General features: G+C 70.5%; 99 protein-coding genes, 1 tRNA gene, 1 other RNA gene and 2 pseudogenes (1 of these 103 only partly in view). 61 read left to right on the forward strand and 42 right to left on the reverse strand.

The annotated features are described in order from the left end of the window. Positions 1 to 150: 150 nt before the first annotated feature. Positions 151 to 969 carry an ABC transporter ATP-binding protein gene (locus ACIBLA_RS24585; protein ID WP_399199884.1) on the reverse strand — a complete coding sequence of 273 codons (819 nt, stop codon included), beginning with the start codon at positions 967 to 969 and terminating at the stop codon, positions 151 to 153. Continuing rightward, entirely contained in the window at positions 962 to 1885 is a 924-nt protein-coding gene (locus tag ACIBLA_RS24590) for an ABC transporter permease (RefSeq protein ID WP_363243799.1), read from the reverse strand. The genes ACIBLA_RS24585 and ACIBLA_RS24590 overlap by 8 nt, the downstream gene beginning before the upstream one ends. A 139-nt stretch (positions 1886 to 2024) precedes the next feature. Here ACIBLA_RS24590 and ACIBLA_RS24595 point away from each other — a divergent pair, with 139 nt between their 5' ends. The 9 genes from ACIBLA_RS24595 (at position 2025) to ACIBLA_RS24635 (ending at position 15629) form a co-directional block, all read left to right on the forward strand. Further along, a complete protein-coding gene (locus ACIBLA_RS24595) occupies positions 2025 to 2654 on the forward strand; it encodes a TetR/AcrR family transcriptional regulator (protein ID WP_399199957.1) in 630 nt (209 codons plus the stop codon). A gap of 180 nt (positions 2655 to 2834) precedes the next feature. Further along, the gene (locus ACIBLA_RS24600) at positions 2835 to 4475 is read left to right on the forward strand and encodes a glycosyltransferase family 4 protein (protein WP_399199885.1); all 1641 of its coding nucleotides are present in this window, start codon (positions 2835 to 2837) and stop codon (positions 4473 to 4475) included. A 128-nt stretch (positions 4476 to 4603) separates the two neighbouring features. Beyond that, positions 4604 to 5398, forward strand: a complete 795-nt coding sequence (locus tag ACIBLA_RS24605) for a methyltransferase domain-containing protein (RefSeq protein ID WP_363243797.1) — start codon at positions 4604 to 4606, stop codon at positions 5396 to 5398. Positions 5399 to 5457: 59 nt separating this feature from the next. After that, the gene (locus tag ACIBLA_RS24610; RefSeq protein WP_399199886.1) at positions 5458 to 6306 is read left to right on the forward strand and encodes a TylF/MycF/NovP-related O-methyltransferase; all 849 of its coding nucleotides are present in this window, start codon (positions 5458 to 5460) and stop codon (positions 6304 to 6306) included. 43 nt (positions 6307 to 6349) lie between these two features. Beyond that, positions 6350 to 9943 (forward strand): CDP-glycerol glycerophosphotransferase family protein, encoded by a 3594-nt coding sequence (locus ACIBLA_RS24615; protein WP_399199887.1) that lies wholly within the window; start codon positions 6350 to 6352, stop codon positions 9941 to 9943. Further along, on the forward strand, positions 9940 to 12864 hold the full coding sequence (locus ACIBLA_RS24620; RefSeq protein WP_399199888.1) for a CDP-glycerol glycerophosphotransferase family protein: 2925 nt from the start codon (positions 9940 to 9942) through the stop codon (positions 12862 to 12864). Before ACIBLA_RS24615 ends, ACIBLA_RS24620 begins: the two co-directional genes overlap by 4 nt. Next, positions 12861 to 14033, forward strand: coding sequence for a glycosyltransferase (locus tag ACIBLA_RS24625; protein WP_399199889.1), 1173 nt, complete (start codon positions 12861 to 12863; stop codon positions 14031 to 14033). The genes ACIBLA_RS24620 and ACIBLA_RS24625 overlap by 4 nt, the downstream gene beginning before the upstream one ends. A gap of 480 nt (positions 14034 to 14513) precedes the next feature. Beyond that, a complete protein-coding gene (locus ACIBLA_RS24630; protein ID WP_363243791.1) occupies positions 14514 to 15233 on the forward strand; it encodes an SDR family oxidoreductase in 720 nt (239 codons plus the stop codon). Between the two features lie 30 nt (positions 15234 to 15263). Then, positions 15264 to 15629, forward strand: coding sequence for an iron chaperone (locus ACIBLA_RS24635; RefSeq protein WP_399199890.1), 366 nt, complete (start codon positions 15264 to 15266; stop codon positions 15627 to 15629). Positions 15630 to 15814: 185 nt separating this feature from the next. Here the strand turns inward: ACIBLA_RS24635 and ACIBLA_RS24640 are convergent, their stop codons facing one another. After that, a complete protein-coding gene (locus tag ACIBLA_RS24640) occupies positions 15815 to 16693 on the reverse strand; it encodes a S1 family peptidase (protein WP_399199891.1) in 879 nt (292 codons plus the stop codon). 358 nt (positions 16694 to 17051) lie between these two features. Between ACIBLA_RS24640 and ACIBLA_RS24645 the strand changes: the two genes are divergently transcribed. The 5 genes from ACIBLA_RS24645 to ACIBLA_RS24665 all read left to right on the forward strand — a co-directional run bounded on the left by ACIBLA_RS24645 (position 17052) and on the right by ACIBLA_RS24665 (position 24300). Next, complete coding sequence (locus ACIBLA_RS24645; protein ID WP_363243787.1) at positions 17052 to 18089, forward strand: SMP-30/gluconolactonase/LRE family protein; 1038 nt, start codon at positions 17052 to 17054, stop codon at positions 18087 to 18089. Positions 18090 to 18249: 160 nt separating this feature from the next. Next, positions 18250 to 20598: an MMPL family transporter gene (locus tag ACIBLA_RS24650; protein WP_363243786.1), complete on the forward strand. Its 2349-nt coding sequence runs from the start codon at positions 18250 to 18252 to the stop codon at positions 20596 to 20598. Between the two features lie 264 nt (positions 20599 to 20862). Further along, positions 20863 to 21540: an HAD family phosphatase gene (locus ACIBLA_RS24655; protein WP_363243785.1), complete on the forward strand. Its 678-nt coding sequence runs from the start codon at positions 20863 to 20865 to the stop codon at positions 21538 to 21540. Beyond that, positions 21537 to 23180, forward strand: coding sequence for an FAD-dependent monooxygenase (locus ACIBLA_RS24660; protein WP_363243784.1), 1644 nt, complete (start codon positions 21537 to 21539; stop codon positions 23178 to 23180). The genes ACIBLA_RS24655 and ACIBLA_RS24660 overlap by 4 nt, the downstream gene beginning before the upstream one ends. Positions 23181 to 23232: 52 nt before the next feature. Then, positions 23233 to 24300, forward strand: coding sequence for a ScbA/BarX family gamma-butyrolactone biosynthesis protein (locus tag ACIBLA_RS24665; RefSeq protein ID WP_363243783.1), 1068 nt, complete (start codon positions 23233 to 23235; stop codon positions 24298 to 24300). A 205-nt stretch (positions 24301 to 24505) separates the two neighbouring features. Here ACIBLA_RS24665 and ACIBLA_RS24670 read toward each other — a convergent pair whose 3' ends face one another. From ACIBLA_RS24670 to ACIBLA_RS24690, 5 genes are all read right to left on the reverse strand, one after another. After that, positions 24506 to 26749, reverse strand: a complete 2244-nt coding sequence (locus ACIBLA_RS24670) for a CDP-glycerol glycerophosphotransferase family protein (protein ID WP_399199892.1) — start codon at positions 26747 to 26749, stop codon at positions 24506 to 24508. A 138-nt stretch (positions 26750 to 26887) separates the two neighbouring features. Next, complete coding sequence (locus ACIBLA_RS24675) at positions 26888 to 27805, reverse strand: carbohydrate ABC transporter permease (protein ID WP_399199894.1); 918 nt, start codon at positions 27803 to 27805, stop codon at positions 26888 to 26890. Next, positions 27802 to 29166 carry a carbohydrate ABC transporter permease gene (locus ACIBLA_RS24680; RefSeq protein WP_399199895.1) on the reverse strand — a complete coding sequence of 455 codons (1365 nt, stop codon included), beginning with the start codon at positions 29164 to 29166 and terminating at the stop codon, positions 27802 to 27804. Before ACIBLA_RS24680 ends, ACIBLA_RS24675 begins: the two co-directional genes overlap by 4 nt. A 4-nt stretch (positions 29167 to 29170) precedes the next feature. Beyond that, entirely contained in the window at positions 29171 to 30571 is a 1401-nt protein-coding gene (locus ACIBLA_RS24685) for an ABC transporter substrate-binding protein (protein ID WP_363243780.1), read from the reverse strand. 369 nt (positions 30572 to 30940) lie between these two features. Next, positions 30941 to 34282 (reverse strand): FHA domain-containing protein, encoded by a 3342-nt coding sequence (locus tag ACIBLA_RS24690; RefSeq protein WP_399199958.1) that lies wholly within the window; start codon positions 34280 to 34282, stop codon positions 30941 to 30943. Between the two features lie 416 nt (positions 34283 to 34698). Between ACIBLA_RS24690 and ACIBLA_RS24695 the strand changes: the two genes are divergently transcribed. The 4 genes from ACIBLA_RS24695 to ACIBLA_RS24710 all read left to right on the forward strand — a co-directional run bounded on the left by ACIBLA_RS24695 (position 34699) and on the right by ACIBLA_RS24710 (position 40021). Then, positions 34699 to 36333: a serine/threonine-protein kinase gene (locus ACIBLA_RS24695; protein WP_363243779.1), complete on the forward strand. Its 1635-nt coding sequence runs from the start codon at positions 34699 to 34701 to the stop codon at positions 36331 to 36333. Positions 36334 to 36453: 120 nt separating this feature from the next. Then, positions 36454 to 37704 (forward strand): serine/threonine-protein kinase, encoded by a 1251-nt coding sequence (locus ACIBLA_RS24700; protein WP_399199896.1) that lies wholly within the window; start codon positions 36454 to 36456, stop codon positions 37702 to 37704. Positions 37705 to 37792: 88 nt separating this feature from the next. After that, a complete protein-coding gene (gene prfB, locus ACIBLA_RS24705; protein WP_363243777.1) occupies positions 37793 to 38899 on the forward strand; it encodes a peptide chain release factor 2 in 1107 nt (368 codons plus the stop codon). A 336-nt stretch (positions 38900 to 39235) separates the two neighbouring features. After that, positions 39236 to 40021, forward strand: coding sequence for a hypothetical protein (locus ACIBLA_RS24710; RefSeq protein WP_399199898.1), 786 nt, complete (start codon positions 39236 to 39238; stop codon positions 40019 to 40021). 89 nt (positions 40022 to 40110) lie between these two features. Here the strand turns inward: ACIBLA_RS24710 and ACIBLA_RS24715 are convergent, their stop codons facing one another. Continuing rightward, positions 40111 to 40308, reverse strand: coding sequence for a hypothetical protein (locus ACIBLA_RS24715; RefSeq protein ID WP_023541382.1), 198 nt, complete (start codon positions 40306 to 40308; stop codon positions 40111 to 40113). 269 nt (positions 40309 to 40577) lie between these two features. On the opposite strand from ACIBLA_RS24715, the gene ftsE reads away from it, so the two are divergent. The 8 genes from ftsE to ACIBLA_RS24755 all read left to right on the forward strand — a co-directional run bounded on the left by ftsE (position 40578) and on the right by ACIBLA_RS24755 (position 49015). Further along, positions 40578 to 41267: a cell division ATP-binding protein FtsE gene (gene ftsE, locus ACIBLA_RS24720; RefSeq protein ID WP_078077079.1), complete on the forward strand. Its 690-nt coding sequence runs from the start codon at positions 40578 to 40580 to the stop codon at positions 41265 to 41267. Positions 41268 to 41302: 35 nt separating this feature from the next. Next, on the forward strand, positions 41303 to 42220 hold the full coding sequence (gene ftsX / locus ACIBLA_RS24725; RefSeq protein WP_363243775.1) for a permease-like cell division protein FtsX: 918 nt from the start codon (positions 41303 to 41305) through the stop codon (positions 42218 to 42220). A 67-nt stretch (positions 42221 to 42287) separates the two neighbouring features. After that, positions 42288 to 43481, forward strand: a complete 1194-nt coding sequence (locus ACIBLA_RS24730; RefSeq protein WP_399199899.1) for a S41 family peptidase — start codon at positions 42288 to 42290, stop codon at positions 43479 to 43481. Positions 43482 to 43499: 18 nt separating this feature from the next. Next, positions 43500 to 43985 carry an SsrA-binding protein SmpB gene (gene smpB / locus ACIBLA_RS24735; protein ID WP_363243773.1) on the forward strand — a complete coding sequence of 162 codons (486 nt, stop codon included), beginning with the start codon at positions 43500 to 43502 and terminating at the stop codon, positions 43983 to 43985. A 97-nt stretch (positions 43986 to 44082) separates the two neighbouring features. Next, positions 44083 to 44470, forward strand: a transfer-messenger RNA (tmRNA) gene (gene ssrA, locus ACIBLA_RS24740). Positions 44471 to 44861: 391 nt separating this feature from the next. Then, positions 44862 to 45551, forward strand: coding sequence for a hypothetical protein (locus ACIBLA_RS24745; protein ID WP_363243772.1), 690 nt, complete (start codon positions 44862 to 44864; stop codon positions 45549 to 45551). A gap of 90 nt (positions 45552 to 45641) precedes the next feature. Further along, complete coding sequence (locus tag ACIBLA_RS24750; protein WP_399199900.1) at positions 45642 to 47768, forward strand: bifunctional polysaccharide deacetylase/glycosyltransferase family 2 protein; 2127 nt, start codon at positions 45642 to 45644, stop codon at positions 47766 to 47768. Then, a complete protein-coding gene (locus ACIBLA_RS24755; RefSeq protein ID WP_399199901.1) occupies positions 47765 to 49015 on the forward strand; it encodes an acyltransferase in 1251 nt (416 codons plus the stop codon). Before ACIBLA_RS24750 ends, ACIBLA_RS24755 begins: the two co-directional genes overlap by 4 nt. On the opposite strand, the gene ACIBLA_RS24760 is transcribed toward ACIBLA_RS24755, so the two are convergent. After that, entirely contained in the window at positions 48960 to 49868 is a 909-nt protein-coding gene (locus tag ACIBLA_RS24760) for a LysR family transcriptional regulator (protein WP_399199902.1), read from the reverse strand. The genes ACIBLA_RS24755 and ACIBLA_RS24760 overlap by 56 nt on opposite strands. Positions 49869 to 49964: 96 nt before the next feature. On the opposite strand from ACIBLA_RS24760, the gene ACIBLA_RS24765 reads away from it, so the two are divergent. From ACIBLA_RS24765 to ACIBLA_RS24815, 11 genes are all read left to right on the forward strand, one after another. After that, on the forward strand, positions 49965 to 50201 hold the full coding sequence (locus ACIBLA_RS24765; protein ID WP_399199903.1) for a hypothetical protein: 237 nt from the start codon (positions 49965 to 49967) through the stop codon (positions 50199 to 50201). Positions 50202 to 50371: 170 nt separating this feature from the next. Next, entirely contained in the window at positions 50372 to 51778 is a 1407-nt protein-coding gene (locus ACIBLA_RS24770; RefSeq protein WP_363243768.1) for a nitrate/nitrite transporter, read from the forward strand. A gap of 97 nt (positions 51779 to 51875) precedes the next feature. Further along, complete coding sequence (locus ACIBLA_RS24775) at positions 51876 to 53018, forward strand: uroporphyrinogen-III synthase (RefSeq protein ID WP_363243767.1); 1143 nt, start codon at positions 51876 to 51878, stop codon at positions 53016 to 53018. Positions 53019 to 53114: 96 nt separating this feature from the next. After that, positions 53115 to 53642, forward strand: a complete 528-nt coding sequence (locus ACIBLA_RS24780) for a GNAT family protein (RefSeq protein WP_363243766.1) — start codon at positions 53115 to 53117, stop codon at positions 53640 to 53642. A 160-nt stretch (positions 53643 to 53802) separates the two neighbouring features. Beyond that, a complete protein-coding gene (locus ACIBLA_RS24785; protein ID WP_399199904.1) occupies positions 53803 to 54405 on the forward strand; it encodes a CGNR zinc finger domain-containing protein in 603 nt (200 codons plus the stop codon). A 156-nt stretch (positions 54406 to 54561) separates the two neighbouring features. Then, positions 54562 to 55149, forward strand: coding sequence for a sigma-70 family RNA polymerase sigma factor (locus ACIBLA_RS24790; RefSeq protein WP_078079742.1), 588 nt, complete (start codon positions 54562 to 54564; stop codon positions 55147 to 55149). Continuing rightward, positions 55146 to 55988 (forward strand): anti-sigma factor family protein, encoded by an 843-nt coding sequence (locus ACIBLA_RS24795; protein WP_399199906.1) that lies wholly within the window; start codon positions 55146 to 55148, stop codon positions 55986 to 55988. The genes ACIBLA_RS24790 and ACIBLA_RS24795 overlap by 4 nt, the downstream gene beginning before the upstream one ends. Before the next feature lie 61 nt (positions 55989 to 56049). Then, a complete protein-coding gene (locus ACIBLA_RS24800) occupies positions 56050 to 58608 on the forward strand; it encodes a HelD family protein (protein WP_399199908.1) in 2559 nt (852 codons plus the stop codon). Between the two features lie 336 nt (positions 58609 to 58944). Further along, a complete protein-coding gene (locus ACIBLA_RS24805; RefSeq protein ID WP_399199909.1) occupies positions 58945 to 59892 on the forward strand; it encodes an MIP/aquaporin family protein in 948 nt (315 codons plus the stop codon). Between the two features lie 219 nt (positions 59893 to 60111). Beyond that, positions 60112 to 61545 (forward strand): NAD-dependent malic enzyme, encoded by a 1434-nt coding sequence (locus tag ACIBLA_RS24810; RefSeq protein ID WP_363243762.1) that lies wholly within the window; start codon positions 60112 to 60114, stop codon positions 61543 to 61545. A gap of 266 nt (positions 61546 to 61811) precedes the next feature. Further along, the gene (locus ACIBLA_RS24815; protein ID WP_003954777.1) at positions 61812 to 62093 is read left to right on the forward strand and encodes an HU family DNA-binding protein; all 282 of its coding nucleotides are present in this window, start codon (positions 61812 to 61814) and stop codon (positions 62091 to 62093) included. 127 nt (positions 62094 to 62220) lie between these two features. On the opposite strand, the gene murA is transcribed toward ACIBLA_RS24815, so the two are convergent. Next, complete coding sequence (gene murA, locus ACIBLA_RS24820; RefSeq protein WP_363243761.1) at positions 62221 to 63561, reverse strand: UDP-N-acetylglucosamine 1-carboxyvinyltransferase; 1341 nt, start codon at positions 63559 to 63561, stop codon at positions 62221 to 62223. Between the two features lie 285 nt (positions 63562 to 63846). Between murA and ACIBLA_RS24825 the strand changes: the two genes are divergently transcribed. Continuing rightward, complete coding sequence (locus ACIBLA_RS24825) at positions 63847 to 64407, forward strand: YqgE/AlgH family protein (protein WP_363243760.1); 561 nt, start codon at positions 63847 to 63849, stop codon at positions 64405 to 64407. On the opposite strand, the gene ACIBLA_RS24830 is transcribed toward ACIBLA_RS24825, so the two are convergent. Both ACIBLA_RS24830 and ACIBLA_RS24835 read right to left on the reverse strand, forming a co-directional pair. After that, the gene (locus ACIBLA_RS24830) at positions 64400 to 65119 is read right to left on the reverse strand and encodes a response regulator transcription factor (RefSeq protein WP_363243759.1); all 720 of its coding nucleotides are present in this window, start codon (positions 65117 to 65119) and stop codon (positions 64400 to 64402) included. The two genes, ACIBLA_RS24825 and ACIBLA_RS24830, sit on opposite strands and share 8 nt — an antisense overlap. Beyond that, complete coding sequence (locus ACIBLA_RS24835) at positions 65116 to 66336, reverse strand: sensor histidine kinase (RefSeq protein WP_399199910.1); 1221 nt, start codon at positions 66334 to 66336, stop codon at positions 65116 to 65118. Before ACIBLA_RS24835 ends, ACIBLA_RS24830 begins: the two co-directional genes overlap by 4 nt. A 114-nt stretch (positions 66337 to 66450) precedes the next feature. Here ACIBLA_RS24835 and ACIBLA_RS24840 point away from each other — a divergent pair. From ACIBLA_RS24840 to ACIBLA_RS24870, 7 genes and pseudogenes are all read left to right on the forward strand, one after another. Next, a pseudogene (locus ACIBLA_RS24840) lies at positions 66451 to 67164 on the forward strand (ABC transporter ATP-binding protein); the annotation flags it as partial. Then, entirely contained in the window at positions 67164 to 67964 is an 801-nt protein-coding gene (locus ACIBLA_RS24845) for an ABC transporter permease (protein WP_399199911.1), read from the forward strand. The pseudogene ACIBLA_RS24840 and the gene ACIBLA_RS24845, both read left to right, overlap by 1 nt. 69 nt (positions 67965 to 68033) lie before the next feature. Continuing rightward, a complete protein-coding gene (locus ACIBLA_RS24850) occupies positions 68034 to 68336 on the forward strand; it encodes a DUF3039 domain-containing protein (RefSeq protein WP_189106896.1) in 303 nt (100 codons plus the stop codon). A 262-nt stretch (positions 68337 to 68598) separates the two neighbouring features. Next, a complete protein-coding gene (locus ACIBLA_RS24855) occupies positions 68599 to 70245 on the forward strand; it encodes a beta-N-acetylhexosaminidase (RefSeq protein WP_399199912.1) in 1647 nt (548 codons plus the stop codon). A 256-nt stretch (positions 70246 to 70501) separates the two neighbouring features. Further along, the gene (locus tag ACIBLA_RS24860; protein WP_363243754.1) at positions 70502 to 71398 is read left to right on the forward strand and encodes an FAD binding domain-containing protein; all 897 of its coding nucleotides are present in this window, start codon (positions 70502 to 70504) and stop codon (positions 71396 to 71398) included. Beyond that, on the forward strand, positions 71395 to 72864 hold the full coding sequence (locus tag ACIBLA_RS24865; RefSeq protein ID WP_399199913.1) for a 2Fe-2S iron-sulfur cluster-binding protein: 1470 nt from the start codon (positions 71395 to 71397) through the stop codon (positions 72862 to 72864). Before ACIBLA_RS24860 ends, ACIBLA_RS24865 begins: the two co-directional genes overlap by 4 nt. Further along, complete coding sequence (locus tag ACIBLA_RS24870) at positions 72861 to 75170, forward strand: xanthine dehydrogenase family protein molybdopterin-binding subunit (protein WP_399199914.1); 2310 nt, start codon at positions 72861 to 72863, stop codon at positions 75168 to 75170. The genes ACIBLA_RS24865 and ACIBLA_RS24870 overlap by 4 nt, the downstream gene beginning before the upstream one ends. 31 nt (positions 75171 to 75201) lie before the next feature. On the opposite strand, the gene ACIBLA_RS24875 is transcribed toward ACIBLA_RS24870, so the two are convergent. Further along, positions 75202 to 75273 (reverse strand) — tRNA-Cys (locus ACIBLA_RS24875). A 169-nt stretch (positions 75274 to 75442) separates the two neighbouring features. Between ACIBLA_RS24875 and ACIBLA_RS24880 the strand changes: the two genes are divergently transcribed. The 6 genes from ACIBLA_RS24880 to ACIBLA_RS24905 all read left to right on the forward strand — a co-directional run bounded on the left by ACIBLA_RS24880 (position 75443) and on the right by ACIBLA_RS24905 (position 81360). Continuing rightward, on the forward strand, positions 75443 to 76921 hold the full coding sequence (locus ACIBLA_RS24880) for an MFS transporter (RefSeq protein WP_363243751.1): 1479 nt from the start codon (positions 75443 to 75445) through the stop codon (positions 76919 to 76921). A 46-nt stretch (positions 76922 to 76967) separates the two neighbouring features. Then, on the forward strand, positions 76968 to 77165 hold the full coding sequence (locus ACIBLA_RS24885; protein ID WP_363243750.1) for a CopG family transcriptional regulator: 198 nt from the start codon (positions 76968 to 76970) through the stop codon (positions 77163 to 77165). 4 nt (positions 77166 to 77169) lie between these two features. Continuing rightward, positions 77170 to 77553 carry a type II toxin-antitoxin system death-on-curing family toxin gene (locus tag ACIBLA_RS24890; RefSeq protein ID WP_363243749.1) on the forward strand — a complete coding sequence of 128 codons (384 nt, stop codon included), beginning with the start codon at positions 77170 to 77172 and terminating at the stop codon, positions 77551 to 77553. A gap of 138 nt (positions 77554 to 77691) precedes the next feature. After that, the gene (locus tag ACIBLA_RS24895) at positions 77692 to 79476 is read left to right on the forward strand and encodes a DEAD/DEAH box helicase (RefSeq protein ID WP_399199917.1); all 1785 of its coding nucleotides are present in this window, start codon (positions 77692 to 77694) and stop codon (positions 79474 to 79476) included. A 387-nt stretch (positions 79477 to 79863) separates the two neighbouring features. Then, on the forward strand, positions 79864 to 80505 hold the full coding sequence (locus tag ACIBLA_RS24900; RefSeq protein ID WP_023541417.1) for an IclR family transcriptional regulator: 642 nt from the start codon (positions 79864 to 79866) through the stop codon (positions 80503 to 80505). 57 nt (positions 80506 to 80562) lie between these two features. Beyond that, positions 80563 to 81360: a S16 family serine protease gene (locus ACIBLA_RS24905; protein WP_363243747.1), complete on the forward strand. Its 798-nt coding sequence runs from the start codon at positions 80563 to 80565 to the stop codon at positions 81358 to 81360. Here ACIBLA_RS24905 and ACIBLA_RS24910 read toward each other — a convergent pair. The 4 genes from ACIBLA_RS24910 to ACIBLA_RS24925 form a co-directional block, all read right to left on the reverse strand. Beyond that, positions 81290 to 81913, reverse strand: coding sequence for an HAD domain-containing protein (locus ACIBLA_RS24910; protein ID WP_399199919.1), 624 nt, complete (start codon positions 81911 to 81913; stop codon positions 81290 to 81292). The genes ACIBLA_RS24905 and ACIBLA_RS24910 overlap by 71 nt on opposite strands. Positions 81914 to 81927: 14 nt before the next feature. After that, complete coding sequence (locus ACIBLA_RS24915) at positions 81928 to 82620, reverse strand: class I SAM-dependent methyltransferase (protein WP_399199920.1); 693 nt, start codon at positions 82618 to 82620, stop codon at positions 81928 to 81930. Continuing rightward, entirely contained in the window at positions 82621 to 83532 is a 912-nt protein-coding gene (locus tag ACIBLA_RS24920) for an aminoglycoside phosphotransferase family protein (protein ID WP_399199921.1), read from the reverse strand. A 76-nt stretch (positions 83533 to 83608) separates the two neighbouring features. Then, on the reverse strand, positions 83609 to 84358 hold the full coding sequence (locus ACIBLA_RS24925; RefSeq protein WP_399199922.1) for a hypothetical protein: 750 nt from the start codon (positions 84356 to 84358) through the stop codon (positions 83609 to 83611). Positions 84359 to 84551: 193 nt separating this feature from the next. Here ACIBLA_RS24925 and ACIBLA_RS24930 point away from each other — a divergent pair, with 193 nt between their 5' ends. The 3 genes and pseudogenes from ACIBLA_RS24930 to ACIBLA_RS24940 form a co-directional block, all read left to right on the forward strand. Next, complete coding sequence (locus ACIBLA_RS24930; RefSeq protein WP_399199923.1) at positions 84552 to 85907, forward strand: tetratricopeptide repeat protein; 1356 nt, start codon at positions 84552 to 84554, stop codon at positions 85905 to 85907. Between the two features lies 1 nt (position 85908). Further along, positions 85909 to 86436, forward strand: a complete 528-nt coding sequence (locus tag ACIBLA_RS24935; RefSeq protein WP_363243741.1) for an NUDIX domain-containing protein — start codon at positions 85909 to 85911, stop codon at positions 86434 to 86436. Positions 86437 to 86486: 50 nt separating this feature from the next. Beyond that, a pseudogene (locus ACIBLA_RS24940) lies at positions 86487 to 86735 on the forward strand (S16 family serine protease); the annotation flags it as partial. Between the two features lie 18 nt (positions 86736 to 86753). Here the strand turns inward: ACIBLA_RS24940 and ACIBLA_RS24945 are convergent. From ACIBLA_RS24945 to ACIBLA_RS24985, 9 genes are all read right to left on the reverse strand, one after another. Further along, positions 86754 to 87320 carry an RDD family protein gene (locus tag ACIBLA_RS24945; RefSeq protein WP_399199924.1) on the reverse strand — a complete coding sequence of 189 codons (567 nt, stop codon included), beginning with the start codon at positions 87318 to 87320 and terminating at the stop codon, positions 86754 to 86756. Positions 87321 to 87427: 107 nt separating this feature from the next. Then, complete coding sequence (locus ACIBLA_RS24950; RefSeq protein WP_399199925.1) at positions 87428 to 88726, reverse strand: MFS transporter; 1299 nt, start codon at positions 88724 to 88726, stop codon at positions 87428 to 87430. Continuing rightward, a complete protein-coding gene (locus ACIBLA_RS24955; RefSeq protein WP_399199926.1) occupies positions 88723 to 88902 on the reverse strand; it encodes a hypothetical protein in 180 nt (59 codons plus the stop codon). Before ACIBLA_RS24955 ends, ACIBLA_RS24950 begins: the two co-directional genes overlap by 4 nt. A gap of 55 nt (positions 88903 to 88957) precedes the next feature. After that, a complete protein-coding gene (locus tag ACIBLA_RS24960; RefSeq protein ID WP_399199927.1) occupies positions 88958 to 89575 on the reverse strand; it encodes an ArsR/SmtB family transcription factor in 618 nt (205 codons plus the stop codon). Between the two features lie 87 nt (positions 89576 to 89662). Continuing rightward, a complete protein-coding gene (locus ACIBLA_RS24965) occupies positions 89663 to 90625 on the reverse strand; it encodes a glycine betaine ABC transporter substrate-binding protein (RefSeq protein WP_363243802.1) in 963 nt (320 codons plus the stop codon). Between the two features lie 23 nt (positions 90626 to 90648). Continuing rightward, positions 90649 to 91494, reverse strand: a complete 846-nt coding sequence (locus ACIBLA_RS24970; protein ID WP_363243735.1) for an ABC transporter permease — start codon at positions 91492 to 91494, stop codon at positions 90649 to 90651. Continuing rightward, a complete protein-coding gene (locus ACIBLA_RS24975; protein ID WP_399199959.1) occupies positions 91491 to 92747 on the reverse strand; it encodes a betaine/proline/choline family ABC transporter ATP-binding protein in 1257 nt (418 codons plus the stop codon). The genes ACIBLA_RS24970 and ACIBLA_RS24975 overlap by 4 nt, the downstream gene beginning before the upstream one ends. A 97-nt stretch (positions 92748 to 92844) precedes the next feature. After that, positions 92845 to 93492, reverse strand: coding sequence for an ABC transporter permease (locus tag ACIBLA_RS24980; protein WP_363243734.1), 648 nt, complete (start codon positions 93490 to 93492; stop codon positions 92845 to 92847). 49 nt (positions 93493 to 93541) lie between these two features. Beyond that, on the reverse strand, positions 93542 to 94072 hold the full coding sequence (locus ACIBLA_RS24985; protein ID WP_363243733.1) for an Lrp/AsnC family transcriptional regulator: 531 nt from the start codon (positions 94070 to 94072) through the stop codon (positions 93542 to 93544). A 132-nt stretch (positions 94073 to 94204) separates the two neighbouring features. Here ACIBLA_RS24985 and hppD point away from each other — a divergent pair, with 132 nt between their 5' ends. Beyond that, the gene (gene hppD, locus ACIBLA_RS24990; protein ID WP_399199928.1) at positions 94205 to 95359 is read left to right on the forward strand and encodes a 4-hydroxyphenylpyruvate dioxygenase; all 1155 of its coding nucleotides are present in this window, start codon (positions 94205 to 94207) and stop codon (positions 95357 to 95359) included. 135 nt (positions 95360 to 95494) lie between these two features. On the opposite strand, the gene ACIBLA_RS24995 is transcribed toward hppD, so the two are convergent. The 5 genes from ACIBLA_RS24995 to ACIBLA_RS25015 form a co-directional block, all read right to left on the reverse strand. Next, a complete protein-coding gene (locus tag ACIBLA_RS24995; RefSeq protein ID WP_399199929.1) occupies positions 95495 to 96289 on the reverse strand; it encodes an amino acid ABC transporter ATP-binding protein in 795 nt (264 codons plus the stop codon). Between the two features lie 5 nt (positions 96290 to 96294). After that, a complete protein-coding gene (locus ACIBLA_RS25000) occupies positions 96295 to 97080 on the reverse strand; it encodes an amino acid ABC transporter permease (RefSeq protein ID WP_363243730.1) in 786 nt (261 codons plus the stop codon). Positions 97081 to 97093: 13 nt separating this feature from the next. Further along, a complete protein-coding gene (locus tag ACIBLA_RS25005) occupies positions 97094 to 97888 on the reverse strand; it encodes an ABC transporter substrate-binding protein (protein ID WP_363243729.1) in 795 nt (264 codons plus the stop codon). Between the two features lie 317 nt (positions 97889 to 98205). Beyond that, positions 98206 to 99849: a hypothetical protein gene (locus ACIBLA_RS25010; RefSeq protein WP_399199930.1), complete on the reverse strand. Its 1644-nt coding sequence runs from the start codon at positions 99847 to 99849 to the stop codon at positions 98206 to 98208. A gap of 120 nt (positions 99850 to 99969) precedes the next feature. After that, the gene (locus ACIBLA_RS25015) at positions 99970 to 101694 is read right to left on the reverse strand and encodes a tetratricopeptide repeat protein (protein WP_399199931.1); all 1725 of its coding nucleotides are present in this window, start codon (positions 101692 to 101694) and stop codon (positions 99970 to 99972) included. Between the two features lie 98 nt (positions 101695 to 101792). On the opposite strand from ACIBLA_RS25015, the gene ACIBLA_RS25020 reads away from it, so the two are divergent. Continuing rightward, positions 101793 to 103217: an FAD-binding oxidoreductase gene (locus ACIBLA_RS25020; RefSeq protein WP_399199932.1), complete on the forward strand. Its 1425-nt coding sequence runs from the start codon at positions 101793 to 101795 to the stop codon at positions 103215 to 103217. An 81-nt stretch (positions 103218 to 103298) separates the two neighbouring features. Here ACIBLA_RS25020 and ACIBLA_RS25025 read toward each other — a convergent pair whose 3' ends face one another. The 6 genes from ACIBLA_RS25025 to ACIBLA_RS25050 all read right to left on the reverse strand — a co-directional run bounded on the left by ACIBLA_RS25025 (position 103299) and on the right by ACIBLA_RS25050 (position 106965). Then, a complete protein-coding gene (locus tag ACIBLA_RS25025) occupies positions 103299 to 103616 on the reverse strand; it encodes a MazG-like family protein (protein ID WP_363245977.1) in 318 nt (105 codons plus the stop codon). A gap of 72 nt (positions 103617 to 103688) precedes the next feature. After that, positions 103689 to 104504 (reverse strand): endonuclease/exonuclease/phosphatase family protein, encoded by an 816-nt coding sequence (locus ACIBLA_RS25030; protein ID WP_399199933.1) that lies wholly within the window; start codon positions 104502 to 104504, stop codon positions 103689 to 103691. Next, positions 104501 to 105130: a dTMP kinase gene (gene tmk, locus ACIBLA_RS25035; protein WP_363245979.1), complete on the reverse strand. Its 630-nt coding sequence runs from the start codon at positions 105128 to 105130 to the stop codon at positions 104501 to 104503. The genes ACIBLA_RS25030 and tmk overlap by 4 nt, the downstream gene beginning before the upstream one ends. Next, on the reverse strand, positions 105127 to 106275 hold the full coding sequence (locus tag ACIBLA_RS25040) for a radical SAM protein (protein WP_363245980.1): 1149 nt from the start codon (positions 106273 to 106275) through the stop codon (positions 105127 to 105129). The genes tmk and ACIBLA_RS25040 overlap by 4 nt, the downstream gene beginning before the upstream one ends. An 86-nt stretch (positions 106276 to 106361) precedes the next feature. Then, on the reverse strand, positions 106362 to 106532 hold the full coding sequence (locus tag ACIBLA_RS25045) for a hypothetical protein (RefSeq protein WP_363245981.1): 171 nt from the start codon (positions 106530 to 106532) through the stop codon (positions 106362 to 106364). A gap of 10 nt (positions 106533 to 106542) precedes the next feature. Then, positions 106543 to 106965, reverse strand: a complete 423-nt coding sequence (locus ACIBLA_RS25050; protein ID WP_399199934.1) for an ATP-binding protein — start codon at positions 106963 to 106965, stop codon at positions 106543 to 106545. Between the two features lie 300 nt (positions 106966 to 107265). Between ACIBLA_RS25050 and ACIBLA_RS25055 the strand changes: the two genes are divergently transcribed. Both ACIBLA_RS25055 and ACIBLA_RS25060 read left to right on the forward strand, forming a co-directional pair. Beyond that, positions 107266 to 108453, forward strand: coding sequence for a helix-turn-helix domain-containing protein (locus tag ACIBLA_RS25055; RefSeq protein WP_399199935.1), 1188 nt, complete (start codon positions 107266 to 107268; stop codon positions 108451 to 108453). Positions 108454 to 108463: 10 nt separating this feature from the next. Beyond that, complete coding sequence (locus ACIBLA_RS25060; protein WP_363245984.1) at positions 108464 to 108937, forward strand: hypothetical protein; 474 nt, start codon at positions 108464 to 108466, stop codon at positions 108935 to 108937. A gap of 278 nt (positions 108938 to 109215) precedes the next feature. On the opposite strand, the gene ACIBLA_RS25065 is transcribed toward ACIBLA_RS25060, so the two are convergent. Then, positions 109216 to 110031, reverse strand: a complete 816-nt coding sequence (locus ACIBLA_RS25065) for a hypothetical protein (RefSeq protein ID WP_399199936.1) — start codon at positions 110029 to 110031, stop codon at positions 109216 to 109218. 63 nt (positions 110032 to 110094) lie between these two features. Between ACIBLA_RS25065 and ACIBLA_RS25070 the strand changes: the two genes are divergently transcribed. The 3 genes from ACIBLA_RS25070 (at position 110095) to ACIBLA_RS25080 (ending at position 111809) form a co-directional block, all read left to right on the forward strand. Next, the gene (locus tag ACIBLA_RS25070) at positions 110095 to 110640 is read left to right on the forward strand and encodes a hypothetical protein (protein WP_363245986.1); all 546 of its coding nucleotides are present in this window, start codon (positions 110095 to 110097) and stop codon (positions 110638 to 110640) included. A gap of 127 nt (positions 110641 to 110767) precedes the next feature. Further along, entirely contained in the window at positions 110768 to 111205 is a 438-nt protein-coding gene (locus ACIBLA_RS25075) for a hypothetical protein (RefSeq protein ID WP_399199937.1), read from the forward strand. A 151-nt stretch (positions 111206 to 111356) separates the two neighbouring features. Further along, positions 111357 to 111809 carry a hypothetical protein gene (locus ACIBLA_RS25080; RefSeq protein WP_363245988.1) on the forward strand — a complete coding sequence of 151 codons (453 nt, stop codon included), beginning with the start codon at positions 111357 to 111359 and terminating at the stop codon, positions 111807 to 111809. Here the strand turns inward: ACIBLA_RS25080 and ACIBLA_RS25085 are convergent. From ACIBLA_RS25085 to ACIBLA_RS25095, 3 genes are all read right to left on the reverse strand, one after another. Further along, positions 111775 to 112635 carry a terminase gene (locus ACIBLA_RS25085; protein WP_399199938.1) on the reverse strand — a complete coding sequence of 287 codons (861 nt, stop codon included), beginning with the start codon at positions 112633 to 112635 and terminating at the stop codon, positions 111775 to 111777. The genes ACIBLA_RS25080 and ACIBLA_RS25085 overlap by 35 nt on opposite strands. Before the next feature lie 335 nt (positions 112636 to 112970). Then, positions 112971 to 113252 (reverse strand): DUF2637 domain-containing protein, encoded by a 282-nt coding sequence (locus ACIBLA_RS25090; protein WP_399199939.1) that lies wholly within the window; start codon positions 113250 to 113252, stop codon positions 112971 to 112973. A 134-nt stretch (positions 113253 to 113386) separates the two neighbouring features. Then, positions 113387 to 113838, reverse strand: the 3' portion of a protein-coding gene (locus ACIBLA_RS25095; protein WP_399199940.1) for a DUF6416 domain-containing protein. 175 nt of this gene lie beyond the right edge of the window; 452 of the gene's 627 nt are visible here — the last part of the coding sequence; the start codon falls outside the window, past its right edge; the stop codon is at positions 113387 to 113389.

Below are 113838 nucleotides of genomic sequence, written 5' to 3' on the forward strand. Positions count from 1 at the left end.
GCCGGGCGCGTGGCGTGCGTGGCGCGGGTGGCGGGGGCCGCCCGGGTGGGCGGGGGGGCGCGGGGGCCCCGGGCCCCGGGGGCCCGGGGCCCCGGGGGGGGGGGGGCCCCCGCCCCCCCCCCCCCGGCGATTTGAGGACCCGCCGCGGCGTCAGCGTTCGCGTTTCTTCGGAGCGCCGGTGGACTCCTCGTACGCCGCCACGACCTCCGCCGCCGGACCGTCCATCCGCAGCGTCCCCGACTCCAGCCAGATCGCCCGGTCGCAGGTCTCGGTGATCGTCCTGTTGCTGTGGCTGACCAGGAAGACCGTGCCCGCCTCCTCGCGCAGCTCGGCGATGCGCTCCTTGCTGCGCTGCTGGAAGCGCGCGTCACCCGTGGACAGCGCCTCGTCGATGAGCAGTACGTCATGGGTCCTGGCCGCCGCGATCGAGAAGCGGAGCCGCGCGCCCATGCCGGAGGAGTAGGTGCGCATGGGCAGCGTGATGAAGTCGCCCTTCTCGTTGATCCCGGAGAACTCGACGATGTCGGCGTAACGGCTCTTGACCTGCGCGCGTGTCATGCCCATCGCGAGCCCGCCGAGTATCACGTTCCGCTCGCCGGTCAGATCGCTCATCAGCGCCGCGTTCACACCGAGGAGCGAGGGCTGGCCCCGTGTGTAGACCTTGCCCTGGCTCGGCGGCAGCAGCCCGGCGACCGCCTTGAGCAGCGTCGACTTCCCCGAGCCGTTGGAGCCGATGAGACCGATGGCCTCGCCCTTGTACGCGACGAAGCTCACGCCCCGTACGGCGTGCACCTCGCGCGCTCCGGGGGTCCGCCGGCGCGAGACGATCCGGCTGAGCGCCGAGGTGGCGCTGCCCTTGCCGCCCTTGGTGCCGTGCACCTGGTAGGTGATGTGAACGCCGTCCACGACAACGGTGGGAACACGCTCGGTCCCGGTCTGAGCCTCAGTCTCAGTGCTGGTCTCAGCCACGGCCGTACCTCTCCTCCGCCTGCCAGAAGAACAGGAATCCGCCGACCCCGACGAGCACCGCCCAGCCGGTCGCGACCAGCCAGACGTGGGGCGGGAGTTGACCGGCGGTGAAGCTGTCGATGAGCGCGAAGCGCATCAGGTCGATGTAGACGGCCGCCGGATTGCATTCGAGCGCCAGCCGCACCAGCCCCGGTATGTCCTCGTCCTTGAAGACCCTGTCCAGGCTCCACATCACGCCGGACGCGTACATCCAGGTGCGCAGCAGGAACGGCATCAGCTGTGCGATGTCGGGCGTCGCCGCTGTCAGCCTCGCGAAGATCATCGCGAGTCCGGTGTTGAACACGGTCTGGAGCGCGAGGGCGGGCACGGCCAGCAGCCAGGCGGGCCTCGGGTACTGCCCGAAGACCGCCAGGATCACGGACAGCGCGCCCAGGGAGAAGAGCAGCTGCTGCACCTGCTGGAGGGCGAGGGCGAGCGGCAACGAGGCGCGCGGGAAGTGCAGGGCGCGGACGAGCCCGAGGTTGCCGGAGACGGCGCGGGTCCCGGCGGTGACGGTGCCGGCGGTGAACGTCCAGATGAAGACGCCGGTGACCAGGAACGGTACGTAGTCGGGCACCCCGTCCTTGGTGTTGAGCAGGAGGCCGAAGATGAAGTAGTAGACCGTCGCGTTGAGCAGCGGCGTCATGATCTGCCAGAGCTGGCCGAGCTTCGCCTGGCTGTACTGCGAGGTGAGCCGGGCGGTGGCGAAGGCGGTGACGAAGTGGCGGCGCCTGTGCAGGGTGCGCACATACGCGGGGAGCGAGGGCCGGGCGCCGCTCTCGGTCAGGCCGTGCCGGGCGGCGAAGGCGCGCAGGTCCAGGTCAGGGTCCTGCGGCAGGTGTTTCGGCCGGGTGGGGGATGCGGTCGTCTGGCTCATGTGGGTCGCTTTCGACGAGGGACATCGACCGGAGGCGAACAGAGGCTCGGCGACGGAACGGGACCGTTTCGTCGTAACGACGAGGTTAGAACGAGAAGACGTCGCAACGCAACCGTTTCGTCGTGACGTGCATGACGCTATGCTCGTCGCCATGCCCACGGACCCCCGCCTCTCACGCCGCGCCCCAGCGGGAGCCGCCGTGCTCCGTGAGGACGTGACCGACGCCATCCGCTCCGCCGTCTTCGAGGAACTGGCCGCCGTCGGCTTCGCGCGGATGTCCATCGAGGGCATCGCCCGCCGCGCCGGTGTCGGCAAGACCGCCGTCTACCGGCGCTGGAAGTCGAAACTGGCGCTGGTGCTCGACCTGGTCTCCGCCGTCGCCGCCCAGGGGCTGCCCGTCCCCGCGACCGGTTCGCTGTACGGAGACGTACGCGCCCTGCTCGAAGTGGCCTCGCACGCCCTGCGCCACCCGCTGGCCTCCCGCGTCATCCCCGACCTGCTCGTGGAGGCGGCCCGGCACCCGGAGATCTCCGAGGCGATCAAGTCGGCCCTGCTGGACAAGGAGCAGGGCATCGCGGCCGTCGTCGTACGCGAGGCGGTCGCCCGCGGCGAACTGCCCGAGGGCACCGACCCCGACCGGGCGCTCGACCTCATCGCGGGCCCGCTCTACTGGCGTCTGGTCGTCGTACGCGGCGACCTGCCCGCCGGCTATCTCGACGACCTCGCCGCCACGGCGGTCACCGCGCTGACCCGCGACCGCACGGCCTGAGCGCCACTCCCACCCGGTGGGCGTTCACTCGTCGCGCGAGCCGCCGAACGGGTGACATGGACCCGGCCTCCGTAGCCCTGGTGGATGAACCTTCGTTGCCCGGTGGGGTGGGCCAGGGCAGGTCCCTCCGCGAAGACGTGCACGGAGACGTGCGCGGAGACGAGCCGAAGGACGGGCCCCATGAGTGTCGCTTCCACACCAGATCCCCGGCGGCACCGGGGACAGGCGCCCGCGGGCGCCGCCCAGGGGCGCGGCCGGGGCCGGGTCGTCATGCTCGTCGACAACGCCGTCAACGGCGACTCCCGTGTGCAGAAGGCCGCCCGCTCCATGGCCGACGCCGGCTGGGACGTGGTGCTGCTCGGCCAGTCCCCGGACCGTGACCGGCACCGCTGGACCATCGGCGACGCCGAAGTCCGGCTGGTCCCGGTCGTGATGACCCTCGCCAAACGCCGCAGGGACTACCGAAGAGTCGTCCTGCCCCGTCTCTTCGCCTACCGGCGCGGCGGCATCGCCCACCACCGCAAACAGTGGGTCAAGGCCTGGCGCGCCGATCTGCTGGCCCGCAGGTCCGTCGAGGGCCGGCGGTTCCTGATCAGGCGTACGGCGGCCCGCGTCCTGGCCCGCTGGGTCGGCTTCCGGCACCGCCAACTCGCCCTGGTGGAGGGCAGACGCAACCCGGACTCGCTGCCCGAGCGGCTCCGTACGGCCATGTGGCGCGCCCTGCTCGGCGACCGCTGCTGGCGCAGGCTCGAACCGTACCTGTGGGACTACGAGTTCGCCTTCGGCCCCGTCGTCGACGCCCTCGAACCCGATCTCATCCACGCCAACGACTTCCGGATGATCGGCGTCGGCGCCCGTGCCGTGCACCGGGCGCGGGGCAGGGGCCGGAGCGTGAAGCTGGTCTGGGACGCGCACGAGTATCTGCCGGGCATCAAACCCCGGGCCGGCTACCGGCGTTGGCTGCCCGCCCATGTCGCGCACGAGCGGGAGTACGGGCGGTACGCGGACGCCGTGGTCACCGTCTCCCGGACGCTGGCCGAACTGCTGCACAAGGAGCACCGGTTGCCCCGGCTGCCCGCCGTCGTCCTCAATGCCCCGGACGGCGGCCCGCCGGCCGACCGCGCGCACGAACCCGTCCCGGATCTACGGGAGTTGTGCGGGATCGACGACGCCACACCGCTGCTCGTCTACAGCGGCGCCCTCGCCCCGCAGCGCGGGCTCGCCACACTCATCGAGTCGCTGCCCCAACTGCCGGGCGCGCACGCGGCGCTGGTCGTCCCCGCGCCCGAGGGGTGGGTCGTGCGCAAGGTGCTCGACCACGCGGCCGACCTCGGGGTCGCCGACCGCGTGCACCCGCTGCCGTACGTCCCACACTGGCAGATCGTGCCCTTCCTGGCCGCCGCCGACATCGGCGTCATCCCGATCCACCACTGGCCGAACCATGAACTCGCCCTGATCACCAAGTTCATGGAGTACGCGCACGCCCGGCTGCCCATCGTCGTCAGCGACGTGCGCACCATGGCGGAGAAGGTGCGCGAGACCGGGCAGGGCGAGGTGTTCCGCGCGGAGGACACGGCCGACTTCGTACGGGCGGTGCGCGCCGTGCTGGACGATCCCGCCGCCTACCGCCGGGCGTACGAGCGCCCCGGCCTGCTGGAGGAGTGGACCTGGGAGGCGCAGGCCGATGTCCTCGACGGCGTCTACCGGGGGCTGTTGGCGGCTCCGGCGGAGGCGACCACCGCCGCGCCGCTCCCCCTGGGGGAACCCGCCTCCGACGAGGACCCGGAGCGGGGCGACCCGGCGGGCGTCACGGCGACCTGACCCGCCGGGCACGGGCTCGCGCACGTGACCATACGGCCGTACGGGCGTTGATGTCCTCGAACGCCGGGAGACGTCACCGGCGTCGGGGGAGCGCCGCACCCAACGAGCCGGATGGAAAGTGAGTCACCGTGCACAGGTCCGCGTACGAGCAGATGGAGCTCTGCGTCAAGGAGTACATGCCCGCGTCCGGCCGCCACCGGGTGGTCGACCTCGGCTCACGCATCTCGCCCAAGCAGTCCCTCACCCACCGCGGTCTGCTCGACGGGCGCGATGTCGAGTACATCGGCGTCGACGTGCTCGACGGCCCGAACGTCGACATCGTGATGCGCAGGCCGTACCGCATTCCCGTACGGTCCCGGAGTGCCGACTTCGTGATCTCGGGCCAGGCGTTCGAGCACATCCCGTTCTTCTGGGCGTCGATGATGGAGATCGCCCGCGTCCTGCGGCCCGGCGGCCTGGCGTTCGTCACCGCGCCCTCGCGCGGCCATGTGCACGACGCGCAGGACTGCTGGCGGTACTACCCCGACGGATTCCGCGCCATGGCCGCCTTCACCGGGCTCGAACTGGCCGAGGCCTACACGGACTTCCCGCCGATGCGGGGCATCCGCTTCGACTACGCCGCCATCGACGGCAAGCGCGCCTACTGGGGCGACTCGGTCGGCGTGTTCCGCAGGCCGCGCCGGCCGAGGCGGCGGCTGTGGGAGTACGCGGTACGTGAACTGACCGTCCGTTACGCCAACCGTGTCGGCGGCGTCGACGGCATTCCGCTGCCGGAGCCGGTCGCGGGGCGCGACCGGTGCGGGCGGGGGACCCCAGCGGCGCCGGCCGCGCCCGCTGCCCCCGTCGTACCTGCTCCCTCCCCGGAGACGCAGCCCGTACCCGCGCAGCCCGTAACAGCTGAGATGCACACGAAAGAGGCATAAAACAGCAGGAGTTGACGAAAGATGACATCGGTGGAGTTCTCCGCGTACCGTCCGTCGGCATGGCATGGCGAAGCGCAGTGAACGGCGTACTCGAAAAGCTCACCGGATATCAGCTGAGGCGGATCCCGATCCCCGCCCCGCGGTCGGCGACGCCGGAGCCCCCGGCCGTAGCGGCGCCGGAACCGCGGGCCGCGGAGCCGACACCCAAGCCCAAGCCGAAACCGAAGCCGGCGGCGCTCCCCGCCGACTACGACGACGAGGCGAAGGAGATCATCCGCGCGGTCAAGCCGTACACGATGACCTCCCCGGAACGGCTGAACGCCTTCATCCTCGCCACCCGCCATGTCGTACGGCACAACATCCCCGGTGACATCGTCGAGTGCGGAGTCTGGCGCGGCGGCTCGATGCAGGCCTGCGCCAAGACCCTGCTCTCGCTCGGCGAGACCGACCGTGGCCTGCACCTCTTCGACACCTTCGAGGGCATGCCGCCGCCCACCGCCGAGGACCTGCGGCGCGACGGCAAGTCCGCCGAGCAGCTGCTCGCGGCGCAGGGCAAGGACCGGCCGATCTGGGCGATCGCCTCGCTGGAGGACGTACAGGCGGGCTTCGAGCAGGTGCCGTACCCCGGCGAGCGGGTGCACTACGTGCAGGGCATGGTCGAGGACACCGTGCCGCAGCAGGCGCCGGAGCAGATCTCCATCCTGCGCCTGGACACCGACTGGTACGCCTCCACCAAGCATGAACTGGAGTTTCTCTACCCCCGGTTGGTGAGCGGCGGTGTGCTGCTCATCGACGACTACGGCTACTGGCAGGGCTCCCGCCAGGCCGTGGACGAGTTCCTGGAGAAGACCGGCGAACGGCTGCTCATGCTGCGCATGGACGAGGGCCGGATCGCGGTCAAGCCCTGAATCCACCGCCGTTCGGAACGTCCGGAAGGACCGTGCACCGCGCATGCCCCCCCGTCTCACCGTCGTCGTGCCCATCTACAACGTGGAGGACTATCTCGACGACTGCCTACGCTCACTGGCCGGACAGACCCTGGCCGACTCCGAGATCGTCATGGTGAACGACGGTTCAACGGACGGGAGCGCACGGATCGCGAGACGGTTCGCCGAACGGGACGAACGGTTCCGGCTGGTCGAGCAGGAGAACGCCGGGCTCGGCGCGGCGCGCAATACCGGAGTCCGGTACGCGCGGGGGCAGTTCCTCACCTTCGTCGACAGCGACGACGTCGTTCCGGAGGACGCGTACGAGCGGATGCTCGCGGCGCTCGACGCGTCGGGCTCCGACTTCGCGACCGGCAATGTGCTCAGGCTCGGTCCCGGCGGGACCCTCACGCAGGCGCCGATGTTCCGCAAGCCGATGGCGACGGAGCGCTCCGGGACCCGGATCACCCGCGACTGGGTGCTGCTCGGGGACCGGATCGCCTGCAACAAGGTCTTCCGGAAGTCCTTCTGGGACCGGCACTCCTTCACCTTTCCGTCCGGGGTGCTGTACGAGGACATCGCCGTCGTACTACCCGCGTACTTCCTGGCGGGCGGCGTGGACGTGCTGTCCGGCCCCGTCTACCACTGGCGGACCAGACACGGCTCGATCACCGCGAGGCGCGCCGTACCGAAGGGGATCCGGGACCGGGTCACGGCCGTGACGTCGGTCAGCGACTTCCTCGCCGAGCGGCGTCGCGCGGGTGGTGACAGCGACATCGACTGGGGCGACGCCAGGAGCCGTTACCACCAGCACGTCCTCTCCGGCGATCTCTGGCTGTTCATCGAGGCGCTGCCCGACGGCGACGCCGACTACCACGCCGCGTTCCTCGACCACGCCAACACCTTCGCCGCGACGGTCGACCGTGGTGTCTTCGACGCCCTGCCGCTGCATCTGCGCGTCAAGTGGCATCTGATCCGCGAGCGCCGAATGCCCGAACTCCTCGCCCTGCTGGCCCACGAGAAGGCCGACCCCGGCGCCTTCGGTGTCCGTGGACTGCGCAGGTCCCGCGCCGAGTACCCGGTGCTCACCGGCGGTCTGCCCCGGACCGTCGTCACCCTCAAGCCCAAGGAACTGCCGGTGACCTCGCATCTCACCGAGGCCGTATGGCGCGACGGGCGACTGCACCTCAAGGGCTACGCGTACGTACGCAACGTGCCGGCCGACGCGCGCCGCAAGTCCGTCAAGGCGGCCTGGCTGCGCGCCGGAAAGCGGCGGGTGCTGCCGCTGCGGACGCGCACCGTACGGATCCCGGCGGCGACGTACGAGTCCAAGCAGGGCCTGCACATGTACGACTGGGCCGGGTTCGAGACCGTGGTGGACCCGCGCCGACTGGTGAAGGGGAGCGGCCCCAACTCGCCGCGCGCCGTCTGGAAGTTGGAGATGGGAGTGTTCGGGGCGGGACGGCTGCGGCGGGCGCCGTTGCGGCTGACGGGTTCGGCCGCGGCACCGGCCGTGCCCGCCGTGCACTACGTGGACGACACCGCGCGCGTCGTTCCCACGCTCTCCGGCAACAAGCTCGAACTGCGCGTCGAGCCCGTACACGCCCTGCTCACCGGCCACTTGGCCGAGGATGGCGCCGTACGGATCGAGGGTCTGCTCCACGCCACCGGCGGTTCCACGGCCGGCCCGCCGAGCGCGCTGGCCGTGCAGAACTGGTACACGAAGGATGTCCACGAGGTCCCGCTGCGGCTCGTGGACGGCGCGTTCAGTGCCGACGTCCCGCTGGCCGTCTTCGGCGATGCCACGGCGCACCGTCGGTCCGCCGTGCCGTGGGGCGTCCATCTCGTACGGGCCAACGGCAGCCGCTTCGCCGTGGCGGCCCGTGGTGAGGTCAGGCCCGGACACTACGGTGTGGGCGACGGCCGCGAGGTGTACGTCACCGCCAACGCGGCGGGCGATCTGGTCCTCAGCGACCAGACCGAGCGGCCGGTGGTCGACGCGGTCGACTGGACGGCGGACGGCGAGCTGATCCTGGAGGGCTACCAGGGCTACCAGGGCTACCAGGGCTACCAGGGCTACCAGGGCTACCAGGGCAGCCAGGGCCGCCGGGGCAGCCAACCCGCTCTCCGGGCAGCCGAGTTGGTGTTGCAGCACACCGGCCACCGCGAGGAGAACGTCTTCCCGATCGACACGCTCCAAGGCGGCCGGTTCCGTACGACCCTGCTGCCCGCCGCCGTCGAAGGCCTGCACGGCATCCGCCAACTCGCCGAAGGCCGCTGGCTGTTGTACGTCCGCGAGCCGGGTGAGACCGACCCGGAGCGCTACACCGCCCTACGGCTCCAGCCCTCGCGGCACCAGACACTGCCGCTCGTACGGAGCCTGGACGGACGCGAGTTCACGCTCGACCGGCACCACCAGGACATGCTCCAGCTGCACTCCGGATCCGTACTCCCGGAGCAGGACCGCGGCGCCTACCGGCAACAGCGACTGCGCCGCGTCTACGCCGACACCCGCGCGGCCGGGCCGCTGCGCGACGCCGTGCTCTACAGCAGCTTCGACGGCAGGCAGTTCTCCGACTCGCCGCGCGCCGTGTACGAGGAACTGGTGTGCAGGCGGGCCCCCGTGGAGCATCTGTGGGTGGTGCGCGACCGGCAGGTGTCACTGCCGCGCGGCGTCCGCGCCGTCGAACTCCACAGCGCCGACTGGTACGAGGCGCTGGCCCGCAGCCGATGCGTCGTCAGCAACACACACCTGCCTGAGTGGTTCGAGCGGGCGGACGGCCAGTACGTCGTCCAGACCTGGCACGGCACCCCGCTCAAGCGCATCGGCCGCGACCTCACGGGCAGCGCCCACGCCGACGAGGCGTACATCGCGTCCCTGCCGGGCCGGGCCGCGCAGTGGAGCGTGCTCGTCTCGCCCAACAGCTTCTCCACACCGATCATGCGCCGCGCGTTCGGCTACGAGGGCACCGTCCTGGAGTCCGGCTATCCGCGCAACGACCTGCTGCACGCCCCGGACCGGGGCAAGGTCGCCGACGCCGTACGCGAACACCTCGGGATTCCCGAGGACAAGCGCGTGATCCTGTACGCGCCGACCTGGCGCGAGGACCAGCCCAAGAAGGGCGGCCGGTACGGACTCGACCTCCAACTCGACCTGGAGCAGGCCGCCGACGGACTGGCGGACGACCATGTCCTGCTCGTCCGCCGCCACTACCTGGTCGGCGGCACGGTCCCCGGCGCGGCCGGCTTCGCGCGGGACGTGTCCCGCTACCCGGACGTCGCCGAGCTGATGCTGATCAGCGACGCCCTCGTCACCGACTACTCGTCGCTGATGTTCGACTTCGCGCAGACGGGCCGGCCGATGTACTTCCACGCGTACGACCTGGAGCACTACCGGGACACGCTGCGCGGCTTCTACTTCGACTTCGAGTCCGCGGCGCCCGGCCCGGTCGTCGCCGACACCGCCGCGCTGGTGGCGGCGCTGCGGGCGGCGCCGAGGCCGGGGTCCTGGGTGCCCAGCGCCGCGTACGACCGATTCCGGGAGACATTCTGCGACCTGGACGACGGCACCGCCGCCGGCCGTGTCGCGGACCTGATGCCCGTGGGGGCCGGCGCATGAGCGCGGTCGAGATGAGCTGTGTCGTCACCGGGGGACCGGACCCGCAGGCGCTGCGCAGGTCCGTCGAGTCGGTCGTCGCGCAGACCATGCGCGGGGTCGAGGCGGTGGTGGTGCTCGGCCTGACCGTCACACCCCTGCGTACCAACGATGCGGACGACGACACCGAATCGGCCGCCGAGGACGTACGCGCCGTGGCCGACGAACTCGCCGCGCTGGACCCGGGGCGTGTCAGGATCGTCACGTCGGGCGCCGAGATGCCCACCACCGGCGTCCTCCGCAACCACGGCCTGGACCAGGCGCGAGGCCGGTACGTCACCGTGCTCGGCGAAGGCGAACGTCTCCAGCGGGACGCGTGCCGCAATCTGTGGGAGGCCGCCGAACGCTCCGGTGCCGAACTCGCCGCCGGCCGGTGGACCCGGCGCGCGGGCCGCCGCGCCAAGGAGCAGACCCCGGCCCGGCTCGTCGAGAGCGGGCTGTACGCACGCTCCCGCACCGTCGACGATCCGGCCGACGCCCCCGAACTCGTCGTCGCCGACGCCCTGGTGACCGGATTCTGTGTGCGTGCCGCCCTCCTGGAGCGGACCGGGCTGCGCTACGCCGAGGATCTGGACCGCGGCGAGATCCTGTTCGGCGCCGAAGTGGCCGCCGCCGCACGCCGGATCGCCCTCGTCCCGAACCTGATCGTCAGCGGGCGGGCACCCGACGACCCGGCCGGCACCCTGGCGGGACAGCTCGCCGCGCACGTACGGGTCGCCGAACTGCCCTTGTTCCAGAGCCGTACGGCGCTGCGCGAGGCGCGCGACCGGGCGTTCCTCGCTGACCAACTCGTGCCGCTCGCCCGGCAGTTCCCCAAGCTGGACGCGGCCGAGCGCGCCCACGCCGCCGCCCTGGTCGCCGCGCTGCCCGCCGCCCGCACGGACCCTGACCTACGGCTCGACCTGCCGCCCCTGGAACGGGTCTGCCTCCAACTCCTCGCGGACGGCGACGCCGACGGCGTACTGGCCGCGGGGTACGCGCTCGGCAGGCCGGGCACCGTCGCCTCGGCGCTGGCCGAGCACGACGGCCGCGTCTACTGGCGCGCGGCGCCGCCGGACGATCCGGGGGAACGCGCGGCGCTGGACGTCACGGAGCTGGGCCACCAGTACCAGCCGCTCGCCGACACCCCGTTGCTGAACCACCTCACCCACTGCGGACAGGAGGGTGAATGGCTCGTCCTCGAAGGCCGGCTCCCCGCGCCGTTCCAACTGCTGCCTTCCGAAGCTCCGTTGACCGCCACCCTGGAGTTCCTCGCGCGCGGCAGTGAGGGGCGGCTCGTCTTCCGTACGCCCGTGGACGAGGTGTGGCGCGAGACCGACACCAACACCGATGCCGGCGCCGACTCCGACTCCGACTCCGTGCGCTGGCGCGCGTCCGTCGAGATCGGCTCGCTGCTGCGCGTCGGCGGCGCGTGGGACCGTGTGTGCGACCCCCGCTTCGCCCTTCACACACCCACCGGCACCACCACCGGCCCGCTCTTCCTGGAGCGGGACCGGGCCGAGGCCGCGGGTCTCTTCCGGGCGCGCCCGCGCCGGGGCCGGCTGTTCGGCGACACCTGGAAGCCGTACGTCACGGTGAAACACCACCTCGCACTGCAACTTCAGGCGCGGCGCCGCCCCGGCAGGCTCGCCGCCGCGGCCGTCCACTACCTCACCCACTTCCGTCCGGCCCGCAAGGCGAAGAGGCTGGTCAAGGCGGTACGCAGACGCTTCGACCGGCTCTCCGCCCGCTCCGTCAAGACGCGTGTCTACAACCGGCTGCTGGTCCGGCTCCCCGTCCGCAAGGGCGCGGTGGTCTTCGAGAGCCACATGGGAAAGTGCTACGGCGACAGCCCGCGCGCCATCCACGAGGAACTGCTCGCGCAGGGTCTGCACGGGGTGCGCTGTACCTGGTCGTACGCGACGTCCACCGACGGCTTCCCGGCCGGCGCGCGGCTGGTCAGGCGGCTGTCCTGGCGCTATCTGTGGAGCCTCGCGCGCGCCCAGTTCTGGGTCGACAACCAGGGCTTCCCGCTCGACCTGAAGAAGCCCCGCGGCACCACGTACCTCCAGACGTGGCACGGCTCCGCGTACAAGCGCATGGGCTTCGCCGAGAGCCGGATCAAGGCGCAGAACGCCGCCGAGCGCGACAAGTTGAGCGCGGCGCTCGCCCGGTTCGACCACTTCCTCGTACGGTCCGAGCACGACGTCGTGACTCTGGCACGCGACTACCGGCAACCCGCCGAATCCCTGGTGGCCTGCGGCTATCCGCGCAACGACCGGCTCGTGCGCGCCCGCGCGACCGACGAGAGCCAGGGGCGCTTCCCGCGCCCGGCGGTCGCGGCCGACCTCGGGATTCCCGACCACCGCAAGGTGGTGCTGTACGCGCCGACCTTCCGGGGGATGCCGAAGAAGGGCCGGACGACACGACTGCCGCTCGACGTACGACGGTTCGCGGAGCGGTTCGGCGACGAGTACGTCCTTCTCGTACGCGCCCACTATCTGGAGTCCGCCGTCCTGCCCGTCTGCCCGCCCGGCACGGTGATCGACGTCTCCGGCCACCACGACGTCAGCGAACTGCTCTGCCTCGCCGACGCGTTGATCACGGACTACTCCTCGATCATGTTCGACTACGCACTGCTGGACCGGCCGATGGTCTTCTTCACGCCGGACCTCGACGCGTACGTGGCGGAGCGCGGCAGCTACTTCGACCTGCGCGCCGAGGCCCCCGGCCCGGTGGTCGAGACGCAGGACGAACTGCTGCTCGCCATGGCCGAGTTGAAGCAGTCGGACGCAGCGCACCGGGCCGACCGTGCCCGCTTCGCCGAGAAGTTCGGCGGCTACGAGAGCGGCCAGGCCGCGCGTACCGCCGTGAACGTGCTCTTCGCAGGAAGGCCCCGCCGGTGACCGAGACCACCACTTCTCTCCAGGCCCCGCCCCGCGACCTGATCCTCCTCGCAAACGCCACCGATGTCCTCGGCGGCGTCACCGCCTGGACCCACCACATGGCCCACCTCTTCGGCGACCACGGCCACCGCGTCCAGGTCGTCGGCATCCACGAGGCGGAGCTGAAACTCACCCTCCCCGAGCAGCCGCCCTATCGGGTGACCGCCCTCTACCCCGCCCACCCGCCGACCCCCTGGCGCCCGCGCACCCCACTGGACCACGTCAACCTCGCCGCCCGGCGCCGCGAACGGGCCAGGGTCGCCGACAAGCGGCGCGCCGTCGCCCGTCTCTCGGAGATCTTCCGGGCGGCCGGCCCCGGCGCGCTGGTGATCGTCACCCAGGTGTGGCCGATGGAGTGGGTGCTGGAGGCCGACACCAGAGGGCTGCGGCTGATCGGGATGAGCCACGAGTCGTACGAGTACAGCAAGCGCTGCCACCGCTTCCGCTGGATCAAGAACAGCTATCCGCTGGTGGACCGCTGGCTCACCCTCACCCAGGAGGACGCGGACGCCTGGATCGCCGAGGGCTTCGACAACGTCGGCGCCATGCCCAACGCGCTCGGCGCACTGCCCCCGCTGCCTTCCCCGCGCACCGAGAAGACCGTCGCCAGCATCGGCCGCCTGGACGACCAGAAGGGCATCGACCTGCTCCTGGAGACCTGGTCCCTGGTGGCCGACGAACGCCCCGACTGGAGACTCCGCATCTACGGCGCCGGCCAGGACGCCACCGCCCTGAAGGAGCAATGCACCGAGCTGGGCCTGGACGACTCGGTCGACTGGATGGGCCGCACCGACGACGTGGCGGGCGCGCTGGCCGCCAGCTCGGTCTTCGTCCAGTCCTCGCGGGGGGAAGGGTTCCCGCTGGCCCTGATGGAGGCCATGGCCAGCGGCGTACCGTGCGCGGCGTTCGACTGCGCGCCGGGCGTCCGGGAGATCATCCGCGACGGCGAGGACGGCCTCCTGGCCCCACCGGGCGCGACGGACGCCCTGGCGGACCGCCTGCTCCGGCTGACGGGAAACCGCCGACTGCGGGACACACTGGGGGACCGGGCGAGGGCCAACGTCCAGCGGTACTCGGAGGCGGAGATCCTGCGGCGGTGGCACGAGTTGTTCGATCTGCTGGACCGGTAGGCGGTGTCCTCGAGCACGGGATACGCGGCGCATCCGGCGCTTGATACCGCGCGCCTTCCGTCCATCAGTGGCTGAGCGGCAGTGTGCCTCGCGATGAGATGCGACCGCTGATCTTGGAAGCGTTCGCCCGCAGGCTCGGGCGACCCGTCACACACCTGGAAGCGGGCTTTCCGGCATCCAACGGTGGGGCCCGGGTGTCGTCCCGGGTGGGCGCCGGGTTCCACTGCTCCGGGTTTCGCCGGTCAGGGCGAGCATGGGGATCCAGGCCCGCGTACGAGGGCTCGACGAGCGTGGTATGCCGGATCTCCGCGTCGGCAGCGCGTTGCTCGGATCCCGTGAATCCCAACTTCCCCTGCAATCACAGGCCCCAGGCTGTGTCCCGGCGTCCTCCCTTGGCATGACCCGGCTAAACCGATCCGCAGGTGCCGGCAACTACCCTCCGCCCCGGATGATTGCCCACCCGAGAACAGGACATCGCTCATGAGTATCGGCAGCCCCCTGGCCGACAAGCACGTGGTCGTCGTTGGCGGCACTTCCGGCATCGGCCTCGCCATCGCCGAGCGCGCCCTGGCCGCCGGGGCCCGGGTCACCGCGGCCAGCCGCAACCCTGAGCGACACGCGAGCACCATGCCCGCCGGCATAGCGACCGAGCAGGTCGACATCACCTCCGCGGCTTCGATCGAGTCTCTGCTCGAACGTGTCGGCGCCTTCGACCACCTGTCGATATCAGCGGGTGTCACCGCGCTGGGCACCGTGCGGGAACTGGACGCCGACGGCGCCCGGGCGTTCTTCGACACCAAGTTCTGGGGCGCCTACAACGGGGTGCGGGCCGCGGCCGACCGCATCGCGAAGGACGGCTCGATCGTCCTGATCGGAGGCATCGCGAGCCGCAAGCACGGACCCGGGCGCCCCACGATGGCCGCGATCAATGCCTCTCTGGAGGCCTTCGGCAAGGCCAACGCCGTCGACCTGGCCCCGGTGCGGGTCAACGTCATCGCCCCCGGCCTGGTCGAGACCCCCGCCTTCGACGATGTCCCGGAGGATGTGCGGTCGCGCCTGCTGGGCCAGTACATCGCCAGTGTGCCCGTCGGACGCGTCGGCCTGCCCGAGGACATCGCCTCGACCGCGGTGTTCCTGATGTCCAACGGCTACGCCACCGGATCCGTGGTCGACGTCGACGGCGGCGTTCAGCTCACCTGATGACGAAAGCCCGAGGCTAGGCTGACCCGCATGGTGCGGAGCAGTGCGGAAGATGTCGACGGGTATCTGGCCGAGGTGCCGGAGGACCGCCGGGATGCCCTGGTCAGGCTGCGGCAGTTGTGCCGGCTGGAGCTCAAGGGGTTCCACGAGGCCATGGCGTACGGCATGCCCGCGTACGAGCGGGACGGCGCCGCCGAGATCGCTTTCGCGAGTCAGAAGCAGTACGTCTCCTTCTATCTCATGCGGAGCGATGTCCGGGAGGCGTTCGAGGAGCGGCTGGCCGAGAAGGACATGGGCAAGGGCTGTCTGCGGTTCCGCGAAGCGGGGAGTATCGACTTCGGCTTGGTGCGGGACCTGCTCAGGGCCACTGCCGCCGCTCCGGGCAGGATCTGCTGAAGGCAGGGCGCGGCGCAGGAGTGGGCACTGGCGCGGTGCACCGGCGCTCGGCGCGCCGGGCCCGCGGCGGTGTCCGTCGCTCGCTTACCCGGCGGACCATCCCCGGATCGATGTCCTCCGCCTTCGGCGCGTTCGCGACCCGCTGGGACACGTACCGGGCTCCCACGCCGCGCCCGCCCGTGGCATCAGTAGACGAATACGCCGTAGGCGGAGAGGGGCTCGGTCACGGGCTGGGCGAAGGTCGTGCCGCCCGTGCTGCAATTGCCGCTGCCGCCGGAGATCAGGCCCATGGCCTTCGTGCCCGAGAAGACCGGGCCGCCGCTGGAGCCGGGCTCGGAGCACATGTTGCTCTGGATCAGGCCGTAGACGATCCCGTCCGCGCCGTAGTTGACCGTGGCGTTCAGGCCGGTGACCGTGCCGCGCTGCACGCCCGTCGTGGGGGTGCTGCTGGTGATCTGCTGTCCGACGGAGGGGCTGCCCGCGGTGGTGATGTCCTGGTAGGTGCCGTTCTGGAGGTAGACGGAGCCCTCGGCGATGCTCGGGTCCGTGTAGCGGATGAGGGCGTAGTCGTTGACCGGGAAGCTGGCGCCGACAGTGGTGCCGAGGCTGGTGACGTCGCCCGTGTTCGTGCAGTGGCCCGCGGTCAGGGCGTATTTGACGCCCGCGCTGTCCTGCACGTTGAAGGCGATCAGACACCGGCCACCGCCGGGCAGCAGGATGTACTCGCCTCCGGCGATGTGCTTGGTGATCCTGCCGGTGGTGCGGTTGATCTCGGGCGCCCCGGCCGGTGTCGTCGCCGCTTTGGTGAGTGCGGTGAGTTCGCCGGCGTCGACCGTGCTGTCCACGGTGACCACCACGGTGCCCGTCGCCTCGTCGGTGTACCACGCGCTGCCCGCGACATCCGCGCGCGCCAGAGCGGTGTGCGCCGCGGTGAGCTGCGTTGCGGTGGGTCTGACCGCGTCCGAGTCGTCGGCCGTGGCGGCCGGTGCGGTCAGCGCGGTGGCGGCCAGCAGCCCGGATGCTACGGCGATCAGTCGTGCGCGGGGGGCGGGAGTACGGCTCATGGAGTCCTCCGTTATGTCATGCCTGCGTCAATCTGGGTCCGCTCATGTTTCACCCCCGGATGCCCGGCGACAAGGTGGGATTGAGCCGCCGCACGCCCCCACGCCCTCACGCGGGCTCACTCTTCGGCCGCTCCCGCTCCCGCCCAGGACGGTGTTCCCCAACCACAGCACCGTTTCAGCCGTTCTTCAGCGCGTGTTGGGACGCTCTTCCAGGCCGTCAGGCAGCCTGGCTCGGTGGTTTCGCCCGTCGGCGCCGGGCGGCTGCTCGGCCCTTCTGCCGTGCTCTATGCGGCCAGCCGATCAGCGAACTCCGGCCTTGCCACCGCAGGGTCGTAACCACCGCCTGAAGGAGCACACATTGGACGCGCCAGTTCCGGCCTCCCGCCGTACTCTGCTCAGACTCGCCGCCGCGGGTGCCGTGAGTGGCACACTCGCCGCCACCCCCCTGCCGGCGTTCGCGGTGCCCCGGTCCGCAGGCTGCCCGCTGCCGCGCACCCTCTCCGTCACCGCCCCGGGCCTGTACCCGGAGGGCGTCGCCTGGGATCCGCGGAGGAAGGCGTTCCTCGTCGGGTCGAGCGCGCAGGGCACGATCTCGGTGGTCAGGGCGGACGGTTCGGTGACTTCGCTGGTCGCCCCGTTCGCCCAGGTCTCGGTGCTCGGCATCACGGTGGACGCCGCCCGTAACCGGGTGCTGGCCGCCTACACCGACTACTTCTTCCGGCTGCTCGGCATGGTGGACCCCTCGCGGCCCCCGGTGTCGGGGGTCGGTGTCTTCGACCTGGCCACCGGTGCCGTACAGCACCTGGTCGACCTGTCCGCCGGTCAGCCGGAGCCGCGCGCCAACGACGTCACCGTCGACGAGGACGGCACCATCTACGTCACCGACACCGGGGTCGACACGGTCAGCGTGGTGAGCCGCGACGGCCAGGTGATCCAGGTGATCCAGGACGACCGCTTCGTCACCTCCGACACGGGGCCGAACGGGATCGTCCACCACCCCGCGGGCTTCCTCCTCATGGGCAAGTACGACGGCGGCCGGATCTTCCGCATCGACCGTCCCCGGTCGGCGCGGCCGGTGGTCAGCGAGGTCCGCCTCGACCGTGCGCCGATCTCCCTCGACGGTCTCGCGCTGCGCCCGGACGGCTCGCTGGTCGCCGCGGTGAACGACCTGTCGCTGTCCGGTGGACGCGCGGGCAGGGACGCCGTCGTGGTGCTGCGGTCCACCGACAAGTGGCGTACCGCGCGCACGGTGGACGACCAGTCCTGGCCCACCGAGGACCCCACGACCATCGCCGTGACCCCGTACGGCGACTACGCGCTCAGCGGCGGGCTCCGGGAGATCCTGACCGGCGTCCCCTCCGCCACGCCGGGCCAGTTCCACCTGCGTCGCCGCTGACGGCGCGTCGGCGCCTCGACCGGAGTCCGCGTGCGCGGCTCCGCACACGGTGCTCCGTACACACGGCCCTGTATCTACGCCACATATGGCCCTGCCTGCGGGCTCGCCGCGTACGGCTCCGTACGCACCTCACCAGCTCAGACCTCCCGGGAGCCCTCCCATGTCACCCGTTGCCCATGACGCCCCGCCGCCCGAAACGGCCCCGCCCCGCGGCCTGTTCACCGCCCTCGCCCGGCTGACCGGGTCCCGGGCCAGGCTGCTGCTCGTCCTCACCGTGATCCTCCTGGCCGGGGCCGTCGTCCTGGGCAGCGGGGTGGCCGACCGGCTGCGCAGCGGCGGCAGCGGCGGCGTCGTCGACCCCGCCTCCGAGTCCTCGTACGCCGCGGACATCCTGGAGCGGGAGTTCCCCGGCGCCCGCCCCAACCTCGTCCTGCTGGCCCGGGCCGGCAGCGGGGTCGACGACGCCGAGACAGCACGTCAGGGAAGGGAACTCGCCGCCCGCCTCGCCGACGAGAAGGGCATCACCGGGGTCACCTCCTACTGGGACACCGGGGCACCGGCGCTGCGCTCCGAGGACGGCCGTGAGGCCCTGGTGGTGGCCCGGCTCACCGGGGACGAACCGGAGGCCGAGCGCACGCTGGAGGAGCGGATCGCCGGGCACTTCGACGGACGGCAGGGCGACCTCACCGTCCGGATCGGGGGCAGCGTCGCCGTCCAGCACGAGCAGCAGACCCTCATCAGCGAAGACCTGCTGCGCGCCGAGGCCATCGCGCTGCCGATCACGCTGATCATCCTCATGATCGTGTTCGGCAGCGCCGTCGCCGCCCTGCTCCCGCTGGGCATCGGCATCATCGCGATCCTCGGCACCAACGCGGTGCTGCGCGTCCTGACGTCCTTCACCGACGTCTCCGTCTTCGCCACCAACCTCACGACCGCACTGGGCCTCGGCCTCGCCATCGACTACGCGCTGCTGATCGTGCGCCGCTACCGGGAGGAGCTCGGACACGGCCGGGACATGCCCGGCGCGCTCGCTGTCACCCTCAACACCGCGGGGCGGACCGTGCTGTTCTCGGCCGCCACGGTCGCCGTCTCGCTCGCCGCGATGCTGGTCTTCCCGCTGTACTTCCTGCGCTCCCTCGCGTACGCGGGGATCAGCGTGGTGGTCCTGGCGGCCGTGTCGGCCCTGGTCGTCCTGCCCGCGCTGCTCGCCGTCCTGGGCCGCCGGATCGACGCGCTGGACGTCCGCAAGCTGTTCCGCCGCCGTTCCCGCGAGCAGCGTCGGCCCACCGAGGCCGGGGCGGGCTGGGCCCGGCTGGCGCGGTGGGTGATGCGGCGCGCGCCTCTGGTGGCCACCGGCACCCTCGCATGCCTGCTGCTGCTCGGCGCGCCCTTCCTGAACGTCGACTTCGGCACCGCCGACTACCGGCAGCTCCCCGCGTCGGCCGCGCCCCGGGTGGTGCAGCAGCACATCAAGGACGGCTTCCAGGGCAACCCCACCGGAGTGATCGAGGTCGTCGCCAAACAGGCGTCCCCCGCTGAACTCGGCAGCTACGCCGAGGAGTTGTCCCGGCTTCCCGGGGTGCTGCGGGTGGATGCCCCGACGGGTCCCTACACCGGGGGCAAGGCCGCCGGGCCCGCGCAGTCCGGCCGCACCTCCGGCGCCGCCTCGTACCTCACGGTGGTGCCCGCCGCGGAGGCGGTCTCCGACGAGGGCAAGGACCTGGTACGGGACGTACGGGCGGTGGACGCGGCGTTCCCCACGTACACCTCCGGTACGACCGCGGCCATGATCGACAGCCAGGCGGCCATCGGACGAGGCATGCCGTGGGCCCTCGGCATCATCGTGCTCGCCACGCTGGTGCTGGTGTTCCTGCTCACCGGCAGTGTGCTGGTGCCGGTCCAGGCGGTGCTGCTCAACGCGCTCAGCCTGACCGCGATGCTGGGGGCCGTGGTGTGGGTCTTCCAGGACGGGAACCTGTCGGGGCTGCTGGGCTTCACCCCGACCGGCAGCATCGAGACGGCGCTGCCTGTGCTGATGTTCTGCCTCGCCTTCGGGCTCTCCATGGACTACGGGGTCTTCCTGCTGTCCCGGATCAAGGAGGAACACGAGCGCGTGCTCGACCACAAGGTCGCCGTGGTGGAGGGCATCCGCAGCACCGGGGGCGTCATCACCGCCGCCGCGCTCGTCCTCTCCGTCGTCATGGTGGCCATCGGCACGTCCCGGATCACCAACACGAAGATGCTCGGACTGGGGGTCGCCCTGGCGATCCTCATGGACGCGATGGTGATCCGCACACTCCTCGTGCCCGCGGTGCTGGCGCTCACCGGCCGGGCGACCTGGTGGGCACCCGGGCCGCTGCGCCGACTGCACGCGCGGTTCGGCATCAGCGAGGGCGGTTCGGAACGCCCTGCGCCCGTGGCGGACGCGACCGGCACGCCGGACGCGGCAGCGGCGAGGGAGGAACCCGCGCCCGCGGTCGCCGCGGTGGGCGGGAAGCCGGCCGACTGACGACTGCGGCGAGGTGAGTTCGGGATGCGGGAGGACCCCAACAGGTCCTCCCGCACTTGCTTTGGCGGGGTGCACTCGTCCTGGCGGGGCGGAGCGGCTTTGGCACGGCGCAAGTCCTCGTCGTTAGCGTCCGGAGCACCACGTCAGGCGGACGCCCGAGCAACCCGGGGCACTCCTGAGCAAGTGGGGTTCGATGACAGCACTCAACCGTTCGGGCCACGGTCGCGGTCGGTACGCCGCGTCGTGTTGGGAGAAGGGAACGACATGGCCTTCGACACGATCGTCGTCGACTACGGGGGCGTGCTGACGAACCCGCTCGTGGAGACCTTCGCCGCTTTCGCCGAACTGGCCGGGATCGACGCGGGCGACCTCGCCCAGGCGCTCCTGGCGTCGGCGGAACGCCACGGGGAGATGCCGATGGCGGCACTGGAGACCGGCGTGATCACGGAGCGCCAGATGGTGGACCGGATCCTGGCCGAACTCCCCCCGGACGCGGGCCGCATCCTGGCGGACGGGCGGAGCTTCGGTGAGCTGTGGTTCCGCGGCCGACGCTCCAACGAGCCGTTCATGGAGTTCCTGCGCGGCCTGCGCGGCGACGGGTACCGGCTCGCCCTGCTCACCAACAACGTCCGCGAGTGGGAACCGCTGTGGCGCGCCCAGCTCCCCGTCGACGAACTCTTCGATGTCGTCGTGGACTCGCACCGGGAAGGCGTACGCAAACCCGACCCGGCCATCTACCGGATCCTGCTCGAACGGCTCGGCACCACCCCGCAGCGCTGCCTGTTCGTCGACGACACCGAGGAGAACTGCGTAGCCGCGGCCGAACTCGGCATCTGTTCCGTGCGGTTCGCCGACACCGACGGCGCCGTCCGTGAGATCTCGGCGTTGCTCGACCGCCCCCTGGCCATGGCCGCCGACGCCGCGAGAGGTGAGCTGAGATGACCGTTCCGGTTCTGGTCGTCGGCGCCGGGCCCACCGGGCTCACCGCCGCCGCCGTGTTGCGGGACCTCGGGGTGCCCTGCCGCGTCGTCGACCGGCGCCCGGGTCCCGGCATCGCCCCCAAGGGGCTGGTGCTGTGGAGCGGCGCCCTGGAGTGCCTGCACCGCCTCGGCGTCGCCGAGAAGATCGCCGAGACGGCGCTGCCGCTGACCGGGGCGTCGTACTGGTCGAACGGCCGGCGCCTCGCCGGGGCGCGCTTCGGCGGGCTGACGGGCACCGCCTTCCCCGGCCCCCTCTGCGTACCGCAGCCGGTGACCGAGCGGGCGCTGCACGCCCGGCTGACGGAACTGGGCGGCACCGTCGAGTGGGAGACCGAGGTCACGGCGGTCACCGTGAACAGTGGCGGCCCCGCGGAGTCGGCGACAGTGACGCTGTGCTCGGCCCGTGGCGAGGAGACCCTCACGGTGTCCTGGCTGATCGCCGCCGACGGCGCCCGCAGCCTCGTGCGCGACAGCGTCGGCATCCCCTTCGAGGGCCACACCTTCGACCGTATGTTCCTGATCGGGGACGGCCGGCTGGAGGGCGTGCCCGCCGAGGCCGAGGTGCAGCACCACGTCGCACCGGACGGCGTACTGGTCATCGTCCCCCAGCCCGACGGCCACCGCGTCTTCTTCGACATGGAGCCGGACGGGCAGACCGAATCGCCCTCCGAGGAGTTGCTGCAGCGGCTCCTCGACGAACGCGGCCCGGGCGGGCTGCGCCTGCACGGCACCTGGTGGGCCAGCCGCTTCCTTGTGCACGCCAAGGTCGCCCCCCGGTTCCGGGAGGGCCCGGTGCTGCTGGCGGGCGACGCGGTGCACGCCCACACCACCGCCGGCGGCCAGGGACTCAACACGGGGGTCCAGGACGGCTACGACGTGGGCTGGAAACTCGCGAGCGTCGTACGCGGCACTGATCCGGCGCTGCTCGACAGCTTCGAGGCGGAACGCCGCCCGGCGTCCGTCAGGGCGGTCGCGAACGGTGATCAGCAGACCCGGATGTGGCTGCTGCGCAATCCGGCGGCGCGGCTCCTGCGGAACACGGTGCTGCGGCTGCTGTCCGCCACCGGCCTGCTGGAGAAGAAGGTGATCCCCCTGCTCGCCCAGCTCGACCTGGACCACTCCGGGAGCCCGGCGGTGGCCGATCTCGACGGTGCCCCGTCCGTACCGCGCGCACTGCGGCTCGGCCGACGCGCCCCCGACCTGGCGCTCGCCCCGGTGCACGGCACTGAGGCGGAGTCGCTCCACGCCCACCTGTCGGCCGGCCGGCACACCGTGCTGGTTCACGGAGACCTGGCCGCCGGGGAACTCGCCGCGCGAGCCGCGGCGATCGTGGGGGAGAGGGGTACCGGGGACATCGTGCGGGTGCTGTGGATCCAGCCTGCCGACACGGCTCCCGCCGATCTCCCGCAGGACGGCGCCGGGTTCGCCGTGGCGCGGGAGACGGGCGACGCGCTGGGCGGAGCCGGTACCCCGTGGTGCGTGTATCTGCGGCCCGACGGGGTCGTCGCGGCCCGCTCGGGCCCGGCCGGCCTCGACGCGCTCCTCTCCCGGCTCCCGTCCCGGCCGCCTGTCATCACCCCGGCACCGGCCGTAGGGCCTTGACGAGGTTCAGCACACCGCTCGTGCTATCCCCCTGGAAGGATCGACCCCGACCATGACCATCCCCATGTCCGCGTCCCCGTCCCTTTCCTCGCATGCGCCCACGCCGATCCCCATGGCCGTACCCGTCTCCACCCCCGCGTCCGGGACGGCCCCCGTGCCACCCGGGAACGACCATGTGGAGCTGAGCTACGACGCGACCGTTCCACGCGCCCTGGTCCACAGAGCCTCGATAGCCGAGGTGTTCGTCACCGACTCGACCGAGACGGGCGAGGACACCTTCGTCGTCGCCGCACAGCTCCCCCGCGCCCATATGATCGGGGAGAGCTTCCCGCTGTACGACTTCAGCCTGATGATCGAAGTGGTGCGTCAGGCCGGGGTCCTGATCGCCCACCGCCACCTGGAAGTGCAACTGGGCTCCGCGTTCATCTTCCGGAACCTGACCCTCCGTACCACCGCCTTCGAATCACTGCGCATCGGCTCGCGACCGGCCAACGCGCGGATCAAGGTGAGCGTGCGGACCCGGCGCAACAGGGCCGGCCGCCTGCAGGGTTTCACCTTCATCGGGGAGATCGAGGTCGACGGACGGCCCGCGATGCGGGGAGAGGGCGGGCTGCTGATCCTGTCCAAGGCCGCCTACCAGGCCATGCGCAGCAGACGGCAGTCGCCCGACCACCCCGGCTTCCTGCTACCGCGGTTCACGGCGGCCGAGCCCTCCCACGTGGGACGGCGAGACTCCCGGAACGTGTTCGTCACCGAGCCCGTCGCCGACGCGGGACGGTTCGGCTGCCAGTTGGTGGTGGACACCAGCCACCCGCACGTCTTCGACCATCCGCTGGACCATGTGCCGGGCCATCTGCAGATGGAGGCCGCGCGTCAACTGGCCGTCGCCGCCGTCGCCCGGCTGCACGCCCTGGACCCCTACAGCCTGTCGGTCGCCTCCATCACCTCCGACTTCGCCGACTACGTGGAGCTCGACCGCATCACCAGGTTGCGAGCGACCGTCGACGGATTCCACTGGGACGAGGATCTGTGCACCTTCACCACTCCCGTTGTGGTGGAGGCCGTGCAGGAGGACACCATCGCCACGGCCATGCGGCTCGAGGTGGCACAGTGGGTCTGAATTACTCGGATGCTGGAAACTCGGGTGAGTGTCTGGGGCTGTTCCGGCCTGCGGTGATGCTGTCCGGCCGGTGTCTCGTGGTCGGGTAGATCGATCTTGTACCCGTGATGTCGCGTTGTTCCTGCGGATACGCCGATTCGGCCGGGGGCCGCGAGGTACGCCCCGGCGGCCACGGCCGCATCCTCGCGAGCCACGCGTGGAGCGCTCAGCGCCTCGCCTCCGACATGTTCCGTCCGCCGCGCTGGCCCGGCAGCGACAGCGGAGACGGCGCCGGCGTGCGGGCCTCCAGGGGGACCGGGGTCGGCAGGTCCGTCGTCTCGCCCAGGAAGACGCGGCGGACCACCCGCTCGGCTGCCAGGCCGTCGTCGTACGGGCAGAAACGCGCCCGGAAGGCCGCGCGCAGCTCGGCCGAGCGGGAGCCGCGCCAGTGGTCCGTGGTGAAGATGTCGATCAGGTCGTCCTCGTCGCGCGCCACCGCGCCCGGTGGGAACGCCCGGACGTCGAAGTAGGTGCCGCGGGCCGCCTCGTACGCGTCCCAGTCGTCGATGTGGATGACCACGGGGCGGTCCAGATTCACGTAGTCGAACATCAGCGACGAGTAGTCCGTGATGAGCGCGTCGGCGGCCAGGCACAGCGACTCCACCCGGTGGTGGCCGGAGACGTCGATGATGCGCGGGTGCGGGGTGTGCGGCAGCGGGGCCTCGTACGTGTGGTGGGCGCGCGTCAGCACCACGAAGCGCGGGCCCAGCGCCTGGGCCAGGCGTTCCAGGTCCAGCGGGACGTACGGGGTGCGCCGGTAGTCGCGCTGGGTGGGCGCGTACAGCACGGCCGTGAAGCCCTCCGGGATGCCCAGGGACTCCCGCAGCCGGTAGACGTCGGCCGAAGTGGCCCGCTGGAACACGTCGTTGCGCGGATAGCCGTACTCCAGCGCCGTGTGGCCCGCCGGATAGGCCTTCTCCCAGACGAGGGTGGAGTGGCGGTTCGCGGAGAGGGAGTAGTCCCACTGGTCGGCGCCCGCGAGGAGGCGGTCGAACTCGGTGCGGCGGGCGGCGGCCGGGTGGTCCTGGAGGTCGAGGCCCATGGATTTGAGCGGGGTGCCGTGGTGCGTCTGGAGGAGGATCTGCCGGGGGCGTTTGACCAGGCGGCCGTCGAAGTTGACGTTGTTCACGAGGTACTTGTCGCGGGCGAGCGCCGTCCAGTAGCCGAAGCTGCCGGGGCGCAGCCGGCGGGTGCCGGTGGGCACGGTGTGGTGGTACTCGGGGCGGCTGATCCACGACGTGCCGATGTGCGGGGCGAGTTCGCGCACCTTCTCCTCGATGGCCGCCGGGTTGCAGGCGTAACCCCGGCCGTCGTACGCGGCGAAGACCGCCCTGTTCTCCCGTACGGGCAGGCACCGTTGGATCCGGTAGTGCAGGTGCAGCGCCCCGGTGCGCACGGCCCGGCCCAGGGCCGTGGCGACCCGGCGGGCGCCGATCTGCGCGTGCTGCGCCGTCCACAGGGCGCGGTACGTGCGGTGCGCGCCGAACCGCAGCAGCGTGTGCCGCAGCCGGGCCCGCAGCAGCGGCGCGGAGCCCGGAGTGCGGTGCCGGCGGTGGTGGGCGCGGGCCCGGCGGAAGAACTCGGGGCGGCTGCGGCGCGGCAACCGCCCCCGTACGGCGACGAGTTTGGAGAAGTGGTCGAGCATCCGCCGGAACAGCACGGGCCGCCAGTCGTCCAGGGCGGGCCGTGAGTCGATGAAGGCGAAGACACGGTCGTACTGGTCGAAGATGTCGAAGTGCCTGCGGCTGGTGGTGGAGAGGATGTTGCCCTGGCGCCGCTGCCGGTAGTGCACACAGACGCGGTCGAGCGTCGTGATCGACTCGGCGGCCATCAGGACCGGGAAGGTCCAGGGCGTGTCCTCGTAGTAGCCGGGCGGGAAGGCGAAGCCCTGGCGGTCGATGTACTCGCGGCGGTAGGCCTTGTTCCAGACGACCATCAGCACCCTCAACAGGTCCGGCCTGTCGGTGAGCCGGAAGGAGGCCGGGCCGCTCTCGTCGAGCAGGTCGGAGAGGATGTTGCGGACGACCTCGCCGGACCAGTACGTACGGGCGTAGTCGTAGACGAGGACGTCGGGGCCGTCGGTCTCCTTGAGCCGGTCGGCGATGGTCTGGAGCGCGCCGGGGGTGAGGATGTCGTCGCCGTCGAGAAAGATCAGGTAGTCACCGGTGGCCCGTGCCATCCCGGCGTTACGGGCGGGGCCGAGGCCCTCGTTCTCCGCCAGGTGCACGGCGGTCACACGCCGGTCGCCGGCGGCGAATTCGTCGATGATCGTCCCGCAGGCGTCGGGTGATCCGTCGTCCACGGCGATGAGTTCGAAATCCTCGTAGGTCTGGTCGAGCACCGACCGCAGGCACTCCTGCAAGTACGCCTGGACCTTGTACGCGGGGACGATGATGCTGAACCGGGCCATGGCTCGGGAACGGCCGATGGAGTGACCGGGTTACGCCAGACGTGGCATACGGGGGACAGAAACGCCGGGCGGGCCGGTAGTTGAACCGGCCCGCCCGTTTTAGTGTACTTTCCCGTCGAACGGGTGCCCGAGGTGGCCCTACTTGACCGCCCCCGCCATGACTCCCGAGACGAACTGCCGCTGGAACATGAAGAACACGGCCAGCGGGATGATCATCGACAGGAAGGCGCCGGGCGCCAGCACATCGATGTTGTTGCCGAACTGCCGTACCTGCTGCTGGAGTGCGACCGTGATCGGCGGGGACTCGGAGTCCGCGAAGATCAGGGCCACCAGCATGTCGTTCCAGACCCAGAGGAACTGGAAGATGCCGAGCGAGGCGATCGCGGGACCGCCGAGCGGCATCACGACACGGGTGAACAGCCGGATCTCGCCCGCGCCGTCGAGACGGGCCGCCTCCAGGAGTTCGCGGGGGATCTCCGCGAAGAAGTTCCGCAACAGGAAGATCGCGAAGGGAAGTCCGAACGCGACGTGGAACATGATCACGCCGAAGGTCGTCTCGAAGATCCCGATCTCGCCGAAGAGTTCGGAGACCGGGATGAGCGCGACCTGGACCGGGACCACCAGCAGACCGACGACGAGCATGAACCACCAGTCGCGGCCGGGGAAGTCCATCCACGCGAAGGCGTATCCCGCGAGCGAGCCGATCACCACGACCAGCACCGTCGACGGGACCGTGATCATCACCGTGGACCAGAGGGAGTTGGTGATGATGTCGTTGGCGAGCAGCTCCGAGTAGTTCTCGGTGGTCAGCTGCGCCGGCTTGGTCAGCGCCTCCCACCAGCCGCTCGCCGCGATGTCCGACGAGCCGCGCAGTGAGGAGATCAGCAGACCGATCGTCGGCATCATCCAGAACAGGGCGACCAGGATGAGGAAGACCTGGACGATTCCGCCGCCCGCCTTCGCGGCGATCCGCGCCGGCAGGGACTGCTTCGCCTTGACCGTCGTCTCGGCGGGCAGCGGCCGGCTGGCCGTGACCGCTGTGTCCGTCGTACTCATCGGCGGTTCTCCTTCCGCATCCGGCGAATGTTGAAGAGCATCACCGGGATCACGAGCAGCAGGAGGAATACGGCGATCGCGCTGCCCACGCCGACGTTCGCGTCCGTGCCGAACGACGAGCGGTAGAGCTGGAGCGCCAGCACGTTCGCGTCGTCCTGGGCCGAGCCGGGCGCGATGATCAGCACCAGATCGAAGATCTTCAGCACATTGATCATCAGGGTGACCATGACGACGGCCAGGACCGGTGCGAGCAGCGGGACGGTGATCCGCCGGAACACGTTCCACTCGTTCGCGCCGTCGACCCGTGCGGCCTCCAGGAGTTCACGGGGCATGCTCGCCAGACCGGCGCCGATCAGCACCATCGCGAAGCCCGCCCACATCCACAGATAGCTGCCGATGATCGCGGGCGTGACGAGGGACGGGCCGAGCCAGTCCACACCGTTGTACGGCTCCCTGAAGTTGCTCTCGGGCAGCTGGAGTACGGCTCCGTCGGCCGACGCCGGCAGGGTGAACGTACCGTCGGACGCGGCACTGGCCGACGCGACGACCTTGCCGTCCTTGACCGCCTCGATCTTGAGGCCGCCCAGGCCCAGTTCCTTGGCGTCGACGACGTTGGGCTTGCCGCCGCCGCCCTTGGTGAAGTCCAGCCAGGCGGTGCCGGTGATCTCGCCGCCGCCGCTCTTGGCGGCCTTGGCCGGTTGGGCGTCGGACGGCATCTTGTCGGCCGGCACGCCCACCAGCGGGATCAGCACCGGAGTGCCCGCCGAGACGGGCGCCTTGGTGACGAACGAGCCCTTGGCGTCGCCGGCCTTCAGCGGATGCACCGGCAGCGGGCGCGCCTTCGGGTAGCCGGCCGATTCGGAGAAGGTGTCGTGCACGCCCACGGCGACGGCGTTGGCGATGCCGCGCTCCGGGGCCTGCTCGTACACCAGCCGGAAGATGATGCCCGACGCGAGCATCGAGATCGCCATCGGCATGAAGACGATCATCTTGAACGCCGTTCCCCAGCGCACCCGTTCGGTGAGTACGGCGAAGATCAGACCGAGGGCGGTGGCGACCGTGGGGGCCACGATCACCCAGATCAAGTTGTTCTTGATCGCGGTCCGGATGGTGTCCTCGGTGAATATCTCCACATAGTTGTCGAAGCCCGCGAAATTGTCGCCGGACTGGTCGAAGAACGACCTGTAGACGGAGAACCCGATCGGGTAGACCACGAGCGCGCCCAGCAGGACCAGCGCGGGCAGCAGGAACGCCACCGCGAGGCCTTTACGTGTGCCTGTCACGCTCTTTCGCTTCCCCTTGGCGGGGGACGGGGACACCGGCACCGAGGTGCCGGTGTCCCCTGTTGTCGCCGACTTCACCGCGTCAGCTCTTGTAGGCCTTGGCGGCGTCCGACTCCAGCTGCTGCTGAGCGCCCTTGACGTCCTTCGGGTTCTTCAGGAAGTCCTGGAGAGCCTTCCACTCGCCCTTGCCGGGCGTACCGCCGAACGACTGCGGCATCTGGTCCGACATGTCGAAGCGGAAGTCGTCACCGGCGTCGATGAGCGCCTTGGCGATGTCACGCTGCACGTCGCTCGGGTACGCCTTGACGTCCAGCGCCTTGTTCGGGGAGATGAAGCCGCCCAGCTCCGCCTGGATCTTCGCGGCGTCCGTGGACGCCAGGAAGGTCAGCAGCGCCTGCGCGCCCTTGCTGTCCGTGAGCGCCACGGCCGCGTCGCCGCCGGTCACCACGGGGGAGTCGGCGCCCACGGCCGGGAAGGGGAAGACCTTGGCGTCCGTGCCGACCTTGGCACCGGCCTCGGCGACGTTCACGCCGGCGAAGTCGGCGGCGAAGACCATGCTCGCCTTCGGCACGTCACCGCCGGTGAAGGTCTGCGTGACGGAGGCGGGGAACTCGGTCTGGAGCGCGCCGTCCGCGCCGCCGGCGATCAGGGCGGGCTTGCCCCACAGCTCGGCGAGCGTCGTGAGCGCGGTGGCCACCGACGGGTCGGTCCACTTGATCTCGTGCTTGGCCAGCTGGTCGTACTTCTCCGGGCCGGCCTGCGACAGGTAGATGTTCTCGAACCAGTCGGTGAGCGTCCAGCCGTCGGCGCCGCCGACGGAGACCGGGGTGACACCCGACGCCGAGATCGTGTCGGCGGTCGTCAGGAGTTCCTTCCAGGTCTTGGGCTCGGCCGCGCCGGCGTTCTCGAAGGCCGTGTTGTTGTACCAGACCAGCGACTTGTTGGCGGCCTTGTAGTACACGCCGTACTGCTCGCCGTCGACCGCGCCGAGGTCCTGCCAGCCCTTGCCGTAGTTCTTCGCCAGCTCCGCCTTCGCCTCGGCGCCGACGGGCTTGGCCCACTTCTTCTCCACGGCCTGCGTGATCGCGCCGACCTGCGGGAGCATCGCGACGTCGGGCGGGCTGCCGCCGGCGATCTTGGTGCCGAGGAAGTTGACGATCGGGTCCTGCGCGGGCACGAACGTGACCGTCGCCCCGGTCCGCTTCTCGAACTCGTCGAGGACCTTGGTGAAGTTGGCCTGCTCGGGGCCGGTCCAGACCGCGGCGACCTGGATCTTCTCGCCGTCCAGCTTGGGCAGTTCGACCGTGGACGCGGGCTCCTTGCTCTCGTTCCCACCGTCCGATTTGTCGTCGGAGTCGCCACTGCAGCCGGTGAGCACCACGGCGCCGACGACCAGGGCCGCCACCGCCGCTCTGTGTGACCCCCGTGCCGCTGAGCGTGCACCGGCTCCAAATGCCTTGCGGCCGTTAAGAGTTGTACGCATGACTGCCCCGTCTCTCCATCGAGCGTGCGGATCTTGACGCATGTTTACGCATGCGGACCGGCGCCCCGAGCGAGCTGACGACGCCGTCCATGTCCCGTGCGGTAAGTCCTACGCGCCGCGACCGCAGGCCGCAATACTGTTCTGGGCTTCAATTCGAAGATCGTGATGGGCTCGTGACGTCGTTTACGGACGTAGGGGTAATTTCAGAGATGTGAAGACACGGCGAGGTGCCGAGGTCTGGACCAAAACCGGCCCCGACCTCAGGATGTCCGCTTTCGGCCACCGGGCCGTCGGCCGCCGCGCACGGGGCCGTCAGGCGTCGCGCACCGGGCCGAACGCCCCGCCGAACCCCCGGCCCGACGGAGGGCGTCAGACCCGCCCCAGCGGCCCCACCGGTATCGCGGACACCGAACGGGCCGCCCTTTCCAGGGCACTTGCGAGGAGCGCCAGATCCGTCGGCCCGTTGCCCAGCTCGCGCACCGGCCGACGGGCCGGCGGATCGCCCATGCGCTCCCACTCCAGCGGGACGACCGTGGGCCGCAGTGTCGCCGTACGCGGAATCCGGCCGGTCACCCGGCCGCCCTGGAACGGTGTCACCCGGCCGTCCGGATGCCCGAGCCTGCCGCGGCCCGGCAGCGGATCGTCCGGGGCGGGCGCGACCGGCGGTGTGTCCAGGACCACCCGCAGCCGGGTCCGGCCCGCCAGCTCCGTCTCCGACGTCCGCTCGGGGCGGGCGGACGTGGCGACCAGATGGACGCCGAGCCGCTCGCCGTCGCGCGCGATCGCCTCCAGGGCCCGTACGACCGAACCGGCCGCCGGGCGGCCCGGACTGCCCAGCGCGGGCGCGACCAGGGCGTCGTAGTCGTCGACGAGGACGATGAGCCTGGGCAGGACGGGGCCGGGGCCGGGCTCGCCGCGCGTACGGGAAGAGGTCTGGCGCAGTCTGAGGGTGCCGCCGCCCGACGTACCCGTGCCGCCCGCGCCCGTGGCGCCCGTGCCGCCGCCGGAGGGCGGCTGCTTGCCCTCGCCCACCCGGCCGCCCGGAGCGCCCTGAGCACCCGGCGAGGGCATCCGCGTGTTCGCCACCTGCTGCTCGGCCGGGCTCGGCGCCCGCTGGCCCACCATCCGCTCCGCGACCTCACGTCTGTTGTGCCACTCCGCGAAGTCCAGCCGCCCCAGCACCTCCGCGCGGCGCTTCAGCTCCGCCCCCAGCGCCTGCGCGAACTCCCGCATCAGGACCGGGTCGGACGCCACCAGGTGCTCGGTCACATGCGGCAGCTCCGTACAGGCCAGCAGCCCCTCGCCGCGCTCACCGCCCGCGCCGTCCACCAGCAGCAGACCGAGCCTGTCCGGGCGGCCACCCGCCGCCAGGGAGGCCGCCACGGCCCGCAGCAGCTCCGAACGGCCGCTGCCCGGCGGCCCCTCGATCAGCAGATGCGGGCCCTCCTCCACCAGGTCCACCGTCACCGGGCCGTGCGGCCCCGTGCCGAGCACCGTCGTGCTGCCCGCCGCCGACGCCGCCCAGCGGGCCATCAGCGACGCGGGAGTCGCCCGCGCCAGCCCCAGCTCGTCCAGCAGCCTGGCCGACCGGGGCAGCGCCGTCGCCTGCCTGCTCCGGCCCGACGACGCGGCGCTGCCCGCCTCCGTACGGAGAGGGGCCAGCGCCCGGCCGAAACGGTCGGCCCACGCCGGCGACACCGCGTCCACGGTCGCGACCGTGCCGTGCCCGGCGGGCTGCCCCACCGCCGTACGGAGCAGCCGCAGCGCCGTCGCCACATCACCGCTCAGCAGGGCCACCGCCCCGCACTCCCGGAAGGCGACCGAGGCCGCGCACGCCGTCTCGTACGTCGCGGCGACCGGCGAGAGCGGCGAGGCCGCCGGAGTCTCGGCGAGGCAGATCACATGGACACCGGCCACGGAACCGGCGCCCGCCAGCCGTGCGGCCGTCTCGCGCAGCGCCGCCGAGCCGGGATCGCCGTCCACGACGACCACGGTGGCCGTCCCCTCGTACCGCCCGGCGGCCTCCGCCACGGACCTGTGGTCGGCCGACGCCCAGCCCGTACCGAGCGGCCCGTCGCCCAGCCTGCGCGTCAGCTCGCCCAGCCGGGCGGCGGCCTGGTCCCGGTCGTAGGCGAGCAGCAGCCGGCAGTCCTGGCCGTGGGCCGGCCGTACATGCGGAAGCCAGCCGAGCCAGCCCCACTCGCGCTTGCGCTGCTCCACACCTCTCGTCCGGTCGGCGCTGATCAGCACGATCTCCAGATCGGCGGGCGAGTGCAGCGCGGCGAGCTGCGCCACCGCCGACCTGGCGAGGCCCGTCAGCCGCTCCCTGGGGCCCGCGAGACCGAGCGAACCGGCTTCACGCAGGCTCACCGTCACCGGGACCGAGGGCAGCGACCCCGATCCGTCGGGCGACGGGCGCTCCGTCGTGCCGAGGCGCAGGGCGAGCGATTCGGGGTGGCCGGGGCCGCGCTCCCAGAGCCGGGGTCCGGGGCCCAGCGCCGTCATCAGTACGGAGGCGGGGTCGGGCCAGGTGTCGTCGAGGGGCGCGCGGCTCCAGGGGCGTGACGTGCTCTCCGGGACGCCCTCGTCGTCGCCGGGGAACTCCTCGTCGCGGGTGCCGGCCAGCCGCCGGGCCCAGGCGCCTATGCCGCCGCGCCGTCGGCCGGGTCCGTCCGGCAGCTCCGTGCCGCGCGTGGGCGTGCCCTGCCGGCGGGAGCCGGGCGTACGGCTGTGGCCCTGCGGGCCGTCGTCGGCCGCGCCGTGCGTCTCGTCACTGTCGGCCCGGTCGTGCGCGGGGCGCCCGCCGGCGCCGGGCACCGGCGCGTACAGCGCGTCGCCGTACCGGGTGTCGGCGTCCGAGCGGGGCGTGCGCGGGTCGGGCACGCGCGGCGTGACCGAGGGGCCGCCGTGACCGCCGTGCGTGTACGCGTGGACCGTCCGCCCTCCGGGGGCGCCCGTTCCGTAGGAGGCGGAGTCCGCGCCGGACCGAGGACCGCCGTACGTCCCCGACCCGGAGCCCGCCTTCGGGTCCGCGCCGTCGCGCCCGGCGGCCGTCCCGCCTTCCGTGCCCTTCCCGCGGGTGACCCGCAGATGCCCCTCGCCGTCCGGCGTGGCCGCCAGGGTCTGCGCCTGGCCGCCCGAGGTGAGCCGCATCGCGGACTCGCCCAGCCGGAGCAGGGCGCCCGTCGGGAGCGGGACCGGGCGGGACCCGACCCGTACGCCTTCGAGCGTCGTGCCGTTCGTGGAATGCAGGTCCGCCACCGAGACATGGCCGTCGTCGGCCACCGTCACCGCGCAGTGCAGCCGCGACACGTCCGGATCGTCGAGCGGTACGTCGGCCTCGGCCGAGCGGCCGATCCTGACCCGCCCGCCGTGCAGCAGATGGACCCCGCCCGCGTCCGGACCCGCGACCACATGGAGCTGGGCCGGGACGTCGTCGGCGGGCGCGTCGTCCTCGCCGGGGACCTGGAGGGACAGCACCGCGCCGTCCACCAGCGGTGGCTCGCCCAGGGTGCGGCGGTGCGCGTCCAGCCGCTCCCGCCCCGCGTACAGCACGACGGCGCCCGAGATGTCGGGGCCGGCGACGGCCGTGGCCAGACCGGAGGCGACGGTGGCGAGCGCCGTCCCCGCCGGGGCGGTGACGAGCACGTCGCACGCGCGCCCCGCGGGATGGCCGCTGCGCGGCGCGAGGACGGTCAGCCGGATCTGCATCGCCGTCAGCGGTCCCTTCTGCGCGGGGTGCCCGGCAGGGGTGCTGCCCTGTGTGAATCCCCCCACCCGGCACCGACACATCGTCCGGTACAGGTCGGCACGGACGGTGAGCGAACGACCCCACACATCGAGTGCTGGATGGCATCTTCGCACCTGCCACCGACAACACGCCCACGGACCACGGGTAAGTGATCTTGAATAGTCGGCTGTGGGTGCAAAAGTGCGTGGTTGGGAGCGGGTTGGGATCATCCGTGGCTCCTGCGGGTACACGTGAGTGGCAACCATGAGGAGGACGCGCGCGTCCTCTTCTCGAACATGACCGCGACGGGAACCCGCGCGGGACCTCTAAAGTGGGTCGGACACCCGGGCGGTCCCCGGGGCCATGCAAGGACCACCAGCAGCAGGGAGCGCATGACGTGCGGCCGGTAGGCAGCAAGTACCTCCTGGAGGAGCCCATCGGGCGCGGCGCCACGGGCACCGTCTGGCGAGCCCGTCAACGGGAGACCGCCGGCGCCGAGGCCGCCGTGGCCGGGCAGCCCGGCGAGACCGTCGCGATCAAGGTCCTCAAGGAGGAGCTGGCGAACGACGCGGACGTGGTGATGCGCTTCCTGCGCGAGCGCTCCGTCCTGCTCCGGCTGACCCACGCCAACATCGTGCGGACCCGTGACCTGGTCGTCGAGGGTGACCTCCTCGCCCTCGTCATGGACCTGGTCGAGGGCCCCGACCTGCACCACTACCTGCGGCAGAACGGCCCCTTCAGCCCGGTCGCGGCCTCGCTGCTGACGGCCCAGATCGCCGACGCGCTGGCCGCCAGCCACGCCGACGGCGTCGTACACCGCGACCTGAAGCCCGCCAACGTCCTGCTGAAGGACGACGGCGACCAGCTGCACCCGATGCTCACCGACTTCGGTATCGCCCGGCTCGCCGACTCCCCGGGCCTGACCCGGACGCACGAATTCGTCGGCACGCCCGCCTATGTCGCGCCGGAGTCCGCCGAAGGCCGTCCGCAGACCTCCGCCGTCGACATCTACGGCGCCGGCATCCTGATGTACGAGCTGGTCACCGGCCGTCCGCCGTTCGCGGGTGGAACGGCCCTCGAGGTGCTCCACCGCCACCTCAGCGAGGAGCCCCGCCGCCCGTCCACCGTCCCCGAACCGCTGTGGACAGTCATGGAGCGCTGCCTCCGTAAGGAGCCGGCCGAGCGGCCCAGCGCGGTGAACCTCGCCCGCGCCCTGCGCACCGTCGCCGCCGGTATCGGCGTGCACGCGAACTCCGCCCAGGTCAACGCGGCGATGGGAGTGGGAGCCCTGCTGGCGCCCGATCCGTCGCCCGCCACCGTGCCGGGTGAGCCCGGCGCCGCCGATCCGACCCAGGTCCTGCCGAGCAACGCGGGATCGTACGACCCTGCCGCCGCCACCAGCGTCCTGCCGACGAACGCGCCGGGCGGCCCGCCGGGCGCGGCCGACGCGACATCGGTCATGCCGACCGGCCCGGCCGGTCCTCCGGGCGGCCCCGAGGACCCGCACCCCTGGCAGAACCAGCTCAGGCAGGCGCGGGACCGCAACGAACAGACCCAGGTCCAGTATCTGGACCCCAGCCAGGACCCGCTCAGGCGCCGGGCCCAGCGGCCCCAGGGCCAGCAGCCCCCGCCGTACCAGCAGCAGCGCCAGCAGGCCCCGCAGCCGTACCCGCCTCAGCAGCCCCAGCAGCAGCGTTACGCACCGCCCCCGCAGCAGCGGTACGCGCCGCCGCAGCAGCCGGCACCCCAGCAGCCCCAGCCGCCCGCGCCGCGTCAGCCCCGCCAGCGCAGTGCCAACCCGATGCGGATCCCCGGCCTCGGCTGCCTCAAGGGCTGTCTGTTCACGCTCGTCCTGCTCTTTGTCGCCGGCTGGCTCATCTGGGAGCTGACCCCGCTCCAGGACTGGATCGGCCAGGGCCAGAGCTACTGGGAAGCGATCAAGGACACCTACAACACCGTGACGGGCTGGGTCTCGGACCTCGGCGGCACGGACCCCGGATCCGGCTCCGGAACGGACCCCTCCGCCAACTGATTTGTCGATTTCCGCGGGATCAATTCCCCCGTAGAAGTGAACGTTGACGCGGTATCGGGCACTCAACTCCCCGATACCCGCGTACTTTGATGGGCAAAGCCAGCCGCTGAGGGAGCAGTCTTGGCACGGAATATCGGCAGCCGGTACACCGCCCATCAGATCCTGGGGCGGGGCAGCGCCGGCACGGTGTGGCTCGGTGAGGGGCCCGAAGGGCCCGTCGCCATCAAGCTGTTGCGCGAGGACCTCGCCTCCGACCAGGAACTGGTCGGGCGCTTCGTCCAGGAGCGCACCGCGCTGCTCGGGCTCGACCACCCGCGCGTGGTCGCCGTCCGCGACCTCGTCGTCGACGGCAACGACCTGGCTCTCGTCATGGAGCTGGTGCGCGGCACCGACCTGCGGACCCGGCTCGACCGCGAGCGCCGGCTCGCCCCCGAGGCCGCGGTCGCCGTCGTCGCCGATGTCGCCGACGGCCTCGCCGCCGCGCACGCCGCCGGTGTCGTCCACCGCGACGTCAAGCCGGAGAACATCCTGCTCGACATGGAGGGCCCGATCGGCCCCGGCGGCTCCCACCCCGCGCTGCTCACCGACTTCGGCGTCGCCAAGCTGATCGACACCCCCCGCCGTACGAAGGCGACCAGGATCATCGGCACCCCCGACTATCTGGCGCCCGAGATCGTCGAGGGCCTGCCACCGCGCGCCGCCGTCGACATCTACGCGCTCGCGACGGTCCTGTACGAACTCCTCGCCGGCTTCACGCCCTTCGGCGGCGGCCACCCCGGAGCCGTCCTGCGCCGCCATGTCACCGAGACCGTCGTGCCGCTGCCCGGCATCCCCGACGAGCTGTGGCAGCTCCTCGTCCAGTGCCTGGCCAAGGCCCCGGCCTCCCGGCTGCGCGCCTCCGAGCTGGCCGCCCGGCTCCGCGAGCAGCTTCCGCAGCTCGCCGGCATCCCCTCCCTGGAGGTGGACGAGCCCGGCACCGAACCCGCCGAGGAGGAGCGGGCGTACGCGGACAGCGACGCCGCGCAGTCGGCGGCGGCCGAGCAGCCGCGCCGCCGCGGCGCCGTCCCGCTCGTGCCGGGAGCGGCCCCCGACTCCAACCGGGACACCCACACGAGCATGCGCGTCCCGGCCCCCGACGAGCTGGCGGGGGGTGCGCGCGGCACGGCCAGGGCCCCGCGCGCGGCCGGCCAGCGCAGACCCGGATCGGCACGGCACAAGGCGGAGGCGGTGCGTAAGCGCCGTATCACGCTGGGCGTGACGGCCGTCCTGCTGATCGCCGTCCTCGGCGTCGGCGGCTGGCTGGCGACGAGCAGCGAGGGCGCGGAGGCCGTCCCCGGCGGCACGACCACGTCCGCGCCGCCCGTCCCGTAGGGACTGGCGGCGGGCCCGGCGTCCGGTCGCCGGGAGGTGCGCCGGGAGCGGCGGCGGGGTTTCACCGGTCAGCCGTTAGGCTGGGTGCGTGGCAGTCGTCGATGTATCCGAAGAGCTGAAGTCCCTCTCCTCGACCATGGGGTCGATCGAGGCCGTCCTTGACCTCGACAACATGAGGGCCGAGATCGCCGTCCTGGAGGACCAGGCGGCGGCGCCGTCCCTCTGGGACGACCCGGAGGCGGCGCAGAAGATCACCAGCAAGCTGTCGCACCTCCAGGCCGAGCTGCGCAAGACCCAGGCGCTCAGGAGCCGCATCGACGACGTCGAGGTGCTTTTCGAGCTGGCCGAGAGCGAGGACGACGCCGACGCCCGCACCGAGGCCGAGTCCGAGCTGGCCTCCGTGAAGAAGGCGCTCGACGAGATGGAGGTCCGTACGCTCCTGTCCGGCGAGTACGACGAGCGCCAGGCGCTCGTCAACATCCGCGCCGAGGCCGGCGGCGTCGACGCGGCGGACTTCGCCGAGCAGCTCCAGCGCATGTACGTCCGCTGGGCGGAGCGGCACGACTACCCGACCGAGGTCTACGAGACGTCGTACGCGGAGGAGGCCGGCATCAAGTCGACCACCTTCGTCGTCAAGGCGCCGTACGCCTACGGCACGCTCTCCGTCGAGCAGGGCACCCACCGGCTGGTCCGTATCTCGCCGTTCGACAACCAGGGGCGCCGCCAGACGTCGTTCGCGGGCGTCGAGGTGCTTCCCGTCGTCGAGTCCAGCGACCACGTCGAGATCGACGAGACCGAGCTGCGCGTGGACGTCTACCGCGCGTCGGGCCCCGGCGGCCAGGGCGTCAACACCACGGACTCCGCGGTCCGGATCACGCACATCCCCACCGGCATCGTCGTCTCGTGCCAGAACGAGCGGTCGCAGATCCAGAACAAGGCCAGCGCCATGAACGTCCTTCAGGCGAAGCTGCTGGAGCGCCGCCGCCAGGAGGAGCAGGCCAAGATGGACGCCCTCAAGGGCGACGGCGGCAACTCGTGGGGCAATCAGATGCGTTCGTACGTCCTGCATCCGTACCAGATGGTCAAGGACCTCCGTACGGAGTTCGAGGTGGGTAATCCCCAGAGCGTGCTCGACGGCGAGATCGACGGCTTCCTGGAGGCCGGAATTCGCTGGCGCAAGCAGCAGGAGCGTTAAGCGGTTCACGAAAGCGGTTCCCGGCGGTTCCGTCCCTTGTCAGAGCCCAACTGGGCGCTCTGGCAAGGGACTCGCTTTGTCGACAAAGGAACTGCCGTTCGGGAAGCGGTAGTTCTCGTTTATGTCACAGTTACCCCTCGCTCGGTGGACAACTGGCTTTAATCCGGGCATCGCACGCGCAACGGCCTTGACGCTTATGCGAAAACTCGGAATGGTGACGCGCGGCATGCGTATTTCTGGGGCGCGTGTGATCAGGGGACCCGCGCACACGGACCCTCAACTGACCGGCCCCGGACGCTGCACCACTCACGATCAGCTACTGGGGGTAGCAAGCACATGACCAAGAAGACGCGGATTCGCGTAGCGCGGATAGCCGCCGGCGCCGTGATCGCCGCCGGTGCTTCGCTGACCGCCGCGGGCGCCGCTTCGGCAGTCGGCATCGATGTCAACGTCGGTGGCCTGAGCGCCAACGCGGATGTCAACGAGGACGGCCTGGACGTCGGCCTCGGCCTCGGCTCCGGTAACACAGAAGGCACCTCCGAGGGCAACAACGGCGGCAACACCGTCGTCGGCGTCACGGAGGGCACCAGCGAGGGCACGTCCGAGGGGACCAGCGAGGGTACGTCGGAGGGCACCTCCGAGGGCACCAGCGAAGGCACCTCCGAGGGCACGTCCGAGGGGACCAGCGAGGGTACGTCGGAGGGCACCTCCGAGGGCACCAGCGAAGGCACCTCCGAAGGTACGTCCGAGGGCACCTCGGAGGGCACCAGCGAGGGCACGTCCGAGGGGACCAGCGAGGGTACGTCGGAGGGCACCTCCGAGGGCACCAGCGAAGGCACCTCCGAGGGCACCGACGGCGGCAGCACCAGCGACGGCGCCACCGAGGGCCAGAGCGGTGGCACCGACGAGGGCCAGACCGGCGGCACGGACGTCACCGGCGGCACGGACACCGACAACGCCGGTTCGCAGCCGGTCGAGCAGGGTGAGGCCAAGGAGGAGCTGGCGGAGACCGGCGCCGCCGAGACCACGTTCCTGATCATCGGTGCCGCGACCATGATCGCCGGTGGCGTCGGCTTCCGGATGCTCCCGCGTCTGGTCGGCAGCCGCGCCACGGCCGCCTGAGGCACCTGAGCGCAAGGCACTCCGTACGTAAAGAAGGGCCCGTACACCGAAATCGGTGTACGGGCCCTTCTGGGTACTCGGCAGACGGCTCAGGCCGTCTGATGCCCCACGGCCACCAGCGCCACCGCCGCTATCAGCACCACCAGCAGGGTCAGCAGTGCCACCGGGCTCAGGCCGCCGAAGGGGCCCTCCTGCTCCAGCCGCTGCCGGTTCGCACGGCAGACATGGCACCGGCCCTCACTGACGGGTCCCGCGCAGTTGGCGCACACCAGCCGATCAAAGGTCATGCGCTCTTCTCCTCCCGCGCCGCGGAGCCGTCGGCACCGTCTCTGCGCCCAACGCTCCGGGAAACGCGACCGTTCCCCGTACCACTGTGCCAGCTCCCGCTCGATTCGGCGCGCCCCGTCCGATTGAGGCAGGTTCGTCCCCGGTGGCGACCGGCCGCCATCCGTGATAAATCACCCAAGCGCGGACCAACCCCGGCGGCCGACTGCGCGCCCCCGGCGGGTTCGCGTAAGGTCTCGCTCACCTACTCCCGGCCGACCGTGGTGCACCCGTGATCCGATTCGACAACGTCTCCAAGACCTACCCGAAGCAGAACCGACCCGCCCTGCGCGATGTGTCCCTCGACATCGAGAAGGGGGAATTCGTCTTCCTGGTGGGCTCGTCGGGCTCCGGCAAGTCGACCTTCCTGCGCCTGGTCCTGCGTGAGGAGCGCGCCAGCCACGGCATGGTGCATGTCCTCGGCAAGGACCTCGCGCGGCTGTCGAACTGGAAGGTACCGAGCATGCGCCGTCAACTCGGCACGGTCTTCCAGGACTTCCGCCTCCTGCCGAACAAGACCGTCGCGCAGAACGTCGCCTTCGCGCAGGAGGTCATCGGCAAGTCCCGCGGCGAGACCCGCAAATCCGTCCCCCAGGTCCTCGATCTCGTCGGACTCGGCGGCAAGGAGGACCGGATGCCCGGCGAGCTCTCCGGTGGTGAGCAGCAACGCGTCGCGATCGCACGGGCCTTCGTCAACCGCCCCATGCTGCTGATCGCGGACGAGCCGACGGGCAACCTCGACCCGCAGACCTCCGTCGGCATCATGAAGCTGCTGGACCGCATCAACCGCACCGGCACCACTGTCGTGATGGCGACGCACGACCAGAACATCGTCGACCAGATGCGCAAGCGTGTGATCGAGCTCGAAAAGGGCCGTCTCGTGCGAGACCAGGCGCGAGGCGTCTACGGCTACCAGCACTGAGCAACGCGAAGAGCATCGAAAGCTGAAAGGACGCCATGCGCGCCCAGTTCGTCCTGTCGGAGATCGGCGTCGGTCTCCGCCGAAATCTGACGATGACGTTCGCCGTCATCATTTCCGTAGCCCTCTCGCTCGCGCTGTTCGGTGGCGCACTGCTCATGCGCGAGCAGGTCAGCGTGATGAAGGACTTCTGGTACGACAAGGTCAACGTCTCGATCTTCCTGTGCAACAAGGGTGACGCCGAGACCACCGAGAAGTGCGAGAAGGGCCCCGCCACCGTCGAGCAGCGGAAGGCCATCGAGGCCGATCTCGACAAGATGGACATCGTCGACGACGTCTATCACGAGAGTGCCGACGAGGCGTACGAGCACTATCGCGAGCAGTACGGCGAGACCCCCATCGCCGGGATGATCACCCCCGACCAGATGCAGGAATCGCTCCGCGTCAAGCTCAAGGACCCGGAGAAGTACAAGGTGGTGGCGACCGCCTTCGAGGGCAGGGACGGTGTGCAGTCCGTCGCGGACCAGCGCAACATCCTTGAGAACCTGTTCAATCTGATGCAGGGCATGAATGTCGCCGCGCTCGGAGTGATGGCGCTGATGCTTGTCATCGCGCTGATGCTGATCGTGAACACCGTCCGGGTGTCCGCGTTCAGCAGACGCCGGGAGACTGGCATCATGCGGCTGGTGGGCGCGTCGAGTTTCTACATCCAGATGCCGTTCATCATGGAGGCCGCGTTCGCCGGGCTGATCGGCGGTGTCGTCGCCTGCGTACTGCTCCTGGCCGGGCGTTACTTCCTGATCGACGGCGGGATCGCGCTCGAAGAGAAGATGCAGCTCATCAACTTCATCGGCTGGGACGCCGTACTGGCCATCCTGCCGCTGGTGTTGGTGATCGGTCTGCTCATGCCGGCCGTTGCCGCTTCGGTCGCGCTTCGCAAGTACCTCAAGGTGTGACAATGACCCCTGGCGTCGTCTCGCCAAGCCGCTTTGCGGCGCCGGGGGTTGTCCTAGACTCGTCGCCATGCCGGGCCACGAAAATCGCCTCAGGCCCCACGGGTTCTACCGCGGGGCGGCCCTGACATTGGTCTTCGCGACCGTGCTCGCGACCGCCGCGGCCACCGACTCGCTGCCGCGCGCCGACGAGGAGGCCGCCCGCATAAGCAGCCGTCCCGTCGCCTCCACGGCCGACAGGGACGAGGTCGCGCGGGCCGCTGCCGAGGCCATGGCCGACGGCAAGTCCGGCACCGAGGCCGCCGAGGATGTCGTCAGCCGCAGCGGTGACCGCTGGGGCGCCGTCTACGACAAGGGCGAGTACGAGGAATTCGAGCAGGCCCTCGACGGCAAGTACACCGGCGTCGGTCTCTCCGCCAAGCGGCTGGCCGACGGCCGGATCGCGGCGAGCAGGGTCCAGCCGGGCGGCCCCGCCGCCCTGGCCGGGATCAGGGCCGGCGACATCATCCGCACCATCGACGGTGAGCCGGTGGGCCCGCGTCCCGTGACCGAGGTCGTCGCGCTGCTGCGCGGCGACGGCAAGGACCAGGACACCGGCCGGTCCCAGGACGCCACCGCGGGCACCACCGTCGTCCTCGGCCTGGCGCGCGGCGGCCACGAGTGGACCCGGACACTGCGCCGGGCCAGCGTCAGTACGGACGCCGTCACGCTGGACACCGGCGCCGACGGCGCGCTCGTGATCAAGGTGGCCGCCTTCACGAAGGGCAGCGGCAAGCAGATCAGGGACGCCGTCCTGGAAGCGCCCAGGGGCACGGGCGTCCTGCTCGACCTCCGGGGGAACGCGGGCGGGCTGGTCACCGAGGCCGTCCAGGCGGCCTCCGCCTTCCTCGACGGCGGCCTGGTCGCCACGTACGACATACGCGGTGAGCAGCGTTCCCTGTTCGCCGATCCGGGCGGCGACACCGAGCGTCCCGTGGTGGCCCTCGTCGACGGTGGCACTATGAGCGCCGCCGAGCTGGTCACCGGCGCCCTCCAGGACCGTGGCCGGGCGATCACGGTCGGTTCCCCCACCTTCGGCAAGGGTTCCGTGCAGATGCCCAGCCGGCTGCCGGACGGGTCCGTGGCCGAGCTGACGGTCGGGCACTACCGCACACCGGCCGGTCACAAGGTGGACGGCAAGGGCATCACGCCCGATCTGGTCGTGGACGAACGGGCGCAGGAGCGGGCCCGCACAGTATTGAGTGGCCTCGGGGGCGGGTCGTAGTGCGAAAATGAACGCACTATGGCAAAGGAAAAGGACACCGGGCGCAAGCTGGTCGCGCAGAACAAGAAGGCGCGGCACGACTACCTCATTCTGGACACCTACGAATGCGGTCTCGTGCTGACAGGTACCGAGGTCAAGTCGCTGCGCCAGGGACGCGCCTCCCTGGCGGACGGCTTCGTACAGATCGACGACCACGAGGCATGGCTGCACAACGTGCATGTGCCCGAGTACACCCAGGGCACCTGGACCAACCACTCGGCGCGGCGCAAGCGGAAGCTGCTGATGCACCGGATCGAGATCGACAAGCTGGAGCAGAAGTCGAACGAGTCCGGCCACACGATCGTGCCGCTGGCCCTCTACTTCAAGGGCGGCCGGGCCAAGATCGAGATTGCGCTGGCGAAGGGCAAGAAGGAGTACGACAAGCGTCAGACGCTCCGCGAGAAGCAGGACCGGCGGGAGACGGACCGGGCGGTCTCGGCCGCGCGCCGTCGCCAGCGGGCCTGACCGCCGCACGGGCGGAATAAGGTGGCCGCGCCCCGCGTTGGTCACGTACGATGGTCCCTGTCCCGCAGAGCAGGGACGGCGTTTGAAAAATCAACATGGGGATGATCGGTTTCGACAGCGGATGTCGAGGCAGGGGAAGCGAGTCGAGGAAGCGGCAATGATCTCGTTAACCATATGTCGCAAACAATAATCGCCAATTCCAAGCGCGATTCCTCCACCTTCGCCCTCGCTGCCTAATTAGCAGCTAGCGAAGACTCCGTGGAGTGTCAGCCCGGGGGTGTTCCCGACCCGGATCCTGGCATCAACTAGGGAACTAAACCATCGCGTTCGGTCACGGGACACGGTGGGAAATCAAACAGTGACTGGGCCTGTCGGAGGCTTGTTCGCGTGACCTCCGGGGCCGAGTAACAACGTAGCGAACTGCACTCGGAGAAGCCCTGGTTCCGCACCGTTGGACGCGGGTTCGATTCCCGCCATCTCCACAGTTCCCATGTGAGGCGAAGGCCCCGCTGCCCTGGTGGCAGCGGGGCCTTCGCCTTGCGCCAGGCCCTGTCCGGCGGATCTTCGCGGGTCCGCCGGACAGGGCCTGGACCAGGGAATCATGGCCGGAATGTTTCCCCCAAGGTCGGCCATTCGGAAACGAAGTCGCACAGATGTCTATCAACTGGTGAACCGGGGACACGGGCACGTGCGCCGTGCGCTACATTCTGGGTCCGGGTGCACGTGGTGGGGGGCGCGCGGTTCGGGTGGGGGCCCGGCCGACGGCCGTATTCCGGCCAGCTTTCATGCGCGCACCCGGTGATCCTGTGGGGGGATGTGCGTACAGCAGTGGAAAATTGGCGAGAAGACGCCCAAAAGGGGCGCACGCATGAGCCGATGGACGTCACCGTCGAGCTCGACGGTCTGGGACGGCAGCTCTCCGAGCTGCCCGCCCGGACCACCAGGACAACAGGCATACCCGCGGCACGCGCCGCGGACAGCTCCGACGGTCCCGTCTTCGTCGACGCCAGCGGCCGTCGGAGCAGGAAACTCCGGCGGCTGGGCTGGGTGCTGGCCATCGCCAGCGCCTGTTACGCCGTCGCCCTCGTCGCGGCCCTGATCGGCGGCAACTCCAGCGCCCCCTGGCTCCAGATACCCGGCGTCAGCGACAAGCGCGACTCCGACAAGGTCGAGATACAGCCGCCCCCGAAGGACCGGCCCACCGTCGAGGCCACACCGGGCGCCGGCGGCCTCGGCCCCAGCCCGTCCGACTCCGTCTCCGCCGCGCCGTCCACGCCGGACGCGAGCACCGGAGCCTCCAGCGAACCGGACCCGTCCGGCTCGGCCTCCGGCAAGCCCGACCCGGACCCCGACCCCGGCAAGCCCGACCCGGAGCCGGACCCCGCCGATCCCGATCCGGGACCCGGCAAGCCCGACCCCGAGCCCGATCCCGGTGAGTCCGAGCCGGGTACGGCCGACCCCGGCCCGGGTCCCGATCCGGGGCCCACTCCGACGGATTCACCGCCCGTCGATCCACCCGTCGAACAGGCCGGCCGACAGGTAGCAGTCGCGGAAGGCGCCCCGTAGAACATGACCTCCTCTGGCAGACGGGCCCCGTCCCACAAGCACGGTCAGCACAGGCAGAAGCGGGGGCGCGTCGCCGGACGCAGACTGCCCATGCGTTATCTGCTGCCTTCGCTGCTTCTCGTCGCCCTGCTCGCGATGCTGATGCTGCGCGGCTATGTGCACAGCGAGATCCTCGCGGACCATCGGGTACGCCCGCCGGCCGCCACCGATCAGGTGCCGGACCGCATCCTCAAGGGAGGCCCGGTCATCGACGCGCGCGGGACCACCACACCGAGAGCGCTGAAGGTCCCCGACCACAAGCTCGTGCTGACCTTCGACGACGGGCCCGACCCCGAATGGACGCCCAAGGTCCTCGACAAGCTCAAGGAGTACGACGCGCACGCCGTCTTCTTCGTCACCGGCACGATGGCCTCGCGCCATCCCGACCTGGTGCGCCGGATGGTCGACGAGGGCCACGAGATCGGCCTGCACACCTTCAACCACCCGGACCTCGCGTACCAGAGCAAGTCCCGTATCGACTGGGAGCTGACCCAGAACCAGCTGGTGCTCGCGGGCGCGGCGGGCATCCGCACGTCGCTGTTCCGGCCGCCGTACTCCTCCTTCGCCCACGCGATGGACGACAAGTCCTGGCCGGTCACCGAGTACATCGGGAGCCTCGGCTACATCACCGTGCTCAACAACACCGACAGCGAGGACTGGAAGCGTCCCGGCGCCGGTGCGATCAGCCGTAACGCCACGCCGAAGACCCCGCACGGCGCGATCGTGCTGATGCACGACTCCGGCGGCGACCGCTCGCAGACCGTCGCCGCGCTGGACCACTTCCTGCCGAGGATGCAGCACGAGGGGTACGAGTTCGCCAATCTCACCGAGGCGTTGGGCGCCCCGAGCGCCCACACGCCCGTCTCCGGTGTCCAACTGCTCCAGGGCAAGGCCTTCGTCGGCGCCGTCGCCGTCTCGGAGGGCACCACCACCGCCCTGGTGGCCGGGCTCGCCGCGATCGGCGTACTGGTCATCGGCCGGTTCGCACTGATGCTGGTGCTGTCCTTCGCCCACGCGCGCAAGGTCCGCAGGCGCGGCTTCAGTTGGGGCCCGCCGGTCACCGAACCGGTGACGGTGCTCGTGCCCGCGTACAACGAACGCGAGTGCATAGCCAACACGGTCCGCTCCCTGACGGAGAGCGATCATCCGATCGAGGTCATCGTCATCGACGACGGCTCGACGGACGGCACGGCGGACATCGTCGAGGCGATGTGGCTGCCAGAAGTCCGCGTCGTACGGCAGGCCAACGGCGGCAAGCCCGCCGCGCTCAACAACGGCCTCGCCCACGCCAGTCACGACCTCGTCGTGATGATGGACGGCGACACCGTCTTCGAGCCGTCCACCGTGCGCGAGCTGGTCCAGCCGTTCGGCGACCCGAGGGTCGGCGCCGTCGCGGGCAACGCCAAGGTCGGCAACCGCGACACCCTCATCGGCGCCTGGCAGCACATCGAGTACGTGATGGGCTTCAACCTGGACCGCCGCATGTACGACCTGCTGGGCTGCATGCCCACCATTCCGGGCGCGGTCGGCGCCTTCCGCCGCCAGGCCCTGGAGCGGGTCGGCGGAATGAGCGAGGACACCCTCGCCGAGGACACCGACATCACCATGGCCATGCACCGCGACGGCTGGCGGGTCGTTTACGCGGAGCGGGCCCGCGCCTGGACCGAGGCGCCGGAGTCCGTACAGCAGCTGTGGTCGCAGCGGTACCGCTGGAGCTACGGCACCATGCAGGCGATCTGGAAGCACCGCCGCGCGGTGATCGAACACGGCCCCTCGGGGCGCTTCGGACGCGTCGGGCTGCCGCTCGTCTCGCTGTTCATGGTGCTGTTCCCGCTGCTGGCGCCGCTCATCGACGTATTCCTGCTGTACGGCCTGGTCTTCGGCCCCACGCGGAACACGATCATCGCCTGGCTGGGCGTGCTGGCCGTCCAGGCGGTCTGCGCCGCGTACGCCTTCCGGCTCGACGGCGAACGCATGATCCATCTGATCTCGCTGCCCCTCCAGCAGGTCCTCTACCGACAACTCATGTACGTCGTACTGCTCCAGTCCTGGATCACGGCCCTCACCGGCGGCCGGCTGCGCTGGCAGAAGCTGCGCCGCACGGGCGCGGTGGAGGCGCCGGTGCCGGTGTCCACGACTGGCCGGCGGCGGGACGACATCCGGAGGCCAGTCGCATGAGCGGTGACAGCAGCGGTCCGGTCGGTACCGCGGGCGTGCCGCGGGCCAGACACAAGGCGCCGGCCGCGGCGGCTCCCGTACGCCCGTCCGGCCGGGACCGCTATCTCGACCTCCTGCGCGCGATCGCGCTGGGGCGTGTGGTGGTCTACCACATCTTCGGCTGGGCCTGGCTGACGATCCTCTTCCCTTCCATGGGCGTGATGTTCGCGCTGGCGGGCTCGCTGATGGCGCGCTCGCTCAACCGTCCGGCGCCGGGTGTCATCCGGGGCCGGATGCGGCGGCTGCTGCCGCCGGTGTGGGCGTTCGCCGTGGTCGTCGTCCCGGTGATGTTCGCGATGGGGTGGAAGCCGGTCAGGGAGGAGGGCCTGTGGTGGTTCCTCAAGCTGGCCAACTATCTGTTCCCGGTCGGGGCGCCGACGTATCCGTGGGAGAGCGGTGACGGCAGTGGCTGGCTGGACCAGTCCTGGGCCGTACAGGCGGCGGGTCCGCTCTGGTACATCCGCGCCTATGTCTGGTTCGTGCTGGCGTCGCCGTTGCTGCTGTGGGCCTTCAGACGGGTGCCGTGGGCGACGCTGCTGGCGCCGCTCGCGCTGACGGCGGTCATCGGTACGGGTCTGGTGGAGATTCCGGGCGAGACGGGCCTGGCGCTCACGGACTTCGCGGTCTACGGCGCGTGCTGGATCCTCGGCTTCGCCCACAACGACGGCCTGTTCACGCGGGTACCGCGCTACATCACGGTCTCGCTGGCCGCGTTCGTCATGGCCTTCGGGCTCTGGTGGGCCTCGGGGCATCTCACGGACGAGGGCTGGAACCTGGACGAGATCCCGCTGGCCCAGGCGACATGGTCGCTGGGCTTCTGCGCGATCCTGCTCCAGTACGCGCCGGCGTGGCGGGAACTGCCGGGGAAGCTGGCGCAGTTCGACTCCACGATCACGCTGGCCAACAACCGTGCCGTGACGATCTATCTCTGGCACAACCTGCTGATCATGGCGACGGTGCCGATGATCGACCAGCTCTGGAAGATCCCGAACATCTGGAAGTACGGGGACCAACTGGACGCTGCCTACCCGGCGTTGACGCTGGTGCTGATCTGGCCGCTGACAGCGGTCGCCATCCTGGCCTTCGGGTGGGTCGAGGACATGGCGGCGAAGCGGCGGCCGAGACTCTGGCCGAACGGCTCGGGCGGTGCCCCTACGTCCAAGGGCTCAGCGCCGCCCGCGCACGCAGGCCCGCCAGACCGTCGCTGATCGTCGGCTGGCTGCAACTGCCGCGCCGGACGCAGGTCAGCACCCGCCGGAAGGGCGGCGGGTCGCCGCTGACGCAGAGCCTCACCAGCTCCGGATGCGTGGTGAGCGGCACCAGCCGCGGCACGAGACAGATGCCGAGGCCATGACTGATCAGCGACAGCACCGCCGACCACTCGTCCGCGTGGTGGACCATCCGCGGGGCGAAGCCCGCGGCGGCGCAGAGCGCTTCGATGAGGCGTCGCTGGTCGTGGTGCGGCGCTATCCAGTCCTCGTCGGCCGTCTTCGCCAGCTCGACCCGCGCACAGTCGGCCAGCGGGTGCCCGGCCGGCACGACGAGGTCCACGTAGTCGTCCATCAGCGGCTGCTGGTCGAACCGGGGATCGTCCATCGGAGGGCTGCCGGGCAGCGGCGTGAGGACGGCGATGTCGAGCTTCCCGGCCAGCAACTGCTCGTAGCAGCACCGGGTGTCGATGTCCGCGACGGTCGTGCGCGTCGACGGCGATGCCTCCCGCAGCGCCTGGGCGGTGGGCGCGAGGAGCGGCCCGATGCTGGTCGCGAAGCCGCCGATGCGCAGCGTCCGGTACGAGCCGCCGCCATGGTCGGCGAGGTCCGCCCTGGCCCGTTCCCACTGGGCGCTGAGCAGGTCCGCGTGGTACAGCAGGACGCAGCCCGCCGTGGTGAGGCGGATGCGGCGGCCGTCCGGCTCCCAGAGTTCGGCGCCGACCTCGCGGGAGAGCTGCCGCAGTTGCTGGGAGACCGCGGACGGCGAGAGGTTCAGCGCGCGGGCGGTGGCCGCGACGGTGCCCTGCGCGTGCATGACGCGCAGCGTCTGGAGGAGGCGCAGATTGATCACGCCCTCCATCGTGCGCCATTCGTACAGCGTTTCGACATGGATCCGTCCCGAAAGATGCGATGGACGCGCACGGTCGAAGGACGGACGCTTGGCCGCATGGAAGCTGACCCGAGAGACATCGCCGTCTGCGCCGACTGCGGCTGGCCCGTTCGGACCCCGCTCCAGGAGGCCTCACGCCACACCGTCGCCGAGGGAACGGTCGTCTACACGCGCTGCGCCTGCGGCCGGGTCCGGGTCTGGCTGGAGCCCTGCGGCGGCGGCGCGCCGAGGCTGCTGGTGGGCGCCGACAGCGTCTCGTACGCCCCGAGGACGGAGTGCCACGCGGGTCCCTGAGACGGAGCCCGGTGGCGGGAAACAAGGTGGGGTCCCTCCCGGCCGGCTCACAGTCGTGCCCGCCCCCGTTGTGAGACCAAGGTTGCGCGCCGGTCATCTCGTGGCACCCCGGTGAAACGCGGTGTCCCTACCGTCAGGGGTCACCCGACCGCACTGTCAGTGGAGGCGCGATGACTGGCCCGATGATCAACGATGCGGCACATGGCGCCGGGAAGGGGCGCTGGATCGAGCACTGGGATCCCGAGGACCCCGGCTTCTGGGAGCGGACCGGGCGGCGGACCGCCCGGCGCAATCTGTACTTCTCCGTGCTCTCCGAGCACATCGGGTTCTCCATCTGGACCCTCTGGTCGGTGATGGTCCTGTTCATGGGGCCGGAGTACGGCGTCGACCCCGCCGGGAAGTTCTTCCTCATCGGCATGGCCACGTTCGTCGGCGCCCTCGTACGCATCCCGTACACCTTCGCCGTCGCCCGCTTCGGCGGCCGTAACTGGACCGTCGTCAGCGCCCTGTTGCTGCTCCTGCCGACGGGCGCCGCCTATGTGGTGATGGAGCCGGGGACCTCGTACACCACCTTCCTGGCCGTCGCCGCGCTCACCGGCCTCGGCGGCGGCAACTTCGCCTCCTCCATGACCAACATCAACTCCTTCTTCCCGCTGCGCGAGAAGGGCTGGGCGCTCGGCCTCAACGCCGGCGGCGGCAACGTCGGTGTGCCGGTCGTGCAGCTCGTCGGGCTGCTGGTGATCGGGACCGCGGGCGCCGCGCACCCCCGGATCGTGCTCGCCGTCTACCTCCCGCTGATCGTCGTCGCCGCCGTCTGCGCCGCGCTGTTCATGGACAATCTGGCGCCGGTGAAGAACGACACCGGGGCGGCGAAGGAAGCCGTACGCGACCGGCACACCTGGATCATGGCCGTGCTCTACATCGGGACGTTCGGCTCCTTCATCGGCTACAGCTTCGCCTTCGGCCTGGTGCTCCAGACCCAGTTCGGGCGTACGCCCCTGGAGGCCGCCTCGCTGACCTTCATGGGTCCGCTGCTCGGCTCGCTGATACGGCCGCTCGGCGGCAGGCTCGCCGACCGGCACGGCGGCGCCCGTATCACCCTGTGGAACTTCGCGGGGATGGCGGCGGCGACCGTCGTGGTGATCTTCGCCTCGGTGACCGAGTCGCTGCCCGTCTTCCTGGTCGGCTTCACCGCGCTGTTCCTGCTCAGCGGCCTCGGCAACGGCTCCACGTACAAGATGATCCCCGGCATCTTCCAGGCGAAGGCCCTGGCCAGGGGGATGACCGGGGAGGCGGCGGCCCGCTACGGGCGGCGGCTCTCCGGCGCGTCCATGGGGCTGATCGGGGCCGTCGGAGCGCTCGGCGGGCTCGGGGTCAACCTCGCCTTCCGGCAGTCCTTCCAGCAGGAGGCGGGGACGGGCACCGCCGCGTTCGTCGCCTTCCTGGGCTTCTACGCGGTGTGCTCGGCGCTCACCTGGGCGGTATACCTTCGGAAGAAGGCGGCCGGACCGGCGACGGAGGCGGACACGGGAGCCGGGGCCGACGTACGGCGCAGGCTCGACTACGCCGAGGTGTGAGCCGGGCTCCGCAGGGGGCCGGGCGGCGGGGCGGGGCGCCGGGACGCGCCCCGGCACCGCGCCGGAACCGTACGGACGAGAGAGCGGGACGAAGATCATGTCCGAACAGCAGAAGCACGGCCCCCTCGCCGGATTCACGGTCGGGGTCACCGCCGCCCGGCGCGCCGACGAGCTGGGGGCGCTGCTCGCCCGGCGCGGCGCCGCCGTGGTGCACGCCCCCGCCCTGCGTATCGTGCCGGTCTCAGACGACACCGAACTCCTCGCCGCCACCAAGGAGTTGATCGGCAACCCGCCCCATGTGGTGATCGCCACGACGGCGATCGGCTTCCGCGGCTGGGTGGAGGCGGCCGACGGCTGGGGGCACGGCCAGGACCTGCTCGACTGTCTGCGCGGCACGGAGCTGCTGGCACGCGGGCCGAAGGTGAAGGGCGCGATCCGTGCCGCCGGGCTGACCGAGGAGTGGTCGCCGGACTCCGAGTCCATGGCGGAGGTGCTGGACCGGATGCTGGCCGAGGGCGTCGACGGACGCCGGGTCGCCCTCCAGCTGCATGGAGAGCCACTGCCCGGTTTCGTGGAGGCGCTGCGGGCCGGGGGCGCCGATGTCGTCGTCGTACCCGTCTACCGCTGGATGCCGCCCGAGGACATCGCGCCCGTCGACCGGCTGATCGACGCGACCGTCGCGCGCACCCTGGACGCCGTCACGTTCACCAGCGCGCCCGCCGCCGCCTCGCTGCTCTCCCGCGCCGCCGAGCGCGGTCTGCTGGCCGACCTGGTCGACGCACTCCACCACGACGTGCTCGCCGGCTGCGTCGGGCCGGTCACCGCCCTGCCGCTCCAGGAACACGGCATCGACACCGTGCAGCCCGAACGCTTCCGTCTCGGCCCGCTCGTTCAGGTCCTCTGCCTCGAACTGCCCAGCCGCACCCGGACGTTGGCTGTCGCGGGCCGCCGCTTCGAGATCCGGGGCCACGCGGTGCTGCTGGACGGCGAGTTGAAGCCCGTACCGCCCGCCGGAATGGCTCTGGTGACCGCGCTCGCCACGCGGCCCGGCTGGGTGGTCTCACGGGCCGATCTGCTGCGGGCCCTGCCAGGTGCGGGCAGCGACGAGCACGCCGTCGAGACGGCGATGGCCCGGCTCCGTACGGCACTCGGGGCCCCGGAGCTGATCCAGACGGTCGTCAAGCGCGGCTACCGGCTGGCGCTGGACCCGGCGGCCGGTACGAAGTACGGGGGAGCGTGACCCTGCGCGGACGTGTGACCAGCACCGCGTGACCGTCCGTCGATCGCGGTCAGCACAGAGGTACCGAACCGGAACCGGTGCGTCTATTTTAATCGGATGGTCAACGACTCCCTTCCGTTCCGGCCCGCGCGAGCGGCAGACGCCGGGCCTCTCGCCGAGGCGCTTCTGCGCAACAGGGACCACATGGGCCCCTGGTCGCCGCACCGTACGGCCGACTACTACACCCCGGAGGCGCAGGCCCAGCTGCTGGCCGACCCCTCCGCCCTGCGCTGGCTCTTCGTTGACGGGCGTGACGTCGTGGGCCAGGCCACCCTCTCCACCCTGGTCCTCGGGCCGTTCCGCAGCGCCAGCCTCGGCTACTGGATCGACGCCGACTACACCGGGCGCGGACTGGCCACCCGCGCCGTCGAGGAGGTCTGCCGGGCGGGACTGGAGGATCTGGGCCTGCACCGGATAGAGGCGAGCACGACTCTGTCCAACACCGCCTCGCAGCGGGTCCTGCGCAAATGCGCCTTCGAGCTGATCGGGACGGCGCCGTGCTATCTGCACATCGACGGCGCGTGGCGCGACCATCACCTTTTCCAGCGGATCCTCCACGACGGGCCGCCGAACACCGCGCCGTAAAAGCTTAAGACGTGGCTCCGGGGGTCCGGGTTCCCTTCTGCGGCGAGAATTCATCCGCGACTGTTCAAGTGAGAGACCCCCGGAGGGGTTCCGGACGCGTTCCGGGGCATGCACTCTGGGGAGAAGGCGGCAGGACGGTGACCGAGGCGGTGACAGGCACATGACTACGGGCGTGGGCTCGTACGAGTGGCGATTCGACTCCGGGCGCGTCTGCCTGGATCTGGTGGCCACCGGGGAACCGGCCCCGAAGGGGTTCGACGGCCAGCCACCGGGCGACGACGCCGGACTCCTCGGCCGCTGGCTCACCGGCTCCGGCCTGGTGCCCGCCGGCACCCCGCTCACCGGCGTCGACACCGGCTGGGTCCAGCGCTTCGCCGAACTGCGCGACTGCGTCGGCCAGTTGGTGCACGCCGAGATCGACGGGCGGTACGCGGCAGCCGCGCTGGACCGGGTCAACGCGATCGCCGCCGGTGCGCCGCCCGGCATCAGGGCCGTACGCGAACCGGGCGGCGCCCTCGTCCGGACGCTGAGCGACGAGCCGGAGTGCGGCGCGCTGCTCGCGGTCGTGGCCAGGGACACCGTGGACCTGCTGACCGACCCGGTCGCGCGGGCGCGGCTGCGGCAGTGCGAGGGCGACAGCTGCCGGCGGGTGTATCTGGACACCTCGCGCGGGCGGCGGCGGCGCTGGTGCTCCAGTGAGGTCTGCGGCAACAGGGAACGGGTCGCGAGGCACCGGCGCCGGGCGGCGGTCGCCCGCGCCTGACGCCGGCCCGCCTGACGTCCGCCCCGCCGTTCGCACCCTCCCCGTAAAGATCTTGAAAGATTTCCGCTGCGCCGTTGAGTGCATCTCCCCGCCGGTCCGTAAGTCACCAGTGATGGGAACAAGCAGCCGTCTCAAGGTCTCGACCGGGAGGTTCAGGTGCGCAAGGATGCGGCCGTGGCCGACGACCGACCTCACCGGGCCCGGCACCGGAGCGAGGCACAGCGCACCAACATCTCCGTTCCCGACGAGGAGTTGATGCGCGCCCTCTACCGGGAACACGCCGGACCCCTGCTCGCCTATGTCCTGCGCCTCGTCGCGGGTGACCGCCAACGGGCCGAGGACGTCGTGCAGGAGACGCTCATCCGTGCCTGGAAGAACGCCGGCCAGCTCAATCGGGCGACCGGCTCTGTCCGACCCTGGCTGGTGACGGTCGCCCGACGTATCGTCATCGACGGTCACCGCAGCCGGCAGGCCCGGCCGCAGGAGGTCGACCCGTCGCCGCTGGAGGTCATGCCCGCGGAGGACGAGATCGACAAGGCGTTGTGGCTGATGACGCTCTCGGATGCCCTCGATGATTTGACCCCCGCCCACCGGGAAGTGCTGGTGGAGACGTACTTCAAGGGACGTACGGTCAACGAGGCCGCCGAGACGCTCGGCATACCCAGTGGGACCGTACGCTCGCGTGTGTTCTACGCACTGCGTTCCATGAAGCTCGCGCTGGAGGAAAGGGGGGTCTCGGCATGACGACGTACGAGCGGTCCGGGCAGGGTGACGGCACGACCGCGCACGACGCGGCGGCGGCATATGTGCTCGGCATTCTGGACGAAGCCGACGCCACCGCCTTCGAGACGCACCTCGCGGGCTGCCACATCTGCGCGCTCCATCTGGAGGAGTTCGCCGGGATGGAGCCGATGCTGGCCATGCTGGCGGACAATCCGGACCCGGTCGGGCAGTCGTCGCCGTTCGGCCGGTCCGATCCGTTCGCCCGGCCCGCCACGGCACCGGTCCCGGCGCCCGCCGTCACCGTGCAGCCCAGCCCGCGCCTTCTCGACCGGCTCGTCGACGAGGTCGCGGTCAAGCGCACCAAGCGCCGGCGCCGCTCGATGTATCTGGTCGCCGCCGCAGCCGCGCTGGTCGTGGGCGGTCCCGCCGTCGCGGTCGTCACCACCTCCGGTGACGGTGGCACGAGCAACCAGGCCGGGGACCCGCACCCCACCAGCCCCGCCGAGGACGCCTTCTTCGAACACATGCCGGAGAAGGTCGAGGCGACGGACCCCACGACGAAGGTCAGCGCGACCGTCGGCATGGAGCCCAAGGGCTGGGGGACGCACGCCGTCCTGGAGCTGAAGAACGTCAAGGGGCCGCTCAAGTGCAGCCTCATCGCCGTGTCCAAGACCGGCGAGGAGGAGATCGTCACCTCATGGGCCGTGCCGAAGTGGGGTTACGGCCTCCCGGAGAGCACGAACGACGTCGCGAAGAACCCGCTGTACGTGCACGGCGGCTCGGCCATGGACCGCAATGACATCGACCACTTCGAGGTCCGGACATTTGACGGCAAGCGCCTGGTGGAGGTCGAGGCCTGACATACCGGCCCCCTTCGCGTACGGTTGACGGCTGCCCAGTGCACGTCAGAAGGGGGCCTCGGTGGCCGCGCAGGATGCCGCTGTTGAATCCGCCGGATCGGTTGTCGATCCCGTACGGGACAAGGGAAACGACGCCATAAGCGACCCCGTCTACAGGACGGGGAAGGACCCCGCGCGCGCAGCGGGGGCCGACTCCGCCCGCGACCGTGAGATCGGTGTCGAGCAGGAACATCTCGACCAGGTCTACCGCCGCCTCGAAGAGAAGATCCACGAGGCGGAATTCCTGATGAACGACGCCGCCAAACGCGGCCAGGTCGGCACCCCCGGCGCGCTCGCCGAACGCGACGCGCAGGTGTTCCGGGCCGGAATCCATCTCAACCGGCTCAACAACGAATTCGAGGACTTCCTCTTCGGGCGGGTCGACCTGCTGCCGGGCAAGGACGGCAAGAAGGGCCCGGACGGCGCGTACACCTCCGTCGAGCCCGCCGACGACGCCGTACGCGCCGACGACACCGCCGACATCGCCGAGACGCTGCACATCGGCCGGATCGGCGTCCTGGACTCCGACTACTCGCCGCTGGTCATCGACTGGCGCGCGCCGGCCGCCGCGCCGTTCTACCGCTCGACACCCGTCGACCCCGGCCGTGTCGTACGGCGCCGGGTCATCCGCTCCAAGGGCCGCCGGGTCCTCGGCGTCGAGGACGACCTGATGCGCCCGGAGCTGACCGCCTCGCTGAACGGCACGGCGCTGCCCGTCATCGGCGACGGCGCGCTGATGGCGGCCCTCGGCCAGGCCCGCAGCCACACCATGCGCGACATCGTCTCCTCCATCCAGGCCGAGCAGGACCTGGTGATCCGGGCGCCCGCCGCGTCCGTCACCGAGGTCTCCGGCGGCCCCGGCACCGGCAAGACCGCCGTCGCGCTCCACCGCGCCGCCTATCTGCTGTACCAGGACAGACGCCGGTACGCGGGCGGCATCCTCGTCGTCTCGCCGACGCCGCTGCTCGTCGCGTACACGGAAGGCGTGCTGCCGTCCCTGGGCGAGGAGGGGCAGGTCGCGATCCGCGCGGTCGGGTCGCTCGTGGACGGCGCGGAGGCCACCGCGTACGACGAGCCCGCCGTGGCCCGCGTCAAGGGCTCGGCACGCATGCTGAAGGTGCTGCGCAAGGCGGCACGCGGAGCCCTGGAAGGGGACCGGGCGCCCGCCGGGGGCCGCGGCGGGCGCGGGAGCCGTACGGCGGCGGGGCAGAGCGGCAACGGTCAACTCGCCTTCGGGGAGGACGCCCCGAGCGACAGCAGCGCCGGCGCCGCGTCCGGAACACCGGGCCGCCCCCTGACGCCCACCCGGCTGCGGGTGGTCGCCTTCGGCCGCCGTCTGGAGCTGGAATCCGACGAGCTGCACCGCATCCGGCAGTCCGTGCTCGGCGGCACCGCGCCCGTCAACCTGCTGCGCCCGCGTGCCCGCAGACTGCTGCTGGACGCGCTGTGGGCGAAGTCCGGCGCGGCGGCACGGGCCGGGGACCATCTGGCCAAGGGCGACGCCGAACTCGCCGCGGAGCTGCGCGCCGGTTTCGACGAGGACGTGACGTCCGAGGACAGCTTCATCGAGTTCCTGGACGCCTGGTGGCCCGAGCTGACCGCGCGCGGCGTGCTGGCCGCGATGGCCGACGAGCGGCGGCTCGGCCGCTGGGCCCGCCGGGTCCTCAACCCGAACGAGACCAGGAAGGTCGCCCGCTCGCTGCGGCGCGCGGGACCCGAGGGCACCGGCCCGCTGTCCGTGCACGACGTGGCGATCCTCGACGAGCTGGAGCAGCTGCTCGGCGCCCCGCCCCGCCAGCGCCGGCGCCGCGAGCTGGATCCGCTGGACCAGCTGACCGGACTCGAAGAGCTGATGCCGCAGCGCCAGGAGTCGCAGCGGGAGCGCGCGGAACGCCTCGCGGCCGAGCGCACCGAGTACGCCCACGTCATCGTGGACGAGGCGCAGGACCTCACCCCGATGCAGTGGCGGATGGTCGGCCGCCGGGGCCGGCACGCCACCTGGACGGTGGTCGGCGACGCCGCCCAGTCGTCCTGGTCGGACCCGGACGAGGCGGCGGAGGCACGCGACGAGGCCCTGGGCAACCGCCCGCGCCGGCACTTCACCCTCACCGTGAACTACCGCAACCCGGCCGAGATCGCGGCCCTCGCCGCCAAGGTCCTCGCACTCGCGATGCCGGGCATGGAGTCCCCGGCCGCCGTCCGCTCCACGGGCGTCGAGCCGCGCTTCAGCGCCGTACGGGACGGAGACCTGGCCGGGGCCGTACGTGCGGAGGCCGCCCGGCTGCTGGACCGCGTCGACGGCACGATCGGCGTGGTCGTCGCGATGGGCCGCCGGGAGCAGGCGGCGCGCTGGCTGGCGGGTCTCGGCGACCGGGTGGTGGCGCTCGGCAGCCTGGAGGCGAAGGGGCTGGAGTACGACGCCACGGTGGTCGTCTCGCCGGCCGAGATCGCCGACGAGTCCCCGGCCGGGCTGCGGGTGCTGTATGTGGCTCTGACCCGCGCGACACAACAGCTGACGGTCGTCTCGGCGGACCGCGACGACCCCGACGAGCGGGGAGTGCCGGACCTGCTCAGGGATTGATTCGCAAGTCAACTCGCCTGCGGGAATCGCTTTCCTGGGTGGTTTGTTAGCCTGGTGTCGGCACCGGCTCGATCCAAGCCCCCGGGCCCAACCTTCGTCGCTTCGAGCGACCACTTGCCGCGAGGCGAGCATGGCGGGTCGGTGCCACCCACAGCATGCTGAGGCCCCGCCTCCCGGTCGTCCGGGAGGCGGGGCCTTCGCCGTGTCCTGGGCCGTGTCCTGCGCCGGACGGGTGATGTGATCCCCGGCGGGAGGTGATCCGGGTAGAGATGCCCGGGACATCCCGGTTCCGGCCTGCGCCGGGGCCGGGCAGAACACTCTTCGATCGGGCTCAACATGGCTGTGGAAATCCCGCCCCTGATGAAGCCGTCCCGGCTCAGAAGCCGGGGAGGTCTGTGGGGCGAATGCATGGCGGAGTTCTTGGGGACGTTCGTCCTCATCTCCTTCGGATGTGGCGTGGTGGCCGTGGCGGTCGCCGGACTGCCCGGCTCGGGCCGTACGGCGGGGCCGACCACGTTCTTCATCAGCTCCGGTGACTGGCTCCTGATCACCTGGGGCTGGGCGCTGGCCGTGGTCTTCGGCGTGTATGTGGCCGGCGGGGTCAGCGGGGCGCACATCAACCCGGCGGTGACCCTGGCGTTCGCGGTACGCCGCAAATTCGCGTGGGCCAAGGTCCTGCCGTACTGGGGCGCACAGCTGCTCGGGGCGTTCGTCGGGGCGGCACTGGTGTTCGGCGTCTACCACGACGCGATCAGCGTTTTCGACGCCGCCATGAAGGGACCGAAAACCAACGGCCACACACTGGCGTCCTTCTCGATCTTCGGGACGTTCCCCGCGCCGTACTTCAACGGCGGTTTCTGGGGCCCGCTGTTCGACCAGATCGTCGGTACGGGCTTCCTGGTGATGTTCATCGCGGCGGTCATCGACATGCGCAACACCGCCGTGAAGGCCAACCTCGGCCCGCTGATCGTCGGATTCGCCGTCGCGGCCATCGGCATGTCCTACGGGTCGAACGCCGGATACGCCATCAACCCCGCCCGTGACCTGGGCCCGCGCCTGCTCACCTGGGCGGCAGGCTGGCAGGACCTCGCGATTCCCGGCAGCCTCGCCGGGTCCTTCAACGACTACTGGTGGGTCCCCATCGTCGGGCCGCTCGTCGGTGGCGTGATCGGGGTCCTGCTGTACGACCTGTTCATCGGCGACGTCCTGCACGTACGGGCCCTGCTGGGCGAGCGAGGGGACGTCGGCCGCACCAGCGAGGTCAAGACGGGCGACGAGGAGTAGGCCTTTTCCGTTGAGTTCTTTTCGTTGACGGAACAATGCCTTCACAGGAGCGGGTCCGCGTCACACACTGACGCGGACCCGCTCTTGCTTCCCGCTTCACCGGTCTCCACCCCCGTTACCGCCTACCAGCTGGTAGGTGCGACCATCGGACGGTCCCGCCGGACGCCAGGCGCGAGGTGGTGCGGCAAGTGAAGCAAGGGAAAGCAGAGGAACTCGGTCATGGCAACGGCGCCAAGCGTCTCGTATTCGATGACGGTCAGGCTGGAAGTGCCCGCGAGCGGCACCGCGGTCTCCCAGCTGACCACGGCCGTGGAGTCCTCCGGCGGCTCGGTGACCGGTCTGGACGTCACGGCGTCCGGCCATGAGAAGCTGCGGATCGACGTCACCATCGCCGCCAGCTCCACCAGCCACGCGGACGAGATCGTCGAGGAACTGCGGGGCATCGAGGGTGTCATCCTCGGCAAGGTCTCCGACCGTACGTTCCTGATGCACCTCGGCGGCAAGATCGAGATGCAGTCCAAGCACCCCATCCGTAACCGTGACGACCTCTCGATGGTCTACACGCCGGGTGTGGCACGGGTCTGCATGGCGATCGCCGAGAACCCCGAGGACGCCCGCCGGCTCACCATCAAGCGCAACTCCGTCGCGGTCGTCACCGACGGCTCCGCGGTGCTGGGCCTCGGCAACATCGGCCCGATGGCCTCGCTGCCCGTCATGGAGGGCAAGGCGGCCCTCTTCAAGCGGTTCGCGGGGATCGACGCCTGGCCGATCTGCCTGGACACCCAGGACACCGATGAGATCGTCGCCATCGTCAAGGCGATCGCGCCGGGCTTCGCCGGGATCAATCTGGAGGACATCTCCGCCCCCCGCTGCTTCGAGATCGAGGCGCGGCTGCGCGAGGCCCTGGACATCCCGGTCTTCCACGACGACCAGCACGGCACGGCCATCGTGGTGCTCGCCGCGCTGACCAACGCGCTGCGCGTCGTGGGCAAGGCGATCGGTGACGTACGGGTCGTCATGTCCGGCGCGGGTGCGGCCGGTACAGCGATTCTGAAACTTCTTATCGCGGCCGGTGTCAAGCACACCGTCGTCGCCGACATTCACGGGGTCGTGCACGCCGGCCGCGCCGACCTGGTGTCCGCGGCGGCCGAATCGCCCCTGCGCTGGATCGCCGACAACACCAACCCGGAGGGCGTCACCGGCACCCTCAAGGAGGCCGTCGTCGACGCCGACGTGTTCATCGGTGTGTCGGCCCCGAACGTGCTGGACGGCACGGACGTCGCGGCGATGGCGGACGGCGCGATCGTCTTCGCGCTGGCCAACCCCGACCCCGAGGTCGACCCGGCAATCGCCCGCGAGACAGCGGCAGTTGTGGCCACGGGACGCTCCGACTTCCCCAACCAGATCAACAACGTCCTGGTCTTCCCCGGTGTCTTCCGAGGCCTCCTCGACGCGCAGTCACGCACCGTCAACACGGAGATGATGCTGGCCGCCGCGACGGCCCTCGCGGACGTCGTCACGGGGGACGAGCTCAACCCGAACTACATCGTGCCCTCGGTGTTCAACGACAAGGTCGCGGGAGCCGTCGCCGGAGCCGTGCGCAACGCCGCCAAGGCCGCCGGCGTGGTTGTGACAGGCACCACGTCCGTCTGACGCCCGGCGCGTCGCGATTCGCGGCACCGTGAACCCCCCTCTAGGGTGGCGGACCATGAGCCCGCTGCTCCAAGGGGGTTTCAGGACCGGATTGGCTTTCCCGCCGCTGGTGGGGGCAGGATGCTTTCTCAAGGACTATGTCCAGGGGATACCCCATGGGGCGAAGACCTGAAGAACAGACCCGGTCACAGGGACTGTCAGAGGGTCCTGGCAGCATCGGCTTCGATCTCACGCCTCACACGCAAGAAGAACACGGGAGTAACAACATGAACCGCAGTGAGCTGGTGGCCGCCCTGGCCGACCGCGCCGAGGTGACTCGCAAGGATGCCGACGCCGTGCTGGCCGCCCTCGCCGAGACGGTCGGCGAGATCGTCGCCAAGGGCGACGAGAAGGTCACCATCCCCGGCTTCCTGACCTTCGAGCGCACCCACCGTGCCGCTCGCACCGCTCGTAACCCGCAGACCGGCGACCCGATCCAGATCCCGGCCGGCTACAGCGTGAAGGTCTCCGCGGGCTCCAAGCTCAAGGAAGCCGCCAAGGGCAAGTAACCCTCAGTCAGAGCAGAAGGGCGGTCACCCCGATCGGGGTGGCCGCCCTTGTGTCTGTCCCTGCCTGTCCGGTGTCTGTCCGGTGTCTGTCCGGTGTTCCGTCCGTCCGACGGGTGGGGACGGGGCGTCAGACGACTGAGCCGCCCGGCAGTTCGACCTTCGCGCCCAGCTCGACCAGCTTCTCCATGAAGTTCTCGTAGCCGCGGTTGATCAGGTCGATGCCGTGCACCCGCGACGTGCCCTGCGCCGCCAGCGCCGCGATCAGATACGAGAAACCGCCCCGCAGGTCGGGGATGACCAGATCGGCGCCCTGGAGCTTCGTGGGACCCGACACGACCGCCGAGTGCAGGAAGTTGCGCTGGCCGAAGCGGCAGTCCGAGCCGCCCAGGCACTCCCGGTACAACTGGATGTGCGCGCCCATCTGGTTGAGCGCCGACGTGAAGCCGAGCCGGGACTCGTACACCGTCTCGTGGACGATGGACAGGCCCGCTGCCTGCGTCAGCGCCACCACCAGCGGCTGCTGCCAGTCGGTCTGGAAACCCGGGTGTACGTCGGTCTCCAGGGCGATCGCGTTGAGCGGGCCGCCCGGGTGCCAGAAGCGGATGCCCTTGTCGTCGATCTCGAACGCCCCGCCGACCCGGCGGAAGGTGTTCAGGAACGTCATCATCGACCGCTGCTGCGCGCCGCGTACGTAGATGTTGCCCTCGGTCGCCAGCGCCGCCGACGCCCAGGACGCCGCCTCCAGACGGTCCGGCAGGGCGCGGTGGTTGTAGCCGCCGAGCTTGTCGACACCGGTGATCCGGATCGTCCGGTCGGTGTCCATCGAGATGATGGCGCCCATCTTCTGGAGCACGCAGATCAGATCCTCGATCTCCGGCTCCACCGCGGCGTTCGACAACTCGGTGACGCCCTCGGCCAGAACGGCCGTCAGCAGCACCTGCTCGGTCGAGCCGACCGAGGGGTACGGCAGCCGGATCTTCGTGCCGCGCAGCCGCTGCGGGGCCTCCAGATACTGTCCGTCCGCCCGCTTCTCGATCGTCGCGCCGAACTGGCGCAGCACCTCGAAGTGGAAGTCGATGGGCCGACCGCCGATGTCGCAGCCGCCGAGGCCCGGAATGAAGGCGTGGCCCAGACGGTGCAGCAGCGGGCCGCAGAACAGGATCGGGATGCGCGACGAGCCCGCGTGGGCATCGATGTCGGCGACGTTGGCGCTCTCCACGTGCGACGGGTCGAGGACCAGCTCGCCCGGTTCCTCACCGGGGCGCACGGTCACGCCGTGCAGCTGGAGCAGGCCCCTGACGACCCGTACGTCACGGATGTCGGGCACGTTGCGCAGTCTGCTGGGCCCGCTGCCGAGAAGGGCGGCGACCATGGCCTTCGGCACCAGGTTCTTCGCGCCGCGGACGCGGATCTCGCCCTCCAGCGGGGTTCCGCCGTGGACAAGCATTACATCGTCTGTGCCGGTCATGAATCTCGCGTTCCGGGAGTCGTCGGACAGGGGGCCAAAGCAAAAGGGTAAGGGGCCCACACCCCTGTCCCGTAAGGCATCGGGCCCCCTGGAGCCGTGAGAAAGGCGGCAGAACACTTTCTGTTCACCACCCCTTGCGTTGAGTCATCTTTCTCTTTGTGTCCACTTCGGTCCGAATCGCGGCGCGTCCCTGCGCTCCCCGTGCAGCCGTGCGCCTGATCTGCGATCACGCACACTCTGCCGCGCGGGCCCCGCGGAAGGCGAATGTGCGGGATCATGTCTCGCATGACCGAGGTGTCCTCGCTCACAGGGCGGCTGCTCGTCGCGACTCCGGCCCTGGCGGATCCGAATTTCGACCGCGCGGTGGTGCTCCTGCTCGACCACGACGAGGAGGGGTCACTCGGCGTGGTCCTCAACAGGCCCACCCCGGTGGACGTCGGGGACATCCTGGAGTCCTGGGGCGGTCTCGCCGGGGACCCCGGCGTCGTCTTCCAGGGCGGACCGGTCTCCCTCGACTCGGCGCTCGGTCTCGCCGTCATACCCGGTGACGAGGGGCCGCTCGGCTGGCGGCGGGTGCACGGCGCGATCGGCCTGGTCGATCTGGAGACGCCGCCCGAACTGCTCGCGCGGGCGCTCGGCTCGCTGCGGATCTTCGCCGGGTACGCGGGCTGGGGCCCCGGCCAGCTGGAGGACGAACTGACCGAAGGCGCCTGGTACGTGGTCGAGTCGGAGCCCGGAGACGTGTCGTCGCCGCGCCCGGAGAGCCTGTGGCGCGCGGTGCTGCGCAGACAGCGCAGCAGACTCGCCATGGTGGCCACCTACCCGGACGACCCCTCGCTCAACTGACGGGCGGCACCCGGTCCCGCGGGCTGTGCGGCGCCGTCGTCCCGGCGGTCACCAGGCCCGTCTCGTACGCCACGATCACCAGCTGCGCCCTGTCCCGCGCCCCGAACTTCGTGAGCAGATGGCTCACATGCGTCTTCACCGTCGACAGACCGACGAACAGGCGCCGGGCGATCTCGGTGTTCGTCAGACCGCGCGCGACCAGCTCCAGCACGTCGCGCTCGCGATCCGTCACCCCGTCGAGCCCCGCGCTGTCCCGCCGGGCCGGTCCCGGGCGGCGGGCGAACTCGGCGATCAGCCGGCGCGTCACCGCCGGGGCGATCAGGGCCTCACCGGCCGCCACCACGCGGATCGCGGCGAGCAGTTCGGCGGGCGGGGCGTCCTTGAGGAGGAAGCCGCTCGCGCCCGCGCGCAGCGCGCCGTACACGTACTCGTCCAGGTCGAACATGGTCAGGATCAGGACACGCGGGAGGTGGCCGGCGGCCGGCGGGGCCCCCGGCCCGGCGCAGATCAGGCGGGTCGCCTCGATGCCGTCCGTGCCCGGCATCCGTACGTCCATCAGCACCACGTCCGGGCGGGCCTCGGCCGTCAGCCGGACCGCCTCCGCGCCGTCCGCCGCCTCACCGACGGCGACCAGACCCGGCTCGGCGTCCACGAGGAGCCGCAGACTGCCGCGCAGCAGGGCCTGGTCGTCGGCGACCAGCACCCGGATCACCGGGGGGTCTCCACACGCGCGTCGGCGGGCGTCGCGTCGTACGGCAGGGTCGCCCGTACCGCGAAGCCGCCGGTGTCACGGTGCCCGGCGGTGAACGTCCCGCCGTACAGGGCGACGCGCTCGCGCATGCCCACCAGGCCGTGCCCCTCGTGCTGTTGGCTTTCGACGTGCACGGCAGGACCGAGAGGGCGGCCGTCGTTCACGACCTCGATACGGATCACACCGTCCACGGCCCCCACCCGCACCCGGCAGGGCACCGCGGGGCCCGCGTGCCGCAGCACGTTCGTCAGCGCCTCCTGCACGATCCGGTGGACGGCCAGCCCCGCGCCCTCCGGCAGTCCGTCGAGCCCTTCGGTGGTCAGCTCCGCGCCCGCGCGGCGCGCCAGTTCGGGCAGGGCGCCGGGGCCGGGGACCGGGCCGAGCGCGGGCGGCAGGCGCTCGCCGGTGGTGTCCGAGCGCAGCACACCGAGCATGTGCCGCATCTCGGTGAGCGCACCCCGGCCGGTGGCCTCGATGATCCGCAGCGCGTCGTGCGCCTCCTCGGGCCGCGTCCGTACGACATGGTTGGCCACGCTCGCCTTGACGACGATCAGGCCCATCGAATGCGTCACGACGTCGTGCAACTCCCTGGCGATCCGCAGCCGCTCCTCGGTGACGGCGCGCTGGGCCATCTGCTGCCCCGTCCGCAGCACCAGCGCGCGCCGCTCCCGTACGACCCGGCCCAGCTCCCCGGCGGCCAGCAGCGCGGCGAAACCGAGCAGCAGCTGGCCGGGGCCCGCCGACCACCAGTACGTGTCCGCCATCCCCGCCGGTGCGAAGAGACCGGCGACCGTCAGCAGGAGGATCGCCAGACCGGGCAGCCAGCGCTCCCACCAGTGGCGGCCCTCGCGGGTCGCGGTGACCGTGTACAGCGCGAACGCGGCAGGGAGAAAAGGGTCCCAGAGGGCGTCACAGACCACGGCGACGGCGGACACCCCGGTCACCCAGCAGAAGACGGGCAGCGGGGCGAGCCGGCGCAACGCCACCGGGAGCGTGGCGGCGGCCATCAGCGACAGCTGGAGCCAGAACGGCACCTCCCGGCCGCCGGCCGTCGTCCCGCTCGTCCCGCCCGGCACGGTGGCGTCGGGGGTGCCGGTGGAGGTGAGCAGCAGCACGTACACGAGAACGACGAGCACGTCGCGCCCGAACGCCGCACGTGGGCGGCTGTCGACGGTCATGCTCCGACGGTAGAGGCGGGCGGTGGGCCGCCGCGTCCCTCCCGAGGGGGAGACGGCGCCCTTCCGTCCCCGGCCCGATGCGCCGACGGCGGCGCGGACGGGACCGTACAGCGCATGATCGAAGTGTCTGACCTGACCAAACGTTACGGCTCGACGACCGCCGTCGACGCGCTGTCCTTCACGGTCGAACCGGGCCGGGTGACCGGCTTCCTCGGCCCCAACGGCGCCGGCAAGTCCACGACGCTGCGCATGATGCTGGGCCTGGACCGTCCCACGCGCGGCCACGCCCTGATCGACGGGCAGCCCTACGTACGGATGCGCGACCCACTGCGCGCCGTGGGCGCGCTGCTCGACGCCTCGTCCGTGCACGGCGGACGGACGGCCCGCGCCCATCTGCGCTGGCTCGCCAGGACCAATCGCATTCCGGACAGCCGTGTGGACGAGGTGATCGGGGCGACCGGTCTGGACGGCGTCGCCGGCCGCCCGGCGGGGACGTTCTCGCTGGGCATGGGGCAGCGGCTCGGGATCGCAGCCGCGCTGCTCGGCGATCCGGGCGTACTGCTGCTGGACGAGCCGGTCAACGGGCTCGACCCGGAGGGCATTGTCTGGATCCGCACCCTGATGCGGGAGCTGGCCGCCGAGGGGCGGACCGTGCTCGTCTCCTCGCATCTGATGAGCGAGGCGGCGCTGACCGTCGACCATGTGGTGGTGATCGGGCGCGGCAGGCTGCTCGCCGAGGGCGGCGTGGCCGAGATCGTCCGTACGTATGCCGGGCCCGCCGGTTCGCTGGAAGAGGCGTTCATACGGCTGACGTCGGGCGGTGTGCGATGAGCGCGGTACGCGGCGGACAGCAGGGCGACACCACGCGCCTCTTCCTGGCCGCGCTCTCGGCCGAGGGGCTCAAGCTCCGTACGGTCCGCTCCACTTGGTGGAATCTGGCCGCCGTCGTGGCCCTCTCGGTCGGCATCGGGTTTCTCTACGGCTCGGTGATCAAGGGCAATTACGCCGACTTCGGGGCCAAGCCCGAGTGGGACGCCGTCGGTTACGGCTTCGCCGGCACGAACGTCGCGCAGCTCGCGCTCGTCTGCTTCGGGGTGCTCGCGGTGGGCGCCGAGTACTCGGCTGGGACGGTCCGGGCCTCGCTCACCGCCGTACCGCGCCGGGGCGTGTTCGGCGCCGCGAAGCTCACCGCTGTCGCGGTGACGGCCTTCGCGGTGACCCTGCCCACCGCCGTCGCCACCTTCGCCGCCGCGCAGACCGCGATGGGGGAGCGGCAGAACGCGGCGCTCGGCGATCCGGGCGCGGTGCGCGCGACCGTCGGGCTCGCCGTCTACCTCACGCTGCTGTGTCTGATTTCCGCCGGTGTCACGATGATGCTGCGCAGCACCGTCCTGGCGCTCGGCATCCTCGTCCCGCTGTTCTTCATCGTGTCGGACATCCTCGCGAACCTGCCCGGTGTCGGCTCCGTCGCGCAGTACCTGCCCAACGTCTCCGGGGCCCAGATCCTGCGGGTGGTCCCCGACGACCGGGTCGACGTGGGCATCTGGGGCGGGCTCGGCGTACTGCTGCTGTGGACGGCCGCGGCGCTCTGCGGAGGGCTCGTCGCACTGAGGCGACGCGACGCGTGAGCGGCCGGGTGCGGGGGGCTCGGGCCCGCGGCCATCGGGATGGCGGAAGCGTGGGTACCCTTGGCGGTTATGAGCACTCTTGAGCCCGAGCGCGGGGCAGGTACGGGCACCCTCGTGGAGCCGACACCGAAGGTGTCGCACGGCGACGGTGACCACGAGCGCTTCGCCCATTACGTCCAGAAGGACAAGATCATGGCGAGTGCCCTCGACGGCACTCCGGTGGTGGCACTGTGCGGAAAGGTCTGGGTACCGGGGCGTGACCCCAAGAAGTATCCGGTCTGTCCGATGTGCAAGGAGATCTACGAGTCCATGGGCCCCGGCGGGGACAAGGACAAGGGCGGCAAGGACAAGAGCGGCAAGGGCAAGAACTAGGCGGTACACGGCCTAAGGGGCGTCCGGCGGACAGGGCCGCCCCTGTCCCTTCCTCCTCGGACGCCGCCCACGTGAACGCGAACGGCTCCGGGGCGCGCACACGCGCGCCCCGGAGCCGTTCGCGTTCACGCGGGGGTGATGATCACCGACTGGTTGAGACCACTTGTCCGTTCGTCGGGGCCGGGCCTAGTGTCCAGTCGGACACTTCACGACCCATTGACTCCGGCATATGCCAGCCGAACGAGGACTGAGGACTGACGTGATGGACCTGATCCCGGCGCCTGTCAGTGTCGAGGGCCCGCAGAGTGGTGGCTTCGTCCCCGACTCGACCACCACGCTCTGGGCGGGGCCCGGGACCGAAGGCACCGAGCGCTGGCTGCGCGCCACCGTCGGGGCGGCGCTGGGACTGCCGCTCGCCCCCGGCCCTCCGGGGGGCAGCAACGCCGTGTCGCTGCGCATCGACGAGTCCATGGCCCCCGAGGCGTACCGGCTGGACATCACCGCCGAGTGGGGCGCCGAGATCCACGGCGGCAGCGCGGCCGGTGTGTTCTGGGGCGCCCAGACGCTCCGTCAGCTCCTCGGCCCCAAGTCCTTCCGCCGCGCGCCCGTGTCCCCCGGTGTACGGCAGGAGATCCCCCGTCAGGTCATCGAGGACCACCCCCGGTTCGGCTGGCGCGGCGTCATGCTCGACGTGTCACGGCACTTCATGCCCAAGGACGGGGTCCTGCGCTTCCTGGACCTGATGGCCGCGCACAAGCTGAACGTCTTCCACTTCCATCTCACCGACGACCAGGGCTGGCGCGTCCAGATCAAGCGCCACCCGAAGCTGACCGAGATCGGCGCGTGGCGGTCCCGGACCAAGTACGGCCACCGGTTCTCCGACCTCTGGGACGAGAAGCCGCACGGCGGTTACTACACCCAGGACGACATCCGCGAGATCGTCGCGTACGCCGCCGAGCGGCACATCTCCGTCGTCCCCGAGATCGACATACCCGGCCACTCGCAGGCCGCCATCGCCGCCTACCCCGAGCTGGGCAACACCGACGTCGTCGACACCTCGGCGCTGGACGTCTGGGACACCTGGGGCGTCAACCCGAACGTGCTCGCGCCCACCGACAACACCCTGCGCTTCTTCGAAGGCGTCTTCGAGGAGCTGCTCGACCTCTTCCCGGCCGCCACCTCGCCGTACATCCACATCGGCGGCGACGAGTGCCCCAAGGACCAGTGGAAGCGCTCACCCGCCGCCCAGGCGCGGATCGCCGAACTCGGCCTGGCCGACGAGGACGAACTCCAGTCCTGGTTCATCCGGCACTTCGACGGCTGGCTCTCCGCGCGCGGCCGGCGGCTCATCGGCTGGGACGAGATCCTGGAGGGCGGGCTCGCGCCCGGCGTCGCCGTCTCCTCCTGGCGGGGATACGCGGGCGGGATCGCGGCGGCCAAGGCCGGACACGACGTCGTCATGTGCCCCGAGCAGCAGGTGTATCTGGACCACCGCCAGTCGGCGGACGAGGACGAGCCGATGCCGATCGGGTACGTCCGTACGCTTGAGGACGTCTACCGCTTCGAGCCCGTACCGCCGGAGCTGACCGGCGCCGACGCCGCCCATGTGCTGGGCACCCAGGCCAATGTGTGGACCGAGGTGATGCAGGACCGTTCCCGCGTCGACTACCAGCTCTTCCCGCGCCTCGCGGCTTTCGCCGAGGTCGCCTGGTCCACGCTGCCCGCGTCCCCGGACCGCGATTTCACCGATTTCGAACGCCGAATGACCGTGCACTACAAGCGCCTTGACGCCCTGGGGGTCGATTACCGGCCGCCCGGCGGCCCGTTGCCCTGGCAGAAGCGTCCGGGACCGAACGGGGACTCCGCCGTTCTCGGACGTCCGATCGAGGGGGCGCCCCCGAACGTATGACCCCAACGTGTGCCCCCAACCGGGGCTGTCTGTACGAATAAGGCGTACAAGGAGTGCCGAACAATGGCATTCCGTATGTGTCGGTGAAGGGGCATGAAAGCGGACCTTCCCCTCGTTCGGGGGCGGATGCGTGCTTCATGGACCCCCGGACCGGCAGGCCCGGAAGTTGTGCCAGAGTTGCCTTGTCCGGCCTGTGAGCACGTACGGTACGGCCAACACAGGCGGACAGCCGGGACACCGGGAAGGGGCAGCTGGGTTGACCACGCACGCACCGCAGACGGCGCAGTCCGTGACGCTGCCGGCCACGCTCGACGAGGCTGTGGCGGCGCTGAGCGCCATGCCTGCCGCCGTGCCCGTCGCGGGTGGCACCGATCTGATGGCCGCCGTCAACAAGGGCCTGCTGAGACCGGCGGGCCTGGTCGGCCTCGGCCGGATCAGCGAACTGCGCGGCTGGCACTACCAGGACGGCCACGCCCTGCTGGGCACCGGGCTCACCCACGCGCGCATGGGACGGCCCGACTTCGCCGCCCTCATCCCCGCGCTGGCCGCGTCCTCGCGCGCCGCCGGACCGCCCCAGATCCGTAACGCGGGCACGCTCGGCGGGAACATCGCCAGCGCGGCCCCCACCGGCGACTCGCTGCCCGTCCTCGCGGCCCTGGAGGCGGACCTCGTCGTCGCGGGCCCCGACGGCGCGCGCCGTGAGATCCCGGTCTCGCATCTGCTGGCGGGCCGCGAGATGCTGGCGCCCGCCGAACTCATCGGCTTCGTACGAGTCCCGCTGCTGCACGCCCCGCAGGTCTACCTCAAGGCGACCGGCCGCACCGGCCCCGGCAGGGCCACCGCGTCCGTCGCCGTCGTGCTCGACCCGGCGCGCCGCGGCGTGCGCTGCGCGGTCGGTGCCATCGCGCCGATGCCGCTGCGCCCGCTGGAGGCCGAGCGCTGGATCGCCTCGCTGATCGACTGGGACGCGGACCGCGGACTGGCGCCCGAGGCCCTGACGGCCTTCGGCGAGTACGTCGCCGCGGCCTGCATCCCCGACCCGGAACCGCCGGCGGACGGGAGCGAGCCGCCCGCCCTGCCGCCCGCCGTACTGCACTTGAGGCGTACCGTCGCCACGCTGGCTCGACGAGCACTGGGGAGGGCGCTGCCGTGACCACCGACGAGAACGAGAACTCCGGGACTCCGGAGGGGCGTCGTGGCGCCTGGCAGCCGATCCCGCAGGGCGGCGAGTACGACGCGGAGGCGACCGCGTTCGTCCAACTGCCGTCCACGCCCCCGGCCAGGACGGACGCGCCGCTGGAGGCGCCCGGACACGGGTACGTACCCCCGACGATCCACCAGCCGCAGCAGCCGGACGGCGGCGTGGGCGCGGCCGGTGAGGCGGGGGCGGCGGGTGCCGGGCAGTGGGCGCCGCACACGCTGCCGGCCCAGCCCGATCCGTACGGCTACGGGCAGGGGTATCCGCAGGGGTACGGTCCGAGCGGGGACGCCGCGCCGCACGTGCCGCACATGCCGCACGATCCGCAGGCGACCGGACAGTGGTCCTTCGCGGACGCCGCCGACACGACCGGCGCCGCCGACTCCCGTACGGAGCCGGCGCCCCAGGCTCCGTCGCAGCCCACCGGGCAGTGGGTGATCCCGGTCATCGGGGACGATCTTCCCGACGAATCGGGCGAGTTCACCACGTCCATGCCGACCACCTCGCAGTGGTCGGGCGGTGCGCCGCCCGCCACCCTTCCGGGTGGTGCGCGCGCTCCGTGGGCGACCGAACCGGAACCGGTCCCCGAGCCGACGCCGGAGGTCGCCGAGCCCACGGCGGAGCCCGTGCCCGAGGTCGTGGCCGAGGGACCGGAGCCGGCGCCGGAGGCCGTAACGGAGCCCGAGTCCGCACCCGAGGCGGGTCCGGAAACGGAAACGGAAGCCGAAGGCGCACCCGAGCCCGCGACCGAGCCCGCGGCCGGACCGGAGACGGAGCCGGCACCCGAGCCCGCACCGGAGCCCGAGCCCGCCCCCCTCACCAGCAGCAACGACAGCGCCGAACACCCCGCCAACTCCTACGTCCTGCGCGTCAACGGCGGCGACCGCCCCGTCACCGACGCCTGGATCGGAGAGTCCCTGCTCTACGTCCTGCGCGAGCGCCTGGGTCTCGCCGGCGCCAAGGACGGCTGCTCGCAGGGCGAGTGCGGTGCCTGCAACGTCCAGGTCGACGGCCGTCTCGTCGCCTCCTGCCTCGTCCCGGCGGCCACGGCCGCCGGTTCCGAGGTCCGTACGGTCGAGGGCCTCGCCACCGACGGCGAACCGTCCGACGTCCAGCGCGCGCTGGCCAACTGCGGTGCCGTGCAGTGCGGTTTCTGTATCCCCGGCATGGCCATGACCGTCCACGACCTCCTCGAAGGCAACCACGACCCCAGCGAGCTGGAGACCCGCCAGGCGCTGTGCGGCAACCTCTGCCGCTGCTCCGGATACCGGGGCGTGCTCGACGCCGTCGCCGACGTCGTCGCCGAGCGCGCGGCGAGCGCCGACGCCGCCGACGAGGCCCGTATCCCGCACCAGGCACCACCGGGCGCCGGCGGCGCCCACCCCGCACCTCTCGACCCGCACGACGGAGGCATGGCGTGAGCAACGACGCGGCCACCGAGACCCAGGCGCTCGACGGCCCCCAGCAGGAGCCGCCGGCGCTGGGTCTCGGTGCGTCCCTCCCCCCGGCCGACGCCCGTGCCAAGACCGAGGGCACGTTCCCGTACGCCGCCGACCTCTGGGCCGAAGGCCTGCTGTGGGCGGCGCTCCTGCGCTCACCGCACCCGCACGCGCGCATCCTGTCGATCGACACGGCCGCCGCCGCCGAAATGCCGGGTGTACGGGCCGTGGTGACCCATCTCGACGTCCCCGGCGACCCCTCCTACGGACGGCTCGTCGCCGACCGCCCCGTCTTCGCCTCGGAGGTCGTACGCCACCACGGCGAGGCCATCGCCGCCGTCGCGGCCGACCACCCCGACACGGCCCGTATGGCCGCCGCCGCCATCGCCGTCGAGTACGAGGTACTCGCGCCCGTCACCGACCCGGAGAAGGCCTTCGAGGCCGAACCGCTGCACCCCGACGGCAATCTCATCCGCCACATCCCGCTGCGCTACGGCGACCCCGACCTCATGGGCGACGTGGTCGTGGAGGGCCTGTACCGCATCGGCCGTCAGGACCCGGCCCCCATCGGCGCCGAGGCCGGACTCGCCGTACCGCGTCCCGACGGCGGCGTGGAGATCTACACCGGCTCCACCGACCCGCACACCGACCGCGATCTCGCCGCCGCCTGCTTCGGTCTCGAACCGGACCAGGTGAAGGTCGTCGTCACCGGCGTCCCCGGCGCCACCGGCGACCGCGAGGACCCCGGCTTCCAGATCCCGCTCGGTCTGCTCGCCCTGCGCACCGGCCACCCGGTGAAGCTGGCCGCGACCCGTGAGGAGTCCTTCCTCGGGCACGCGCACCGGCACCCGACGCTGCTGCGCTACCGCCACCACGCCGACAGCGAAGGCCGGTTGGTCAAGGTCGAGGCGCAGATCCTGCTCGACGCGGGCGCGTACGCGGACGCGTCGTCCGAATCCCTCGCGGCGGCCGTGGCGTTCGCCTGCGGCCCGTACATCGTCCCGCACGCCTTCATCGAGGGCTGGGCCGTACGCACCAACAACCCGCCGTCGGGCCACATCAGGGGCGAGGGCGCGATGCAGGTCTGCGCCGCGTACGAGGGCCAGATGGACAAGCTCGCGGCCAAGATCGGCATCGACCCGGCCGAGTTGCGCCTGCGCAACGCGCTGGCGACCGGCGACATCCTGCCCACCGGGCAGACAGTGACCTGCCCGGCGCCCGTGGCCGAACTGCTGCGCGCCGTACGCGACTTCCCGCTTCCCGCGCTGCCCAAGGACATCCCCGAGTCGTCCTGGCTGCTGCCGGGCGGCCCCGAGGGCGCGGGCGAGCCCGGCGCCGTACGCCGAGGTGTCGGCTACGCGCTCGGCATGGTCCACATGCTCGGTGCCGAGGGCGCCGACGAGGTCTCCACGGCCACCGTCAAGGTCCACGACGGCGTCGCCACGGTCATCTGCGCGGCCGTCGAGACCGGCCAGGGCTTCTCCACCCTCGCCCGCCAGATCGTCCAGGAGACGCTCGGCATCGAGGAGGTCCACGTCGCGTCGGTCGACACCGACCAGCCCCCGGCGGGCCCCGCCACGCACGGCCGCCACACCTGGGTCTCCGGCGGCGCGGTCGAGCGCGCGGCGAAGATGGTCCGTAAGCAGCTCCTCCAGCCGCTGGCACACAAGTTCGGCATGTCGACGGAGCTGCTCCAGATCACCGACGGCAAGATCACCTCCTACGACGGTGTGCTGTCGACCACCGTCACGGAGGCGATGGACGGCAAGGAGCTGTGGGCCACGGCCCAGTGCCGCCCGCATCCCACGGAGGCGCTGGACGAATCCGGCCAGGGCGACGCGTTCGTCGGGCTCGCCTTCTGCGCGATCCGCGCGGTCGTGGACGTCGACATCGAGCTCGGCTCGATCCGCGTCGTGGAGATGGCCGTCGCGCAGGACGTCGGCCGGGTACTCAACCCGGCGCAGCTCGCGACCCGTATCGAGGCGGGCGTCACCCAGGGCATCGGTACGGCCCTGACGGAGAACCTCCGTACGACACGCGGTGTGGTGCGCCGCCCCGACCTCACCGGCTACGCGCTGCCTACGTCCCTGGACGCGGCGGACATCCGTATCGTCAAACTGGTCGAGGAACGCGACGTGGTGGCCCCCTTCGGGGCGAAGCCGGTGAGCGCGGCACCGGTTGTGACGTCCCCGGCGGCGGTGGCGGCGGCGGTCCGGGCGGCGACGGGGCGGCCGGTCAACAGGCTGCCGATCAGGCCGCAGTCGGCGGTGGTGACGGCGAGCGCGTGACCCGCGCTCGCCGGGAGAAGGACTTCTTAAGAGGCCGTGGCGGGAATCGAACCCACGTAACTCGATTTGCAGTCGAGCCCCTGAACCACTCGGGCACACGGCCGTGCGTACCAATGCCCCGACCGTAGGCGCGGCGGCGTACGGCCCTCAAGGGCGCGCCGTACGCCGCAACATGACTGCCACACGCCGTTCATGGTCGTACGACCAAGGGACGAGGTCCGCAGCGACCAGTGACAGGGTTCACCTGGGCCCATGCCCCTTACTCTGAGGTCATGACCACCCTGGAACCGAGCGACGCCGACATCGCCACCGAAGCCGCTTCAGCCGCCCCGTCCCTCACCAAGGACTCCGGCCAGGACGGCGACGGCATCCTCGGCAGGACCCACCGGGCGCTCAGCATCGGCATCATCTGCGTCGTCCTGCTGATCGCCTTCGAGGCGACGGCGGTCGGTACGGCGATGCCGGTCGCGGCGCGGGAGTTGCGGGGCGTCTCGCTGTACGCGTTCGCCTTCTCCGCGTACTTCACCACCAGCCTCTTCGCGATGGTGCTCTCCGGGCAGTGGGCCGACCGAAGCGGCCCGCTCCGACCGCTGGTCACCGGCATCACCGCCTTCGCGGCCGGGCTGCTGCTCTCCGGCACGGCCGGCGCGATGTGGCTGTTCATCGCGGGCCGGGCGGTCCAGGGACTGGGCGGCGGACTGGTGATCGTCGCGCTGTACGTGGTGGTCAGCCGCGCCTACTCGGAGCGGCTGCGGCCCGCGATCATGGCCGCGTTCGCCGCGAGTTGGGTGATCCCCTCCGTCGTGGGCCCGCTCGCCTCCGGCACGGTCACCGAACACCTCGGCTGGCGCTGGGTGTTCGTCGGTATCCCGGTGCTGGTGGTGCTGCCGCTGGCCACCGCGCTGCCCGCGATCCGGCAGATGGCGAGCGGGCCGGCCCAGCCCTCCGACCCAGCTGTGCCCGTACCGGCCTTCGACCGGCGCCGGATCCGGCTGGCGCTGGCGATATCGCTCGGCGCGGGTCTGCTCCAGTACGCGGGCCAGGACCTGACGTGGTGGTCCCTGCTGCCCGGAGCGGCCGGCGCCGCGCTGATCGTGCCCGCCGTCCTCGGCCTGCTGCCGCCCGGCACCTACCGCGCCGCCCGCGGCATGCCGTCGGTCGTCCTGCTGCGCGGCGTCGCGGCGGGCTCCTTCATCGCGGCGGAGAGCTTCGTACCGCTGATGCTCGTCACCCAGCGCGGCCTGTCCCCGACGCTGGCGGGCCTCTCGCTGGCCGTGGGCGGCGCGACCTGGGCCCTCGGCTCGTACATCCAGTCCCGCCCCCGCATGGAGCCGCACCGCGAACGGCTGCTGATGGGCGGCATGGCGCTGGTCGCCGCCTCCATCGCCGCCGCGCCGAGCGTGCTGATCGACTCGGTCCCGGTCTGGACCGTCGGCGTCGCCTGGGCGGTCGGCTGCCTCGGTATGGGCGCGGTGATCGCGTCCACGAGCGTGCTGCTGCTGAAGCTCTCGCCTCCTGAGGAGGCGGGCACGAACTCGGCCGCGCTCCAGATCTCCGACGGCCTGTCGAACGTCCTGCTGCTGGCGGCGGGCGGCGCGGCGTTCGCGGCCCTGGGCGGCGGCGCGGTGGGCGCCCACGACCTCACCACGACCGACGCCTCCCACCCGGCGGCCTTCGCGGCGGTGTTCCTCCCGATGGCGGCGGTGGCGCTGGCGGGGGTGTGGGTGGCGACGAGGGTGAGGGTGCGGTAATTGGTACCGCTCCGGCCCGATCCGTCGATACCGTTCCGGTATGGCCATGAACTTGCGTCTCCGGGACGATCAGGAAGAGGCGCTGAAGCGCCAGGCGGAAGCGGAGGGGCGCACCCTGCAGTCGGTCGTCCAGGAAGCGGTCGACCGCTTCCTGGAACAGGAAGGGGATCGCGCCGCCGTCCGCCGGCTCGGTGCCACATACGCGGTGAGCCATGCCGATCTGCTGCGGCGACTGGGGGAGTAGGTGCATGAAGTACCTGACCGTCGAGGACACCCTCGACCTCGCGGAACTCGGTTGCGACGGGCAGCGGATCGCGGTCCGAGACCTCGGGCTGCTCAGCTCGGCGACGCACCGCCCCGAGTCGCGGATGTTCAATGTCGAGGCGTACCCGGACCTGTTCGAGAAGGCCGCGGCGCTGCTCCAGTCGCTGGCCGTGAACCACCCGCTGGTGGACGGGAACAAGCGGATGGCGTGGATGTCGACGGCTGTCTTCCTCGACTTCAACGGCATCGAAATGATCGACGTCGATCAGGATGAGGCCTACGAACTGGTCGTCGGTGTGGCCTCCGGCACGATCGAGGAAGCCGGGGAGATCGCGCGGCTGTTGCGCGCCCTGCACGACGGGATGTGACCCGGGTCGCACCTGGCCGGGCCCCGGCTTGTTCGTACGAGGATCGGGCCGGGCCGCCGGTAGGGTGGCCCGGTTGTCGTATCTGAGCCCGGCACAGCCGTGCAGCCCGTGCACCCGAGCGTCCGCGAACCGGAGACCGTGACTACTACCGCCTCCCACCACCTCTCACCCGCCTTCCCCGGCCGCGCCCCCTGGGGCACGGCCAGCAAGCTGCGCGCCTGGCAGGAGAAGGCGCTGGAGCGCTATCTCCAGGACCAGCCGCGCGACTTCCTCGCCGTCGCGACACCCGGCGCGGGGAAGACCACCTTCGCGCTGACCCTGGCGTCCTGGCTGCTGCACCACCACGTCGTGCAGCAGATCACCGTCGTCGCGCCGACCGAGCATCTGAAGAAGCAGTGGGCGGACGCCGCCGCGCGGATAGGGATCAAGCTCGACCCGGACTACAGCGCGGGGCCGCTGAGCAAGGAGTACCACGGGGTCGCCGTGACGTACGCGGGCGTCGGCGTACGGCCCATGCTCCACCGCAACCGCTGCGAGCAGCGCAAGACCCTGGTGATCCTCGACGAGATCCACCACGCCGGTGACTCGAAGTCCTGGGGCGAGGCCTGTCTTGAGGCCTTCGAACCGGCCGCCAGACGCCTCGCGCTGACCGGTACGCCCTTCAGGTCCGACACCAACCCGATCCCCTTCGTCGCGTACGAGGAGGGCAACGACGGCATCCGCCGCTCGTCCGCCGACTACACCTACGGCTACGGCAACGCGCTCGGCGACGGCGTCGTGCGCCCCGTCATCTTCCTCAGCTACAGCGGCAACATGCGCTGGCGCACCAAGGCCGGTGACGAGGTCGCCGCCAAGCTCGGCGAGCCGATGACCAAGGACGCGATCTCGCAGGCCTGGCGCACCGCGCTCGACCCGCGCGGCGACTGGATGCCCAACGTGCTGCGCGCCGCCGACCAGCGGCTCACCGAGGTGCGCAAGTCCATCCCGGACGCCGGTGGCCTGGTCATCGCCACCGACCAGGACCAGGCCCGCGCGTACGCCAAGCTCATCCGTGAGATCACCGGCACGAAGGCGACCGTCGTCCTCTCGGACGAGGCCGCCGCCTCGAAGCGTATCGACGACTTCAGCGCGGGCGACGAGCGCTGGATGGTCGCCGTCCGCATGGTGTCGGAGGGCGTCGACGTGCCGCGCCTGGCCGTCGGCGTGTACGCCACCACCATCTCCACGCCCCTGTTCTTCGCGCAGGCCGTCGGCCGCTTCGTCCGCTCCAGGCGGCGCGGCGAGACCGCGTCCGTCTTCCTGCCGACCATCCCCGGCCTCCTCGGTTTCGCCAACGAGATGGAGATCGAGCGCGACCACGTCCTCGACAAGCCCAAGAAGGCCGGCGAGGAAGACCCGTACGCCGAGTCCGAGAAAGAGATGGCGGAGGCCGAGCGCGAACTCGACGAGGACACCGGCGAACAGGACATGCTGCCCTTCGAGGCGCTGGAGTCCGACGCGGTCTTCGACCGGGTGCTGTACGACGGCGCCGAGTTCGGCATGCAGGCGCACCCCGGCAGCGAGGAGGAGCAGGACTACCTCGGTATCCCCGGCCTCCTTGAGCCCGACCAGGTGCAGATGCTGCTCCAGAAGCGGCAGGCCCGGCAGATCGCGCACAGCCGCAAGAAGCCCGACTCCGAGGCGGATCTGCTGGAGCTGCCGGCCGACCGGCGGCCGGTGGTCTCCCACAAGGAACTGCTCGAACTGCGCAAGCAGCTCAACACGATGGTCGGCGCGTACGTCCACCAGAGCGGCAAACCGCACGGAGTGATCCACACGGAGTTGCGCCGCGTGTGCGGCGGGCCACCGAGCGCGGAGGCCACCGGGGGCCAACTTCGCGAGCGGATCAAGAAAGTTCAGGAGTGGGCGACCCGGATGCGGTGATCGCCAACGTCTTTTTCTCCTCATCTTTTCCACCCCCTTCTCCGCCTCGGAGACGCTGTTGTGGCGTCACCGAGGCGTTTCTACGCGCGTCCATTCATGGGAAATCATGCGAATAGTCAGCGTGAGTCCCTTTTCGGCATGTGTTGTGGCGCGAACGGGGAGCAACCGACCCCCCATGACCGGATTCTGGACGAGGGCTTCCGCTGAGCGGTACGGATCGCTAATGTCCCGGCAATACACACGCGCCGTGGCAGGGCCGCCGCGGAGCGCAGCCGGTGCGCCATGGCCTGTCGGCGGCCTCTCCGTGCGTCGCCGATGGGACCGGTGCCGCAGCTTCCGTGAGAGGACCGTCGTCACTCACTCCGAAACTCCGAAGGAGAGGGCGTCGTGACCGCGGAGACCTCCCAGACGCTCGACAGGGGACTGCGCGTCCTCAAACTGCTCGCCGACACCGACCACGGGCTGACCGTCACCGAGTTGTCCAACAAACTCGGCGTCAACCGCACCGTCGTCTACCGACTCCTCGCCACCCTGGAACAGCACGCGCTGGTCCGCCGCGATCTGGGCGGACGCGCCAGAGTGGGCCTGGGGGTGCTGCGCCTGGGCCGCCAGGTGCATCCGCTCGTACGGGAAGCCGCGCTGCCCGCCCTGCGCTCGCTCGCCGAGGACATAGGCGCCACCGCGCACCTCACGCTCGTGGACGGCGCCGAGGCGCTGGCCGTCGCCGTCGTGGAGCCGACCTGGACGGACTACCACGTCGCGTACCGCGCCGGCTTCCGGCACCCGCTGGACCGGGGTGCCGCCGGCAAGGCGATCCTGGCCGCCCGGCAGGGCTCGTACACCGAGGCCCGGTGCACGCTCACCCACGGCGAACTGGAGGCGGGCGCCAGCGGCGCCGCCGCCGCGCTCGTCGGGGTGACCGGGATCGAGGGCAGCGTGGGTGTGGTGATGCTCGCCGACTCGGTGCCGGAGCGGGTGGGCCCGCGGGTGGTCGACGCCGCGCGCGAGGTGGCCGACGCACTGCGCTGAGCGGTTCCCGACACGGGCTGTGGACCGGGCCCCCGTACCGGCCGATAGATTGGCACTGTGCTCTCTCGTCTCTCCGGCCTCTCCCGCCCCCGCACCCTCGCCCTCTCCGCGGTCCCCGTCGTCGCGCTGCTCGTCGTCGTCGGCGCCGCCCCGCTGCCGTACGCGGTGGCCCAGCCGGGCCTGACCGCGAACGTCCTCGGCGACTACCAGGGCACGCCCGTCATCTCGATCAAGGGCGCGAAGACCCGCGAGCCGGAAGGCCGGCTGCGGATGACGACGATCCTGGCGACGGGACCGTCCGCCGACGTCGACTTCGGCGACGTCCTCGACGGCTGGATCCGGACCGACCGGGCCGTACTGCCGCGCGACTCCGTCTACCCGGCGGGCCAGTCCGACAAGGAGATCGAGAAGCACAACACCGACGCGATGGTGAAGTCGCAGAACACCGCCGTCGACGCGGCCCTCGACGAACTCGGCCGCCCTCGGGACTCCGTCGACGTCACGCTGCACCTCGCCGACGTCGGCGGCCCCAGCGCGGGCCTCCTCTTCGCCCTCGGCATCGTCGACCTGCTCGACGGCGACGGCTCGGGCGGCGACCTCACCGGCGGCCGCGACATCGCGGGCACCGGCACGATCGAGGAGAACGGCGACGTGGGCCCGGTCGGCGGCGTCTCGCTCAAAACCCAGGCGGCGAGCCGCGACGGCGCGACGGTCTTCCTGGTCCCCTCGGCGGAATGCGCCGACGCCCAGTCCGAACTCCCCGACGGGATGCGCCTGATCCCGGTCAGGACCCTGAAGGACGCGGTGTCGTCGCTGAAGGCACTGGAGCAGGGCGGCAAGGTCCCGAACTGCTGACGCCGCCGCCGGCCAGCACGTTATGTACAACCCCTCCGGCCCACTCCCGTACCTCCGCGAGATGGCTCAACTGAAGACCTCTGTACGGGTCAGGTTGGACGAGCATGGTCGGGTGGCCGCGAGCGGTGCGCTCCACGGCCCAGGTGTGGTCAAGTGCGGTGAAGTCGTCGTCGATCCAGACGGCCGGGGCTTCGCCGAGCCAGCTCTCGACGTGGTCGCGTTTCCAGAGGTAGCCGTCGGGATGGCTGGTGGTGATCCGAGGGTGCGGTAGGTCGACGTGGGGGAAGCCTGGGAGGCCGAGCAAGGGGCCGATGAGAGTGGCGGCGTCCTCACGCCAGCTTGTGCACCACACCGGGGTGATGAAGCCGCTGGTCAGGAGGGCGGCGAGGGGGCGGGCATGGTTCGGGTCGAGCCAGATGTCGACAGGTTTGTCCGGAGGACGGCCTGTGGGCAGGACGGTGTGGCGGACGTGGGTGGACGGGGTACTGCCGTCAGCGGCCGGGAACGGAATGAGAACGCCGTCGATGTCCAGGAGCAGGTAGGGCAGGGCCATCAGTGCCTCCGAAGTCAGCGTTTTCGGGCGGTGATCAGAAGAGTGGTGGGCCATGGGTCGAGACGAGGGTGGCGGAGTTCCCGCGAGGAGGTGACGCGGAAGCCCGTCCGGGAGAGATGGGCGCTCCAGCGGCGGGCGTCGAACTCCCATCGGGCGATGGGCAGTCGGAAGCGATCGGGCATGGTGACGTAGTCCTCGCGCGGATGGTCATCCGTCGACGGATGTCTTCCGGCCCGTGCCGGGTGCGGAACGGAGAAGGCCAGGACTCCACCGGGCCTTAGGCGCTGAGAGATGGCGGCGAGCAGGGGCGCGGGCGCGATCAGGCCGACGGCCCCGAAGACGGAGTAGATCGCGTCGAAGGTCCGGCCGGTGGCCTGGAGGTGGTGCAGCGCGTGGCCTGCGGCGAACGTGGCGCCGTCGATGTGACCGTAGTGGGAGCGGGCACGGCGCACCTGGAGTCCGATCAAGTCCACGCCGGTGGCGTGGGCTTGTCGGTATCTCGCGAGGTGGGCGACGTTGTGGCCGGAGCCGCACCCCAGCTCCAGGAGGTGCTTGCCGCGCAGGTCCCGGCCGAGAAGCTCGGCGCCGGGACCGAGGCCCGGGTGGGTGCTCCACTCCATGCGGGCCGGTGCGGTGAGTGCGTGAGCGGGGGCCGCGGCCATGCGCTGAACTGCGTGGGCGTACCAGGGTGAGACCTGGGCGAGCATTTAGACCTCCAAGTACCGTGCCACGTCGCTGAGATGGCGCCGGACGACGGGGATGTACGCGGGGTCCTTGGCCGGGTCGTCGATCCAGCGGACGGCCTGTTCCATGAACCACTCCACGGCCCACATACGGTGCCAGCCCAGCGCCCATGCCTCGGCGGCCAGCCCACCCCGGGGGGCGAGTGCGTCCTCATGGCCGCCTGCGGCGACGTACTGCTCAAGGAACACCCGCAGTCGCACGGGATTCGGCGCGTCGATGGTGCCGTGGTAGGACGCGAGATCGATCAGGCCCGGTCCGGTGAAGGCGCGGGCGAAGTCGAGGAGATGCCAGCCGTGCTCCCCGATGTGGACGCTTGTGGGATGGAATTCGGAGTGGACCCAGCCGAACGGGTCGAGCGCCGCACCTTGGCTACGGGACTCGGCTGCGGCGGCGATCTTCCCCAGCGCGGTCTCGATGTCGTCGCAGTCCGTCCAGCGGCCGGCCTTCCGCAACCGCTGGAGGTGTTCGATGGCACGTCCGGACAGGGCCGTGAGGCCACGGCCGTCGAGCAGGGGCAAACCATCTGCCGGGCGTGCTGCATGGAGCATCACGGCGGCGGCGACGCCGTCGAGGTCGTCGGCTGCGCGTACGGGGGAGCCCAGGTCGTCCATGAACATCCCGAGCCATTTGTCCCGTGTGGCGGTGGCGTGCAACTCAGGGACAGGCAGACCGCGCCGGTGTGCCACTCGAAGGGCCTGGGCCTCGCGGTCGAAGGGTTCCTTGGCGTACTTGAAGACGGCGGTGGTGGCGTCGGGGAAGGTGACGCGTTCGACGCCGGACATCTCCCAGACGCGAATCTCGGCGCGTTCGGGGAGGGGCTTGCCGACGAGGGTGCACAAGTCGTCCAGCAGGGTGGCGGACAGGCTCTGGTCCATGGGGGTCTCCAGGGGACTGATGTGTTCCGGGGCGGGGGAGTGGGCCGGCCCGCCCCGGAGTCGTACCGGGTTGGGGCTACTCGGCCGCGGTCACACGGTGGGCGTAGACCTGCTCGATCCAGCCCGCCTTGAACTCGGCAAGGTCATCACGGAAGTTCGCCATCGAGGCACCGTAGGGCGCGACGACGCCGCCGGACTGGTCCGGCACGGACTGGCAGCCGTGCACGAGCCGGCCGCCGAGAGCGGCGTGGGCCTTGATGGACTCGACCCGGCGGTGCTCGTTGAACCAGCCGCCGTGGTAGACCTCGTCCAGCATTCCGCCGGTCTCGTCGTCCAGGTCGAAGACGACGGAGGTGGCGGCGGGGAAGAACCAGCACGGGCCGACGTTGGAGATGTGCCCGTCCAGCTCGACCTTGTTGAGCGCCATCAGAGTGGCCGCCTCGCGCAGCATGCGCAGGTGGTGGGCGGTGATCTGAGGCAGTCCGAGGCCGGCCAGGTGCTCTTCGCGGAGGAGGTACGAGTACACGCCGTGGGCCGTCGTCAACACGCGTGTGGCATCCGACGTCGACTCGCCGTGCTTCTTGACGAAATCGAGCGCGAGTTGCTCGACCGCGCTCTCGGCCGTCTCGTCCACGTCGAGGAGCTGGGACTTCACCAACTCCCAGTCGGCGACGAGCCATGTGTTGGACTCGAAGCGGAAGAAGTATTCGGCCGGGTCGATGGTGAGGCGCCGATCGTCCACCTGGATGCCGGGCAGGCGGCTCCAGCGGGGGTCGAAGGCATCGGGTAACTCGACCGTGATGGTCGCGGTGTCGATGGTGGTCACCGTTTCTCCGTCTCTGATTGTCCGGGGCTGGGCATAGGAATGCCCGAGGCCGGTGGGGCGTAAGGAACTTGGGGCCGCCCCGTCCGAGAGTGGGGCGGCTTGCGATAAGTGAACCGCTCGTCACGCTCGGTGGGTACTGTGTGGCCGAGGCCCAGCGGTATACGCGGTTTACAGCTCCGGGACGGGGGAGATCGTGCCAGCGCCGATCCAGCCCAACTCCCGGCTGCGCGAGACGATTCACGCGGCCGGTTGCACATACGAAGCGCTCGCCAGGGACCTACGCCGGATCGCGGCCGAGAACGGCGAATTGCTACAGACCAACAAGTCGGCCATCTCCCACTGGGTGGGCGGCGCCCGGTCGCCGTCCGGCCGAGCCGGTCAGTATGTGGCCGAAGCGCTCTCGCGCCGGTTGGGCCGTGTCGTCACGCGGACGGAGATCGGCCTGGAGAGCCCGGACGCCGAGCCCTTGGACATCGGCGATCCGGTCACCACGGTCACCGACCTCGGCCGCGCGGATGTCGAACGGCGCCGCTTCCTCGCCATCGCCGCCTTCACCACAGCCGGCGTCGCCATGCCGCTCATACACGACCAGGAAGCCACCTCCCGGATGCTGCGCGCCCGCACGGGACGTTGGGTCGTCGGCAGTGACGACGTCGACGTCGTACGGCAGATCACGGCAGCTTTCAGTGCTGCGGATGAACGCCTGGGCGGGGGCCACGGTTTGACCACCGTCACGGCCTATCTCGCTGATACGGCGGCACCCATGCTGCGAGGCCGCTTCGGTTCCGAGGTCTTACGCCGGTCCGCCTTCGGCGCCGTCGCCGAACTCTCCTACCTCGCGGGGTGGAAGCATCACGACCTTGGCCATGAAGGCGCCGCCCAGCGCTACTACCAGGTCGGGTACCAACTCGCCTGCGAAGCCGACCCCCGAGGCCATGCCGCCTGGATGATGCGCGCCCTCGCCCATCAGGCCCTCAGCCTCAAGCAACCCCACCACTGCGTCGACCTTGTCGAAGGTGCCCTCACGCGCGGCCTCGGCCACGTGGACGGCCGGACCGAAGCCCTTCTGCACATCACTCACGCCCGCGCCTACGCGGCCGTTGGCGAGAACCCGTCGGCCGTACGCGCTCTCCTCGCCGCAGAAGACGCGCTCCTGCGCGAGGATGGTCCGCAGGCCGATTTCTCCCGTGTCAGCGGCCCCGCCGCAGGCACCGTGGCCAGCCACACCGCTCGCACACTGACCGACCTCGCCGACCACATCGGCACCGAACAGCAGCACCGCGACGCCCTGACCCGCTGGGACCCGGAGAAGTACAAGCGCGTCCACGCCCTCACTCACGCCGACCTCGGCGACAGCCTCGCCGCCCAGGCTCGGGCGGACGAAGTTGTCGCCGCGTGGACCCAGGCACTGGTCCTCATGGAGGGCATGACCTCGGACCGTACCCGTAAGGCGATCAGCGCGATGCGTTCCACACTGGCTGTGTACCAACGCCGACACGTTCCTGGCGCGGCCGATCTCGCCCGTCGCGCACGCGAGGCACTCGCCTAACATGCCCAACAACCCGCCCGACGAAGGGAACCCTGTGGCTCAGCAGACCGACGACTGCTCCCAAGCCCTCCAGCCGGCGCTCGACTCGATGACCCTGCTGGTCGCGGCCGTCATCGTCCACGACAAGGCCACCAACCGCGTCGTGCTCCTCCAGCGAGGCGAGAACGCCAAGTTCGCCCAGGGCATGTGGGACCTGCCGGTCGGCAAGAGCGAACCGGGCGAACCCATCACGGAAACGGCGGTCCGCGAGCTCTACGAGGAAACCGGCCTCACCGTGAAGCCGGACTCCCTCAAAGTCGCCCACATCATCCATGGCGCCTGGGGTGTCGAAGCGCCCAACGGATTCCTCACAGTCGTTTTCGCCGCCCACGAATGGACCGGCGAACCGGAGAACCGCGAACCCCGAAAGCACTCACAGGTCCGCTGGGTTGACGTCGGCTCCATCCCCGATGCCTTCGTGAACACCACCGCCAGTGCCCTTCACAGCTACTTGGAGGGTAGCGCTGCGGTCTCCCTGAACGGCTGGTGAGCGTCATGGTCACTGTCGTCGGGGCACAAGGACGTATCCAGATCGCGCCAGGCCGGGACATCGCGGGCACCGGCACGATCGAGGAGAACGGCACCGTGGGCGCGGTCGGCGGCGTCTCCCTCAAGACCCAGGCGGCGGTCCGCGACGGCGCGACGGTCTTCCTGGTCCCGGAGGCGGAGTGCGCCGACGCCCAGTCGGAAATCCCGGACGGCATGCGGCTGATCCCGGTCAGGCCCCTGAAGGACGCGGTGTCCTCGCTCAAGGCCCTGGAACAGGGCGGCAAGGTCCCGAACTGCTGACGCCGGATCCGTCCGTACTCAGATCGGGCGCTGCGCCTCGGGAACACGCACCACTGTGGTGCCGGACACCTTGTCGTGCAGGGCTCGGCCCTCCTCCCTCAGGATCCACAAGTGGTCGACGAGGAAGACGATCCCCCAGCACAGGGGGACGAACAGTGCGTGCACAAGGAAGCGTCCCCAGGACCGGGAGGGGCTCACCGTAGCTCCCAAGTGGTAGTTGATCACCCGCAGTCGCAAGGCCAGTTTGCCCGGCGTCGCACCCCAGAGATGGGTGGAGATCGGCACGTAGAAGAGGAAGACCACCAGGCTGATCACGATGCCGGGCACTGTCGCGGGGCCGTCGGAGTCCGCACCCAGCAGTTCGACTATCACCGCGTTGAGCCCGGACGGAAGGAGCATCGCTGCCGTCCAGGTCACGATGTCGACGAGAAACGCAAGGAGTCGGTGCCCCGGAAGCGCGGGAGTACCCGCCCTCGACCTCATCGTTGCGGCCAGCGTGCGCTGCCGCGCCCGCAGCTCGTGGTCTGTCCACTTCTCCAGGTCCTCCTGTGCGGCCCGGTTGGGGTCATCCTCTTCTCCGGTCATTTTTCTTCTCCCTTCCTGCCGTTCGGCGCGGACACTCACCGCGCACCCGCACTCATTCAGCGGTCGTGGTGATTTGTTCATCAACCGGCCCGGTTACCGTGAACAACTCATCGATCGGACGTCCGCTCGTTGACGGGAGCGACCGTGCCATCGATGACGGCCGAACCCAGGGGTGCGGCGTCCAGGCCGCGCCAGGCCGGGAGCAGGAGTGGGCTCAGGGTCACCAGCAGGTAGGCGCCGCCCATCAGCAGCAGTGCGGGGGAGAGGCCGGTGCTGTCGACCAGGAGGCCCGCCGTCAGGCCGCCCAGGGGCATGGTGAGTTCGCAGCCCGCCGTCATCGCGCCCGTCACGCGGCTGCGCAGGTGGGTGGGGACGCGTTCGTACATCACCGTCGTCAGGATCGGGTTGATCATTCCGCCCGCCACTCCCGCCCCTCCCATGACCACTGCGAGTGCCACCGTGGAGTCGGTGAGGCCCGCCACCGCGAAGCGTGGGGTGCCGCAGAGCAGGACGGCCGTGGCGAGGATCGTGCGGCGGGTGAAGCGGTGGCCGAGTGCGGCGTACAGCAGTGCTCCCAGCAGGCCGCCCGCTCCCAACACGGCCGTGACCAGGCCGAGTTCTGCGGCGCCGCCGAGATTGCGTTCGGCATGGACCGGGAGCAGGACCGCGTTCCAGCCCTGGTCGAGGCCGTTCATGAACATCGCCAGCAGGACAACCGCCCCCAGCAGCCGGGTGCGGGCCAAGTAGGCGTGTCCCTCGCGTAGTTCGGACACGTACGTGCGCAACGAGACCGGCGGCATGTCCTTGACCGGCTGCGCTCCCCGTACGCCGCGCAGTCCGGTGCCGATCAGCAGCGCCGACAGCAGGAACGTCAACGCGTCGAGCAGCAGGGCGACTTCGGCGCCGAGCACTGCGATCACCAGGCCCGCGAGCGCCGCGCCGAGCATCCGGGCGCCGCGTTCGACGGCGTCGAAGAGGCTCGCGACGCGGCTGAGGGTGATGCCCGCGTGTTCGGCGAGGTCGGGGACGAGGACGTAGCGGGCCGTGTCGCCGGGGGTGTACGCGAGGCCGTGGAGCCCCACCAGGGCGCAGAGCGTCCAGAACGGGAGCGCGTCGGCCCGGTGCAGCAAAGGGATCGACCCGACCGACAGCGCGCACAGCAGGTCGGACGCGATCGAGACGCGGCGCCGGCCGATCCGGTCGATGACGGGGCCGCCGATGATCGCCGAGATCACGACCGGGACGGTGGCGCAGAAGGCCACCACGCCCGCGCGGCCGGCGCTGCCGGTGGTCTGGAGGACGAACCAGGGGATGCCGATCATGCTCAGGGTCCGGCCCGTGGCGGAGATCGCGTTGGCGGTCAGTACGGCGGTGAGTGGCCACCGCTGTATCGGTACGGCACTCATACGGGGCAGACCCGCGGCGGTGTGGTCCTCTCGATGAGCCGCAGGCCCAACTCGACCAGGAGCCAGCCCAGTCGGGGGCGGAGGCGCGGGGCGAGGGGGCGGTAGGCGGCGGCCTCCGTGCGGAGTTCGGTCGCGCGTATCGCGTGGAGCTGGAGGTGCACATCAGAAAATGGCACGACAAATCGACCCTTCGCGCGTTGAGTGTGGTGGTTCGGGGAGGGGGTGGGCGGGTCAGGCGTCCGGGGTGTTGAGCTTCTTCTGCGGGAACGCGTGCAGATGGATCCGTACCTGCGCCACGTCCTCTGCACTCTCCGGTGTGGCGCGGTCCGCGTAACTGGCGATCAAGTCGTGTACCCGGCCGTCCAGCTCGGCCATCAGTTCAGGGGTGAGCCGTAGCGTGAAGTCGCTGAAGTCCGCCTTGGTCGCCCAGTCCCTCGGCCACTCGTGTGCGGTGCCCAGCCACGTGCTCACCTCCTGGCCGTGGATGGAGGCGACCTCGTGCATGTAGGTGTTCAGCGCGCCTCGTACCTCCGGGCTGGCGTCGAATTGCAGCGTGTCGTCGACCATGACGCCGTAGTCCGCGGCCTTCCACCACCGCTCCCGGCCCCTGCCACGCTCGGGGTCGTCCGCGACGAACCCGTGGCTGGCGAGCTGCCGCAGGTGGTAGCTGGTGGCGCCGCTCGACTCGCCCAGCCGGTCGGCGAGTTGGGACGCGGTGGCCGGCCCGTGGTGGCGCAGGGCGTTCAGCAGTCGCATCCGCAGGGGGTGGGCGAGGCCGCGTAGCGAGCGCGGGTCCAGGTGGCGGACGTTCGGCTCGGCCGCCTCAGGTGTGTCGGGGGTCTCGGGCATGGCCTCAGCGTAGACATGCAAAGAAGTAGTTGCAAGGATTTCTTTGCAACTACTTCTTTGCATGGCCGGCCGCCCCGTCGGGGCCGCTCAGCCCTCCTTGATGAAGCCCTCCTCGACCAGCCAGTCCTTCGCCACCTCGTGCGGATCCTGGCCGTCCACGTCCACCTTCGCGTTCAGCTCCTGCGCGATCCCGGTGTTCAGCCGGTCGGTCAGCGGATCGAGCAGCCCGGCGATCTCCGGGTACTTCTTGTACGTCGCGCTGTGGATCACCGGCGCCGCGTTGTAGTTCGGGAAGAAGCGCTTGTCGTCTGCGACCGTGTCCAGATCCATCGCCTTGATCCGGCCGTCCGTCGTGAACACCTCGCCCACCAGGCAGGAGTTGGACTTCGACGCCTGCGTATAGATGATCCCGGCGTCCATCTTCTTCACACTGGACGCCGGGATGTCCATCCCGTACGCCTTCACCATCCCCGGCAGCCCGTCGTCGCGCGACGCGAACTCGTTCTCCACACAGATCGTGACCGCGCCCGGCTCCTTCTTCGACAGCGCGGCCACGTCCGACATCGTCTTGAGCTTGTACTTCGCGTTGTTCTTCTTGCTGATGCCCAGCGAGTAGGTGTTGTTGAGCGTGGACGGGGTCAGCCAGCTCACGTCGTGCGAGCGGTCCGCGTCCCGTACCGCCGCCCACTGCTCCCGCGAGTCGGGGATCGGCTTCGCGTTGCCGAGGTACGTGATCCAGGCCGTGCCCGTGTACTCGTACATCGCGTCCGCGTCGCCCTTGACTATCGCCTCGCGCGCGCTGATCGAGCCCGGCAGGTTCGTCCGGTCCAGCACCTCCGCGCCCGCAGCCTTGAAGATCAGACCGATCATCTGGCCGAGGATGATGTTCTCGCTGAAGTTCTTGGAAGTGACCGTCAACGAGGCGCCCTTGAGGGGTTGCCCCTGGCCGACCGAGCCCGGAACGACGTCGTCCACCATCGGGGAGCCGCTCTTGAGACCGCACCCACTGACAGTGGCGAGGCTCAGCAGCAGGGCCACTCCGCCCGTCATGAGTTTCCGGTTCACGAAACGCATCAGCGCTCCTCCTCAAGTCCGCGCGGTGTCAGGACCACTTCGACCAGCGACGCCAGCCAGTCGATCAGCAGCGCCAGCGTCACCGTGAGGACCGAGCCGAGGATCAGGACCGGCATGCGCTGCGTCTGGATGCCCGACGTGATCAGGTCACCGAGCCCGCCGCCGCCGCCGAAGGTGGCCAGGGTGGCCGTACCCACGTTGAGTACCAGCGCCGTTCGTACGCCCGCCAGGATCAGCGGTACGGCCAGCGGGAGTTCGACCCTGCTCAGGGTCGCGAGCGACGACATCCCAATGCCGCGCGACGCCTCCACCAGCTGCGGGTCGATGGCCTTCAGACCCGCCACGGTGTTGGCGAGCACCGGCAGCACCGCGTAGATCACCATGCCGGTGATCGCCGTCGACGGGCCGATGCCGAGCCAGATCACCAGCAGCGCCAGCAGCCCGAGGGCCGGGGTCGCCTGGCCGATGTTGGCCAGCCCCGTCACGAACGGCGCAGCCCTGGACAGTCCGCGCCGGGTCAGCGCGATGCCCAGCGGGATCGCGATGATCAGCACCCAGAAGGTGGAGATCGCGGTCAGTTCGATGTGCTGCCACAGCCGCAGCCGCACATTGCCGTCGGCGAGCGAGTTCTCCGCGATCGAGTCGAGCGGGACGTTCGTGATCCATGCGAAGGTCACGAGCAGGACGACCACGACCACGGCGGGCACCGTCACCAGCTTCGCCCAGGTGATCCGGCGCTTCGGGGCGGCGGGCGGCGTGGCCGGACTCGACTCCTCGTCCCGGAAGGCATGGCCCTTGACGTCGTACTCGCCCGGCGGGCGCTGCTTCTGCGCGGGTGAACTCATGCGTCCGCACCGCTCTTCGGCCCCTGATCGCTCTTCGGCCCCTGCTCCTGACCGGTCCGCTGCCTGCGCTGTTCCGCCAGCTCGTGCTGGTGCTCGAAGGCGGTCAGCCGGTCCGCCTCCAGCATTTCCTGGACGGACGTCATCAGCGTCTCCATGTCGACGACACCGATGAACTCGCCTCGTCTGCCCGTCACCGCCACCCGGCCGCCGCTGTCGGTCAGGACCGCCTCCAGCGCGTCGTGCAGCGTGGCGTCCCTGGTCACCGTGTCGTGCACCAGCTGGCCGGCGTTGGCGAGCGACCCCTTGGCGCGCGACAGGTCGCCGCGGCGCAGCCACTTGTACGGGCGGTTCTTCCGGTCCAGCATCAGCAGCTCGTTGTGCGAACCGCTGCTCAGCTTGTTGAAGATCGTCTGGAGCGGGTCCTCCACCGTCACCGTCGGGAACTCGGCGATCTCCACGTCCCGTACGCGCGTGAGATTCAGCCGCTTCAGCGCCGCCCCCGCGCCCACGAAGCCCGACACGAAGTCGTCGGCGGGGTTGGTGAGGATCGCCTCGGGGGTGTCGAACTGCGCGATCTGCGAGCGCTCCCGCAGGATCGCGATCCGGTCGCCGAGCTTGATCGCCTCGTCGAAGTCATGCGTCACGAAGACGATCGTCTTGTGCAACTCGTGCTGGAGACGGATCAGTTCGTCCTGGAGATGGTCACGCGTGATCGGGTCGACGGCGCCGAACGGCTCGTCCATCAGCAGCACCGGCGGGTCGGCGGCCAGCGCCCTCGCCACGCCCACGCGCTGCTGCTGGCCGCCCGAGAGCTGGCGGGGATAGCGGCCGTGGAACTCGCGCGGGTCGAGCCCGACCAGGTCCAGCATCTCCTCGACGCGGTCCTTCACCTTCGACTTGGACCAGCCGACCATCTTCGGTACGAGCGCGATGTTCTCCGCGACCGTCATGTGCGGGAAGAGACCGGACGACTGGATCGCGTAGCCGATCTGCCGGCGCAGCTTCACCGGGTCCATGTCGGTGACGTCCTCGTCGTTGATCCTGATCCGCCCGGACGAGGGCTCGATCAGCCGGTTGATCATCTTGAGGGTGGTCGACTTACCGCAGCCGGACGGGCCGACGAGGATGACGGTCTCGCCCGCGTTGATCTCCATCGAGACGTTGTCCACGGCCGGGTTCGCCGTGCCCGGATAGCGCTTGGTGAGGCCGTCGAGCTGGATGGTGGCGCCGCTCGTGGCGGCGGAGCCGGCTATGACACCGTTCGAGGCCCCGCCGAGGGGCCCGGCCGGCGTCGCTGTCTCTGTCGCTGACTCTGCTTCTGTGCCTGTCTCTGTCTTCGGGTCGGCGGTCTCAGACACGGATCCCCCTCGGGATGGTGAGTCGGCCGAGCAGGACATACGCGGCGTCGAAGAGCAGGGCGAGAATGACGATGCCGACGGTGCCGGCGAGTACCTGGTTGATGGCGTTGGCGCTGCCCAGCGAGGCGATGCCGCGGAAGATCTCGTTGCCGAGGCCCGGCCCCGACGCGTACGCGGCGATGGCGGCGATGCCCATCAGCATCTGGGTGGAGACCCGGATGCCGGTGAGGATCGGCGGCCAGGCGAGCGGCAGCTCGACCTTGAGCAGCCGGGCCGTACGTGACATGCCGATGCCCTTGGCCGCGTCCACCAGGTCAGGGTCCACGCCGCGCAGTCCGACCACCGCGTTGCGGACGATGGGCAGCAGCCCGTACAGCGTCAGGACGATCACGGTGGGCGCGACGCCGAGACCGACCAGCGGGATGAGCAGACCGATGGCCGCCAGCGAGGGGATGGTCAGGACGGAGGCGGTGGAGAGGACCGCCAGGCTGCCGCCCCAGGGGCTGCGATAGGTCAGTACGCCGATGACGACGCCCAGGACGGTGGCGATCACCATGCACTGGAAGACGGCGCTGGCGTGCTGGAACGAGTCGGTGAGCAGCTGCTGGTGGCGGTTGGCCAGATAGTCCCAGAAGTCCATGGCGCTCCTCTCTGGTCGGTCGATCAGTCGGGTCGCTCGGTCGGGTCGATCAGTCGGGTCGCTCGGTCGGGCCGGGCCGGTTGGGCAGGTCGATCGGCGATCTGTCGCCGTCCGTGTCCTGCGCGGCCTGTTCCACCAGCGGGATGATCCGCAGCGGAACGGGGTTCTCCATGACGATCGCCGTGGAGGCCCGCTGAATACCGGCGAAACCGACAACCCTGTCGATCACCCGTTGAAGATCGGCGTTCGAACGAGCGACGAGTCGGCAGAGCATATCCCCGGTTCCGGTGGTGGTATGCAGTTCGAGGACCTCTGGAACGCTGCTCAAATGGGCTCGGACGTCCGAACCTTGACCTTGCTTGATTTCCAGGGTTGCGAACGCCGTTACGGGGTAGCCGAGAGCGGCAGGATCGACGTCCGGACCGAATCCCCGGATGACTCCGTTCGTCTGGAGCCGGTCCAGCCGCGCCTGTACGGTCCCGCGCGCCACCCCCAGCCGGCGCGACGCCTCCAGCACCCCGATGCGCGGCTCCCGTGCCAGCAGGACGATGAGCCTGCCGTCCAGCCCGTCGATACTCATGGCGCCTCCCTAGGCGGTTCATGGTGGTCATCCTGTGCAGATGGTCCGGTCATCCTCGCCTCTGGCTGTACAGAGTGCTCAGCGAATGCGCGAACTGTTGCGCACCTTGCGGAACGGGGAGACGCTGCCGTCATGGCAGATACCTCGGTGAACCTCGATTCCGCCCCGGCCACCGCGCGCGACGCCGACCCCTTCCCGGTCAAGGGGATGGACGCCGTCGTCTTCGCCGTCGGCAACGCCAAGCAGGCGGCCCACTACTACTCGACGGCGTTCGGCATGAAGCTGGTCGCCTACGCGGGCCCGGAGAACGGCAGCCGCGAGACCGCGAGCTACGTGCTCACGAACGGCTCGGCCCGTTTTGTCTTCACCTCCGTCATCAAGGCGTCCACCGAGTGGGGCCGCTTCCTCGTCGACCACGTCGCCGAGCACGGCGACGGTGTGATTGATCTCGCCATCGAGGTGCCGGACGCCCGCGCGGCGTACGCCTACGCCACCGCGAACGGCGCCACCGGCCTCCAGGAGCCGTACGAGCTGAAGGACGAGCACGGCACCGTCGTACTCGCCGCGATCGCCACGTACGGCAGGACCCGGCACACCCTGGTCGAGCGGGCCGGCTACGACGGTCCGTATCTGCCCGGCTACGCCGCTGCCGCCCCGATGGTGGCGTCGCCGGAGAAGCGCACCTTCCAGGCGGTCGACCACTGCGTGGGCAACGTCGAACTCGGCCGGATGAACGAGTGGGTGGCGTTCTACAACAAGGTCATGGGCTTCACCAACATGAAGGAGTTCGTGGGCGACGACATCGCCACCGAGTACTCCGCCCTCATGTCGAAGGTCGTGGCCGACGGCACCCTCAAGGTGAAGTTCCCGATCAACGAGCCGGCGATCGCGAAGAAGAAGTCGCAGATCGACGAGTATCTGGAGTTCTACGGTGGCGCGGGTGTCCAGCACATCGCGCTCGCGACGAACGACATCGTCAGCTCCGTACGCACGATGCGGGCGGCCGGTGTCCAGTTCCTCGACACCCCCGACTCGTACTACGACACGCTCGGGGAGTGGGCGGGCGAGACCCGCGTGCCCGTCGAGACTCTGCGCGAGCTGAAGATCCTCGTGGACCGCGACGAGGACGGCTATCTGCTCCAGATCTTCACCAGGCCGGTCCAGGACCGGCCGACCGTGTTCTTCGAGATGATCGAGCGGCACGGCTCGATGGGCTTCGGCAAGGGCAACTTCAAGGCCCTGTTCGAGGCGATCGAGCGGGAGCAGGAGAAGCGCGGCAACCTCTGACGCGCCGATTCCCCCTGAACGAGGCGCGGCCCCACGGGAGTTCACCCGTGGGGCCGCGCCGCGTGTGCTGTCCTCAGTCGCCGGACGGGCTGCGTGCTTTGTCCTCAGTCGCCGGACGGGCTGCGTGCTTTGTCCTCAGTCGCCGGACGGGCTTATCTTCGCCGCCGCCGGGTCGAGCAGGCGGGACAGGAACGACTGCGTACGGGCATGGCTCGGCGCGCCGATCACCTGCTCCGGGGGGCCCTCCTCGACGATGACCCCGCCGTCCATGAAGACGACCCGGTCGGCCACCTCTTTGGCGAAGCTCATCTCGTGCGTGACGACGAGCATCGTCATCCCCTCGTCGGCGAGCGAGCGCATCACCGCGAGCACGTCACCCACCAGCTCCGGGTCGAGCGCCGACGTCGGCTCGTCGAACAGCATCAGCTGCGGATCCATCGCCAACGCCCGCGCGATCGCCACCCGTTGCTGCTGCCCGCCCGACAGCTGCGCGGGATAGGACGACTCCTTGTCCGTCAGACCCACGCGCGCCAGCCGCTCGCGGGCGACCCTTGTCGCCTCCGCCTTGTCGCGGCCCAGCACCCGACGCTGAGGGAGCGTCAAGTTCTGAAGGGCCGTCAAGTGCGGGAAGAGGTTGAACGACTGGAAGACCATCCCGATGCCCCGGCGCACCTGGTCGATGTCCACCTCCGGATCGGTGACCTCGGCGCCCGCCACCAGGACCGTGCCCGACGTCGGCTCCTCCAGCAGGTTCACACAGCGCAGCAGCGTCGACTTGCCCGAGCCCGACGGGCCGATGACGCACACCACCTCGCCGCGCGCGACCGTGAAGTCGATGCCGGACAGGACCTCCAGCGTGCCGAACGACTTGTGCAGATCGCGTACTTCGATGGCCGGTGCCTCGCGGTCCAGTTCCGCCGCTTCCTTCACCGCGCTCACCTCGCCCTTGCCGTACGCGCTTCGAGCCGCCGGACCAGATGGCCGAGCGGCAGGGTGATGACCAGATAGCAGAGCCCGGCGATCAGGATCGGAGTGAGACTGCGGTTCTGGTTCAGGGCGTCCCGGCCGAACTTGGCCAGCTCGTACTGGGACAGGGACAGACCCAGCAGATAGACCAGCGACGAGTCCTTCGTCAGCAGGATCAACTCGTTGGTCAGCGGCGGGAGTACGATCCGCAGGGCCTGCGGGATGACGATCGAGACCATCGCCCGGCCCTGCGACATACCCAGCGACCGCGCCGCCTCCGTCTGCCCCTTGGGCACGGCCTGGATGCCCGCCCGGATCGTCTCCGCCATGTAGGCGGCGCCGACCAGGCCCAGGGCCAGCATCACCGTCACGTACTGGTTCAGCGCCACCTGGAAGGCGAGCGGCACACCGAACCCGAGCGCGATGAAGACGAGCAGCGCCGGAATGCCGCGGAAGAACTCGATGTAGACGATGGCCAGCCAGCGGTACGGCGGAACCTGCGAGAGCCGCATCAGCGCGAGCAGCAGCCCGAGCGCCAGCCCGAACCCGAAGCCGAGCAGGGTGTATATGACGGTGTTGACCAGCGCGGTCGTGATGATGTCGGGGAACTGCGCCTTGGCGACCTCGACATCGAAGAACGCACGCTGGATCTCGCCCCAGTCGGCGGCCTGGGCGATGACGACCAGCACGACGGCCAGGACGGCGTACTGCACGCTGCGGACGAGGCGGGCCCGTTGTCGGCGGGACATGGACATCGGTGGTGGTTCCTCAATTCTTGGGAGCGGCGGGGAACCACTTCTTGTATATGGCGTCGTAACGGCCGTCGGACTGCGCCGCCTTGATCACCTTGTCGATCTCCTTGCGCAGGGCGTCGTTTCCGGTACGCACCCCGACGCCGTACTGCTCGCCCGTCTCGAACTCGGCCGTGACCTCGGTGTCCGGGTTCTTGCGCACGTACTCGAAGAGGACACCGTTGTCGTTGACGGCGGCGTCGACCTGGCCGGTCTTCACGGCGGTGAGCAGCAGCGCCAGGTCCTCGAACTGGACGGTCTCCACGTCCTTCCCGTTCTTCTTCGCGTACTCCTCACCGGTCGTGCCCTGCTGGACGCCCAGCTTCTTGCCCTTCAGGGCCGCCAGCGAGTCGAAGGAGGAGCCCTTCTTGGTGATCAGCGCCTGGGTGGCCTCGAAATACGGGGCGGAGAAGTCCAGGTTCTCCTCACGCACGGGGGTGATCGTCATGCCGGCGGCGGCCACATCACACTTGCGGGCGTTCAGGTCCTCACCCGTCTGGATGCCCTCGAAAGGCGTGTCGACGATCTCCTGCGTGACGTCCAGCTCCTTGGCGACCAGATCCACCAGGTCCACGTCGAAGCCGACGATCTTGTTGTCCTGGCGGGACTGGAAGGGCTCGTACGGCAGATGGGTGCAGGTCGTGAGCTTGCCGGAGTTCACCAGCTCCACCTTCGAGCCGTCGGACCCGGTGGTCTCGGTGCTCGTGCATCCCGTCATGGCGACGAGGGCGGCTGCGGTGGCTATGACGGGCAACGCGATGCGCGGGGACAAGACGCCTCCAGGACGGGGGGACGGGTCAACGGCCCACATGGTGTGTGAGTTGCGCCGATCTTGCCACCGGAGGTGTCGGTTGTCTCCTCACCGGCGGCGCGTTAACAAGGTCGTAGCCCGTAGTGGGTGTCTTGCCGATCTTGCCGGGCTCGCGGTCCCTGGCACGCACGCTCGCCGCGTTGTCGTCGGTCGCCAACTCCCCCGTAGCCCCCAAGGGGGCACGGGAGGTACCCCCTCCGCGTTGTCTCCCTCCTCCGCCTTGCGATCGCACGCACCAGACCCCGCTCCCTGATCCGGCCTGATCGACAAGACACCCACTACGCGATCGGCTTCGTCTGGGTGCACTTCTTCCATTCGACCCAGGGTCGTGCGCCGCCGTTTTTGGGTCCGGTGGCGTAGGTGGGGTTCCCGGTGATGGTCTGGTTCTTCTCTTCGTGGGTGATGTCGATGCCGAAGAGTTTGAAGCCTGCGGTGAGTTGTCCGGCGGAGATGCCGAAGCCGATGCCGAGTGAGGCGTTCCACCAGTCGGTGTTGGCGTTGTAGTCGAGGCGTGACAGCTTGCCCTTGTCGTGCAGCAGGCGTTCCAGTGGTCCGGCGTCGCTGCCGGGTGCCTCCGCCGCGTCGGAGGGGGTGGGCAGGGCATCGCCGGCGGGGAAGTCGCCGCGTCCGCGCAGCCAGTCCTCGACGAGTTTGCTGTCGGTGTCGTTGTCCAGCACGACCTCGGCGGACTCGGTGTGGATCTCGGAGTTGATGGTGCCGCCACCGCCGCCGACGTCGATGGTCACGGGCGTTCCGGGGACGTTGGCGCCGGCTCCGGCCTGGACGCCGGCGCCTTCGCCGTTCTCCTGGCTGGTGGTGATGACCAGTTTCTCGGGCCGGTGTTCCTTGCCGTCCTTCTCCTCCTGGTCGAACGTCTTCGCGTCGTAGGTGACGGCGACCTGCTGCATGCGGGTGGCTTTGCCCTGGGCGAGTTCGCCGCCCTTGGCGTCGACGCTGAAGGTGTAGACGAAGGTGATCTTGCCGGCGTCGGGGCCGGTGTTGGCGCGCATGACGACGACGTCCTCGGTCATGGTGCCGGTGCCGAACTCGCCCGAGATATTGCCGAGGTCGGTCGGCTTGCCGTCCTTGTCCTTCCCGCCCTTGCCCTTCGTGAAGGACTTGCCGAAACTCACCCCGCCCGACACCTCGGTGCTCGTCTTGGTGATGTCGACATCCGGCGCCAGCTCCGGTTCGAGGTCGGGCTTGTTGGAAGCCGCGCTCGACTGGCAAGCTCCCATCGCCGCACCGGGGTTGTAGCCGCTCTGGTAGCGGCAGCTGTCGTTCTGTTTGAGGTACGAGGCGAACTGCTTGGCGTCCGCCAGGTTCAGCTCCAGGTCCTTCTGCGGGTCGCCGGTCTTGTTGCCGTTGAACAGCCACTGACCGCCGCTGCCGCTGCCCTTCATATAACTGCCGCTCAGCGAGGCGCTGCCGCCCCACTCCTTCAGACCCGGGATACCGGCGGAGATGCTGGCCGTCGCGCCGATGCCGCCTTCGCCGACGCGCTCCAGGGTGACGGTGCCGTCGGACCACTGCTGGAGCTTGACCGTCTCCGATCCGCTGATCTTGATGAACAGGATCTGGACGACGACCGTGGTCTTGGTCTGATCCTGGGAGAGCAGGCACTTGGCGGGCTGGAACGGATCGTCCGGTGTGCCCTCGGGTATCTCGCCGTCCCCGCCGCCACCTCCGCCGCCGTCCTCCCCGTCACCGTCGCCGGAGTCGCAACCCTCGCCGCCGTCACCGGCGTTGACGATCCGGCACACCGCGTCCTCCAGAGCGACGGCCGTGTCGGTGGGGACGGTCAGCGCCAGGATCGCGCCGATGATCGCCGCGACGACGCCTATCATCGCGACGTACTCGACACCACCCTGACCTCTGTCACGCCGACGCCCCGACGTCTGTGGGTACTTCAGGCCGCTCATCCGGACTCCTCACCCAAACCGTCACCCGAATTTCACCGAGTGACGTGGAGAGTAAGGACGAGGGCGGGCCCAGACGCAGGGCCTCAGGGCCCAGTTACGGGCCCAGCGGAGGGGGGCCTTTCAGCTTCGGGCGGCGGATGGGATCGATACGGGCTGCGTGGGTGTGGATACGGGCTTCGAAGGCGTCGACGACGCGGACGCGACCGCAGACGACGCGGACGGGAGCGCCGACGGGGCCGACGACGCCGACGGTGCCACCGACCGCGCGGGCGATGCGGACGGAACAGACGGAACAGACGGAACAGGCGAAGTGGACGGAGCGGGCGGCGAAGGCGTCGACGGACGGGTCGGCGAGGGCGCCGGCGTCAGCGGCGTGCTCTCGCCGTCCCCGTACATGTCCTTCGGACCACCGCCCGGCAACTCGCCCAGCGCGTCCAGCGCCTTACGGGCCTTCGGCGCCAGCAGCGGCGAGAACCGCGGATTCGTGCGCAGAGCCTCCTCAAGATGGCGTCGCGCCCGGCTGTCCATCCCCAGGGCCCGCTCGATCTCCCCCCGGTGGTACGAGAAGAGGGCGCTGCGCATCCCCTGCTCCGTTGCCCTCTTCGCGTACGGCAGCGCCTTCCGCGCCTCACCCGCCCGCAGCAGCGCCCACCCCAGCGCGTCGGACACCTGCATGCTGCGGTGGCCGCGCCGCCACTCCGCCTCCAGCCGGTCCACCGCCGCCCGCGGATTCCCGTGGTCGGACTCGAAGCGCGCCAGCAGCAACTCCTCGTTCACGCCGTCGACCCGCGCCCTCGCCGTACGGTCCTTCAGCAGCGTGTACTGGCTCCGCGCGTCCCCGTCCAGTCCCAGCGATTCGTACAACTCGCCCAGCTCCAGGGCGTATTCGGGCAGCGGGCGCTCCGCGATAGCCGCCTGGTAGTCCTGGCCGGCCTCCTCCGCCCGGTCCAGCGCCGCGAGGACACGCGCCCGGCCCGCCAGCGACGGATGGTGGTCCCGCGCCACCTTCAGCGCCGCGTCGTAGTGCCGCAGCGCCTCCTTCGACTCGCCGCGCTCCCAGGCGAGCCCGCCGAGAGCGTGCAGCGCGCCGGCCTTCTCGGCGGGTGTCCTGGCCTTCGTCAGCGCCTCGTCCGCCTTGGCCGCCGCGTCCTCGCGCCACCCCCGGTCGCGGTAGACGGCCGAGGACACGGAGAGCACGCGGACATCGGCACCGGCACCGGCGCCGCCCGCACCCGCGCCTGTGCCGGCCTCGTCACCGGCCCCTGGGCGCAGCGCCCGCAGCTTGTCCAGGGCCTTGCCCGCCGCCGGGTAGTCACCGAGCCCGTTGTACGCCTCGATCAGCACCGGGTACGTCGTCCAGCGCGCCGGGTCCGCCTTCCGTACCGCCTCGCCCCACTTCTTCGCCGCCGCGTAGTCGTGCCGCGCGTTCGCCAGCGAGGCCAGCCCCGCCGTCGCCGCCGGGTTGCGCCGCTCACCCGGTGTGACATCGAGCGAGCGGCGCAGCGCCTGCTCGGCCTTCGGGTAGTACGCCGTGTCCGCCCGGAGCCCGCCTCGTTCCACGTACGCCGCGCCCAGCACCGCCCAGGACCCCGCGTCCTTCGGGTTCTTCCGCAGCCAGGCCTCCCGGTCCCTGATCAGCGCCGCCACGTCCGGCAGCGAGGCGGGCGCGCCCGCGCCGACGGCGGCTCGGGCCCGCTCCTCGGGGCCAGGCGCGGGTGGCCCCTGATCTCCGTCCGGTACGAAGACGAGGACGCCCATGACGAGGACCGCCCCCACACCGGTCGCCAGCGCGGCCCTTCTGATGTGCCTCATGTGCTGCGTGCTCATGGTGTTCTTGGCGCTCATGTGATTACTGTGCGTCAATACGAAGACCACACCCGCCCTTGGGGATGTGGATCGCAGACGGGTTCACACGCATGGCCCCGGAGTGCCACGCTGGGTTCATGGATGATCTCGTCGCGGCCGCGTCCCCCACCTCCCCCGCCCCCGCTCCCGTCGCCACGGAAGACCTGCTCACCCAGCTGCGAGCCGGTCTGCCCGCCGAAGCCCTGATCACCGACCCGGACATCACGGCCTCCTACGCGAACGACATGGCGAGCTTCTGCGAGGCGGGCTCCCCGGCGGTCGTCGTACTGCCGCAGACCGTCGAGCAGGTCCAGCACGTGATGCGCACCGCGACGGCCCTGCGCGTGCCCGTGGTGCCGCAGGGGGCGCGTACGGGCCTGTCGGGCGCCGCCAACGCCTCCGACGGCTGCATCGTGCTGTCCCTCGTCAAGATGGACCAGATCCTGGAGATCAGCCCTGTCGACCGGATCGCGGTCGTCGAGCCCGGCGTCGTCAACGCGGTGCTCTCCCGCGCCGTCGGCGAACACGGTCTGTACTACCCGCCGGACCCCTCCAGCTGGGAGACCTGCACCATCGGCGGCAACATCGGCACCGCGTCCGGCGGACTGTGCTGTGTGAAGTACGGCGTGACCGCCGAGTACGTCCTCGGTCTGGACGTCGTCCTCGCCGACGGCCGCCTCCTGACCACCGGCCGCCGTACGGCCAAGGGAGTCGCCGGATACGACCTCACCCGGCTGTTCGTCGGCTCGGAGGGCAGCCTCGGCATCGTCGTCAAGGCCGTCCTCGCGCTGAAGCCCGCGCCTCCCCAACAGCTGGTCCTGGCGGCCGAGTTCGCCTCCGCGTCGGCCGCCTGCGACGCCATCTGCCAGATCATGGAGCGCGGCCACACCCCGTCCCTGCTGGAACTGATGGACCGCACCACCGTCCGCGCCGTCAACTCGCTGGCGAACATGGGCCTTCCCGAGACCACCGAGGCGCTGCTGCTCTGCGCCTTCGACACCGCCGACCCGGCGGCCGACCTCGCCGCCGTCGGTGAACTCTGCACGGCGGCCGGCGCCACCGAGGTCGTCCCCGCCGACGACGCTGCCGAGTCCGAACTGCTGCTCCAGGCACGGCGGCTGGCGCTCGTCGCGCTGGAGGCGGTCAAGGGCACCACGATGATCGACGACGTGTGCGTCCCGCGCTCGCGGCTCGGCGAGGTCCTTGAGGGCATCGACCGCATCGCCGTGAAGTACGACCTCACGATCGGCGTCTGCGCCCACGCGGGCGACGGCAACACCCACCCGACCGTCTGCTTCGACGCCTCGGACCCGGACGAGTCCCGGCGTGCCCGTGAGTCGTTCGACGAGATCATGGCGCTGGGGCTGGAGTTGGGCGGCACCATCACCGGTGAGCACGGCGTGGGCGTCCTGAAGAAGGAGTGGCTCGCCCGCGAACTGGGCCCGGTTGGCATGGAGTTGCAGCGCGGCATCAAGAAGGCGTTCGACCCGCTGGGCATTCTCAACCCGGGCAAGGTTTTCTGACGGCTGCTGACGTTCTTCAAGTCCGGAGACACCGCCGCCCGCCGCGCTCGGGGCGTGGCGGGCGGGTGGGGCGTGGGGGAGTCAGCAGCGGAGGGATCGCTCGGCGATGTTGTCGAGACGCTCGGCGAACACCTTGTCGGCGTCGGGGGTGATCGTCTTAAGCGCGACCATGCTCGTCAAGATGACGTCGCAGAGTTCCTTTTGTACGTCTTCCCAGGTGTGGCTGTTGCCCTTGCGGGGGTTGGAGCCGGTGACGCCGTGGATCGCTTCGGCGACTTCGCCGGCCTCTTCGGTGATCTTGAGTACGCGCAGCAGGCGGGCGGTTTCCGGGGTTGCTGCGCTCGCGGCGTCGAGCCATTCGACGAGCCGGCCGATGGTGTCCCAGGTGGTGTCTTCCATACGCGCTGCTCCGAGTTCCGGCGAGCGGCCCGGGAACCCCCTACCCGGGCGCTCTGGTGGCTGTGCCGGGGCCTAGAAGAGGGTCTCTGGCTCCGGTGTGGCGGTTGGGTCGGAGACTAGCAACGGTTGCAGGGGAGTTACGGCGAGTTGCAGAGAGAGGGCGGAGTGGTCGGTTAGGCGTGCGGTGCGCGGCTCGTGTACGTAGTCGCACGCGATGACCTTGTCGGCGAGTGCGGTCGAGGCGAACGCGTGGTCGTAACGGTAGCCGTCGCCGGTCCGGCCTACCCATGAGTAGTCGGCGGCTGTGGGGCGCAGCAGCCGGAAGGCGTCGCGGTATCCGGCGTCGCCGAGCCAGTTGTAGAACTCGTACTCGAAGGGTTGGAAGAAACGGTAATGCGGGTCATGGGTGGGCTCAAGGATGTTGAAGTCGCCCAGGACGAGGCGCGCGGCCGGTACGGTGCCGGGTGGGATGGTGGCGCGGCAGGCGTCGAGGAACCGGCGCTTTCGCTCGGTCTTGGCGGGGGTCGCGTCGCGTGAGGGGACGTACAGGCCGATGACGTCGAGCGGGCCCCCTGTGGTCTTGATGGTGGCGGCGGTCGCCCGGTGCGGCAGGTAGTCGACGGCGCAGGGGGCGGGCCCGTCGAGCGGTAGTCGGCTTACGATCATTGCGCCGCGCTCGCCGGCCCCGGGCGTGGGGAAGCTGACCGCGTATCCGGCGGCGGTGAAGCGTTCGGCGAGGAAGTCGCAGCCCTTGCTCGCGACGGTCTCTGTCAGGACGAGGACGCGTTCGGGGCGGTCGGCGAGCCACGGCAGTTGGAGCCCGGCCCGTTCGCGGCTGGGGTTGTTGAGATTGAACGTCAGCACGCCGAGCGGTTCGGGTGTGGTCACGGGGTGCCCCCGGTTCGTAGTGCGGTGACTTGGGCCGTGATGATACGGGCGAGCTCGTCGGGGGCGGTGCTCGTCGCGTCGAGTACGAGTGTGCGGAATCCGGCGGCGGCGAGGGTCTCGACCGCTTCGGCGAACAGGACGACTTCGGTACGGCTGCTGTCGGGTAGCCGCTCGTATCTGCTGTGCGTTCCGCGGTCGGTGAGCCGACGGGCTATGACGTCGGGGTCGGCGGTGAGGATCACGGAGAGGTCGGGCTGGTCTGCGTGGCGGTTGATCTCCCACACCGTGTCGGTGCTCAGGCTGTCGATGCGTTGTAGAACAAGTGACGAGGCGATGAACCGGTCGCATAGGACGACGTCGCCGCGGTCGAGGGCGGGGCGTATCTCGGTGGTGAGGTGTTGGTATCGGTCGGCGGCGATCAGGTGGGCCATAGCCAGGCCGCGATAGGTGTCGGTGCCATGGCGGGCGAGGTTGCCGAGCGGGGTATCGGTGGGCTCGCGGGTGGCGTGCACGGGGACGTCGAGGGCGCCGAGCTGCTCGGCGACGGCGGCCGTCACCGTGGACTTACCGGCGCCGCCGGGGCCGTCCACGGTGACGAACACGCCTTCATGCTGGGGCTCGGTCACGCGGTGACCACCGGGAGCAGACGGCGGCCGGCGGTGGTGACCGGGCAGACTTCGGCGTCCACGGTGCCGATACGCTCGCCGGCGGCGACGACTGCGGCGGGGCATCCCTTGCCGCAGCCGTCGGCCATGGCGCACGAGCGGCAGCTGTCGTTGTCGCCGAGCTTGTAGCGGTCGTGGAACTTGTAGGCGTCGAGCCGCTCGGCGAGGTCGGCGTCGCGGAAGATGTTGCCGACGATGAACTCAGTGTCGGGGTGCTGGGATTGCGGGGTTCGCGCGGCGAATACGAGGTAGGGGCAGACGGTCACCTCTCCGGGGGTGAACACGTAGATGATGGTTCCCGCTTCGCATCCGGCGAGGGGCTTGTCGTCGTTGGGGAATCGGATGTGCACCATGTCGAGGTCGTCGCCGTCGAACGGCGCGGTTAAGGCGTGGACGCGGCGCATGTGCTCTTCGGGGCTCGCCAGTTTGCGTTGGGCCTTGACGCCGCGGCCCATGCTCGACAAGGGGTTCATGAGCACGTACCGGGCGCCCTGTTCCTTGGCGAACGTGCAGAGCTGCGCGTACTCCTCGTCTTCGGCGAGGCTGTTCGGCGTGCACAGCAGCCCCTGCAGGATGCCGACGGCGGCGAACTTCTTCACGGTCGCCACGGTCGTATAGAACGACTCGCGGTTGCCGCGGAACTTGCCGTGTGAGTTCGCGGCGAACCCGTCGAGACTCACGTTCATGTGTACGCCCTGCCGGGCAAGGGCGGCGATCTCCTCGTCGGTGGCCGTGGTGGCGTTTGTGCAGACGCCCACGCCCATACCGGCCGTGCGGAACGCATCGACGACGTCGAGGAATTCGGGGTGTGCGAACGGCTCGCCGCCGGTGAGCGTTACGCGGGTGACGCGGGCCTCCGCGAGGCGCGGTACGACCTTGTCGCGGATCTCGGCGAGCGGCATCGCGTCGCCGTAGTCGCCGGCCGATACGAAGCAGTGCGCGCACTTGAGGTTGCACCGCTCGGTGATCTGGACGAGCGCCTTCCGGTGGGGGTGGGTGACCGACGTTCGGAAGTAGCAGGACGCGGTCTGTGTGTCGCTGACGATGTTCCGTGCGCTCATGTCCATGACCTCGATTCGGACTTGGGGGAGTTCCTGAACTGACATGCCGTCTCCTTTTGCTTGGGGGCGGGACGGAGCCGGAGACCGGCGTCCGGGCGGGACCCTCACGCACACCGCCCGGTCGCCGGAGATCACTGAGTCGGCCACAGGAAGAGGGCGACCACGACGACCCAGAACACGACGTAAGCGACCTGAACTGTCACCTGCCACAACCCGACCCGGGTTCGCCGCCGACGAGTGCGCCGACGCGGCGGCCGGGTGGCCTCCTTCACCGCCTCGGCCAAGCCGTCGAGCAGCATCACGGGGCCGCCTTCATCTCGGCCCAGCAGCGCTTGCGGTTCGGCCGCCGCGCGGGGCCCAACAGGTCGTAGCCCACCGGTCGGCAAGAACGTCGACCAGGACCAGGCCTCGCCCGTCGGTGTCGTCGCCGCCGGGGGTGCGCAGCATCGGCACTCGGGACGGGGCCATGTCCACGACCGCCAGGTACAGCCGGTCATCCGCCGGGCGGTCCACGATCACGCGCAGGCTGTGCCCCCGGGCGTGGTTCACGGCGTTGGTGACGAGTTCGGACATCGCCAGCGCGGCGGCTTCCGCCGTCTCGTCGCCGAGGCCCCACGCGGCGCACGCCGTGCGGACCAGGCCGCGCGCCACAGATGCCGTCTCTTTCGTGCGCTGGTGGGTCTCGCAGTAGCCCGGGTATCCCGTCGCGCGGGCTCTGTTTGCCGTCATCGTCATGGATCACGCCTTGGTCCGGGGGCGGGGGAAGCAGGCCGCCCCCCTACGGGGGGACGAGGGGCGGGCCGCCATCGCACAAGCGCCCGAACTCCCCGTGTGAGGGCGGGCGTTGCACTGACAGACAGTCAACGATCACCAGGAGTCATGCGACCATCACTCATGCGGTACCCGCATACGGATATGCGCTGAGCGGGTACGGGTAGGAGCGCGACGCCGCAGGGACTCTTAGCGTGGGGGTGCGCCGTGGATTTCCAGACAGGGCCGGTCCGGGAGGCATCCCGGACCGGGGATTACGGGCGAGTGATCGAACTCGTCCGCAACGACCGGCGGATGACGCAGACGGCCTTGGGACAGGCCCTCGGCATGAGCCAGTCCGCCGTGTCGCGTCTGGAGAAGAAGGGCACGAGCGCGTACAGCACGGACATCCTGGCGGCGGCAGCGGCGCACCTGGAGATTCCGCCGGCACTGGTGGGACTGGCCGACAGCCGACCGTTGGGGCCACAGAACGACGGTGACGACGTGAACCGACGACGATTCATCGGCGGAGCGGTGGCCGCAGCCGCAGCCCCCGCCCTGGCCGTCCTCCCTGAAACCGCAGACGCGACCGGTGGGCAGGCCGCAGTCCTCCGGCTGTCCACCACGGCGTATCGCAGACTCGACGGCACCACGCCCAGCCGGGATCTGTCGGAGGCTGTGCGCGCGCACATGCGGCTGATCCGGACCATCACGCACACCGCGACCGGCGACGCGGAGCGGGGCCGCCTGGCCGCCGTCGGCAGCGAGGCCGCGAGCTTCGCCGGGTGGCTCGCGTGGGACACGGGCGACAACGGATCGGCGCGCTCCTGGTACGGGTTGGCGGTCAAGGCGGCACGGTCGGCCGGTGACCCGCTGCTGACCGCCTACCAGGCTGGGAGTCTCGCCCAGTTCGAGGCGCACGCCGGGAACGGAGTGGAGGCCCTGAACCTCACCCGTCAGGCCCGGCGCGTACTCGGGTCCTCCCGCCCGGCCGTCGCGGATGCGTGGCTGTCGTCCGTCGAAGCTCTCGCGCATGCGGTGGCCGGTGACCGGCGCTCCGCGGACAAGGCGCTGACGGCAGCCCGCGCGGGTGCCGAGAACCTGCCCGAGGAGGCGCCGCCGTGGCCGTGGGTGTTCACCTTCACCCCGACCAAGGTCGCCGCTGCGCGGGTAGCGTGCGGGGCCCGTCTCGGCCTCGCGGATTGGGTCCTGTCCGAGGACACCGAAGCCCTCGCGACCGGCCACGACAAACAACGCGCGCTCCTGGTGCTCGACATCGCGGCCGGTCACCTCGCCGCCGGGCGCGTTGACGCCGCGTTCGCGCTCGCTTCCCGCGCGCTGGAAACCGGGCTCCGCTACCGTTCCGGCCGGACCGTGGAAAGGGCGCGCGCCGTGCGCCGGTCGCTGACCACCAGCTCACCGCCCAAGGTGGTGCGCGAGTTCGACGAGCGGTTGCACGGCGTCTATCTGTAGGAGGACAGACATGCGGGTGGGGATCACCGGTCACCGCGGACTGAGCACAGAGGTTGAGGAGCGCGTGCGGGCGCTCCTGGCCGATGCGGTGAGCGGGTACGACGCGGCGGAGTTGGTGGCGGTCTCGTGCATCGCGGACGGCCCTGATGCATGGTTCGCCGAAGCCGTGCTGTCCGCCGGCGGACGCCTTGAGGTCGTCGTCCCGGCCACCGAGTACCGCGACAGCCTGCCGGAGCGGCACCACTCCACGTACGACGCGCTGATGTCCCGCGCGAGCGACGTGCACGAGACCGGCATGACCGCGTCCGACTCCGAGGCGCACATGACAGGCTCTGAAATCCTCGTCGGGCTCGCTGACGAGCTGGTCGCCGTATGGGACGGGAAACCGGCATGGGGGCACGGCGGCACGGCGGACGTCGTGGCGTATGCCGAGCGGACCGGCGTCCCCGTCCGGGTGCTGTGGCCGGAGGGCGCCTCACGCTGACAGGCTCCCTGTACGCGGCCCGCCCCCGAGACCGCATTCGAGGGGTGGGCCGTCCGCGTGCGGGCCGGTTCGAGGCTACGGCGAGCAGACGGCGCGGGGAAACGACGCAACGCCCCCCATACGGCCATGCTCGGCCGTACAGGGGGCGGCGAGTTGCCCGATCATTGGCAGCAACGGCGCGACCGCGGTCACCAGTTGGCCGAGCGCGCCCGCCGCGGCGGACAGCACGGGGCCGAGCGCGGCCACGGTGGGCTGCAGCCCGGCGGTGAGTGCCGTGATCAGGGTTTGCAGCGGCGGGCCGAGCTGCGCGAGCGCGGGCCCGAGCGCCCCCACGGTGCGCCGCGGTGACGCCGGTTGGGCCCCATGTTGGGCACGTACGCGGCGGTGAGCGCGTCCGGGAGACCGGTTGGCACGGTGTCGCCGCCGGCGTTGAGCGCCTCGACGAGCGGCGCGGTATCGGGATGCTCGGTGAGCGGCACACGGACGCCGATCCGGTCGCGGTCTCCCTGGTAGAGGCCGTGCACGATTGCGCCCGGCTCGTGCCGCTCCAGGTGGCGCCACACGGTGGCGGTGTCGCTCCCCGGAAGCTCACGCCAGAAGGTGACGGCGACGAGGTGCCCGAATCGAAACTCCGGGGCGGCGGCGTCAGTGTGCACGGTGGTGAGCAGCGGGCGGTCCGCGATGCTCCGGTCCCACGTGACGCGCAGGAACACCCCGCCGAGCGCGACGGCGACTTCTGCGGCTTCCAGGAGGGTGTTCCCGATGCCCCCGGCGTCGACGAGCTCGTCGACGTGGGCCTGCATGGCGGTGTCCTCGACGGTGAACGTCGGCGGCTCGGAGAACAACAGGTCGGCGCTCGTGGTGGCGATATCGGCGGCGAGCGGCACGTGCAGCCGCGGGTCCGGGCGGCCCGGCTCGGCGGGGCGACGGGCCCACAGACGGCGCTGTCCGTCGAGGCGACGCGGGGCGTTGCTGTAGAGCTTGGCGAGGCGCTCGCGGTCCCCAGAGCACCACGCGTCGTCGGTGCAGATCTCGCGGAACAGGGGCGCGAACTGCTCAGGTGGCCAGGCGATGTTGGACTCAGGCAGCGGCACGGCTCACCTCACAGTTTGACTAGACGGGCTGACGAGCCGCGGAACTGGCGTACGTTTTCTCGCATGGTGGAGCGCAGCAGTAACGACTTGAGCGGGTCGGTCACGGGCCACGTAGTCCAGGCGGGGGCAGTGCATGGCGATGTGGTGCTCGACGCAGCAGCACGGGCACGGATCGAGCATGCTAGGTCGTTGAGCGCGGAGCGGCTGTCTACATACGCATCGTTTCTGGAAGTCGCGGAAGCGCTGTCCGAACAGCTGAATACGACTGCTCTGTTAGCCGAGGAATTTGTCCGACCTAAAATTTGGACCCATCGTGAGCTTTACATGCTCCGCTCCAATTTGAGCCACGACGGCGCCTCTCTCAAACGGCTCAGGCCATTCAAGTATGCCGTGCAGATGATCGGTCCCGAAAGCGCCTATGGCGTTGCCTGTTCTGTGAGCGCGGGCTTGGTTGCCTTGCATATCTCTTCGGAGATCGTTTCGGAGAAAGAAGCGGACGTGCCTCGTCGGTGGCAACGTAACCACGAGCGCTTTCGAGAGGGGTTACACGAACGGTTGTCGAGGTTTAGGGACGAAATCAGGAAAGTACGAGAGGCCCATCCTGCATAGCTGATGGGCGAGCAGGTGGCGCCATTCGTGCGCCGCGGAGTGGACGGCGTAGCGCAGGGCGTCGACGCTGTGGTCGTCGAGTGTCACGGGGTACGGTGGCTGCCTCAGCTGCTACGAAGGGGGTTGGATGGAAGCGGAGTTGGTGGCACTTGCTACCTCAGGCGCCACGGCATTGGTTCAGCAGATGGCGGTGGACTCCTGGGAGCAAGTTCGTGACCGGATGGTCTCGTTCTTCTCGCGTCGCGGTGGGGCTGAAGAAGACGTGATCGAGGGGGAGCTGGAGACCTCGCGCGGAGAGCTGGCGGCGGCGATGGAGGCTGGCGACGAGCAGACCGCCTTGGATGTCCAGGCTGAGTGGCGTACACGATTGCGGCGCACTTTGCTGGCCAATCCGGCTGCGGCTTCCGAACTGCGGGCAATGCTCGATGACTTGGCGCCCCCAAAGGGTGATCAACAAGTTGTGGATGTCCATAACACGATCAGCGGGGGCGTGCAGCACGGCCCAGTGATTCAGGCTGGCAACGTGGGCTCGCTGAGCTTCGGGACACCTTCCGGTCAGGCCTGAGCCTGGCGGTAGTGCGGGGCCCACGCCGGCGGCGGCCACGGTGCGCCGTTCTCCGGGAAGACGATGGAGGCGGTCACCAAGTGTGTTCGCGGGCAGTAGCATCGGCCGCTTCGATGGTGATCTTGTGAGTTACGCGCGTATCTTTCGCCTCATGAGTGAACAGCCGTCCATACGCAACGAGTTGAGTGGCCACGTCGGGGGCCCCGTCGTGCAGTCCGGTGCTATTCACGGCGACGTTGTGTTCACCTCGCCCGCTGCGCCGGTGGACCCGGGGGTAGCGGAGACGCAACGACGTTGGAGCGAACGGCAGCGGCGCATCCTCGATGAAGAGACGGCCAAAGAGGCAGCAGAGCAGCGCAGGTTTGAAGACTACGTCAGGGTCATTCACAAGAAGCGACGTTGGAACCTGTGGTTGCTGTTGGTTGAGAGCCTGGCCCTGGCGCTGGGGTATCTGCGCGCGTTCCCCTCGGCTGCGCTCGTTGGAGCCGTGGGCATCCTCTTTGGGTTGATCTCCCTGTTCGGCTGGGTCTACTGCTCCGTGCTCTTGTGGAGGGCCCGGAGGGGGCGGACTATCCCGGTTCCCCGGCACCGGTGGATGTGGTGAGCATGTGGCGCCACTCATGCGCCGTGGAGTGCACGACGTAGCGCAGCGCGTCGACGCTGTGGTCGTCGCGCTTGAGCGGTTTGTCCTCGCCGCGGTCGGATGCCGCGGGGTCCCATTCGTAGCCCGGTAGCTCGTCGAGCAGCCCGGTACATGAGCGGTGGATACGCAGCAGCCCGGAGTCGAGGGCGGTCGACACGGACCGGATGCCGTCGAGGACATCGTTGCGAGCCGGGGCGGTGCCGGGGTGCCGTCGTTCCACAACTGGACGGAGAACGAGGCGGCCGACGGGTCTACGAACGTCCACTCCGGGACGACGCCGAGGTCGTCGAGCCAGCGGCGCACGGTCGGCGGAATACTGCGCGTCGGTCATCTGCCGGCGCTGCGCCCGCGAGTCGTGGCGCCACTCGGCGATCACGTACAGCCGGTCGTCGTCGCCGAGCGCCAAGAGGAGGGCTGAAAATGGGTTCGTGGTGCCGTAGTCCACGCCCAGCCAGCGGCGCCGCATCGAGGGCAGCTCGTCGACGACGTGCCGCGCCTCGTCGAACATGTCATACACGGGGCCCTCGGCGACCACCCACGCCCCGTCGATCATCCGGCGACGCCACAGTCCGACGTACTCGGCCGTGAGCGCGGACACGTACGCCGTCGACGGACTCGGATTGTCGGTGAGTTGGAAGTGCCACGCGTGCAAGTCGGGTGGGGCCACGCGGTCGAGGTATCCGACTTTGAGCCAGTGGCGCGGGCTGTCCGGGTTCGTGCTCGCGAAGAGGCGGGCGCCGGGGACGGACAGGCGGGCGAGTAGCTGCGTCCAAAACGCCTCGGGCAACAGGGTTGCCTCGTCGACGTAGGCCAGTGAGGCAGTCAGCCCGCGCAGCCGTCCCTCGGCGCGGTGCGTCCGCGGCCCCGATCAGGTGCACAGTGCGGCCGAGCACGGTCGCGGTAGCGGCGCCCCGGGTGTGCCGGATGTGCCGCACCACGGGCCCGAACAGGGCGGGGTCGGCGAGCGGCTCGAACACGTTCCGCTCGATGGTCTGCACCACGATCAGACCGGACGGCGGCGCTTCCGCGACGGCGAGCAGGAACGCTAACAGGGAGGCGATGGTCTTGCCCGAACGGACCACCGCGTTAGCTCGGTGGCGACGAGCTGCGCGAGTGGCGGCGTCACGGCGATAGCGACGCCGAGCGTCGTACCGTCGCGTGCGCGATTTTGAACGCGAGCGACACGGCGGCGAAAGCGACGACCGTCGCCCAGTACGGCCACGCCGAGCACCCGCTGCGCCGAGCCATGACCACGCCGACCGTGCCGACGACGGCGCCCCCGTCGACGAGTACGGCGAACATCCACACCACGTCGGACTCGACGCCGTGCTCGACGGCGAGCGCGGCGAACGACAGGCGGAACGCCAGGAGCGCGAACCCGGCGGTAAGTGCCCCGGAGATCACCGGGGTGGTCAGGGTCGGTCGGGGAGTGGAGCCCCCGGTCGGCCCGCTTGATTGTGGGGCGCCGGTCGAGCGGCGCGGGTGGTGCTTCTAGGTTGCGTCTCGCGATGTGTCCCGTGTTGTTGCTGTGGGGCGAGTTATTGCTTCAAGGCGGCCTTGAAGATCTCGGCGACCTCGTGTTTGACAGCGTAGACCGTGCCGTTCGGGGTCTTCCACCAGCGGTACGGGTACGAGCGGTCGGTCTCCGGGCTCGCGGTGCCCATCTTGGTGAGCGCGCCCGCCATCACTTTCGCGGCGTTCTTCTTTCCCTCGGGGTCGAGGCGGAGCTCTTCTACGAGCTCGCTGTGGTTGACGAGTCGCCCGGGATGATCGAAGAGGTAGGCGAGAACGCTCTGCCCCTTCCTGTCTAGTGTCTCCCAGTAGGCGAGGGCCTTCCCGATGTCGCCGGGCTGCCATTGCGGGAGTCCGTCGTGCCCGCTGCCGCCGTCGTGGTCGTCCCACAGGGGATCGGTGTCGGCGATCCGCATGGAGGCGGGAAAGGTTCTGGCCATGGGGCGTCCGATCTTCCTGTTTCGGGTTGCGGCGTGCT

Origin of the sequence: Streptomyces sp. NPDC050433, assembly GCF_044458565.1 — a bacterium.
Classification (GTDB): Bacteria; Actinomycetota; Actinomycetes; order Streptomycetales; family Streptomycetaceae; genus Streptomyces.

What these genes read in the sequence shown, in the direction of transcription:
- ACIBLA_RS24675 (WP_399199894.1), bottom strand. Translation starts at nt 27,805, where the DNA reads ATGAGTACGACGGACACAGCGGTCACGGCCAGCCGGCCGCTGCCCGCC.
- ACIBLA_RS24935 (WP_363243741.1), top strand. Translation starts at nt 85,909, where the DNA reads ATGCCCAACAACCCGCCCGACGAAGGGAACCCTGTGGCTCAGCAGACC.
- ACIBLA_RS25070 (WP_363245986.1), top strand. Translation starts at nt 110,095, where the DNA reads ATGGTGGAGCGCAGCAGTAACGACTTGAGCGGGTCGGTCACGGGCCAC.
- ACIBLA_RS24915 (WP_399199920.1), bottom strand. Translation starts at nt 82,620, where the DNA reads ATGCTCGCCCAGGTCTCACCCTGGTACGCCCACGCAGTTCAGCGCATG.
- murA (WP_363243761.1), bottom strand. Translation starts at nt 63,561, where the DNA reads ATGACCGGCACAGACGATGTAATGCTTGTCCACGGCGGAACCCCGCTG.
- ACIBLA_RS25015 (WP_399199931.1), bottom strand. Translation starts at nt 101,694, where the DNA reads ATGAGCGCCAAGAACACCATGAGCACGCAGCACATGAGGCACATCAGA.
- ACIBLA_RS24710 (WP_399199898.1), top strand. Translation starts at nt 39,236, where the DNA reads ATGACCAAGAAGACGCGGATTCGCGTAGCGCGGATAGCCGCCGGCGCC.
- ACIBLA_RS24655 (WP_363243785.1), top strand. Translation starts at nt 20,863, where the DNA reads ATGGCCTTCGACACGATCGTCGTCGACTACGGGGGCGTGCTGACGAAC.
- ACIBLA_RS24615 (WP_399199887.1), top strand. Translation starts at nt 6,350, where the DNA reads ATGCCCCCCCGTCTCACCGTCGTCGTGCCCATCTACAACGTGGAGGAC.
- ACIBLA_RS24640 (WP_399199891.1), bottom strand. Translation starts at nt 16,693, where the DNA reads ATGAGCCGTACTCCCGCCCCCCGCGCACGACTGATCGCCGTAGCATCC.
- ACIBLA_RS24970 (WP_363243735.1), bottom strand. Translation starts at nt 91,494, where the DNA reads ATGAGTTCACCCGCGCAGAAGCAGCGCCCGCCGGGCGAGTACGACGTC.
- ACIBLA_RS24810 (WP_363243762.1), top strand. Translation starts at nt 60,112, where the DNA reads ATGGCAACGGCGCCAAGCGTCTCGTATTCGATGACGGTCAGGCTGGAA.
- ACIBLA_RS24980 (WP_363243734.1), bottom strand. Translation starts at nt 93,492, where the DNA reads ATGGACTTCTGGGACTATCTGGCCAACCGCCACCAGCAGCTGCTCACC.
- smpB (WP_363243773.1), top strand. Translation starts at nt 43,500, where the DNA reads ATGGCAAAGGAAAAGGACACCGGGCGCAAGCTGGTCGCGCAGAACAAG.
- ACIBLA_RS24855 (WP_399199912.1), top strand. Translation starts at nt 68,599, where the DNA reads ATGGACCTGATCCCGGCGCCTGTCAGTGTCGAGGGCCCGCAGAGTGGT.
- ACIBLA_RS24880 (WP_363243751.1), top strand. Translation starts at nt 75,443, where the DNA reads ATGACCACCCTGGAACCGAGCGACGCCGACATCGCCACCGAAGCCGCT.
- ACIBLA_RS25060 (WP_363245984.1), top strand. Translation starts at nt 108,464, where the DNA reads ATGCGGGTGGGGATCACCGGTCACCGCGGACTGAGCACAGAGGTTGAG.
- ACIBLA_RS24600 (WP_399199885.1), top strand. Translation starts at nt 2,835, where the DNA reads ATGAGTGTCGCTTCCACACCAGATCCCCGGCGGCACCGGGGACAGGCG.
- ACIBLA_RS24965 (WP_363243802.1), bottom strand. Translation starts at nt 90,625, where the DNA reads ATGACGGGCGGAGTGGCCCTGCTGCTGAGCCTCGCCACTGTCAGTGGG.
- ACIBLA_RS25000 (WP_363243730.1), bottom strand. Translation starts at nt 97,080, where the DNA reads ATGTCCATGTCCCGCCGACAACGGGCCCGCCTCGTCCGCAGCGTGCAG.
- ACIBLA_RS24730 (WP_399199899.1), top strand. Translation starts at nt 42,288, where the DNA reads ATGCCGGGCCACGAAAATCGCCTCAGGCCCCACGGGTTCTACCGCGGG.
- ACIBLA_RS25040 (WP_363245980.1), bottom strand. Translation starts at nt 106,275, where the DNA reads ATGTCAGTTCAGGAACTCCCCCAAGTCCGAATCGAGGTCATGGACATG.
- ACIBLA_RS24650 (WP_363243786.1), top strand. Translation starts at nt 18,250, where the DNA reads ATGTCACCCGTTGCCCATGACGCCCCGCCGCCCGAAACGGCCCCGCCC.
- ACIBLA_RS24815 (WP_003954777.1), top strand. Translation starts at nt 61,812, where the DNA reads ATGAACCGCAGTGAGCTGGTGGCCGCCCTGGCCGACCGCGCCGAGGTG.
- ACIBLA_RS24670 (WP_399199892.1), bottom strand. Translation starts at nt 26,749, where the DNA reads ATGGCCCGGTTCAGCATCATCGTCCCCGCGTACAAGGTCCAGGCGTAC.
- ACIBLA_RS24885 (WP_363243750.1), top strand. Translation starts at nt 76,968, where the DNA reads ATGAACTTGCGTCTCCGGGACGATCAGGAAGAGGCGCTGAAGCGCCAG.
- ACIBLA_RS24950 (WP_399199925.1), bottom strand. Translation starts at nt 88,726, where the DNA reads ATGAGTGCCGTACCGATACAGCGGTGGCCACTCACCGCCGTACTGACC.
- ACIBLA_RS24745 (WP_363243772.1), top strand. Translation starts at nt 44,862, where the DNA reads ATGGACGTCACCGTCGAGCTCGACGGTCTGGGACGGCAGCTCTCCGAG.
- ACIBLA_RS24910 (WP_399199919.1), bottom strand. Translation starts at nt 81,913, where the DNA reads ATGGCCCTGCCCTACCTGCTCCTGGACATCGACGGCGTTCTCATTCCG.
- ACIBLA_RS24620 (WP_399199888.1), top strand. Translation starts at nt 9,940, where the DNA reads ATGAGCGCGGTCGAGATGAGCTGTGTCGTCACCGGGGGACCGGACCCG.
- ACIBLA_RS24665 (WP_363243783.1), top strand. Translation starts at nt 23,233, where the DNA reads ATGACCATCCCCATGTCCGCGTCCCCGTCCCTTTCCTCGCATGCGCCC.
- ACIBLA_RS24685 (WP_363243780.1), bottom strand. Translation starts at nt 30,571, where the DNA reads ATGCGTACAACTCTTAACGGCCGCAAGGCATTTGGAGCCGGTGCACGC.
- ACIBLA_RS25025 (WP_363245977.1), bottom strand. Translation starts at nt 103,616, where the DNA reads ATGGAAGACACCACCTGGGACACCATCGGCCGGCTCGTCGAATGGCTC.
- ACIBLA_RS24835 (WP_399199910.1), bottom strand. Translation starts at nt 66,336, where the DNA reads ATGACCGTCGACAGCCGCCCACGTGCGGCGTTCGGGCGCGACGTGCTC.
- ACIBLA_RS24635 (WP_399199890.1), top strand. Translation starts at nt 15,264, where the DNA reads ATGGTGCGGAGCAGTGCGGAAGATGTCGACGGGTATCTGGCCGAGGTG.
- ACIBLA_RS24610 (WP_399199886.1), top strand. Translation starts at nt 5,458, where the DNA reads ATGGCATGGCGAAGCGCAGTGAACGGCGTACTCGAAAAGCTCACCGGA.
- ACIBLA_RS24755 (WP_399199901.1), top strand. Translation starts at nt 47,765, where the DNA reads ATGAGCGGTGACAGCAGCGGTCCGGTCGGTACCGCGGGCGTGCCGCGG.
- ACIBLA_RS24890 (WP_363243749.1), top strand. Translation starts at nt 77,170, where the DNA reads ATGAAGTACCTGACCGTCGAGGACACCCTCGACCTCGCGGAACTCGGT.
- ACIBLA_RS25075 (WP_399199937.1), top strand. Translation starts at nt 110,768, where the DNA reads ATGGAAGCGGAGTTGGTGGCACTTGCTACCTCAGGCGCCACGGCATTG.
- ACIBLA_RS24960 (WP_399199927.1), bottom strand. Translation starts at nt 89,575, where the DNA reads ATGCCCGAGACCCCCGACACACCTGAGGCGGCCGAGCCGAACGTCCGC.
- ACIBLA_RS24660 (WP_363243784.1), top strand. Translation starts at nt 21,537, where the DNA reads ATGACCGTTCCGGTTCTGGTCGTCGGCGCCGGGCCCACCGGGCTCACC.
- ACIBLA_RS24715 (WP_023541382.1), bottom strand. Translation starts at nt 40,308, where the DNA reads ATGACCTTTGATCGGCTGGTGTGCGCCAACTGCGCGGGACCCGTCAGT.
- ACIBLA_RS25010 (WP_399199930.1), bottom strand. Translation starts at nt 99,849, where the DNA reads ATGAGCGGCCTGAAGTACCCACAGACGTCGGGGCGTCGGCGTGACAGA.
- ACIBLA_RS24945 (WP_399199924.1), bottom strand. Translation starts at nt 87,320, where the DNA reads ATGACCGGAGAAGAGGATGACCCCAACCGGGCCGCACAGGAGGACCTG.
- ACIBLA_RS24765 (WP_399199903.1), top strand. Translation starts at nt 49,965, where the DNA reads ATGGAAGCTGACCCGAGAGACATCGCCGTCTGCGCCGACTGCGGCTGG.
- ACIBLA_RS24775 (WP_363243767.1), top strand. Translation starts at nt 51,876, where the DNA reads ATGTCCGAACAGCAGAAGCACGGCCCCCTCGCCGGATTCACGGTCGGG.
- ACIBLA_RS24785 (WP_399199904.1), top strand. Translation starts at nt 53,803, where the DNA reads ATGACTACGGGCGTGGGCTCGTACGAGTGGCGATTCGACTCCGGGCGC.
- ACIBLA_RS24805 (WP_399199909.1), top strand. Translation starts at nt 58,945, where the DNA reads ATGGCTGTGGAAATCCCGCCCCTGATGAAGCCGTCCCGGCTCAGAAGC.
- ACIBLA_RS24780 (WP_363243766.1), top strand. Translation starts at nt 53,115, where the DNA reads ATGGTCAACGACTCCCTTCCGTTCCGGCCCGCGCGAGCGGCAGACGCC.
- ACIBLA_RS24845 (WP_399199911.1), top strand. Translation starts at nt 67,164, where the DNA reads ATGAGCGCGGTACGCGGCGGACAGCAGGGCGACACCACGCGCCTCTTC.
- ACIBLA_RS24690 (WP_399199958.1), bottom strand. Translation starts at nt 34,282, where the DNA reads ATGCAGATCCGGCTGACCGTCCTCGCGCCGCGCAGCGGCCATCCCGCG.
- ACIBLA_RS24795 (WP_399199906.1), top strand. Translation starts at nt 55,146, where the DNA reads ATGACGACGTACGAGCGGTCCGGGCAGGGTGACGGCACGACCGCGCAC.
- ACIBLA_RS24630 (WP_363243791.1), top strand. Translation starts at nt 14,514, where the DNA reads ATGAGTATCGGCAGCCCCCTGGCCGACAAGCACGTGGTCGTCGTTGGC.
- ACIBLA_RS25080 (WP_363245988.1), top strand. Translation starts at nt 111,357, where the DNA reads ATGAGTGAACAGCCGTCCATACGCAACGAGTTGAGTGGCCACGTCGGG.
- ACIBLA_RS24590 (WP_363243799.1), bottom strand. Translation starts at nt 1,885, where the DNA reads ATGAGCCAGACGACCGCATCCCCCACCCGGCCGAAACACCTGCCGCAG.
- ACIBLA_RS24770 (WP_363243768.1), top strand. Translation starts at nt 50,372, where the DNA reads ATGACTGGCCCGATGATCAACGATGCGGCACATGGCGCCGGGAAGGGG.
- ACIBLA_RS24595 (WP_399199957.1), top strand. Translation starts at nt 2,025, where the DNA reads ATGCTCGTCGCCATGCCCACGGACCCCCGCCTCTCACGCCGCGCCCCA.
- ACIBLA_RS25050 (WP_399199934.1), bottom strand. Translation starts at nt 106,965, where the DNA reads ATGACGATGACGGCAAACAGAGCCCGCGCGACGGGATACCCGGGCTAC.
- ACIBLA_RS24750 (WP_399199900.1), top strand. Translation starts at nt 45,642, where the DNA reads ATGCGTTATCTGCTGCCTTCGCTGCTTCTCGTCGCCCTGCTCGCGATG.
- ACIBLA_RS25020 (WP_399199932.1), top strand. Translation starts at nt 101,793, where the DNA reads ATGGATGATCTCGTCGCGGCCGCGTCCCCCACCTCCCCCGCCCCCGCT.
- hppD (WP_399199928.1), top strand. Translation starts at nt 94,205, where the DNA reads ATGGCAGATACCTCGGTGAACCTCGATTCCGCCCCGGCCACCGCGCGC.
- ACIBLA_RS24850 (WP_189106896.1), top strand. Translation starts at nt 68,034, where the DNA reads ATGAGCACTCTTGAGCCCGAGCGCGGGGCAGGTACGGGCACCCTCGTG.
- ftsX (WP_363243775.1), top strand. Translation starts at nt 41,303, where the DNA reads ATGCGCGCCCAGTTCGTCCTGTCGGAGATCGGCGTCGGTCTCCGCCGA.
- ACIBLA_RS24985 (WP_363243733.1), bottom strand. Translation starts at nt 94,072, where the DNA reads ATGAGTATCGACGGGCTGGACGGCAGGCTCATCGTCCTGCTGGCACGG.
- ACIBLA_RS24825 (WP_363243760.1), top strand. Translation starts at nt 63,847, where the DNA reads ATGACCGAGGTGTCCTCGCTCACAGGGCGGCTGCTCGTCGCGACTCCG.
- ACIBLA_RS24920 (WP_399199921.1), bottom strand. Translation starts at nt 83,532, where the DNA reads ATGGACCAGAGCCTGTCCGCCACCCTGCTGGACGACTTGTGCACCCTC.